Annotated in this window: 92 protein-coding genes, 1 tRNA gene, 2 pseudogenes and 2 riboswitches (2 of these 97 cut by a window edge); of the genes and pseudogenes, 41 read left to right on the plus strand and 54 right to left on the minus strand. The window is 66.2% G+C overall.

Annotation, left to right across the window (positions count from 1 at the left end; all coding sequences use genetic code 11):
* The 5 genes and pseudogenes from AM586_RS28030 to smc all read right to left on the minus strand — a co-directional run.
* Window positions 1-1,125, minus strand: partial view of a hypothetical protein gene (locus AM586_RS28030; RefSeq protein ID WP_156895587.1) — the 5' portion only. The gene continues 879 nt to the left of window position 1, outside the view; 1,125 of the gene's 2,004 nt are visible here — the first part of the coding sequence; it begins with the start codon at window positions 1,123-1,125; its stop codon lies beyond the left edge, outside the window.
* Window positions 1,126-1,156: 31 nt separating this feature from the next.
* Window positions 1,157-3,271, minus strand: a complete 2,115-nt coding sequence (locus AM586_RS28035; RefSeq protein ID WP_156895588.1) for a hypothetical protein — start codon at window positions 3,269-3,271, stop codon at window positions 1,157-1,159.
* Between the two features lie 83 nt (window positions 3,272-3,354).
* Window positions 3,355-4,227: pseudogene (locus tag AM586_RS04955) on the minus strand (NAD-dependent DNA ligase LigA); the annotation flags it as partial.
* A 10-nt stretch (window positions 4,228-4,237) separates the two neighbouring features.
* Entirely contained in the window at window positions 4,238-5,470 is a 1,233-nt protein-coding gene (locus AM586_RS04960) for a cell division protein ZipA C-terminal FtsZ-binding domain-containing protein (RefSeq protein ID WP_060566940.1), read from the minus strand.
* A complete protein-coding gene (gene smc / locus AM586_RS04965; protein WP_082439657.1) occupies window positions 5,467-8,988 on the minus strand; it encodes a chromosome segregation protein SMC in 3,522 nt (1,173 codons plus the stop codon). Before smc ends, AM586_RS04960 begins: the two co-directional genes overlap by 4 nt.
* Before the next feature lie 301 nt (window positions 8,989-9,289).
* On the opposite strand from smc, the gene AM586_RS04970 reads away from it, so the two are divergent.
* Window positions 9,290-10,384, plus strand: coding sequence for a S41 family peptidase (locus tag AM586_RS04970; protein ID WP_082439658.1), 1,095 nt, complete (start codon window positions 9,290-9,292; stop codon window positions 10,382-10,384).
* Here AM586_RS04970 and AM586_RS04975 read toward each other — a convergent pair whose 3' ends face one another.
* Both AM586_RS04975 and AM586_RS04980 read right to left on the minus strand, forming a co-directional pair.
* Complete coding sequence (locus AM586_RS04975; RefSeq protein ID WP_060566943.1) at window positions 10,385-11,113, minus strand: phosphatase PAP2 family protein; 729 nt, start codon at window positions 11,111-11,113, stop codon at window positions 10,385-10,387.
* Between the two features lie 45 nt (window positions 11,114-11,158).
* Entirely contained in the window at window positions 11,159-13,663 is a 2,505-nt protein-coding gene (locus AM586_RS04980) for a DUF1631 family protein (RefSeq protein WP_060566945.1), read from the minus strand.
* A 416-nt stretch (window positions 13,664-14,079) separates the two neighbouring features.
* Here AM586_RS04980 and AM586_RS04985 point away from each other — a divergent pair, with 416 nt between their 5' ends.
* Window positions 14,080-14,394, plus strand: coding sequence for a hypothetical protein (locus AM586_RS04985; RefSeq protein ID WP_060567171.1), 315 nt, complete (start codon window positions 14,080-14,082; stop codon window positions 14,392-14,394).
* Between the two features lie 159 nt (window positions 14,395-14,553).
* Here the strand turns inward: AM586_RS04985 and AM586_RS04990 are convergent, their stop codons facing one another.
* Entirely contained in the window at window positions 14,554-15,114 is a 561-nt protein-coding gene (locus tag AM586_RS04990) for an ATP-dependent Clp protease proteolytic subunit (protein WP_047826408.1), read from the minus strand.
* 152 nt (window positions 15,115-15,266) lie between these two features.
* Window positions 15,267-15,353, plus strand: a riboswitch (glycine riboswitch).
* A gap of 30 nt (window positions 15,354-15,383) precedes the next feature.
* A riboswitch (glycine riboswitch) is annotated at window positions 15,384-15,479 on the plus strand.
* 59 nt (window positions 15,480-15,538) lie between these two features.
* Between AM586_RS04990 and gcvT the strand changes: the two genes are divergently transcribed.
* The 3 genes from gcvT to gcvP all read left to right on the plus strand — a co-directional run bounded on the left by gcvT (window position 15,539) and on the right by gcvP (window position 20,158).
* Window positions 15,539-16,663, plus strand: coding sequence for a glycine cleavage system aminomethyltransferase GcvT (gene gcvT, locus AM586_RS04995; protein ID WP_047826407.1), 1,125 nt, complete (start codon window positions 15,539-15,541; stop codon window positions 16,661-16,663).
* A 66-nt stretch (window positions 16,664-16,729) separates the two neighbouring features.
* Window positions 16,730-17,110, plus strand: coding sequence for a glycine cleavage system protein GcvH (gcvH, locus tag AM586_RS05000; protein ID WP_047826406.1), 381 nt, complete (start codon window positions 16,730-16,732; stop codon window positions 17,108-17,110).
* Window positions 17,111-17,251: 141 nt separating this feature from the next.
* On the plus strand, window positions 17,252-20,158 hold the full coding sequence (gcvP, locus tag AM586_RS05005; protein ID WP_047826405.1) for an aminomethyl-transferring glycine dehydrogenase: 2,907 nt from the start codon (window positions 17,252-17,254) through the stop codon (window positions 20,156-20,158).
* Window positions 20,159-20,277: 119 nt separating this feature from the next.
* Here gcvP and AM586_RS05010 read toward each other — a convergent pair whose 3' ends face one another.
* Entirely contained in the window at window positions 20,278-21,966 is a 1,689-nt protein-coding gene (locus tag AM586_RS05010; protein WP_047826404.1) for a methyl-accepting chemotaxis protein, read from the minus strand.
* Window positions 21,967-22,141: 175 nt separating this feature from the next.
* Here AM586_RS05010 and AM586_RS05015 point away from each other — a divergent pair, with 175 nt between their 5' ends.
* Window positions 22,142-22,471, plus strand: coding sequence for a hypothetical protein (locus AM586_RS05015; protein ID WP_047826403.1), 330 nt, complete (start codon window positions 22,142-22,144; stop codon window positions 22,469-22,471).
* An 83-nt stretch (window positions 22,472-22,554) separates the two neighbouring features.
* On the opposite strand, the gene AM586_RS05020 is transcribed toward AM586_RS05015, so the two are convergent.
* Entirely contained in the window at window positions 22,555-24,222 is a 1,668-nt protein-coding gene (locus AM586_RS05020; protein ID WP_060566947.1) for a peptide chain release factor 3, read from the minus strand.
* Between the two features lie 477 nt (window positions 24,223-24,699).
* Here AM586_RS05020 and AM586_RS05025 point away from each other — a divergent pair, with 477 nt between their 5' ends.
* Entirely contained in the window at window positions 24,700-25,512 is an 813-nt protein-coding gene (locus AM586_RS05025; RefSeq protein WP_047826402.1) for a Crp/Fnr family transcriptional regulator, read from the plus strand.
* Here the strand turns inward: AM586_RS05025 and AM586_RS05030 are convergent.
* The 11 genes from AM586_RS05030 to AM586_RS05080 all read right to left on the minus strand — a co-directional run bounded on the left by AM586_RS05030 (window position 25,466) and on the right by AM586_RS05080 (window position 36,317).
* Entirely contained in the window at window positions 25,466-26,992 is a 1,527-nt protein-coding gene (locus tag AM586_RS05030; RefSeq protein WP_082439659.1) for a CHASE3 domain-containing protein, read from the minus strand. The two genes, AM586_RS05025 and AM586_RS05030, sit on opposite strands and share 47 nt — an antisense overlap.
* A gap of 146 nt (window positions 26,993-27,138) precedes the next feature.
* Window positions 27,139-27,771, minus strand: coding sequence for a response regulator transcription factor (locus AM586_RS05035; protein ID WP_047826401.1), 633 nt, complete (start codon window positions 27,769-27,771; stop codon window positions 27,139-27,141).
* Window positions 27,772-27,942: 171 nt separating this feature from the next.
* Window positions 27,943-28,356 carry a MerR family transcriptional regulator gene (locus tag AM586_RS05040; RefSeq protein ID WP_047826400.1) on the minus strand — a complete coding sequence of 138 codons (414 nt, stop codon included), beginning with the start codon at window positions 28,354-28,356 and terminating at the stop codon, window positions 27,943-27,945.
* A 19-nt stretch (window positions 28,357-28,375) separates the two neighbouring features.
* Window positions 28,376-28,744: an integration host factor subunit alpha gene (locus AM586_RS05045; protein ID WP_082439660.1), complete on the minus strand. Its 369-nt coding sequence runs from the start codon at window positions 28,742-28,744 to the stop codon at window positions 28,376-28,378.
* A gap of 108 nt (window positions 28,745-28,852) precedes the next feature.
* Window positions 28,853-31,279: a phenylalanine--tRNA ligase subunit beta gene (pheT, locus tag AM586_RS05050; RefSeq protein ID WP_047826398.1), complete on the minus strand. Its 2,427-nt coding sequence runs from the start codon at window positions 31,277-31,279 to the stop codon at window positions 28,853-28,855.
* A gap of 160 nt (window positions 31,280-31,439) precedes the next feature.
* On the minus strand, window positions 31,440-32,468 hold the full coding sequence (gene pheS, locus AM586_RS05055; protein ID WP_047826397.1) for a phenylalanine--tRNA ligase subunit alpha: 1,029 nt from the start codon (window positions 32,466-32,468) through the stop codon (window positions 31,440-31,442).
* A 140-nt stretch (window positions 32,469-32,608) separates the two neighbouring features.
* Window positions 32,609-32,968 (minus strand): 50S ribosomal protein L20, encoded by a 360-nt coding sequence (gene rplT, locus AM586_RS05060; RefSeq protein ID WP_047826396.1) that lies wholly within the window; start codon window positions 32,966-32,968, stop codon window positions 32,609-32,611.
* 20 nt (window positions 32,969-32,988) lie between these two features.
* Window positions 32,989-33,189, minus strand: coding sequence for a 50S ribosomal protein L35 (rpmI, locus tag AM586_RS05065; protein WP_036228503.1), 201 nt, complete (start codon window positions 33,187-33,189; stop codon window positions 32,989-32,991).
* Between the two features lie 343 nt (window positions 33,190-33,532).
* Entirely contained in the window at window positions 33,533-34,057 is a 525-nt protein-coding gene (infC, locus tag AM586_RS05070) for a translation initiation factor IF-3 (RefSeq protein ID WP_082439661.1), read from the minus strand.
* Window positions 34,058-34,102: 45 nt separating this feature from the next.
* Window positions 34,103-36,013, minus strand: coding sequence for a threonine--tRNA ligase (gene thrS / locus AM586_RS05075; protein WP_047826394.1), 1,911 nt, complete (start codon window positions 36,011-36,013; stop codon window positions 34,103-34,105).
* 227 nt (window positions 36,014-36,240) lie between these two features.
* Window positions 36,241-36,317 (minus strand) — tRNA-Val (locus tag AM586_RS05080).
* A gap of 125 nt (window positions 36,318-36,442) precedes the next feature.
* Here AM586_RS05080 and AM586_RS05085 point away from each other — a divergent pair.
* Window positions 36,443-37,357, plus strand: coding sequence for a cation diffusion facilitator family transporter (locus AM586_RS05085; protein ID WP_047826393.1), 915 nt, complete (start codon window positions 36,443-36,445; stop codon window positions 37,355-37,357).
* 90 nt (window positions 37,358-37,447) lie between these two features.
* On the plus strand, window positions 37,448-38,428 hold the full coding sequence (locus AM586_RS05090) for an NAD(P)/FAD-dependent oxidoreductase (RefSeq protein ID WP_047826392.1): 981 nt from the start codon (window positions 37,448-37,450) through the stop codon (window positions 38,426-38,428).
* Window positions 38,429-38,435: 7 nt separating this feature from the next.
* On the opposite strand, the gene AM586_RS05095 is transcribed toward AM586_RS05090, so the two are convergent.
* The 6 genes from AM586_RS05095 to AM586_RS05120 are packed head-to-tail and all read right to left on the minus strand — an operon-like array spanning window position 38,436 to window position 44,390.
* Window positions 38,436-39,059, minus strand: coding sequence for a hypothetical protein (locus AM586_RS05095; RefSeq protein ID WP_047826391.1), 624 nt, complete (start codon window positions 39,057-39,059; stop codon window positions 38,436-38,438).
* Window positions 39,056-39,997 carry an MlaD family protein gene (locus tag AM586_RS05100; protein WP_047826390.1) on the minus strand — a complete coding sequence of 314 codons (942 nt, stop codon included), beginning with the start codon at window positions 39,995-39,997 and terminating at the stop codon, window positions 39,056-39,058. The genes AM586_RS05095 and AM586_RS05100 overlap by 4 nt, the downstream gene beginning before the upstream one ends.
* Before the next feature lie 22 nt (window positions 39,998-40,019).
* Complete coding sequence (locus tag AM586_RS05105; RefSeq protein ID WP_047826389.1) at window positions 40,020-40,826, minus strand: ABC transporter permease; 807 nt, start codon at window positions 40,824-40,826, stop codon at window positions 40,020-40,022.
* Between the two features lie 36 nt (window positions 40,827-40,862).
* Window positions 40,863-43,121 carry a bifunctional (p)ppGpp synthetase/guanosine-3',5'-bis(diphosphate) 3'-pyrophosphohydrolase gene (locus AM586_RS05110; protein ID WP_047826388.1) on the minus strand — a complete coding sequence of 753 codons (2,259 nt, stop codon included), beginning with the start codon at window positions 43,119-43,121 and terminating at the stop codon, window positions 40,863-40,865.
* Between the two features lie 20 nt (window positions 43,122-43,141).
* A complete protein-coding gene (locus AM586_RS05115) occupies window positions 43,142-43,492 on the minus strand; it encodes a RidA family protein (RefSeq protein WP_047826387.1) in 351 nt (116 codons plus the stop codon).
* Window positions 43,493-43,505: 13 nt separating this feature from the next.
* A complete protein-coding gene (locus tag AM586_RS05120; protein ID WP_047826386.1) occupies window positions 43,506-44,390 on the minus strand; it encodes an alpha/beta fold hydrolase in 885 nt (294 codons plus the stop codon).
* A 150-nt stretch (window positions 44,391-44,540) separates the two neighbouring features.
* Here AM586_RS05120 and AM586_RS05125 point away from each other — a divergent pair, with 150 nt between their 5' ends.
* The 5 genes from AM586_RS05125 (at window position 44,541) to AM586_RS05145 (ending at window position 49,664) form a co-directional block, all read left to right on the plus strand.
* A complete protein-coding gene (locus tag AM586_RS05125) occupies window positions 44,541-45,335 on the plus strand; it encodes a 3-hydroxybutyrate dehydrogenase (RefSeq protein WP_047826385.1) in 795 nt (264 codons plus the stop codon).
* A 77-nt stretch (window positions 45,336-45,412) separates the two neighbouring features.
* A complete protein-coding gene (locus AM586_RS05130; protein ID WP_156328265.1) occupies window positions 45,413-45,793 on the plus strand; it encodes a hypothetical protein in 381 nt (126 codons plus the stop codon).
* A gap of 57 nt (window positions 45,794-45,850) precedes the next feature.
* Entirely contained in the window at window positions 45,851-47,158 is a 1,308-nt protein-coding gene (locus AM586_RS05135) for an amidohydrolase family protein (protein WP_047826383.1), read from the plus strand.
* Between the two features lie 138 nt (window positions 47,159-47,296).
* Window positions 47,297-48,601: a dicarboxylate/amino acid:cation symporter gene (locus AM586_RS05140; protein WP_269467317.1), complete on the plus strand. Its 1,305-nt coding sequence runs from the start codon at window positions 47,297-47,299 to the stop codon at window positions 48,599-48,601.
* Between the two features lie 94 nt (window positions 48,602-48,695).
* Window positions 48,696-49,664: an HDOD domain-containing protein gene (locus tag AM586_RS05145; RefSeq protein ID WP_047826381.1), complete on the plus strand. Its 969-nt coding sequence runs from the start codon at window positions 48,696-48,698 to the stop codon at window positions 49,662-49,664.
* 45 nt (window positions 49,665-49,709) lie between these two features.
* Here AM586_RS05145 and AM586_RS28760 read toward each other — a convergent pair.
* Window positions 49,710-50,107, minus strand: a pseudogene (locus AM586_RS28760) (ATP-binding cassette domain-containing protein); the annotation flags it as partial.
* A gap of 298 nt (window positions 50,108-50,405) precedes the next feature.
* On the opposite strand from AM586_RS28760, the gene AM586_RS05155 reads away from it, so the two are divergent.
* A complete protein-coding gene (locus AM586_RS05155; RefSeq protein WP_047826379.1) occupies window positions 50,406-50,807 on the plus strand; it encodes a BlaI/MecI/CopY family transcriptional regulator in 402 nt (133 codons plus the stop codon).
* Window positions 50,804-52,075, plus strand: a complete 1,272-nt coding sequence (locus tag AM586_RS05160; RefSeq protein WP_047826378.1) for a M56 family metallopeptidase — start codon at window positions 50,804-50,806, stop codon at window positions 52,073-52,075. Before AM586_RS05155 ends, AM586_RS05160 begins: the two co-directional genes overlap by 4 nt.
* Before the next feature lie 64 nt (window positions 52,076-52,139).
* Here AM586_RS05160 and AM586_RS05165 read toward each other — a convergent pair whose 3' ends face one another.
* Entirely contained in the window at window positions 52,140-52,790 is a 651-nt protein-coding gene (locus AM586_RS05165) for a CoA transferase subunit B (RefSeq protein WP_047826377.1), read from the minus strand.
* 18 nt (window positions 52,791-52,808) lie between these two features.
* Window positions 52,809-53,507 carry a CoA transferase subunit A gene (locus AM586_RS05170; protein WP_047826376.1) on the minus strand — a complete coding sequence of 233 codons (699 nt, stop codon included), beginning with the start codon at window positions 53,505-53,507 and terminating at the stop codon, window positions 52,809-52,811.
* Window positions 53,508-53,675: 168 nt separating this feature from the next.
* On the opposite strand from AM586_RS05170, the gene AM586_RS05175 reads away from it, so the two are divergent.
* Window positions 53,676-54,206 carry a LuxR C-terminal-related transcriptional regulator gene (locus AM586_RS05175; RefSeq protein WP_047826375.1) on the plus strand — a complete coding sequence of 177 codons (531 nt, stop codon included), beginning with the start codon at window positions 53,676-53,678 and terminating at the stop codon, window positions 54,204-54,206.
* Here AM586_RS05175 and AM586_RS05180 read toward each other — a convergent pair.
* From AM586_RS05180 to AM586_RS05195, 4 genes are all read right to left on the minus strand, one after another.
* Complete coding sequence (locus tag AM586_RS05180) at window positions 54,203-55,018, minus strand: lecithin retinol acyltransferase family protein (RefSeq protein WP_052234437.1); 816 nt, start codon at window positions 55,016-55,018, stop codon at window positions 54,203-54,205. The two genes, AM586_RS05175 and AM586_RS05180, sit on opposite strands and share 4 nt — an antisense overlap.
* A gap of 101 nt (window positions 55,019-55,119) precedes the next feature.
* Window positions 55,120-55,551: a thioesterase family protein gene (locus AM586_RS05185; RefSeq protein WP_047826374.1), complete on the minus strand. Its 432-nt coding sequence runs from the start codon at window positions 55,549-55,551 to the stop codon at window positions 55,120-55,122.
* Between the two features lie 39 nt (window positions 55,552-55,590).
* Window positions 55,591-56,337 (minus strand): alpha/beta fold hydrolase, encoded by a 747-nt coding sequence (locus tag AM586_RS05190; RefSeq protein ID WP_047826373.1) that lies wholly within the window; start codon window positions 56,335-56,337, stop codon window positions 55,591-55,593.
* Between the two features lie 8 nt (window positions 56,338-56,345).
* Window positions 56,346-57,122 carry an SDR family oxidoreductase gene (locus tag AM586_RS05195; protein ID WP_047826372.1) on the minus strand — a complete coding sequence of 259 codons (777 nt, stop codon included), beginning with the start codon at window positions 57,120-57,122 and terminating at the stop codon, window positions 56,346-56,348.
* Window positions 57,123-57,310: 188 nt separating this feature from the next.
* On the opposite strand from AM586_RS05195, the gene AM586_RS05200 reads away from it, so the two are divergent.
* On the plus strand, window positions 57,311-58,987 hold the full coding sequence (locus AM586_RS05200) for an electron transfer flavoprotein-ubiquinone oxidoreductase (protein WP_197416507.1): 1,677 nt from the start codon (window positions 57,311-57,313) through the stop codon (window positions 58,985-58,987).
* Here the strand turns inward: AM586_RS05200 and AM586_RS05205 are convergent, their stop codons facing one another.
* The 8 genes from AM586_RS05205 to AM586_RS05240 form a co-directional block, all read right to left on the minus strand.
* Window positions 58,988-61,117: a bifunctional diguanylate cyclase/phosphodiesterase gene (locus AM586_RS05205; protein ID WP_197416506.1), complete on the minus strand. Its 2,130-nt coding sequence runs from the start codon at window positions 61,115-61,117 to the stop codon at window positions 58,988-58,990.
* A 30-nt stretch (window positions 61,118-61,147) separates the two neighbouring features.
* Window positions 61,148-61,813: an amino acid ABC transporter permease gene (locus AM586_RS05210; protein ID WP_047826371.1), complete on the minus strand. Its 666-nt coding sequence runs from the start codon at window positions 61,811-61,813 to the stop codon at window positions 61,148-61,150.
* A gap of 16 nt (window positions 61,814-61,829) precedes the next feature.
* Entirely contained in the window at window positions 61,830-62,648 is an 819-nt protein-coding gene (locus tag AM586_RS05215; protein WP_047826370.1) for a transporter substrate-binding domain-containing protein, read from the minus strand.
* An 84-nt stretch (window positions 62,649-62,732) separates the two neighbouring features.
* Window positions 62,733-63,146 carry a hypothetical protein gene (locus AM586_RS05220; protein WP_047826369.1) on the minus strand — a complete coding sequence of 138 codons (414 nt, stop codon included), beginning with the start codon at window positions 63,144-63,146 and terminating at the stop codon, window positions 62,733-62,735.
* 86 nt (window positions 63,147-63,232) lie between these two features.
* Window positions 63,233-63,691, minus strand: coding sequence for a metallophosphoesterase family protein (locus AM586_RS05225; RefSeq protein WP_047826368.1), 459 nt, complete (start codon window positions 63,689-63,691; stop codon window positions 63,233-63,235).
* Between the two features lie 29 nt (window positions 63,692-63,720).
* Window positions 63,721-64,011 carry a DUF378 domain-containing protein gene (locus AM586_RS05230; protein ID WP_082439663.1) on the minus strand — a complete coding sequence of 97 codons (291 nt, stop codon included), beginning with the start codon at window positions 64,009-64,011 and terminating at the stop codon, window positions 63,721-63,723.
* Between the two features lie 83 nt (window positions 64,012-64,094).
* Window positions 64,095-64,766, minus strand: a complete 672-nt coding sequence (locus AM586_RS05235) for a DUF882 domain-containing protein (protein ID WP_047826367.1) — start codon at window positions 64,764-64,766, stop codon at window positions 64,095-64,097.
* A 216-nt stretch (window positions 64,767-64,982) separates the two neighbouring features.
* Window positions 64,983-65,501 carry a GNAT family N-acetyltransferase gene (locus AM586_RS05240; RefSeq protein ID WP_047826366.1) on the minus strand — a complete coding sequence of 173 codons (519 nt, stop codon included), beginning with the start codon at window positions 65,499-65,501 and terminating at the stop codon, window positions 64,983-64,985.
* A 201-nt stretch (window positions 65,502-65,702) separates the two neighbouring features.
* Here AM586_RS05240 and AM586_RS05245 point away from each other — a divergent pair, with 201 nt between their 5' ends.
* Window positions 65,703-66,722, plus strand: coding sequence for a sulfate ABC transporter substrate-binding protein (locus AM586_RS05245; protein ID WP_060566949.1), 1,020 nt, complete (start codon window positions 65,703-65,705; stop codon window positions 66,720-66,722).
* 327 nt (window positions 66,723-67,049) lie between these two features.
* Complete coding sequence (locus AM586_RS05250) at window positions 67,050-67,994, plus strand: serine hydrolase (RefSeq protein ID WP_047826052.1); 945 nt, start codon at window positions 67,050-67,052, stop codon at window positions 67,992-67,994.
* 73 nt (window positions 67,995-68,067) lie between these two features.
* Here AM586_RS05250 and AM586_RS05255 read toward each other — a convergent pair whose 3' ends face one another.
* A complete protein-coding gene (locus AM586_RS05255) occupies window positions 68,068-69,144 on the minus strand; it encodes a tartrate dehydrogenase (RefSeq protein ID WP_047826051.1) in 1,077 nt (358 codons plus the stop codon).
* A 103-nt stretch (window positions 69,145-69,247) separates the two neighbouring features.
* Between AM586_RS05255 and AM586_RS05260 the strand changes: the two genes are divergently transcribed.
* Window positions 69,248-70,156, plus strand: a complete 909-nt coding sequence (locus AM586_RS05260) for a LysR family transcriptional regulator (RefSeq protein ID WP_047826050.1) — start codon at window positions 69,248-69,250, stop codon at window positions 70,154-70,156.
* 9 nt (window positions 70,157-70,165) lie between these two features.
* Here the strand turns inward: AM586_RS05260 and motA are convergent, their stop codons facing one another.
* The 5 genes from motA to AM586_RS05285 form a co-directional block, all read right to left on the minus strand.
* Window positions 70,166-71,026, minus strand: coding sequence for a flagellar motor stator protein MotA (gene motA / locus AM586_RS05265; RefSeq protein ID WP_047826049.1), 861 nt, complete (start codon window positions 71,024-71,026; stop codon window positions 70,166-70,168).
* A gap of 90 nt (window positions 71,027-71,116) precedes the next feature.
* Window positions 71,117-73,072 (minus strand): exodeoxyribonuclease V subunit alpha, encoded by a 1,956-nt coding sequence (gene recD / locus AM586_RS05270; protein ID WP_047826048.1) that lies wholly within the window; start codon window positions 73,070-73,072, stop codon window positions 71,117-71,119.
* A complete protein-coding gene (gene recB / locus AM586_RS05275; RefSeq protein ID WP_047826047.1) occupies window positions 73,065-76,751 on the minus strand; it encodes an exodeoxyribonuclease V subunit beta in 3,687 nt (1,228 codons plus the stop codon). The genes recD and recB overlap by 8 nt, the downstream gene beginning before the upstream one ends.
* A complete protein-coding gene (gene recC / locus AM586_RS05280) occupies window positions 76,748-80,149 on the minus strand; it encodes an exodeoxyribonuclease V subunit gamma (protein WP_047826046.1) in 3,402 nt (1,133 codons plus the stop codon). Before recC ends, recB begins: the two co-directional genes overlap by 4 nt.
* Before the next feature lie 71 nt (window positions 80,150-80,220).
* A complete protein-coding gene (locus AM586_RS05285) occupies window positions 80,221-83,274 on the minus strand; it encodes a CHASE domain-containing protein (RefSeq protein ID WP_229411234.1) in 3,054 nt (1,017 codons plus the stop codon).
* A 108-nt stretch (window positions 83,275-83,382) separates the two neighbouring features.
* Here AM586_RS05285 and AM586_RS05290 point away from each other — a divergent pair, with 108 nt between their 5' ends.
* Both AM586_RS05290 and AM586_RS05295 read left to right on the plus strand, forming a co-directional pair.
* Entirely contained in the window at window positions 83,383-85,446 is a 2,064-nt protein-coding gene (locus AM586_RS05290; RefSeq protein ID WP_047826044.1) for a prolyl oligopeptidase family protein, read from the plus strand.
* 146 nt (window positions 85,447-85,592) lie between these two features.
* Window positions 85,593-85,862 carry a helix-turn-helix transcriptional regulator gene (locus AM586_RS05295; RefSeq protein WP_047826043.1) on the plus strand — a complete coding sequence of 90 codons (270 nt, stop codon included), beginning with the start codon at window positions 85,593-85,595 and terminating at the stop codon, window positions 85,860-85,862.
* Here the strand turns inward: AM586_RS05295 and AM586_RS05300 are convergent.
* Window positions 85,837-86,568, minus strand: a complete 732-nt coding sequence (locus AM586_RS05300) for a LuxR family transcriptional regulator (RefSeq protein WP_229411233.1) — start codon at window positions 86,566-86,568, stop codon at window positions 85,837-85,839. The two genes, AM586_RS05295 and AM586_RS05300, sit on opposite strands and share 26 nt — an antisense overlap.
* Before the next feature lie 383 nt (window positions 86,569-86,951).
* On the opposite strand from AM586_RS05300, the gene AM586_RS05305 reads away from it, so the two are divergent.
* From AM586_RS05305 to AM586_RS05320, 4 genes are all read left to right on the plus strand, one after another.
* Entirely contained in the window at window positions 86,952-91,886 is a 4,935-nt protein-coding gene (locus AM586_RS05305; protein ID WP_060566951.1) for a response regulator, read from the plus strand.
* A gap of 22 nt (window positions 91,887-91,908) precedes the next feature.
* Window positions 91,909-92,763 (plus strand): CheR family methyltransferase, encoded by an 855-nt coding sequence (locus AM586_RS05310; protein WP_047826040.1) that lies wholly within the window; start codon window positions 91,909-91,911, stop codon window positions 92,761-92,763.
* Window positions 92,764-92,794: 31 nt separating this feature from the next.
* The gene (locus AM586_RS05315; RefSeq protein ID WP_047826039.1) at window positions 92,795-93,901 is read left to right on the plus strand and encodes a hypothetical protein; all 1,107 of its coding nucleotides are present in this window, start codon (window positions 92,795-92,797) and stop codon (window positions 93,899-93,901) included.
* Between the two features lie 96 nt (window positions 93,902-93,997).
* On the plus strand, window positions 93,998-94,450 hold the full coding sequence (locus AM586_RS05320; protein WP_109370428.1) for a RidA family protein: 453 nt from the start codon (window positions 93,998-94,000) through the stop codon (window positions 94,448-94,450).
* 7 nt (window positions 94,451-94,457) lie between these two features.
* Here the strand turns inward: AM586_RS05320 and AM586_RS05325 are convergent, their stop codons facing one another.
* Complete coding sequence (locus AM586_RS05325) at window positions 94,458-95,081, minus strand: glutathione S-transferase family protein (RefSeq protein ID WP_047826038.1); 624 nt, start codon at window positions 95,079-95,081, stop codon at window positions 94,458-94,460.
* Window positions 95,082-95,216: 135 nt separating this feature from the next.
* On the opposite strand from AM586_RS05325, the gene AM586_RS05330 reads away from it, so the two are divergent.
* The gene (locus AM586_RS05330; protein WP_047826037.1) at window positions 95,217-97,892 is read left to right on the plus strand and encodes a M1 family metallopeptidase; all 2,676 of its coding nucleotides are present in this window, start codon (window positions 95,217-95,219) and stop codon (window positions 97,890-97,892) included.
* A 129-nt stretch (window positions 97,893-98,021) separates the two neighbouring features.
* Here AM586_RS05330 and glpD read toward each other — a convergent pair whose 3' ends face one another.
* On the minus strand, window positions 98,022-99,605 hold the full coding sequence (gene glpD, locus AM586_RS05335) for a glycerol-3-phosphate dehydrogenase (RefSeq protein ID WP_047826036.1): 1,584 nt from the start codon (window positions 99,603-99,605) through the stop codon (window positions 98,022-98,024).
* 106 nt (window positions 99,606-99,711) lie between these two features.
* On the opposite strand from glpD, the gene AM586_RS05340 reads away from it, so the two are divergent.
* Entirely contained in the window at window positions 99,712-100,347 is a 636-nt protein-coding gene (locus AM586_RS05340; protein ID WP_197416487.1) for a phosphohydrolase, read from the plus strand.
* Window positions 100,340-101,164 (plus strand): Sir2 family NAD-dependent protein deacetylase, encoded by an 825-nt coding sequence (locus tag AM586_RS05345; RefSeq protein WP_047826034.1) that lies wholly within the window; start codon window positions 100,340-100,342, stop codon window positions 101,162-101,164. The genes AM586_RS05340 and AM586_RS05345 overlap by 8 nt, the downstream gene beginning before the upstream one ends.
* 386 nt (window positions 101,165-101,550) lie before the next feature.
* Here AM586_RS05345 and AM586_RS05350 read toward each other — a convergent pair whose 3' ends face one another.
* Together AM586_RS05350 and AM586_RS05355 are read right to left on the minus strand one after the other, a co-directional pair.
* Window positions 101,551-103,656, minus strand: coding sequence for an ATP-dependent helicase (locus AM586_RS05350; RefSeq protein ID WP_047826066.1), 2,106 nt, complete (start codon window positions 103,654-103,656; stop codon window positions 101,551-101,553).
* A 303-nt stretch (window positions 103,657-103,959) separates the two neighbouring features.
* Window positions 103,960-104,178 carry a hypothetical protein gene (locus AM586_RS05355; protein WP_047826033.1) on the minus strand — a complete coding sequence of 73 codons (219 nt, stop codon included), beginning with the start codon at window positions 104,176-104,178 and terminating at the stop codon, window positions 103,960-103,962.
* A 200-nt stretch (window positions 104,179-104,378) separates the two neighbouring features.
* Between AM586_RS05355 and AM586_RS28555 the strand changes: the two genes are divergently transcribed.
* From AM586_RS28555 to AM586_RS05405, 11 genes are all read left to right on the plus strand, one after another.
* Window positions 104,379-104,552, plus strand: a complete 174-nt coding sequence (locus AM586_RS28555) for a hypothetical protein (RefSeq protein WP_197416486.1) — start codon at window positions 104,379-104,381, stop codon at window positions 104,550-104,552.
* A gap of 49 nt (window positions 104,553-104,601) precedes the next feature.
* Window positions 104,602-105,195 (plus strand): chromate transporter, encoded by a 594-nt coding sequence (locus AM586_RS05360; protein ID WP_047826032.1) that lies wholly within the window; start codon window positions 104,602-104,604, stop codon window positions 105,193-105,195.
* Window positions 105,192-105,779, plus strand: coding sequence for a chromate transporter (locus AM586_RS05365; RefSeq protein ID WP_047826031.1), 588 nt, complete (start codon window positions 105,192-105,194; stop codon window positions 105,777-105,779). Before AM586_RS05360 ends, AM586_RS05365 begins: the two co-directional genes overlap by 4 nt.
* A gap of 78 nt (window positions 105,780-105,857) precedes the next feature.
* Complete coding sequence (fghA, locus tag AM586_RS05370; protein ID WP_047826030.1) at window positions 105,858-106,715, plus strand: S-formylglutathione hydrolase; 858 nt, start codon at window positions 105,858-105,860, stop codon at window positions 106,713-106,715.
* Window positions 106,716-106,837: 122 nt separating this feature from the next.
* Complete coding sequence (locus tag AM586_RS05375) at window positions 106,838-107,308, plus strand: Hsp20/alpha crystallin family protein (protein ID WP_052234106.1); 471 nt, start codon at window positions 106,838-106,840, stop codon at window positions 107,306-107,308.
* Window positions 107,309-107,349: 41 nt separating this feature from the next.
* On the plus strand, window positions 107,350-108,090 hold the full coding sequence (locus tag AM586_RS05380) for a phosphoribosyltransferase (protein ID WP_047826029.1): 741 nt from the start codon (window positions 107,350-107,352) through the stop codon (window positions 108,088-108,090).
* A complete protein-coding gene (locus AM586_RS05385) occupies window positions 108,041-109,333 on the plus strand; it encodes an SRPBCC family protein (protein WP_052234105.1) in 1,293 nt (430 codons plus the stop codon). Before AM586_RS05380 ends, AM586_RS05385 begins: the two co-directional genes overlap by 50 nt.
* A 7-nt stretch (window positions 109,334-109,340) precedes the next feature.
* The gene (locus AM586_RS05390) at window positions 109,341-110,681 is read left to right on the plus strand and encodes an erythromycin esterase family protein (protein ID WP_047826028.1); all 1,341 of its coding nucleotides are present in this window, start codon (window positions 109,341-109,343) and stop codon (window positions 110,679-110,681) included.
* A gap of 106 nt (window positions 110,682-110,787) precedes the next feature.
* The gene (locus tag AM586_RS05395; RefSeq protein ID WP_047826027.1) at window positions 110,788-111,276 is read left to right on the plus strand and encodes a (2Fe-2S)-binding protein; all 489 of its coding nucleotides are present in this window, start codon (window positions 110,788-110,790) and stop codon (window positions 111,274-111,276) included.
* Complete coding sequence (locus AM586_RS05400; protein ID WP_047826026.1) at window positions 111,273-113,573, plus strand: molybdopterin cofactor-binding domain-containing protein; 2,301 nt, start codon at window positions 111,273-111,275, stop codon at window positions 113,571-113,573. The genes AM586_RS05395 and AM586_RS05400 overlap by 4 nt, the downstream gene beginning before the upstream one ends.
* Window positions 113,574-113,578: 5 nt before the next feature.
* A complete protein-coding gene (locus AM586_RS05405; protein WP_229411229.1) occupies window positions 113,579-115,090 on the plus strand; it encodes a tetratricopeptide repeat protein in 1,512 nt (503 codons plus the stop codon).
* A 29-nt stretch (window positions 115,091-115,119) separates the two neighbouring features.
* Here the strand turns inward: AM586_RS05405 and AM586_RS05410 are convergent, their stop codons facing one another.
* Window positions 115,120-115,343, minus strand: partial view of an isochorismatase family protein gene (locus AM586_RS05410; RefSeq protein ID WP_047826024.1) — the 3' end only. 382 nt of this gene lie beyond the right edge of the window; only the last 224 of its 606 coding nucleotides appear in the window; its start codon lies off the right edge, out of view; it ends in the stop codon at window positions 115,120-115,122.

Raw genomic sequence — 115,343 nt, forward strand, 5'->3', positions numbered from 1 at the left:
AACGTAAGGACTATCGTCATTCCATCGCAATTTTTCTAGAATCGAAATAGCATGGTTAGTTTGCTCTGGAACTGGCAGACGGAGGTGTATCGCGGTTTTATTCACATAGGCGTCGACATAGTAGAGCATGTCGGCTCTACCAGAAGGCCTACAACAGCCTGTTCGGACGAAGGTGAGATCAAGGTTTCTTAGTCCAGTAGTTAAGAAAATAATATTAACGCACGCAGCCCTCAACAAATTGACCATCGAGAGAAAGATCTTGAACGGCAGCGGCCCTTCTTTGGAGAAACCCGCGTGATTGCGCGGCGATGAGCACGCAAGTTTTTTTATCGATGTGGCAAACTTGATTCCAGCTTCAGATCGAAGATATGGAGTATAGCTTTCCGAACTCATGGTCACCGCTTCCCGATGAGCCGCTAATATCAACTCGGAATATTCCTCGATTATCCACATTGACCGTTCAATGACGGGCTGGGTGGTTTGTGGAGGCATAGCCAAATATGGCCTCACTTCAAAAGCTGGCTCTTTTAAATTTGCATAACGCTTGTTAATCCATTTCTCAAATGAAGTATCTTTCCATGGATATTCAAATGTAGGCAGAAGAAAATATAAACCGTCCACCGCATGCCGGGGCAAGTCCTTCAGAAGATTCAGGCATGTCGGCAACCTTCTGACTTCTGCACGTAAAACGATCTTCTGATCGATTAAGGGAACAAGCTCATCGGTTCCGATTTCATTGAGTCCAATTAAATATTCTCCGGCACATCCTTGAAGGATGGATTTTTCCTCTAAAGTCTGCTTTAAAAAGCCTAACAACATATTGAGATAACCCGCTACCGTAGATAGGCTAACCCGTTTCAACTCAATATAATTGAGTATAGCAATTTTTAAAAGTAGAACAAACGCAGGACGTTTGTTGGCTGGATCAACCGACATCCAGCGGATACCGGATTGAGGTATTGTCTCATCTCGCCACTCTAGATCCTTAAAAATGTTCGTCGAGCCTGGAATTTTTTTTTCCGAGTACCTATCGGCTAACTGTCGGATACAAATCCACTGTGCGTTTGCCAGATCCGCTAGCTCTTCAAAATTTTTAGACCGCGCTTCAAAAACGATATTTTCCATAGCATCAATGGTGATCCGAACTAAACGTTTATTAAACTTTAGTTTGTATGATTGGAGGCAAGGACACCGCTCCCGATCTCGCGTCCTCCCACGCACGCTGAACTAAAGCCTCACCGTCCCTTGAATTTTTCTTTTTGTACTTATTTAATGCATCGTTAGCAATCAACCAACGATCTTCATATACGGCGTTCCAAGTAACACCCATTATCAGTCGTTGCTCTTCATATTGAAGAATTCTCAAGCAGATGTATGGCAGGTGTTTTTGACAAATGATACTACGCCTACAACCGAGACATAGGTCGTAATAGGTGCATTCTTTTGCGATCGCCATGCCATGGGTAGGGTTAGCTGGATCTTTGCACTCGCACAAGTATAGGGATTTTCGCGCTTCAGGTTTATCCTCCAAAGATACTTCGCCAGCGAATTCCAACGCTTGATTAATATTTTTGGAAGTGATTGTAGCTATAGCAATATCGAGAACCGCTGTGGCGTTTTGCGAACGCATTATATAATTAGATAGAGTAACGTCTAGCGTATTGTGGTCTAGGTCTGATTGAAGCCGGTCCGCAAGCTCCTGAGAATTCACGACACCAGATAGGTGCTCCAACATTTTTGTTGTCGCAAATACCTTTCTGAATCTTTTTGTTTCCAAGCTCTGTAAGAGCTCCCCGTTTTCTAGAGTTACGGGATAACGTTGATTCAAATCCCGACCCCATTGACTTACGACAGTTTCTGCCATTTCAAAGAACGGGCCGTCAAAATTTGTTTTCGCATGCCTTTCATACTCCTCCAACATCTGATATAAAGGACTATCGATCACTATAGCAACGGCAATTGGCTTGTCTTTTGTGAGCGAACCGGTTTTTCTTTTCCATCCGATAATCTCGACTTCTTTAGGCGCACCCTCTTTTCTAACGAACAAGGTGTCGCCTTGGGACAATATGCTTTTCCCATCAATACGCGACGACCAACTTAGCACAACCTCTTTATTGAGCCCAGTATAAATCATTACTATATTAACCAGGCAGAATGCAAGTTGCGATAGAGCCCCCGTTTTATCGTCTTTCACTGAACGTTTAGCATAAAGTCCGAAAACATTATGTCTTGGCGCAGTAGAGTGTAGAAGATGGGTCTTCCTTTCCCAGACTACATATGCCTCATATTTTTTTGCCAAATCAGGACAGTACTTCGCATAACCAAGAATCAGTTTAGTAAATTGCTTCTTTGAATGAAAATTAAGCTTAAACCATAGAAGTTTATGATTTAATATTTTTCCGTAGCCAATCTCGGTCGATAGCCAAAGATGCAAGAAATTATAAATATCGGCCCTTCCGTTACTTGCTCGCCTGGGTTTACGTCCATGGAATATCCAATCTTCGCCAAGAGACTCCAATGTCAACTCTTCATAATGCTTCAAGTAAGCTATCTGGCGCTTGAACCGATAGAGAAATTGCGCTAGCAATTGATACATAATTGCATCGGAATATGCCCCGTCTATATCATCACCGGAATGATTATGCGGCTCAGGAGCATTATTCCGACGTGGATTTGGCCAAGCTATCTTTTGCAAGTTTCCGTCAAAACTCGTCGCATGATATGATGAAAATATAGATCTGGGATCACCGAATGCTCTCTTATAACCTTTGACGTTTCCCGTCTCAAGGAAGCTTCTGTAATCCAGCCAGTCCTGATATTCGATACTGTAAATGTTGAAACCATCTAATTTTTCTAAACGAGAGGTGGAGATGAACTCGATCCAAATCTTCACGCTGGTAACGATATTCGTCAGCGTGCTATATGATTTGTATTTTCCCGTTAGGAAATGAATCATTAGCCGTGCTAATTGGTGGCCGAATCCGGGCGTGATCTTTTGAGAAGCGAAATCGGGGAGTGCAAGTGACGATAAGCCGCGATTACCGCTGTTCCCGCCGATGACATATTTGATGCCATTTGCTTTGGCCGCTATGACCTCTGCAGATGAAGGCGTTTGAAGGTAGAACCGGGTAAGTTTTTGTTCAGAACGACTGCCGCCGTCTGATATATCGATAAACCGCTTGAGCGGCGGTAAACCGTCATCTTGCAACTGGGCGCGATTGGCGTCAGGCAATAACTGAATGTGTACGGGAGGTTTCGACCGACGGCCCATGGTTGTCTTAACACAAAGTTATGTGTCTTGACACTCTACGCCGGAATGCGTGCGTTGTAAACCGATTCTCAGAAGTTAGTAAATTCGATCTCGTAGGGCAGCGTCTTGCGCTTTTCGCCGATCGAACGGAAGTAGGCGAGGATGCCTTCGCAACCGGTGACCACGGCGCGTTCCTTCGACACCGGCAGGCCGAGGCGCTCGAACCAGTCCAGCACCGCGGAGTGCGATCCGGGCATGTCGGCCCCTTCGAGCACGCCGATGCCGTAGGCGAAGAAGCGCAGCTTGCGCTGGGCGGTGATGCGGGCGTCGAGCTGGCGCAGGCTGCCGGCGGCGGCGTTGCGCGGATTCGCGAATTCCTTCTGGCCGGCGTCGCGCTGGCGCTGGTTCAGGCGTTCGAAGTCCTGCTTGAACATCAGGACTTCGCCGCGCACTTCCAGCACTTCGGGCGCCTTTTCTCCATTGGCACTGCCCTGCAGGCGCAGCGGTATCACCTTGATCGTGCGGATGTTGGCGCTGACGTCCTCGCCGGTATAGCCGTCGCCGCGGGTCGCGGCCTGCACGAACACGCCGTTCTCGTAGCGCAGGCTGATCGCCAGGCCGTCGAACTTCAGCTCGGCGGCGTAGTCCACTTGGGTTCGGCCGAGAGCTTCGCGCACACGGCGGTCGAAGTTGTCGATGTCCTCGTCCGAGAAGCCGTTGTTCAGCGAAAGCATCGGCATTGCATGCGTCACCTGGCTGAATTCCGGGATCGGTGCGCCGCCCACGCGCGAGGTCGGGGTATCGTTCGATACCGCTTCCGGATGCGCCGCTTCGAGTTCCTGCAGTTCGCGGAACAGCCTGTCGTACTCGGCGTCCGGAATGGTCGGGGCGTCGAGCACGTGGTAGTTGTAGATGTGGTGGTTCAGCTCCCTGACCAGCCACGCCATGCGCTCGAGGTAATCCTGCTGTTCAGCCATGGACGCTCCTTCAGCTGAACAGGCGCAGCGCGCGGGTCGAGCCGGCCGGGATGTCGGCCGCTTCCATCTCCTGGTAGAACTCGCCGACCTGGCCGGCGATCTCGCCCAGGGCTTCGTCCGACAGCGGCTGGTCGAAATCGTCGACGATGGCGGCGTCCAGGCGCAGCTCCAGCGACTTGGCGCAGGCGACCATCTTGCCGAAGCCGTCCTTGGCCGGCGCCACGCAGGGCACGTCGAGCAGCAGGGTCAGGCGCGAAGTGGTGTCGGCGCCCAGGTTGACGTTGGTCGACAGGGTGAACAGCACGCCGCCCGCGGGTCCGTCTTCCTTGTCGAGCATGGCGAAGCGACCGTCCGGGCGCACGTCGAAGCCCTGGTTCTCGAGCGCGCCGATCAGGGTCGACATCGCCCACGGCGCGCCTTTCGAGGCCAGGTTCACGCCCAGTTGCGCGTCATGCCCGGCGACGAAGCGGTGCAGGTTCTTCGCCTCGCTCATCACCTCGATCATGTCCGGCACTTCCGGCTCGGCGGCGATTTCGTCGGCCACCGCGCGCAAGCGCGTGACCATCTCCGAGTATTCGAGTTCGTTCAGGGCCGTGCTGCGGGTGGCCAGCTGCACGCCGGCCTGCAGCCTGGTGTAGACGCCGCCATGCACGATCGGCTCCCAGTCGCCGTTGACGGCCAGGCCGACGAAGTGCACCGGCTTGTTGCCGACGCGGCGCAGCTTCAGCAGCGCGGGCAGGATCTTGTCGCCGCGCAGGGCGCCTTCGATGTTCAGCGGGATCAGGCAATCGATCAGCGGGTCGACCAGGTTTTCGGCCAGCTCGGCGGGCGGCGTGTCCGGCTTGGCGCCCGGCAGGCCGGCCAGCGGATCGAGGGCAGCGGCGGCGCTGCCTGCGGCCGGCGCGGCGGCGTGGACGGCGGGCGGCGCCGAAGGATGCGCGGGAGCGGGCTCACGGACGACCGGCTCGGCCAGGGCGTCGGCGCCGGCCAGTTCCGCAAACGGCGCGTCGACATTCGCGTCCAGCACCGGTTCCTGGCGCGGGGCCGGCGCGGGTTCGTCGAAGCTGGGCTCCACCGGTGCGGCCGGCGCGGCGCCGCTCTTCATCAGCACGTCGTCATGGTCGGTGGAGAAGGCGCGTTCGACGCTCTTCCTGGCCTTGTACTCCTGCCACTTGTTGTAACTAATGACGCCGACGACGAAGATGCCGCCTGCGGCGATCAGGCTCATTTGGAAATCTGTCATGCTGCTTGTGCCTCAGTAGCGAAATTCGCGGCGGACTCCATGTCCACCGCCACGATGCGCGATACGCCCTGCTCCTGCATCGTCACACCGATCAGTTGGTTGGCCATCTCCATCGCGATCTTGTTGTGCGAGATGAAGAGGAATTGGGTATGGTCCGACATGCGCTTGACCATGCGGCAGAAGCGCTCGGTATTCGCGTCGTCCAGGGGCGCGTCCACCTCGTCGAGGAGGCAGAACGGCGCGGGATTCAGGCGGAACATCGAGAATACCAGCGCGGTCGCGGTCAGCGCCTTTTCGCCGCCGGACAGCAGGTGGATCGTGGCGTTCTTCTTGCCCGGCGGCTGGGCCATGACCTGCACGCCGGCGTCCAGGATTTCTTCGCCCGTCATCACCAGCCTGGCGGTGCCGCCGCCGAACAGGATCGGGAACAGTTCCGAGAAGTTGGCGTTGACGCGGTCGAAGGTGTCCTGCAGCAGGTCGCGCGATTCGCGGTCGATGCGCGCGATCGCGCCCTCCAGCGTGGCGATCGCTTCCTGCAGGTCGGCGTTCTGGGAATCGAGGAAGCGCTTCCTTTCGGTGGCCTGGGCCAGCTCCTCGACCGCCGCCAGGTTCACCGCGCCGAGCGCCGTGATCGCGTTGGTCAGGCGCGTCACCTCGCCCTGCAGGTATTGCGGCTTCATTTCCGGATTCAGCTTGCTGGTCAGCTCGGCCTCGTCGGCGCCGGTGGCGCTCAGGGCTTCGGCAAACTGTTCCTGGTTCAGGCGCGCGGCCTGCTCCTTCAGCTGCATCTCGGTGATGCGCTCGCGCTGCGGCTGCAGGCTGCGTTCGGCGCCCATGCGCGCTTCTTCGGCGCTGCGCAGCTGCTGCGTCAGCTGGTCGAGTTCGTGACGCGCGTCGGCCAGCGCCTGCTCCTGCGCGGTGCGGCGCGCCAGCAGTTCCTGCAGGCCTTCGGCGGCGGTGCCGGATTCCAGCGCTTCCAGCTCCATCTTGCCGGCGCCGATGCTCTCCAGGACCTGGGCCGCCTGCTGGTTGGCGGTGGCGATGGTGCGGCGCAGCTCTTCGATGCGGGTGCGCTGGGTCTTCTCGGCGAATACCGCTTCCTGGGCCGCCCGTTCCAGCTCGCGCAGCCTGTCGCGCGCCTCGCTCAAGGCGCGTTCCTTGTCCTGGAATGCGAGCTGGCCGTCCTCGTGCGAACCCTGCAGCTCGGCCAGCTCCATGTCGAGCTCCTCGAACCGGGCCTCGGCCTCCGCCTTGACCTGGCGCTGCTCGGACTCCTGGGCCGCGATCTCGTCGAGGTCGGCGGAAATCTGGCCGCTCCTCTGGTTGAAGCGGGCCTCGACCTCGGCCTGCCTGACCACCTCGATCTGCAGGGCGTGGGTTTCGCGCTGCAGGGTGGCGACCTTCTGGCGGCCGTCCTGCAGGCGGCGCTGCAGCTCCGTGACGGCGGCGTCGGCGCGGGTGGCGCGGCTGCGCGCCTCGTCCAGCAGCAGGGCCTGGGCGCGCAGCTGTTTGCCGATGTTGTCGATCTCGTGCTGGCGCGCCAGCACGCCGTCCTGCTCGGCGTCGGCGGCGTAGAAGCGTACGCTGGAGCGGCTGACGATGTGACCGTGCGGCGTGACGAAACAGCCTCCTGGCGGCAGGCGATCGCGCTGGGCCAGGGCCGTGCCCGGATCGTCGGCCACATACACCTCGTGCAGCCAGTCGTCCAGCAGGCCGCGCAGGCCGGGGTCGTTCAGTTTCAGCAGGCTGGCGAAGGATTTCAGACCGTGCGCCGCCGGCGCGGGGGCGGCGGTCGAGGGCGTGTAGACGGCCATGCGCGCCGGCGGCGCATCGCCGAAGAAGCCGCGCGCCCAGTCCAGGTTCGAGATCTCGAGCGCGCCCGTGCGTTCGCGCAGCACCGACTCCAGCGCGGTCTCCCAGCCGGCCTCGATATCGAGCTTCTGCCACAGGCGCGGCAGCTTGTCGAGTTCGTGCTTCTGCAGCCAGGGCTGGACCTTGCCCTGGGTCTGGACCCGGTCCTGCAGCTGGCGCAGGGCCGACAGGCGCGCTTCCAGCCTGGCGTTCGCCGCGCTCTCCTGCTGGACCTGGGCGTGGGCTTCGCGCCGCTCCTGCTCGCTGGATTCCTGGCGGCTGGCGGCTTCCTCCAGCAACAGGTTCTGTTCTTCCAGTTGCAGTTGCTTCTCTTCCTGCTGCATCCGCAGCTTGTCGAGGTGGCCGGCGTCCGGCAGGTTCAGGTTGCCGCGTTCCTGCTGCAGGCGCTCGCGGCGCGTCGCCAGGGTCGCGAGGATGTTGGAGGCATTGCGCTGGTGCGCCGACGAGAGTTCGATGCGCTGCTGGACCTGCATGATGCGGGCGCGCGATTCGGTCGATTTTTCCTGGGCCGCGCGCCAGGCGGCGTCCAGTTCCGGCAGGCGCTCGTTCTGCGCCTCGACCGCGATCTGCGCGCCTTCGACGCGGGCCGCCAGTTCCTCCAGCCGGTATTCCGCTTCCTCGATCTGCTCCTGGGTCTCGTTCGCCTGGTTCAGCCACTGCTCGCGCTGGGCGGTGAGCGTACCGATCTGGTTCTGCAGCCGGGTGCGCGACTCGACCACGAACTTGATCTGCGCTTCCAGGCTGCCGATCTCGGAGTTGGTCTGGTACAGCGCGCCTTGCGCCGCATGCAGGCGGTCGCCGGTTTCATAATGCGCCTGGCGCATGCGCTCCAGTTCCAGCTCCAGGTGGCGCATCTTCGCGTTCTGTTCTTCGAGGCCGGTCTGGGCCTGTTCCATCTCGAGGAACCAGCGCGCCTGCTCGGCCTTGGCTTCGTTCTTGCGCAGCAGCCAGAGCAGCTTCTGCTTTTCTTCCTGGTCGGCCTGCAACTGGTGGAAGCGGTTCGCGACCGCGGCCTGGGCCTCGAGTTTCTCGAGGTTGGCGTTCAGCTCGCGCAGGATGTCCTCGACGCGGACCAGGTTCTCGCGCGTGTCGGACAGGCGGTTCTCGGTCTCGCGGCGCCGCTCCTTGTATTTGGAAACGCCGGCCGCCTCTTCCAGGAATACGCGCAGCTCCTCGGGCCGCGACTCGATGATCCGCGAGATCATGCCCTGGCCGATGATGGCATAGGCGCGCGGGCCGAGGCCGGTGCCGAGGAAGATGTCCTGGATGTCGCGCCGGCGCACCGGCTGGCCGTTGATGTAGTAGGTCGAGGTCCCGTCGCGCGTGAGCGTGCGCTTGACGGCGATCTCGGCGTACTGGCCCCACTGCCCGGCCGCCTTGCCCGCGCTGTTGTCGAACACCAGTTCGACCGAGGCGCGCCCGGCCGGCTTGCGGTAGGTGGAGCCGTTGAAGATCACATCCTGCATCGACTCGCCGCGCAGCTCGGAGGCTTTCGATTCGCCCAGCACCCAGCGTACGGCATCGATGATGTTCGACTTGCCGCATCCGTTCGGGCCGACCACGCCGACCAGTTGCCCCGGCACCTGGAAATTGGTGGGATCGACGAAAGACTTAAATCCCGACAATTTGATGGAGGATAGACGCACGTTTGCTCAGGGTGGAGGGGTATCTGTCAAAAGCTGAATCATACCACCTGTTCCTTGCTTTACGGCCAAGATTTGGCGTCGCTTCCCACTCTGGGCGCCCGCGCTGTCCCGATCAATTTCACTCCCTGTAGCGTCATCGATCCTCCCTTGGGCGCATGCGAAACGCATGCTCACCAAAATAGCAATTGGAATTGCTATTCAATGGCATTTTTAGTGCTATGCTCAGGTCGTAATATTGCCGGACAGCCGAAGGCAATGCTGCTGACGAGACCATTGCCAGCCATTTACGAGAGGACACAATATGAAAAAGAAATGGATTGCCATACCTTCTTTATTATTGCTGGCAGGTATCGGCGTGTTTGCCGCCATGCCGGTATGGCGCCCGGCATGGGAAGCGTACCGCCCCCGCCCCAAGGTCGTGGTCGACGGGGCCATGCGCGCAGAAGCGATCGATAACCTGGTAGCTGGCCTGAACCGGTACTACGTTTTTCCCGACAAGGCAAAACAGATCGAGACCCTGCTGCGGCAGCGGCGGCAAGACGGCGCTTACGATGGCGCCCGCAGCGGCGTGAAACTGGCCGCGCTGCTTGAAGCGGACCTGGCGTTCGTTGCCCATGACCTGCATATGCGAGTCAGGTTCAGCCCCGAACGCTTGCCGCCCCAGCCGCCCCCGCCTTCCATGAAACGGCTGGCATCGCTGCAGGCGCCACCCGAGGACAGCAATGTCGCCATGCGCTGGATCAACCGGATCGGGCGCAGCATGGCGACATTCGGCGTCGAGAAGGTCTCACATCTGACGCCGAACATCGGCTATCTGAAAGTGTCGGGATTTCCGCCACCCTATCTCACGGCCGAAAAATATGCTGCTGCGATGGACGAGCTCGCCGATACCGATGCCCTTGTCATCGACGTGCGCGACAACCGCGGCGGCACGCCCCTATCGGTGGCCCTGCTGGTCAGCTATTTCGTCGACCAGCGCACCCGCCTGAACGACATCTGGGACCGCGCATCCGGGGAAACGGCGCAGTTCTGGACAGAAGACAAACTCGACGGCAAACGCTATGGCGGCAAGAAGCCGGTCGTGATCCTGGCCGGCCCCGGCACAGCGTCCGCCGGCGAAGATTTCACCTACACCATGCAGGCCCTGAAACGCGCCACCGTGATCGGCGCACGGACTTGGGGAGGCGCGCATCCGACCATGCCCTGGCGGCTTGGCGATCACCTGTATGCCATGATACCGAGCGCGCGCAGCATCAGCCCGATCACCCACGGCAACTGGGAAGGCACGGGTGTGATTCCGGATGTCGCGGCGCCGCCGGCCGAGGCGCTCGCGGTGGCGAAGGCGCTGCTGCAAGGTCGACCCGGCGGCGCCATAGCCGTCGACAGCAGGAAGTGATCAGGTGCAGAGGAGGTCGAAACGGCGCCTGTACGGCGCGCACGGCGGTACGTAGGCGTTCCTCGCCGGCTGCCAATCGTCGCGCAGCCAGACGCGGTCGCTGCCGGACAGCTTGAGCGCCGCCGCCGTCAGCCACTGGTGGGAATTCATGGGGTCGGCGCGCGGCAGCAGCACGGTTGCCGCCAGCAGGCCGAGCAACAGTGGCTGGGGCGTCCAGTCGCGCGCGGCGCGGCAGCGCACGATGAACAGGCCGGCCGCGCCCAGGCCCAGCAGGCAGCCTGCAATGGCTTCGCTGGGCGTGTGGGCGTGAACCTTGACGCGGGCCACCGCCACCGCCGCCGCCAGGATCGCGCCCGCCAGCACGGCGGCGCGCTGCCAGCCTTCCTTGCGGCGCTCGGGCTGCCCGTCCGCCCGTCCTTCCTTGCGCCGTTCGACGCGCCGCCTGCCCTGGCGATCCAGCAGCAGGAACAGCGCGACCGGGAACACGGCCGCGGCGCGGGTGGCGTGGCCTGAGAAGCCCGTAAAGCCCAGCGAGCGCACGCCGATGCCCCAGCCGAGGAAGGCCACCTGGCTGGCCGCCGCAATGAGGATCGCCGCGCCGAACAGCAGGCACCAGGCCAGCGCCAGCCGCCAGCAGCGCGCGCCGACCAGCCAGGCGGCGATGGCGAGGGCGAGCAATGCGGTGACGTTCAGGCCGCCCAGGGCGGAGAGATGGGACCACCAGATCATGATTGGAAATCGTCGAGAATGCGTGCGGCTCGACTATAGCGCACTTCAGGCGGCCGCCTGCATTGCCTCCGACAGCACCTGCCCCACCACGCCATCGATGGCCAGCACGCGTGCGGCGCCGGCGTGCAGCAGCCCGGCGAATTTTTCGGCGGACAGCGAGAAGGCTTCGCGCCGTCCCGCCCCCGAGAAGATGAACAGGGTGCGCAGCGGGCTCACCCAGGCCAGCTTGACCTTGCGCGCCCCCTCGGCGCCGCGGAACTCGAACCACATGCCGCGCTCCAGGCCGTCCACCGGCGAAATCATCTGCTGGCGCGCCGCTTCCTGCTCGGCCGCAGCCTGTTCCAGTTCGACCCGGCGCAGCGCATCCTGCTGGGCCGCCTCGACCGCCAGTTCCAGCTGGCGCTCCGGCGACAGTTCGATCGGCGCCCGCACGATCGAGGCGTGGCACTCGGCCAGGCGGGCGAAGAATTGCAGGCGCTCGGCGTCCTGCCACTTGATCGCATCGAGCCATTTGTTCAGCGTGGTCAGCAGCTTCGGCAGCTTGGCGATCAGGGACTTGCGCTGTTCCTGGGTCGGCTTCGGCTTGACACTCCAGATCAGCTCATCCATCGCGCGGGTGGCATTGCCGACCGCGCCCGGCTTGTCCGCTTCGATGCTGTAGGCGAAGGTCATCACCGTGGTCCAGCGCTGCTCGAGGAAACCGCTGACCACCTGCTCGACCTCGCCGGCCTCGACCCGCAGGGCGACCGCGTCGCGCGCGGCGCGGGTCGCGACCTGCAGCTTTTCCTGTCTCAGGGCGATGGCGACCGGGCCCGCCATCGCCTGTTCCTGGGCGCTTTCCTCGGCGGCGATGCCGGCCTCGAGCTCGGCCACCGCTTCGGCGAAGGCTTCGGGATGCGCTTCGCCGCCCGCGCCGACCCGTTCGACGCTGCGCTGCATCACCTGGAACAGCGGATCGTCCCGGTCCTTGCGCTGCTCCCAGCCCATGCGCGACAGCAGGTCGACAAGGCGCCGCGCCGGGTGCGCTTCCTCGTAGAAGAAACTCTTGTCGAGCAGCGCCGCCTTCAGCACCGGCACCTGCAGCACATGCAGCAGTTCGCGCGTCTGCGGCGGGATGCTGTCGTCCAGCAGGACCGTCTCGAACACGCGCGACAACAGGCCCAGCGTGCTTTCATCGCCGCGCGACAGGCTGCCCTTCGGCAGACTCTGGGCGAAGCGCGGCAAATAGAAGACGTTATGCGGCAGCGCGCCGCCTGCCGCGGGGAAGGCGCCGACCGGCTGGGCCTGGCCCTCCCCTTGCCCCCGGGCCTGAGCCTGGGCTTGGGCCTGCAGCGCCGGCTCGATGCGCGCCAGGAAGTCGAGCAGCGGCGCGGCCTGGCCCGGGCTCAGCAGCGCGGCATCGTGCGGCAGGCCGGGGATGGGAGGCAGGCCGGCGGCGGCCAGGCTGCCGGACGGAGCGGCGCCGGCGACGCTGCCGGCCGGCGCCACGCCGGATGCGGCCGCAGCGAAGAAGCCCGCGGCGCCGGCGCCCGGATAGTGGAAGCCGGGCGCCGCAACGCCGCTTGCCGGCGCGCCCGGCACCGGCACAGACACGCCGGCGCCGGCCGCTGCAAGGAATCCGCCCGCCGGCCGGGCCGTGCCCGGCGGCGCATCCAACGCGCCGGCGGCCTCCTGCGGCTCGCCCTGCTCCGCCGCCGCCGAGGCAAACCCGGCCGCGGCGCTGGGCCGCCAGCCGCCGGTTCCCGCGGGCATCTCGGGAAGCTCGGGAATCAGGGGCGCGTCATCGCCGAACAGCTTGCGCAACTGCTCGGCCAGCGCGGCCTTGCCGCTGGCGCGCGCGGCGCGGGCCGCGGCGGCATCGTCGGTCTTCTGGATGCGACAAGCCTCGACCGCGCCCGCCTGGCCATCCTTGCGCACCAGCGCCTCGACCAGGGCCTCGTACAAGGGCGCGAAGTCGAATACCAGTGCGGGCCGCAGCAGTTCGAGGATCAGGTCGTGCGATTCTTCTTCCGGCTCGAATTCGCGCCAGGCTTCTTCCAGGGCTTTCAGGAAGACTTCGGGCCGGAAGGGATTGGCATCGGCGCGCAGCACGCCCTTGCCCAGGAAGAGGCCGAGGCGGACCGACAGCGCCGCCAGCTGCTCCGAATGCTGGATGTCGAAGGGCCGGGTGATGGCGCCGAAGGCGACCTTGCTGTCCATGACCTCGAGCGGGACCAGGCTGAGGGTGGCCGGTACGTCCCTGGCGGCATCGCCGGGCAGCAGGCGCTCGAGTTCCTGGCGCAGGGCGCGTTCGAGGCCGGTAGCGGCCAGGTGGAAGTAGGCGTAGCCGTTGTCCTTCAGGAGTTTGCCGGAGCGGACGCGCCGGTACACCTCGCGGGTATCCATGCCCGGCTGGCCGACGTCCGCCAGTGCGGCGCCAAACCGGCCCGCCATGGACGTGAGTTGCTCCTTGAAGCGCGCCGCTGCGATACCGACGAGCGCATCCAGCGTCGCCTGCTGCTGCAAGGCGGCCTGGCGCGCTGCCGGACGCTGGATTCGGCTCGATGACATTGGTGGACGGCGGTATATTTGGCTTGCTTGCTGCTATTGTGGCACATAATTTCCATATGGCAATCACATTCTGCGGATCGCCATGCCGCTGGGGCCGCCGGGTGTCCTCCGACAGGCACCGGCTAGTCATTGCAGAAAAGAATGTTTATGCTATTGATGAGCTAACATGATCCGCATATCAAAGACTTCACAAAATCTTCACGCATCGAGATAGAATGACTTTCTCAGCGCAGCAAATTTTATAGAGAGATTGTTTTCTATAGCTAGGCCATCTCCTACAAGACCGCACGCTGTGTTCCGATACCACATCAACTGCCGGGCTCGCATTATTGACCTACCGGAAACGCTACTGATTTCCAATGTTTCAGGACGCTACGGTAAAGCAGAACATTTCCAATATTTTGAAAGGAATGATCATGGCGAACAACAGCAAATCGGGCAACCAGGGCGGCTCCCACGAGCAGCACGTGAAGGCCGGCCAGCAGAGCCACAAGAACGACGGCAACAAGCAGTCGGGTTCGGGTTCGGGCTCGCGTTCGGGCGGCTCGGGCGGCACCCGCGGCGGCACGCCGGAGCAGCATGCGGAAGCAGGCCGTCAGAGCCACAAGAACGACGGCAACAAGCAGTCGGGTTCGGGCTCGGGCTCGCGTTCGGGCAGCACCCGTGGCGGCACGCCGGAGCAGCATGCCGCTGCCGGCCGTCAAAGCCACAAGAACGACGGCAACCGCTAAATCCGCCTGAGGTCGAAGGCGACGCCGCAGCATCCGCCGCAGCGCCCCCTTCGGCCTTCAAGGACGGCAACAGGGCCCGGGACGGGAAACCGTTCCGGGCCCTGTTTTATCGGTGCGCCGGGAAAGCGCAGGTGCGCGGCCGGCGCCGCGCAGGCTGGATCAGATGTTCTGCAGGCGGGCGCCCTTGGGCGGCGCGAAGTCGATGACGTCGTTGACCAGGCCGGCAGTCCTGGCGTCGCGCGCGTTGAGGTGCAGGTCGCCATATTGGTGGATGCCCCATTGCTCCGGCGAGAGTTCGATATGCTTGCGCAGGATCGACTCGGTGCGGGCATCGTCGGCACGCAGGCCTTCGACGATGATGTTGAGGGCGTCCGGACGCGAGCCGGGCGAGGCCGTCGCATGCGATTTGTGGATCATGAAGCGGGCCGTCTCGCTGGCGTAGCGCCGGGTCCCGGACAGGAACAGGATCACGGCGATCGAAGCCACCGCGCCGCCGTTGTACATCACGAACTCGACCGGGGAGTTGGCCAGGAAGTTGTACAGGCACAGGCCGTCGCTGACGTAGCCGCCGTTCGACTGCAGCAGCACGTGGGCGGTCTCGATGCCGTCCTCGGCCATCTCGGAGACGGCTTCGAAAACGCGATGCACCATGTCGCTGTTGACGTCACCGGACAGGGTGAACCAGGCCTCCTTTTGCTGTTTTGCTTGATCTTCGCTCATAGTCGCTCTCTTCTTTCGGAAGGGTCATAGGGCGAGTGTAACAAAACACGGCTTTTCCCCCTTGTAGACGCACTGCAATAGTGCGCGCCTACCGGGCTGGCCCGAACAGGGCTTCCTCGATTGACTTCCCGTCACGGCTCGCATATCCTTCGCAGTCTTGACCGGGAGAGCGCAGAAACCAGCTGCCGCCGAAGGGGCATCACCCGAAAACTCTCAGGCAACCGGACCGGTCGGGGGACGCACGCTTCTGCTTGTATAGGCAGGCGCGGCGGACCAACTCTGGAGAGCGGCCCCAGGCGGGCCCACCGAAGGGGCAGGCGGATTCAAGCCGCTATCTCTCAGGTATCGAGGACAGAGGGGTGCAGGAAGCACGCGGACATACCGCGTGCTCGACCCCTATTTCACTGCCCGAGGACCTCACGCCATGACGCTCAAAGCGACCCCGCTCAATTCCGCACACCGCTCCCTCGGAGCCAAGATGGTCGACTTTGGCGGCTGGGACATGCCCGTCAACTACGGTTCCCAGATCGAGGAACACCACGCAGTCCGTACCGACGCCGGCATGTTCGACGTCTCCCACATGTGCGTGGTCGACCTGCAGGGCGCGAACGTGCGCCCTTTCCTGCGCGGCCTGCTGGCGAATAACGTCGACAAGCTGCAGACCGCGGGCAAGGCCCTGTACTCCTGCATGCTGAATCCGGAAGGCGGCGTGATCGACGACCTGATCGTCTACTTCTTCCGCGAAGACTGGTTCCGCCTGGTCGTCAACGCCGGCACCGCCGAGAAGGACATCGCCTGGATCCGCCAGCAGAACGATGCCACCGGAAGCGGCCTGACCATCACGCCCCGCCGCGCGGACCTGAGCGACGACGGCATCGCCCTGATCGCCGTGCAGGGCCCGAACGCCCGCGCCAGGGTCTGGCAGGTGCTGCCGGCCACGCAGGCCGCTTCGGAAGCCATGAAGCCCTTCAACGTCGTCATCGTGAACGACACCCCGTTCGGCGAAGTGATGGTGGCGCGCACCGGCTACACCGGCGAGGATGGCTTCGAGATCGGCGTCCCGGCCACGCAGGCCGAAGCACTGTGGAATGCCCTGATCGGCGCCGGCGTGAAGCCGGCCGGCCTGGGCGCGCGCGACACCCTGCGCCTGGAAGCCGGCATGAACCTGTACGGCCAGGACATGGACGACAGCGTCTCGCCGCTCGACGCCGGCCTGGCCTGGACCGTCGACCTGGTAGCCGAGCGCGATTTCATCGGCAAGGCCGCCCTGCAGCAGAAGGGCCAGCAGCAGAACTTCGTCGGCCTGATCCTGCGCGAAAAAGGCGGCATCCTGCGCGCCCACCAGAAAGTCGTGGCCGCCAGCGGCAATGCCGGCGAGATCACCAGCGGCACCTTCAGCCCGAGCATGCAGCAGGCGATCGCGCTGGCGCGCGTCCCGGCCGAGGTGCAGGTCGGCGACACCGTGCACGTCGAAATCCGCGACAAGAAACTGGCCGCTTCCGTCGTCAAGCTGCCGTTCGTGCGCAACGGCAAGGTGCTGGCCGCCTGAAGCGCGTCCGCAGACAAGAACAACCTATACTTAACGCCCTCTCTCTCTATCCATTAGGAGCCATGCATGAACATCCCAGCCGACCTGAAATACACCGAATCCCACGAGTGGGTCCGTCAAGAAGCTGACGGCACCGTCACCGTCGGCATCACCGAATACGCACAGGACGCGCTGGGCGACATCGTGTTCGTCGAACTGCCGCAGGTCGGCAAGACCTTCGCCGCCGGCGACGACGCCGCCGTGGTCGAGTCGGTCAAGGCCGCCAGCGACATCTACGCCCCGGTCTCGGGCACCGTCACCGCCGTCAACCAGGCCACCGCCGACGCCCCGGACTCGATCAACGCCGACGCCTACGGCGCCTGGCTGTTCAAGCTGCAGCCGAGCGACCCGGCCGCGATCAACGGCCTGCTGGATGCAGCGGCTTACGGCAAGACCACCGAAGCTTAACCAGCACCACCCCGAAAGCAGCACGTCGCCCCCGCGCAGGCGGGGGTCCAAGTTTCCCGATCTGCCCGCAACCTGGATTCCCGCCTCCGCGGGGACGACGTTGATCCTTCCCGCCTCGATTCCTCTTTTTCGACTTCCGCCATGACCCGCACCAGCCTGACCCAACTCGAAGCACGCGATGGTTTCATCCCGCGCCACATCGGCCCGTCCGACGCCGAACAGGCAGCCATGCTGTCCGTCCTCGGCTACCAGAGCCGCGCCGCCCTGATCGATGCCGTCGTTCCCGCCAACATCCGCCGCAAGGACAAGCTGGACCTGGTCCAGTTCTTCGATCCGCTGCCCGAGCAGGCCGCGCTGGCCAAGCTGAAGGGCATCGCCTCGCAGAACAAGGTCATGAAGTCGATGATCGGCCAGGGCTACTACGGCACCTTCACCCCGCCTGTCATCCTGCGCAACATCTTCGAAAACCCGGCCTGGTACACCGCCTACACCCCGTACCAGCCCGAGATCTCGCAGGGCCGCCTGGAAGCGATCCTGAACTTCCAGCAGGTGATCACCGACCTGACCGGCATGGGCATCGCGAACGCCTCGATGCTGGACGAAGGCACCGCCGCCGCCGAAGCCATGACGCTGATCCAGCGCGTCGGCAAGTCGGCCTCGAAAGTCTTCTACGTCGCCGACGACGTGCTGCCGCAGACCCGTGAAGTGATCGAGACCCGCGCCAAGCCGATCGGCGTCGAGGTGCGCAGCATCGCAGCAAGCGACATCGAAAACCTCACGGAAAGCTGCTTCGGCGTCCTGCTGCAGTACCCGGGCGTGAACGGCGACGTGCGCGACTACCGCGCCGCCTGCGAGAAGCTGCACGCGACCGGCGCGATGGTCGTGGTCGCGGCCGACCTGCTGGCCCTGACCGTGCTGACCCCGCCGGGCGAATGGGGCGCCGACGTCGTGGTCGGCAACAGCCAGCGCTTCGGTGTGCCGCTCGGTTTCGGCGGCCCGCACGCCGGCTACCTGGCCACCCGCGACGACTACAAGCGCAGCATGGCGGGCCGCCTGGCCGGCGTCACCGTCGACGCCCAGGGCAACAAGGCGTTCCGCCTGGCGCTGCAGACCCGCGAACAGCACATCCGCCGCGAAAAAGCGACCTCGAACATCTGCACCGCGCAGGTGCTGCTGGCCGTGATGGCCTCGATGTACGCGATCTACCACGGCCCGAAAGGCCTCGAGCAGATCGCCCGCCGCGTGCACCGCTACACCGGCATCCTGGCCGCCTCGCTGCAGCAGCTCGGCTTCCAGCTGGCCAACGAGACCTATTTCGACACCCTGACCGTCATCGCCGACAACGCCGATGAGGTGCACCGCATCGCGGTCGAGAACGGCGTCAACCTGCGCCGCGTCGATGCGCGCCACGTCGGCCTGTCGCTGGACGAGACCACCGGCCGCGACGAGATCGCCCTGCTGGCGAAGATCTTCGCCGAAGCCGCCGGCAAGGGTCTGGAAAACTGCGCCAGCGTCGACTTCGACAGCCTGGACAGCGATGCCCAGGACGCCTTCCCGGCCGCCCTGTCGCGCACCAGCGCCTACCTGACGCACCCGACCTTCCACCGCTACCACGCCGAGCACGAGATGCTGCGCTACCTGCGCACCCTGGCCGACAAGGACCTGGCGCTGGACCGCACCATGATCCCGCTGGGTTCGTGCACGATGAAGCTGAACTCGACCTCGGAAATGATCCCGGTCACCTGGCCCGAGTTCTCGAACATCCACCCGTTCGCACCGGACGACCAGACCGTCGGCTACCGCGAAATGATCGGCCAGCTGGAAGCCATGCTGTGCGCCGTGACCGGCTACGCGGGTGTGTCGCTGCAGCCGAACGCCGGCTCGCAGGGCGAGTACGCCGGTCTGCTGATCATCAAGAAGTACCACGAGTCGCGCGGCGAAGGCCACCGCAACATCTGCCTGATCCCGTCGTCGGCGCACGGCACCAACCCGGCATCGGCGAGCATGGTCGGCATGCAGGTCGTCGTCACCGCCTGCGACGAGAACGGCAACGTCGACCTGGAGGACCTGAAGAAGAAGGCCGAGCAGCACAGCGCCAACCTGGCCTGCGTGATGGTCACCTACCCGTCGACCCACGGCGTGTTCGAGGAAGGCATCAAGGAACTGTGCGAGATCGTGCACGCGCATGGCGGCCAGGTCTACGTGGACGGCGCCAACATGAACGCGCTGGTCGGCGTGGCCGGCCCGGGCCTGTTCGGCGGCGACGTCAGCCACCTGAACCTGCACAAGACCTTCTGCATCCCGCACGGCGGCGGCGGTCCGGGCGTCGGTCCGGTGGCGGTGGGCGCACACCTGGTGCCCTTCCTGCCGAACCAGGCCTCGACCGGCTACCAGCGGAACGAAGCCGGCATCGGCGCGGTGAGCGCGGCGCCGTACGGCTCGGCCTCGATCCTGCCGATCTCGTGGATGTACATCGCGATGATGGGCGCGGAAGGCCTGACCGCCGCCACCGAGACGGCGATCCTCAACGCGAACTACATCGCGCGCCGCCTGGCGCCGCACTATCCGGTGCTGTACACCGGCCACGACGGCCTGGTCGCGCACGAGTGCATCATCGACCTGCGCCCGCTGCAGGACAAGACCGGCATCAGCAACGAAGACGTGGCCAAGCGCCTGATGGACTTCGGCTTCCACGCCCCGACCATGAGCTTCCCGGTGCCGGGCACGCTCATGATCGAGCCGACCGAGTCCGAGTCGAAGGCCGAACTGGACCGCTTCATCGAGGCGATGATCACCATTCACGCCGAGATCGTGAAGGTCGAGCGCGGCGAGTACGACCGCATGGACAACCCGCTGAAGGGCGCGCCGCACACCGCCGAAGTGGTCACCGCCGACGACTGGCAGCACAGCTACACCCGTGAAGTCGCCGCCTTCCCGGTACCGTCGCTGCGCCGCAAGAAGTACTGGCCGCCGGTCGGCCGCGCCGACAACGTCTACGGCGACCGTAATCTCTTCTGCGGTTGCGCCCCCATCGAAGATTACGAATAATCGCTAACTTCAAGGGGCCTCGAGAAACCGTAGCGAGCGGCCGCAGTTGGCGTCGAGAAGCGCAGCTGTACGAGTAGTACAGCGAGCATCGCAGACGCCAACTGCAACGCGCAGTAGGTTTATCGGGGCCCCGGCCTGCGGCTGCTTGCCAGCCGGAGATAGGGATGCCCGGGGCTGCCGGGGCGCTTGTCAGGCGCTCCGGCAGCCCCGTTTTCATTCCCGGCGTCCGAAGGGGCCTGCGCCGCCTCGTCGAGCCGGAACGCCGCCACCGCCTGCGACAGGCTGAGCGCCTGCTGCTGCAGGGTGCGCGCGGCCATCGCGGCTTCCTCCACCATGCGGGTGCCCTGCTGGTTCAGCTCGTCCATGCGCACGATGGCCTGGTTCACGCCCGCCAGGTTCTCGGCGCGCGCCGCGCTGGCGCATTCGATGCGGTTGACGATATTCCCCACTTCCTGCACCGAGCTGGTAAGAATGGCCATGCTGGAACCGGCGTCCAGCGCGATGCCGGTGCCGCCTTCGATCGCATCCATCGCCTCGCGCGCCAACTCGCGCGCCTCGCGCGCGTCGGCCGCCGCGCGGCCGGCCAGGGCCCGCACCTCGCAGGCGACCTGGGCGAAGTTCAGGGCCTGCGGGCCGCTGCGGGCCGCCTCGACCGCCGCGCTCAGGGCCAGGCTGCCGGCGCGGCCGCAGGCGGTCTCGATCGCTTCCCCGACCTCGTCCAGGCGCGCCGCCGAGCGCCGCACCCGCTCCAGGGTCGCCACCAGCCGGTGCACCACGCTGCCGCCCTGCTGGGCCGCGACGGTGGCCGATTCGGCCAGCCGGTTGGCCTGGCGCGCCGAGTCGGCGGTCTCCATCATCGCCGCCGCCAGGTCCTGCATCGAGGTCGCGGTCTGCTCCAGCGAAGCGCGCACGCCGGCGCGCGCGGGCAGGCCGGCGCGTCCGAGGGCGATCTCGCGCGAAGCCGTACCGATCGAACGCGCCGAGTCGAGGATCGTGCGCAGCGACAGGTTCAGGTTGCGGATGCTGTCGTCCAGCGCGCGCGAGGTGGCGGCGATCTCGTCGTCGCCGTCGACCCGGGCGCGCACCGTGAGGTCGCCGCTGGCCAGGCTGCTGGCGGCCGCCCCGATGGCGCCGATCTCGCCCAGCAGCGAGCGCCGCACCGCCATCGAGATCATCAGCGAGGCCGCGATCGACAGGATGATCACGATCGGCATCAGGGTCGCGACCGACTTGAAGTCGTCCGCGGCCTGCTCGGAGGCTTCTTCCGACATCTCCTGCTCGCGGCGCGCCAGTTCGTTCAGGCGCTCGGCGACCACGCCGAAGGCGCGCTCCGCCTTGGCCATCGCGGTGGCGCTGACCGACTGGTCTTCGCGCGCCAGCTCGATCACGTCGCGCACCGCGGCCACGTACAGGCGCCAGGCGGAGGCGGCCTGCTCGACGTAGCGCAGCTCGGCCTCGCGGTGCCTGGCCGGGGTTTCCCGGCCCAGCCGGCTCAGGCTGGCGAAGCCGCCCTCGACCTTCGTCTGCTGCTGCTGGACGTCGCGCACCAGCGGATCGATGCGCGAACGGGGGAAGCTGCCGCTGATCCAGGCGAGGATCTGGTAGGCTTGGGCATTCGCACGCTGCGCGGACGCCACCAGCTCGGACGCGGTGCGCATATGGGTGGCGCGCTGCTGGACGATGGCGTCGAGCGAAGCATTCTGGCGCACCATCGCGACGTAGGCACCGCAGGACAGGAGCACCAGCAGCATCAGCACCACGCCTGGCGCCAGCAGCAGTTTCGGGCCGATCCGGAGCCGCGCCAGCATCTCAGCGGCTCCGTGGATAATGGATTACAAACGGGATTGCAAGCGTCATGGTCTTCTCCCTGTCAACGATGTCGCTCAGCTATTTCTGACAAGCACGAAATAGACGTGCATTGAGGCAATCTACGCTGTCCGGCACAATGGCTTTTGTGCCCGATCAAAAACGGAAAGGAAGTACATGAAGCGTTCGAATGGAGCCGCGGCCCTGCTGTCGGCCCTGGTGTTCCCCGGCGTCGGCCAGTGGTATCAGCGGCGCCGCCGCCTGGCCCTGCTGTTCGCGCTGCCGGCCCTGGTGGCGGGCTTCGTCTACCTGAACTTCGCGCTGGACGAGGCGAGCGCCGTCGCCGACCAGGTGCTGTCCGGCGCGGTGGCGCTCGATCCCGCGGCGATCGCCGCGAAGGTGGAGGCGCAGCCGAGCTCGTGGATCGTCACGCTGAGCGGCTGGGTGTTCGTGGTTTGCTGGGTGGGCAGCGTGGTGGAGACGCTGGTGGGGAAAAAGCAGTTGTGACGGATGTGCATGGTGGGCGCAGGCCGCCCACCCTACGGTGACGGCAGGGTGGGCATCACATGCCCACCACCGCGCGCCAGCGTTCAGTCCAACTTTGCCGCGTGTTCGCGGGTCGCGTGGAACTGCAGCTTGGGCCAGCGTTCCTGCGTCAGGCGCAGATTGACGCCGGAGGTGGCGAGGAAGGCCAGGTTGCCGGCCGCATCGTAGGCCACCTGGGGCGCCAGCGCCGTTTCGAAGTCGGCCAGCGCCTTCTTGTCGTCGCTGGAGACCCAGCGCGCGCTGCTGATGCTGGAGCCTTCGAAGACGGCGTCGACGCCGTACTCGTTCAGCAGGCGGCTGGCGACCACCTCGAACTGCAGCACGCCGACCGCGCCCAGGATCAGTTCGCTGCCCATGACCGGCTTGAACACTTGCACGGCACCCTCTTCGCCGAGCTGCTGCAGGCCCTTGTGCAGCTGCTTCATCTTCAGCGGATTACGGATCCGCACGGTGCGGAACAGGTCCGGCGCGAAGTACGGGATGCCGGTGAAGGTCAGCAGCTCCCCTTCCGAGAAGCTGTCGCCGATCTGCATGTTGCCATGATTCGGCAGGCCGATGATGTCGCCGGCGTACGCTTCCTCGACCTGTTCGCGGCTCGAGGCCATGAAGGTCACCACCGAGGACAGCTTGACGTCGCGGCCCAGGCGCAGGTGCTTCACCTTCATGCCTTTGTCAAAGCGTCCCGAGCACACGCGCAGGAAGGCGATACGGTCGCGGTGGGCCGGGTCCATGTTGGCCTGGATCTTGAAGACGAAGCCGGAGAACGGCAGCTCTTCGGGCTTCACGGCGCGCACGGTGGCGTCGCGCTCGCGCGGGGCCGGGGCCCAGTCGATCAGGGCCGACAGGATCTCGCGCACGCCGAAGTTGTTGATCGCGGAACCGAAGAACACCGGGGTCTGCACGCCGGCCAGGAAGCGCTCGAGGTCGAACACGTGCGAAGCGCCGTGGACCAGCTCGACTTCCATCTTCAGCTGCTCGATCTCCATCGGGAACATCTCGGCCAGGCGCGGATTGTCGATGCCCTTGATGATCTCGTAGTCGCCGTCGGCCTTTTCCTCGCCGGCCTTGAACAGCATGATCTCATCCTTGATCAGGTGATACACGCCGCGGAAGTTCTTGCCCATGCCGATCGGCCAGGTCACCGGCGCGCACTCGATCTTCAGCACCGACTCGACCTCGTCGAGCAGCTCGAGGGGATCGCGGGTTTCGCGGTCCATCTTGTTCATGAAGGTGACGATCGGGGTCGCGCGCATGCGGCAGACGTCGAGCAGCTTGATGGTCTGCTCTTCCACGCCCTTGGCGGCGTCGATCACCATCAGGGCCGAGTCGACCGCGGTCAGCACGCGGTAGGTGTCTTCCGAGAAGTCCTGGTGGCCCGGGGTGTCCAGCAGGTTGATCACGTGGTCGCGGAACTCGAACTGCATCACCGAGGACGCGACCGAGATGCCGCGCTGCTTTTCGATGTCCATCCAGTCGGAGGTCGCGTGGCGCCCGCTCTTGCGGCCCTTGACGGTGCCGGCCATCTGGATCGCGCCCGAGAACAGCAGCAGCTTTTCGGTGAGCGTGGTCTTGCCGGCGTCGGGGTGGGAAATGATGCCGAAGGTACGGCGGCGCTGGACCTCGCGCGCGATCTGCGCGGCGGTCTTGGCCGAGGGAGCGGCGCCGACTTCGTCGACGCTATCTGGAGTGCTTGCTGCGGTTTCGTTGGACATGATCTCGCCTTCTCGGCGCTTTGCATAAACGCTCGATTTTACCGAGTCTTGCCCGCTTTGTGTGAATTGCTTCGGGCCGCGCACCTTTGCCGGCACTGTAGGACAAGTCGGGCTTGCACTGCAGCGGGGACACGGGAAGAGGCTTACGGATGGCAAGACTATGAGTCCGCGCTATGTTCCCCATGAACGTAATGTAGAGAACATTGTGGCGAAAACTGCCTGTATGGCTGAGCGCGAAATCGTTTTAATGCCCCTTCACCATTTCTGAGCAGCTAACAATTCCCTTTTTTGAATGTTTCTCCCTAGTAGGACTGGACTGACAAAACATCATGCATAGAGCCTACATAGGGGCGTCGACTAGTCTTATGTTCGCCAAGTGACTATGGCAATAAAGTACACACATCGCGATGAGGAAACCCATCCAAGCATTCGCCCCCCACGAAGTACGTGATGTAAGTCAGAGATAACGAGGACAATATGAATAACGCTCAACTTGGTGTTGCCGCTCAGAAAGCCCAGTCGGTCAGCCAGATTCCCGCTATGGCCGAGGAATTCAAAGTGGCGTCCCGTCCGGTCGTCAGCTACAGCGGCACCCAACAAAATGAGTTACTTGCGGCCCTGCCGCGCCAAGACCTGGAAACCCTGTTTGAGCATCTGGAACTGGTTCCCCTGCCCTTCGGCAAGGAACTGTTCGAATTCGGCAGCAAACTCGAATACGTCTACTTCCCCACCACCGCCATCGTCTCCCTGCTGTACGTGATGGAAGACGGCGCCACCACCGAAATCGCCGTGGTCGGCCATGAAGGCGCGGTCGGCGTGTCGCTGTTCATGGGCGAGCGCGCCACCTGCAGCGCCGTGGTCCAGAGCGCCGGCTACGGCTACCGCCTGAAGACGCAGTACCTGCGCGACGCCTTCAACAAGGGCGGCGCCCTGCCCCAGCTCCTGATGCGCTACACCAACGCGCTGTTCGCCCAGATGGCCCAGAACGCCGTCGGCGGCCGCCACAGCTCGATCGAACAGAAACTGTGCCGCTGGCTGCTGGACCGCCTGGACCGCTCGGCCAGCAACGAGCTGAAAGTGACCCAGGAACTGATCTCGATCATGCTGGGCGTGCGCCGCGAAAGCATCACCGCCGCTGCCGGCAAGCTGCAGGACGAAGGCCTGATCCAGTACCGCCGCGGCAACATCACCGTGCTGAACCGCCAGGGCCTGGAAGACTACGCCGGCGAATGCTACAAGGTCGCTAAAAGCGAGTATGACCGTCTGCTGATGGACGTTGCACGCGCATAAGGTCGCCACCGAGTTCCACACGGCGTGACGTACCGCCGCCGAGCGCCACCGGCGTCTCGGCGGAAGATTGATCCGATTTTACCTCCATTTCCAGCGCCGGCGAGGCCAGCGGCACCCAGGCTTGTACGCAAGTTCCCACCCCGTTCACCCCACGTTCCACCTTCAGCGTCCCGCCCAGCAGCAGCGCACGTTCGCGCATGCCCAGCAGGCCGTGCGATTTCGGCCGCCGCATCGCATCGGGCGGAATGCCGACGCCGTCGTCGCTGACTTCGAGCGCCACCGCATCGCCCTCGCGCGCCAGGTGCAGCACCACATGGCGGGCCTGCGCATACTTGGCGACATTGTTCAGCGCTTCCTGCGCGATGCGGAACAGGGCAATTGCCTGCATCGGGCCGGCGCCGTCGACATCGCCCTCGACCAGCGCTTCGCAGTCCAGGCGGGTGGCGCGCGCGAAATCCTCGCAATAACTCTGCAGCGCGGCCGCGAGGCCCATATTGTCCAGCAGGCTGGGCCGCAGGTCTTCGACGATGCGGCGCTTCAGCTGCACCGTCTCGACCAGGGTCGCGCGCGCACAGCCGAGCGCTGCCGCCTGTTCCGGATGCGAGGCCCTGATCTGCTCGCCGACGGTCGCCAGATACATGCCGATCGCCGTCAGGTTGGCGCCCATCTCGTCGTGCAACTCGCGCGCGAGACGCGCCTTTTCTTCTTCCGACACGCTGATCAGGTGACGCGACAGCACCGACAGCTGCTCGGTACGGTCCGCCACCAGGGTTTCGAGATGGTCATTGCTGTCCTGCAGGGCGCGCTCGGCGGCCAGGCGCAGGCGGAAACCGCGCCGGATCAGGTTATAGAACAGCACCAGCACCGCGATGGCGGCCATGTTGATGCCGACGCCCAGCAGCGCCGTGTGGCGGTACTGGTCATAGAAGGCGGCGCCGCCGGCGGCCAGCGTGTCGTTCTGCTCGCCCATCATCACCACGACCTGCAGGCGGATCTCGTCCATGCGGACCTGGTCTTCCTGGGTGCGCGAAATCGCCACGATATCGTCCAGGCCGCCACGGCGGTAGACTTCCAGCGCCTCGTGCATCAAGCCCATGCGGCGCCGCGCCAGGGTCTGCAGCTGGCTCAGGTTCTTCAGTTGGGAGGGATTGTCGGCCAGCAGGGTCTGCAGCGCGCCGAACTGGCCGTCCAGCTCGCGCTCGGCAGTGCGCAAGGGGCCGAGATAGGTGTCCGAACCGGACAGGAAATAGCTGCGCAGGCCGCTGTCGGCATCGGTCACGAGCAGGTTCACGTACTGCAGCCTGGCGGACACGCGGTCGGCCTGGGCCTGCCTTGCGTTGGTGGCCTTCAGGCTGTCGAGGTTGCGCACCAGGCTGACACCGTTGAGCACCAGGATGAAGATGCATATTGCGCACAGCAAGGTCTGGTACACGGGAAGGCTACGGCCCGGCCTGGGCGCGGCGTCGGTGCTGAAATACATCCTGGAACCTTCCTCTCACGCGGCGGACGATGTGCGCGATTATAGACTGAGAGAAATTGCTGTGCAGAGGAGCGCGGCTGGCGTGCGAGGGGGCGGGGAGCGAAAGGACGACGCGGCGGGCGCGTCGTCCGGAAGGACTTGATCGCTCAGTCGAGCAGATTGTTCTTCATGGCGTAGTAGGTCAGGTCGCTGTTCGACTGCAGACCCATCTTTTCCATGATGCGGGTGCGATAGGTCGACACGGTCTTGATCGACAGCGACAGGGCGTTGCCGATGTCCGACACGGTCGCGCCCTTGGCCAGGCGCAGGAAGACCTGGAACTCGCGGTCCGACAGCTCCGTGTGCAGGGCCGTGTTGGGGTCGCGGTCGAAGCTCTGGGCCAGCAGTTCGCCGACCTGGGAGCTGACGTAGCGGCGGCCCTGGAACACGGTACGCACGGCGGTCTTGAGCTCGTCGGCGTCGCATTCCTTGTTCAGGTAGCCGTTCGCGCCCATCTTGAACAGGTTGAGCGCATACTGTTGGGCCGGATAACCCGACAGGATCAGCACCGGCAGGTTGGGCTGGCCCTGGCGGATGGTGCGCAGGATATCGATGCCGCTCTGGTCGGGCATTGCGATATCCAATAGCAGCACGTCGCAGATCTCGCGACGTGCGATGTCGAGGGCTTCGCGCCCGGTCGCGCCTTCGGCAACGACTTCGAATTCGCCGGATGACGAAAAAATCTGCTTGAAACCTGCTCGAACTATCTGGTGATCGTCACAAATGGCAACGCGTATCATTGTCTTCCCTTAGATTTTTCCTGAGGCAGGAAAGAGCCGAGGCTGACACCTCACGCCCTGAACCGGCATGCGTTTGAGTCAGCAAAATAAGCAAGTGACATTCTAGCACCTCCTAGGTGCAGAACAACAGGAGCACGAATGCTTGAGCCCGTCTCTCGAACCCTGGCCGGATCAGGCTGTCGGCGATCCGTGTTTCAGGATGGCGAGAATGGCATGCAATTCCTCGCGCAGCAGCTCCGGCGCGATGGTCGGCTGCTGCGGCGCGGGTGGCGCCACTGGCGCTGCTTCGACCTGCTCGACCTGCCCGCCGCGGCCATCGAGGCGGTTGCGGGCGCCGCTGATCGTGAAGCCCTGCTCATACAACAGCTCGCGAATCCGCCGGATCAACAACACTTCGTGGTGCTGGTAATAACGGCGATTTCCACGTCGTTTGACCGGCTTTAGCTGGGTAAATTCCTGCTCCCAGTAACGCAGCACATGCGGCTTGACCCCGCACAATTCGCTGACTTCCCCGATCGTGAAATAGCGCTTGGCCGGAATCGGCGGCAATATAGTCAGTTCCGTCTTGTTGGGTCGGTCGTTCATTGGCTTATTGGTTTGCTACTCAGGCTGCCTGCGCCAGCGAAGCCTCGTCGGAGCTGACCGGATTGGCCTCCTCGACCATGCTCTTGAGCTTCTGGCTTGCGTGAAAGGTCACGACGCGGCGCGCAGTGATGGGGATCTCTTCCCCGGTTTTCGGGTTGCGGCCAGGACGCTGCGGCTTGTCGCGCAACTGGAAGTTGCCGAAGCCGGACAGCTTCACCGCCTCGCCGCGCTCGAGCGCATTGCGGATCTCGTCGAAGAAAGTCTCGACCATATCCTTGGCTTCGCGCTTGTTCAGGCCGACCTGCTCGAACAGCAGCTCGGCCAGCTCCGCCTTGGTCAGGGTCGGCAACTCCTTTTCGGCTGCCTGCCGTACCCGGTGGGCGGCCAGCGCTTCCTCGAGTACGACGGAGTCTAAGTCGTTGTTGTTAATTTTGAAGCCCTCAAGTTCTGGATGGGAACCCGGCCCCGGGTTCCCGTTAGGCGTGTCGCCCTTTTATCAGGCGCGCAGTCTGGCGCCGTGTTGTTGTGCCGCTGCCGTTGCCAAGGCAGCCATGATGGCCTCGACGGCATCGTCCTGCAGCGTCGATTGAGTATCTTGCAAGCTAAAGCGGAAAGCAAGACTTTTTTCATCCTGCTCCAAACCTTTGCCGCGATATTCATCAAATAAAACAACGGCTTGCACGAGTTTACCATGCGCGTTCGACGCCAGCTCGGCCTTGAATGCATCGAGCAGCGCCTGGGCCGGAACGTCCTGCTTGACGACCAGCGCGAGGTCGCGGGTGGCGCCCGGGAACTTCGAGATCTCGACATAGCTCGGCACGATGCGCTCGCGCAGGGCCTCGGCATCCACCTCGAACAGCACCGGCGCCTGCGGCAGGTCGTACTTCTGCAGCCAGCGCGGATGCAGCTCGCCGACGAAGCCGATCACGCGGCCGTCCAGCTCGACCTGGGCCGAGCGGCCCGGGTGCAGGGCCGGATGCTCGAGTTTGCTGAAGCGCAGGCTGCGCGGCGCGAACAGCGCTTCCAGGTCGCCCTTGACGTCGAAGTAGTCGACCGCGCGGGTCGGCATGTCCCACTGCTCGTCGAAAGCCGGGCCGTAGGCCATGGCGGCGACGCGCTTGGGCTGGTCGAAACCGGCGATCGCCAGCGGGCCGTCCTTGGCTTCCGGATTGCGGTGGAACACGGCGCCCACTTCGAACACGCGCACGCGGCCGGCCTTGCGGTTGAGGTTGTAGCGCACATTGGCGATCAGGCTGCCGATCAGGTTCGAGCGCATCACGCTCATCTGGCTGGCGATCGGGTTCTGCAGGCGGATCGGATCCCGGTTGCCGGCAAAGTCGGCTTCCCACTGGCTTTCCACGAAGCTCATGTTGACGACTTCCTGGTAGCCGAGGTCGGCCAGCTGGTGGCGGATCGCAAACAGCGAACGGGTGTTTTCCGGCTCGATCAGCATGGCGGACGGCGCGCTAGGGGGCAGCGCCGGGATGTTCTCGAAGCCGTACACGCGCGCGATTTCCTCGATCAGGTCTTCCTCGATCTCGATGTCGAAACGGTAGGACGGCGCGGTGACGGTGAAGCGGCCCGGCTCGCGCTCGAACGGCAGGCCCAGGCGGGTGAAGATGTCGGCGACGGTGTCGTCGTCGATCGCCACGCCGATCACTTTCTGGGCGCGCGCGGTGCGCAGCATGACCGGCTGGCGCTGCGGCAGGTTGACGATCTGGTCGTCGACCGGACCGACCCTGGTCTCGGGCGTGCCGCAGATCTCGTTGATCAGCGAAGTGATGCGCTCGATGCGCTCGACGGTGGCGGCGTAGTCGACGCCGCGCTCGAAGCGGTGCGCCGCATCGGTCGAGAAGTTGAAGCGGCGCGCGCGGCCCTGGATGGCGCCCGGCCACCAGAAGGCGGCTTCCAGGTAGATATCGGTCGTGTCGAGCGTCACGGCGGTCGAGTCGCCGCCCATGATGCCGGCCAGCGATTCGATTTCCTTGTCGTCGGCGATCACGCCGACCCATTCGTCGACCTCGACGGTATTGCCGTTCAGGAGCTTGAGCGATTCGCCCTTCTTGCCCCAGCGTACGTCGATGCTGCCGTGGATCCTGGCCAGGTCGAACACGTGCGAAGGCTGGCCGGTTTCCAGCATCACGTAGTTGGAGATGTCGACCAGGGCCGACACCGAGCGCTGGCCGCTGCGTTCCAGGCGGCGCTTCATCCACTCGGGGGTGGCGGCGCGCGCGTTCAGGCCACGGATCACGCGGCCGGTAAAGCGGCCGCACAGGTCCGGCGCCGAGACTTTCACCGGCAGGATCTCGTCGCTGCTCACCGGCACGATGCGTGCGGCCGGGAAGCTCAGCGGCGAGCCGGTCAGGGCCGACACTTCGCGCGCCACGCCCAGCACCGACAGGCAGTCCGCCTTGTTCGGGGTCAGCTTGATGGTGAACTTCTGGTCATTCAGGCCCAGGTAGTCGCGGATGTTCTGGCCGACCGGCGCATCGGCCGGCAGTTCCATCAGGCCGCTGCTCTCTTCCGAGATCTTCAGTTCCTTGGCCGAGCACATCATGCCCTGCGACTCGACCCCGCGCAGCTTGCCGACCTTGATTTCGAAGGGCTTGCCGTCGGCGCCCGGCGGCAGCACGGCGCCGGCCTTGGCGCAGATCGCCTTCATGCCCGCGCGCACGTTGGGCGCGCCGCAGACGATGTTCAGCAGCGTACCGCTACCCACGTCGACCTGGCAGACGTTCAGGCGGTCGGCGTTCGGGTGCTTGGCCACTTCCTTGACTTCGGCCACCACCACGTTCGAGAACGGCGGCGCGACCGCCTCGACCTCTTCGACCTCGAGGCCGGACATCGTGAGCAGGTGGGAGAGTTCGTCCGAAGTCATCTTCGGATCGACCATGGAACGGAGCCAGCTTTCAGAGAATTGCATATCAGTTTGCCTTTTGGCTGATCTTTAGTTTTCGCGTCAAATGGTCTCAGAAACCGTAGCGAGCGCGCTCAGTTCCGTGGGAGAAGCGCAGCCGTACTCAAGTACGGCGAGCATCGCAGCACGGAAATGTGCCCGCGCAGTAGGTTTATGAGCCCATTTTTTAGTTGAACTGTTTCAGGAAGCGGAGATCGCCTTCGTAGAAGAGACGCAGGTCGTTGATCCCATAGCGCAGCATCGTCAGGCGCTCGAGGCCGGAGCCGAACGCGAAGCCGACGTACTTTTCCGGATCCAGGCCGAAATTGCGCACGACGATAGGGTGGACCTGGCCGGCGCCCGAGACTTCCAGCCAGCGGCCCTTCAGCGGACCGGAGCCGAAGGCGATGTCGATCTCGGCCGAAGGTTCGGTGAAGGGGAAGTAGGACGGACGGAAGCGCACCTGCAGGTCGTCGGTCTCGAAGAAGGCCTTCACGAAGTTCAGGTACACGCCCTTGAGGTCCGCAAAGCTGATGTTTTCGCCGATCCACAAGCCTTCGACCTGGTGGAACATCGGCGAGTGGGTGGCGTCGCTGTCGACGCGGTAGGTGCGGCCCGGCGCGATCACCTTGATCGGCGGCGTGTGGGTGCGGGCATAACGCACCTGCATCGGGCTGGTGTGGGTGCGCAGCAGCAGCGGCTTGCCGGTGCTGTCCTGGCCTTCAATATAGAAGGTGTCCTGCATCGAACGCGCCGGGTGGTTTTCCGGGCTGTTCAGCGCCGTGAAGTTGGTCCAGTCGGTCTCGATTTCCGGGCCGTCGGCGACGTCGAAACCGATCGAGCGGAAGATCTGTTCGACCCGTTCCCAGGTCCGCATGACCGGGTGGATGCCGCCCGGCGAGCGGCCGCGGCCCGGCAGGGTGACGTCGATGCTCTCGGCGTTCAGGCGCGCCATCAGCTGGGCATTCGCCAGGTCCTCGCGGCGGGCCGTCAACGCCTGTTCGATTTTTTCTTTGGCGGCGTTGATCAGGGCGCCCTGGGCCTTGCGCTGTTCCGGGTCGAGCTTGCCGAGGCCCTTCATCAGTTCGGTCACCTGGCCGGTCTTGCCCAGGTATTTCGCTTTTGCGTTTTCCAGCGCGGCAGCGTCTTGTGCGGCACCAAAGTCACTTTGAGCCGAGACGACGAGTTCTTCCAGCGCGACGTTTGCGAGATCCATGCGTATTCTTTTCCTGTTTTTGGATGGCGGGGAACGCCAGAATCAAAAACGGGGCATCGGTCCTTCAACCTTTGCCCCGTCCTTTATGCGCTCTTCGGCTATTCACCGTCGAGCGCGTACTTCTGTTTGCTGTGCCGAGATCAGGCAGCCAGCTTGGTCTTGACGGTGTTCACGATAGCGGCAAATGCCGGCTTGTCGTTCACAGCCATGTCGGCCAGGACTTTACGGTCCAGTTCAATCGCGGCTTTCTTCAGGCCGTTCATGAATGCGCTGTAGGTCATGCCGTGCGAACGCGAAGCCGCGTTGATACGGGTGATCCACAGTGCGCGGAAGACGCGCTTCTTGTTGCGGCGGTCGCGGTATGCGTACTGGCCAGCGCGCATGACTGCTTGCTTGGCAATACGGAATACTTTGCTGCGGCGGCCACGATAGCCTTTGGCAAGCTCAAGAACCTTCTTATGACGGGCACGTGCAGTAACCCCACGTTTTACTCGAGGCATATTAGCTCCTTAGTGTGAGATTAAACAGCAGACGGCATCATGCGGTAGACGCTCTGGACGTCCGACGCATTGATGTTGCGGGTGCCACGCAGTTGGCGCTTGTTCTTGGTGGTCTTCTTGGTCAGGATGTGACGCTTGAACGCCATACCCGATTTAACGGTACCACCCGGGCGCACGCGAAAACGCTTTTTCGCGGAGCTTTTGGTTTTCATTTTCGGCATAGTCTTCTGCCCTCTTAGAGGCAGCCTCATATGTAACAGGATTGCAGGTGGCAGCAACGCTGCTCTTGGATGCCTGCTTTCACTTGTTTCTGCAGCAGAAGCGAGTCCACTACAGTATTGCATTCCCGCATCTAGCAATACGGGAACCGCAGATTCTAGCACAGGATCAGGCCTTGGTGGGCATGCGATCGCCACCCACCGACAATTCGTAGGGCGGGCGCCACGCGCCGCGCGCGGATGGCCAAACAGAATGGGCCACGCCCGGACCGCAGGCGCACCTGGGTCCGGGCATGGCCCGGCTTGACTGCCACAGCGAGAAAAAGCCCGTGAAGCTGGAGAAGAATTACTTCTTCTTCTTCGGCGCCACGACCATGATCATCTGGCGGCCTTCCATCTTCGGGAACTGCTCGACCTGGCCATAGGGCTCGAGGTCGCCGCGCAGGCGTTCCAGCATGCGCGCACCGATATCCTGGTGGGCCATCTCACGGCCGCGGAAGCGCAGCGTGATCTTGGTCTTGTCGCCCTCTTCCAGGAATTTGACCAGGTTACGCAGCTTGATGGTGTAGTCACCCTCGTCCGTACCCGGGCGGAATTTGACTTCCTTGACCTGGATGATCTTCTGCTTCAGCTTCGCTTCGTGCGCTTTCTTCTGCTCCGAGTACTTGAACTTGCCGTAGTCCATCAGGCGGCAGACGGGCGGAACCGCGTTTGGCGCGATCTCCACCAGGTCCACGTTCGCTTCCTCGGCCATACGGAATGCGTCAGCCAGGCTTACGATGCCCAGCGGCTCATTTTCTACGCCATTCAGACGCATTTCCGGATAGGTGATTTCGCCATTGATGCGATGCGACGACTTGTCAGTAGCTATGGTGTTTCCTTTTAAAGTTAAATAGTTTGGACCGTCTCAAGGCGTTTATTTCGCCTTGGTTGCCACCTCGCCAAGGAGGCGTTCCAGCAGCGCATCGACGGACATGACGCCCAGGTCGACATTGCCGCGCGCGCGAACGGCCACAGTGTTGGCATCCCGCTCTTTATCGCCGACAACTAAGATGTACGGCAGTTTTTGGACGGAATGCTCCCGGATTTTATAGGTAATCTTCTCGTTCCGCAAATCAGCGTGAACGCGCAGGCCGGCAGCCTTCAGGCGGGCCTCCACTTCTTTCACATAGGAAGCTTGCGCATCAGAAATGTTCAGAATCGCAACCTGGACCGGCGCCAGCCACAGCGGCAGGGCGCCGGCATAGTTCTCGATCAGGATGCCGATGAAGCGCTCCATCGAGCCCACGATGGCGCGGTGCAGCATCACCGGGACCTTGCGGGTATTGTCTTCTGCGACATATTCCGCGCCAAGGCGGCCCGGCATCGAGAAGTCGACCTGCATGGTGCCGACCTGCCACGGGCGTCCGAGGCTGTCCTTCAGGTGGTACTCGATCTTCGGGCCGTAGAAGGCGCCCTCGCCCGGCAGCTCGGTCCACTCCACGCCGCAGCCGCGCAGGGCCGAGCGCAGTGCCTCCTCGGCCTGGTCCCAGACTTCGTCGGAGCCGATGCGGTTTTCCGGGCGCAGGGCGATCTTGACGTCGATGTTCGCGAAGCCGAAGTCCTCGTACACCTTCATCGCCTGGGCGTGGAAGGCCACCACTTCCGGCGCGATCTGCTCTTCGGTGCAGAACACGTGGCCGTCGTCCTGGGTGAAGCCGCGCACGCGCATCAGGCCATGCAGCGCGCCCGAGGACTCGTTGCGGTGGCACTGGCCGAATTCGCCGTAGCGCAGCGGCAGGTCGCGGTAGGAGCGCAGGCCGGCGTTGTAGATCTGCACGTGGCCCGGGCAGTTCATCGGCTTCAGCGCATAGGTGCGGTTTTCCGACTCGGTCGTGAACATGTTTTCACGATAATTGTCCCAGTGGCCGGTCTTCTGCCACAGGGTTACGTCGATGATCTGCGGCGCCTTGACTTCGTTGTAGCCGGTGGCCTGGTAGGTCTTGCGCATGTACTGCTCGACCTGCTGCCAGATGGTCCAGCCCTTCGGGTGCCAGAAGATCAGGCCCGGGGCCTCGTCCTGGAAGTGGAACAGGTCCAGTTGCTTGCCCAGTTTCCTGTGGTCGCGCTTCTCGGCCTCTTCCAGCATGTGCAGGTACTGCTCCTGCTCTTCCTTCTTGGCCCAGGCGGTGCCGTAGACGCGCTGCAGCATCTCGTTCTTGGAGTCGCCGCGCCAGTAGGCGCCTGCCAGCTTCATCAGCTTGAACACTTTCAGCTTGCCGGTCGACGGCACGTGCGGGCCACGGCACAGGTCGGTGAAGCCGCCTTCCGAATACAGCGACACGTCTTCGTTCGCCGGGATCGACGCGATGATCTCGGCCTTGTAGTTCTCGCCGATCGATTTGAAGTAGGCGACCGCCTCGTCGCGCGGCAGGACCTTGCGGGTCACCGGCTCATCCTTCTTGGCCAGCTCGGCCATTTTCTTTTCGATCGCGGCCAGGTCGTCCGGGGTGAACGGGCGCTTGTAGGAGAAGTCGTAGTAGAAACCGTTGTCGATCACCGGGCCGATGGTGACCTGGGCTTCCGGAAACAGTTCCTTGACCGCGTACGCCAGCAGGTGGGCGGTCGAGTGACGGATCACGTCCAGGCCTTCGGGATCCTTGTCGGTGACGATCGCCAGGTCGGCGTCGGATTCGATCAGGAAGGAGGTATCGACCACCTTGCCGTTGACCTTGCCGGCCAGGGCAGCCTTGGCCAGGCTGGGAGCGATATTCTGCGCCACCTGGGCCACGGTCACGGGGCCTTCGAATTGACGGTTGGAGCCGTCCGGAAGTCGCACATTCAGCATCTTGATCTCCTGTTCGGCGCCGGTCGCGCCCGCAAAGATTGGTAAATTTGAAATTGAAAAATTTTGGACGAAAAAAAACGCGCACCAGGCGCGTTTCTTTTAGTGTCGTAGAGCTTTTAAAAAGGCAAAAGCACACCAAACCGCGTCTAGCGATTCCCCCACAACCAGGTTGTAGTTCGCGGTGTCATAACCGTTGCTGCCTTTCTCGCTCTTACTGAAGAGTATTCTGGTGGGCGGTGCAGAATTCGAATCTGCGACCCCTTGGATGTCGACCAAGTATTCTAACCAGCTGAACTAACCGCCCGTGTCCGACCATTATAGGGCCTCGGCCGCAGTTGTGCAAGGCAGCACGGAATTCGCACGCAAATGGTGGGCATGGCGTGCACGCCCTACTATACTCCCGGCTGTTCCCATCGATGCGTCTTTACCATGTCCGACCACTCCATCTCGTCCGCCCACCTGCACGCCCACCTCGACGGCGACGCCCGCCACGCCCACGTCATCGAAGGCCGCAGCCAGGCTGCGATGGGGCTGGCGCTGGGCCTGACCCTGCTGTTCGCCGTGATCGAAGCCGTCACCGGCTGGTTCTCGAACTCGCTGGCCCTGATCTCGGACGCCGGCCACATGGTCACCGACGCCGCCGCCCTCGGCCTGGCGCTGATGGCCCAGCTGATCGCGCGGCGCCCGCCGTCGGCGCGCCACTCCTTCGGCTTCGTGCGCGCGGAGGCGCTGGCGGCCTTCGTGAACAGCCTGGCGATGCTGCTGCTGGTGGCCTGGATCGTCTACGAGGCCTCGCAGCGCCTGGTCAAGCCCGAGGCCGTGCAGGGCGGCACCGTCTTCGTGGTCGCCGCGATCGGCGCCTGCATCAACATCCTGGTGGCCTGGGTGCTGTCGCGCGGCGAGCAGAGCATCAACACCCGCGCCGCCCTGGTGAATGTGCTGGGCGACCTGCTCGGCTCGGTGGCCGCGATCGCCGCCGGCGCCATCATCCATTTCACGGGCTGGGTGCGGATCGACCCGATCCTGTCGATCTTCGTGTCGCTGCTGATCCTGAAGTCCACCGTCGACGTGCTGCGCGAGTCCTACCATTTCCTGATGGAGGGCGTGCCGCAGCAGATCGACTACCTGGGCGTCGGCGCCGACCTGGCCGCCGTGCCGGGCGTACTGTCGGTGCACGACCTGCACGTGTGGGACATGTCGCCGGGCGAGCCGGCCCTGATCGGCCACCTCGAGATCGCCGACCTGAACGCCTGGCCGGAAGTGATGCGCGCCGTGAAGGAAATGCTGCTCGACAAGCACGGCATCGATCACATCACGCTGCAGCCGGAAGTCCACGAGAACTAAGGTCTTCCGAGTGCTTGTCAGCGGCCTCCGACCCCGCTCCGGCGCGCGCGCCGATAGGCCGCCCGTGCCGGGCATGTCGATAATCGGGACATGCCTACCCAAGATCAAGTCTACGACACCCTCATCGTCGGCGGCGGCCCCGCCGGCCTGACTGCCGCCATCTACCTGCGCCGCTTCACCCGCTCGGTCGCCCTGGTCGACAAGGGCAACAGCCGGCTGCGCCTGATTCCCGTTTCGCACAACTACCCGGGTTTTCCGGAAGGCGTGCCGGGCCACGTCCTGCTCGGCAACCTGACGGTGCAGCTGGAACGCTACGGCGGTACGGTGATGCCCGGCGAAATCGTCGACTTGCGCATCGAGGACGGCCTGTTCGTCGCCGATTACGCGGCCGCGGACGCGCCGGAAGGAGAGTGCACGCAGTTGCGCGCCCACACCGTGCTGCTGGCCACCGGCGTGGCCGATGCCGGCCTGCCGATCGAGAACTGGCGCGAGGCGATCGCCTTCGGCTCGGTGCGCCTGTGCCCCGTGTGCGACGGCTTCGACGTGATGGACAAGCGCATCGCCGTCGCCACCGCCGACACCAACCCGGTCGGCCACGCGCTGTTCATGCGCACCTTCAGCAGCGACGTCACGCTGTTCGAGCGCGGCTCGCCCACGATGCTGGACGACGCGGACCGGCGCCGCCTGGAGGCCGCCGGCGTGCGCCTGGTGGAGTCGCCGCTGTGCTCCGTGACCATGGACGCGGCGATGAAGCCGGTGATGCACACCGAGGATGGCGAGAACTATTCGGCCGACGTGTTCTACCCGATGCTGGGCGAGCAGGCGCGCTCCGGCCTGGCCACGAAGCTGGGCGCCCGTACCGCCCAGTGCGACGAGCTGGTGGTGGACGAGCACTACGCCACCTCGGTGCCCGGGCTGTACGCGATCGGCGACGTGGTCGTCGGCCTGAACCAGATCGCGGTGGCGACCGGCGGCGCCGCGCGGGCGGCGGTGCACATCCACAACCGGCTGCCGCCGGCATTGCGGCAGGCGCCGGCGCGGCCTGCGCAGGCGGGGTGGTCGGCGACCTGAACCCGCCCTACTCCGACGCCAGCGCGATCCGTCGACGGATCTGCTGCACGGCCGCGCTGTCGCCGGCTGCCTGCGCGCGCTGTTCCTGCACGCCCAGCCAGGCCAGCAGCGGCCGCCGCCAGCCCTGGCTGGAGGCCGTGTCGACGGCGTTACCGATATCGGGCGGCGTGATCCGGCCCGCCTTCATCAGGGCGCCGGCCGCCACCAGGCGCGCCAGCGGATCCTGGACCCCGGCCAGGGTGCCGCCGCCGACCACGCCGCGGTGCTGCTCGGGCAGCAGGCTGGCGTCCAGGCCCTGCCACTGGCCGGACAGGTAAGCCGCGTAGACCTGCTGGGCCGGCGTGGCGTCGCCGGCCAGCGCGGCATAGCCGGGGCAATCGTAGACGAGGGACGCGACGCGCGCGGCGCAGCGCGCCAGCTCGGCCTGGGCCACGCGGTCGAAACGGCCGGTGCTGGCGGTCTCGCGGCGCGCGCGCGCGAACTCGGCGTCGGCGGCCAGGGTGTCGCCGTCCAGCCAGGCGCTCGTGAAGCCGTCCAGGGCGCTCTTCGCATTCGGCTGCCAGGCGGGCGGCTGGGGTTTGCTGGCGCAGCCGGCCAGGATCATCGCAAACAGCAAGACGCTCTTTTTCATGGCAGCTTGATCTCCTCGTCGCGCTTGAACGGCCACTTGCGGTTGATCTCGTCGACCAGGCGGTTCACCTTGCGCAGGCTGGCGTCGACCTCGCCGCGCAGGCGTCCCAGGTCCTGGGTCGCGACCTTGGCGTTGGCGCCGACGGCCTGGGCTTCGACCAGCACCGCATCGACCTTCTGCAGCGTCGCGCGGGCGTCGCCCAGCACGCCGTTCAGTTGCCGGACCGCGGCCTGGGTGTCGTCCATCACGCCGTTCTTGCCGAACACGCGCTGGTCGGTCTTGGCCAGCAGGCCGTCCACGCGCTGCAGGGTCTGCAGCAGCTTGCGCGCTTCTTCGTCGCCGCCCAGGGCAGTGCCCAGCACGCCGTATTTGCCGGTCAGGCGGCCGCTGAGGGTCTCGACGTTGGTGAGCGTGTTGCCGATCGCGGAATCGGGACGCGTCATGTTCTCGAGGTTTTCGAGCAGGGTGCGCGCGGTCGACAGCAGGCGCGGGATCTCGGCGGCGGCATCGCCGCGCAGCACCGGGCGCTGCGCATTGTCCGGCAGCGGCGGATCGGTGAGGATGCCGCTGTAGGCGCGCAGCCGGGTCTGTCCCACCACGCTGCTCTCGAGCGTGAAGACGCTGGTGGTGCGCAGCCATTTGGCGTCGTGCTTCGGGATGTCGACCACGATATTGACCTTGCCGTCCTGGCCGAGATCGACCTGCCGCACGCGCCCGATCGGAAAGCCGGCGAAGCTCATGTCCATGCCGGGGATGACGCCTTCGGAGTTGTCGGTCACCAGCACCAGGCGCTGGGTCTTCTCGAACACGCCGCGCGCATACATCACGTAGAGGAAGAAGGCGACGATCAGGGCGCCGATCACGACCAGCAGGATCAGCGCCTTCGCTTCGACGTGTTTCGGCTCATCGGGTAAGTTAGCAGGAAAGGTGTCCGCCATGCGCAGTCCTCAATCAGGTGGTTCAGATGTATTTGACAGCCAGCGAACTGGCCTCGATCATCAGCAGCACGAACAGCAGGCGCAGCGCGCCCGGCTGCACGTTCGAGCGGTGCCGGCGGCGGTGGCGCAGCATGTCCAAGATCGCGGCGCTCGGGATCACCGCGACGGCCAGTCCGAACAGCACGGTCTTGAAGACGAAGCCCAGGGTCACGGTCGGATCGAACACGCGTCCCACCGTGCGGGTGTAGTCGCCCAGGCCCCAGGGCGAGATCCCGTACACGTTCAGGTAGGCCAGCACCAGCACGATCACGCTGCTGACCATGGCCAGGCTCAGCACCGAAAAGGCATTCGCGATCACCTGCGGCACCAGGTCGCGGCGCACGCGGCGCAGGGTGGCCTCGGCGGCGTCGCCGGGCGCCACGCCGCGCGCCGCCAGGCCCATGGCGCCGGCGTCGAAGGCCATGCCGGCGCGCAGCGCCGCGAACATCGCCGCCGACAAGGGAATCAGCTCCAGCACCAGCACCCGCACCATCATCTCCAGCGCGAAGCCCGACAGGCCGTAGCTCTGCGCCGTCACCAGCACGATGCGGATGATGACCAGGCTGACCAGGGCCGTCAGCAGCGTGAACCAGGGCAGCACCGCCCAGGTGCTGGCGTAGATATAGGCCGAGGTGGTCAGCCGGTTGGCGCGGTGCCAGGTCGAGGGCGACATCGCCATCACCAGCGCCACGGCGCCGAGATGCAGCATGGCCCACCAGCTTCCCAGGTAGCGCCCGATGCGGGCGCCCCAGTCGCGCGGCTTGATATAGATGAGCGAAGAGATCGGCATATTTACATATTGTAGGGTGGGCACGTGGCGCCCACCTTACGTCCGCCGCGCCTGCTGCACGCCCGACACCTCGCCGATCGCCGCCAGCGCCTTCTGCAACTGCCCGGTCGCCCCGATCTCGGCGGTGAAGACCATGCGCGCGAAGCCCTTGGCGCTTTGCGTGTTCACGCCGATCACGTTGATCTTCTCGCGCGCCAGCACCTCGGAGATGTCGCGCAGCAGGCCCTGGCGGTCGGAGGCCAGGATGAAGATGTCGATCGGGTAGACCGTGTCCCTGTCGGCGCGGCCCCATTCGGTCTCGATCACGCGTTCCGGCGCCTTGGCCGCCATCTCGCCGAAGTTCTTGCAACTGGCGCGGTGGATCGACACGCCCTTGCCGCGCGTGACGAAGCCGACGATCGGGTCCGGCGGCGCCGGCTTGCAGCACTTGGCCAGCATGGTCAGCATGCCTTCGGTGCCGACCACCAGCACGCCGGACTTGGCGCCCTGCTCCACGCTGGAGGCGCGGCTCTTGTTGACGACGGCCGTGTCTTCCTGCGGCGGCGGGGTATCGCCCGGATCGTGCAGGGCCGCCTCGACGTGGCGCAGGCTGAACTTCTCCTTGCCCACCGCGATGAACAGGTCGTCCACTTTCGCGAAGCCGAGTTTATGGGCCAGCAGCTCCAGGTTGACCGCGGTCTTGCCCTCGCGCTGCAGCGACTTCTCGACCAGCGCGCGCCCGTGCGCCAGGGTCTCGGCCAGTTCCTGGGCGTGGAACCAGGCGCGGATCTTGGCGCGGGTCCGGCTCGACACCGTGTAGCCGGGGCTGAGCCAGTCGCGCGAGGGACCGGCGCTGCCGGCCGGCCCTTTCGCCGTGATGATCTCGCAGGTCTGGCCGTTCTTCAGCGGGGTATTCAGCGGCACCATCACGCCGTCGATCTTGGCGCCGCGGCAGCGCTGGCCAACCTCGCTGTGCAGGTGGTAGGCGAAGTCGATCGGGGTCGCGCCCTGCGGCAGCTCGAGCACGCGCGCCTGCGGCGTCAGCACGAAGATGCGGTCGTCGAGGGTGGTCGATTTCAGCTTTTCGACCCACTCGCGCTGCAGCTCCTCCTGGCCGGCGACGGATTCGGCGACGACGTCGCTCTTCCAGGCCAGCAGCTGGCGCAGCCAGGCGATCTTCTCGTCGTACTGCTGGCTCTTGAAGTTGGAGCCGCCCTCCTCCTTGTAGCGCCAGTGCGCGGCCACGCCGTATTCGGCGAAGTTGTGCATTTCCTGGGTGCGGATCTGCACCTCGAGCGGACGCCCGTCCTCGGCGGTGACGACCGTGTGCAGCGACTGGTAGCCGTTCGGCTTCGGGCGCGAGATATAGTCGTCGAATTCCTTCGGGATCGGGGTCCAGATGTTATGGACCAGGCCCAGCACCGTGTAGCAGGTCTTGGCGTCCGCCACGATGACGCGGAAGGCGCGCACGTCGTACAGTTCGGTGAAATCGAGCTGCTTGCCGCGCATCTTCTTCCAGATGCTGTAGATATGCTTCGGCCGGCCGCTGACCTCGGCCTTGATGCCGGCATTCGCCAGCTCCGCCTGCAAGCGTTCGATCGAGGACTGCACGAAGCTCTCGCGCAGCATGCGCTTCTCTTCGAGCATCTTGGCGATGCGCTTGTAGGTTTCCGGCTCCATCATCCGGAACGACAGGTCTTCCAGCTCCCATTTCAGCTGGAAGATGCCGAGCCGGTTCGCCAGCGGCGCGTACAGGTCCAGCACTTCGCTGCCGTAGTTGCGGGTCAGGTCGTCGAAACGCTTCTGCTCCGCGAAATAGCGCAGCGTCGTGACGCAGGAGGCAAGACGCACCAGCACCACGCGCATGTCGCTGGCCATCGCCAGCAGCATCTTGCGCAGGGTTTCGACCTGGGCCAGCGCCTGCTGGGCCGCGTTCTTGCCGCGCCCGACCGTCAGGTTGGCAGCCGAGTGGCTCGCGGTCAGGTCGCGCAGCCGGATCAGCTGGTGCACGCCGTGCACCATGTCGGCCACCTCCTTGCCGAAGCGCTCTTCCAGCGATTCGGCAATCAGCGGCTCGACCAGGCACAGCTCGAACAGCAGGCCGGCGATACGGGTCTCGGCATCGCTGCGCAGCACGGCGAGCGTGCCCGCCACCCCGAGCGAGAACTCGAAGGCGCTCTGGCCGCTCGATGCGTGACGGTCGCCATAGGCCTCAAGGGCGAAGTCCAGCGCCGCCTGCACCCGCGCGTGGTCTTCCGGCCCGAGGCCGTGGACGAGCTGGGTGGTGGCGTCGCCAAGCGCTGCAATCGATACCATGCGGTGCGTCTTCCTGCGTATTACGCCAGTGCGGCGACGACCACGACCTCGACCAGGCAGGCCGGGTTCGCCAGCTTCGCTTCGACGGTGGCGCGCGGCGGGGTGTGGCCCGGCACGACCCAGGCGTCCCAGACTTCATTCATGCCGGGGAAGTTCGCCATGTCGGAGATGAAGATCTGGCAGCTCAGGATGTTGGCCTTGCTGCTGCCGGCCTCGACCAGCAGGCGGTCGACGTGGCCCAGCACTTCGCGGGTCTGGCCGACGATGTCCTGGGTGGTGTCGTTGGCGATCTGGCCGGCCAGGTAGACGGTGCCGCCATGGACCGCGATTTCGGACAGGCGCTTGCCGACGTGCAGACGTTTGATTTCCATATTGTTTCTATCCCTAGGGTTGGTTGATTAAAAAATCGCGCACGATCGCAATCTGCGATGCGTGCATCAGGGTCGGCGCATGGCCGACCCCGGGTATTTCCGCCAGTTGCGGCTTCGGCCCGCGGCGCGTCATTTCTTCCGCCGTCGCGCGCGACAGCAGGTCGGACTGTTCGCCGCGGATCAGCAGCGTCGGACAGCGGATCGCATCGAAGGCGGCCCACAGCGCGGCCTGGTCCTGTTCGGCGCGCTGGGGCGTGATCGCGGCGAAGGGCTTGGCCAGGCCAAGGTCGTAGTGGCGCACCCAGTCGCCGCCGTCTTCCTGGACCAGCACGTCGCTGGCCAGCTTGCGCCATTCCTCGTCGCTGTGCGGACCGAAGGAGCCCGATACATCCTTCACGAAGCGCGCGCCGGCCTCGAAGTCCGGAAAGCGCACGTCCTGGCCGATGTACTCGCCGATGCGCGCCATCGCGGCCGGGTCCAGCACCGGGCCGATATCGTTCAGCACCAGGCGGCGGATCGGGCTGTCCTCGAAGGACGCCAGGATCATGCCGATCAGGCCGCCCATCGAGGTGCCGACCCAGTGGACGGCCTCGTCTTCGTTATTCGCCGTGACGCGAGCGATCAGGGTCACCATGTCGGCCACGTACTGCGGCACGACGTAATGCGCGGGGTCGCGCAGGCGCCCGGAACGGCCGCGGCCCACCACGTCCGGGCAGACCACGCGGTAATGCCCGCTCAGGTCGCTGGCCAGCGCATCGAAGTCGCCGCCCACGCGGGTCACGCCGTGTACGCACACCAGCACGCGCGGATTGGCGGGGTCGCCCCATTCCTTGTAGGCCATGCGGTGCAGGCCGGCCGGCGAACTGCACTGCACGCTCTTCAGCCTCGCTTCGCCCATGCCTTATCCCCTTCTCACAATCCATGTCTTGAACGCCAGCCAACATTTTAACCGGCGGAGCGATTAGAATTCTACCAAGTCCGGCGGAGTTAGACCGACACAGCTCTCGTGAACGACTCTACGAACACTTTTTCCTGACAAGAGGACCCAATGAAATCCACTATGCTAAGCGGCAAGACCGCACTCGTGACCGGCTCGACTTCGGGCATCGGCCTCGGCATCGCCCGCGCGCTGGCCGAACAGGGTGCGAATATCGTGTTCAACGGCTTCGGCGACGCCCAGCAGATCGAAAAGCTGCACACCGACATCGGCCAGGAATTCGGCGTGCGCACCGCCTACCACAACGCCGACATGTCCAAGCCGGACCAGATCGAAGCCATGATGGCCTTCGCCACCGAAAAATTCGGCGGGGTCGACATCCTCGTCAACAATGCCGGCATCCAGCACGTCGCCAACGTCGACGAATTCCCGACCGAGAAGTGGGACGCCATCATCGCTATCAACCTGACCTCGGCCTTCCACACCTCGCGCCTGGCCCTGCCCGGCATGAAGCAGAAGAACTGGGGCCGCATCATCAACCTGGCCTCGGTACACGGCCTGGTCGGCTCGGCCGGCAAGTCGGCCTATGTGGCCGCCAAGCACGGACTGGTCGGCTTCACCAAGGTCACCGCGCTGGAAAACGCCCATACCGGCGTCACCTGCAATGCGATCTGCCCGGGCTGGGTGCTGACCCCGCTGGTGCAGAAGCAGGTCGACGACCGCGCCGCGCGCGAAAACATTCCCGTCGAGCAGGCCAAGAAAGCCCTGCTGAGCGAGAAGCAGCCGTCCGGCGAGTTCGTCACCCCCGAAGAACTGGGCGCGCTGGCGGTCTTCTTCTGCTCGCCCGCGGGCGACCAGGTGCGCGGCGTGGCCTGGAACATGGACGGCGGCTGGGCCGCGCAATAATCCCCTCCGCCTGCCGGCGGGGAATCGCGATTCATGGCATGCTGGCGATCTTCGCAACACAAGAAAGCAGCAAGACCATGACGCAGCGCCTCGACGAACAGGAATTGCAGGACGCCTGCCTGGACCTGGCCCGGGTCGTGCTGGCCGCCGGCCAGCCCCAGGTATCGAACGACATCCTGGAGACCCTGGCCGACCGCTTCCACCGCGAGGTGGTCGACTTCGCGCCCGGCATCGCGCGCGCGGGCCGCGACCCGAACCTGCTCACGCGCGCCGTCTACTACCTGATCGACGCCCACGCCCTGCCCCTGATGGGCACCGACACGGAATGGTTCCGCCAGGCCCTGGTGTGCCTGGTCGAGCTGGCGGCGCCGGGGATCGCGCTGTCCGACAAGGGCGGCGCCTTCTTGCGCGACGTGCAGCTCGGGATCGAGCAGTCGCTGGGGGATCTGGAGCGTTGACGAGCGCTCCGCTATGATGCTGTCTTTCCATCCCATAAAGACAACAGGAAGACACCCATGCGGATCCGCGCCAAGCAGCTCGCCCTTTCCATCGTCACGGTCCTGGCGTCCTCCATCGGAGCGCTGGGCCAGGCCGCGCCCCAGCTCCCGCCCGCCGGCCCGGTACTGATCACGGCCGACCAGGTCTGGACCGGCGACGGCGCGCCGCATGCCGGCTGGAGCGTGCTGGTGGCCCAGGGCCGCATCCAGGCAGTCGGCCCGGCGGAGAAGATGACGCTGCCGGCCGACGTCGAACGCGTCGCCCTGCCCGGCAAGACCCTGATCCCCGGCCTGATCGACCTGCATTCGCACGTGCTGCTGCACCCGTATAACGAGACCACCTGGGACGACCAGGTGCTCAAGGAGGCGCCGGCCTACCGCATCGCGCTGGCCGTGCGCCACGCGCTTGACACCCTGCAGGCCGGCTTCACCACCCTGCGCGACCTCGGCACCGAAGGCGCCGGCTACGCCGACGTCGGCATCAAGCGCGCCATCGAGGAAGGCCAGGTGCCGGGCCCGCGCCTGCTGGTGGCGACCCGCGCCATCGTCGCCACCGCCAGCTACGGTCCGGCCGAGCGCAGCTACCGTCCGGACATGGACCTCCCCTACGGCGCGCAGCAGGCCACCGGCGTCGTTGAAGCGACCAAAGCCGTGCGCGAGCAGTCCTCGCACGGCGCCGACTGGATCAAGTTCTACGCCGACTACCGCACCGGCATCGACGGCAGCACCCGCCCCACCTTCACGCTGGAGGAAATGAAGGCGATCGTGGCGGCGGCCCACGTCACGGGACGCAAGGTGGCGGCGCACGCCAGCAGCGACGATGCGATCCGCCTGGCCGTGCTGGCCGGCGTCGACACGATCGAGCACGGCTACGGCGCCAGCGAAGCCACCTTCAAACTGATGCTGGAACGCCATACCGCCTATGTGCCGACGCTCACCGCGCCGGAAGCGATCGGCGAATATTTCCAGAAGTACGTGCGCGGCGGCACGCCCACGGCCGGCATGCAGGAAGCGGCGCGCGCCTTCCGGCTGGCGCACAGGCTGGGCGTCACGATCGGCAACGGCAGCGATGTCGGCGTGTTCGCCCATGGCACCAACGAGCGCGAGCTGGAGTGGATGGTGCGCCTGGGCATGAGCCCGACGGAAGCGCTGCGCGCCGCCACCGTGGTCGCCGCGCATATCCTCGGCAAGAACGACCTGGGCGCGCTCCAGACCGGCAACCTGGCCGACGTGATCGCGGTCGAGGGCGACCCGACCGCCGACATCGCGGCGCTGCGCAAGGTCGGCTTCGTGATGAAGGGCGGCACCATCTATCGGCGTAACTGAACACCGCCCTTGAGTGCGCCCCCTGACATTCAGGAAGCGTAGGATCGGTTATAGGCGCCGGTGTTGCGGTTTTCCACAATAGCTGGCGCAGATATTTTCAGTAATGATGACGGCACTATCATTAGCGCATGAAGCCTGATCATGAAAAAACCATTCTATAAAGTGCTGTACATCCAGGTGCTGTTCGCGATTATCGTGGGCGTCCTGCTTGGCATCTACGATCCCGGCCTGGCCACCGCGATGAAGCCGCTGGGAGACGGCTTCGTCAAGCTGATCAAGATGATCATCGCACCGGTGATCTTCTGTACCGTCGTCGCCGGTATCGCCGGCATGCAGGACATGAAGAAGGTCGGCCGCGTCGGCGGCAAGGCCCTGCTCTACTTCGAGGTCGTGTCGACCTTCGCGCTGGCGATCGGCCTGATCGTCGCCAATGTCATCAAGCCGGGCGCCGGCTTCAACGTCAACCCGGCCACCATCGACACCCACTCGATCGCCCAGTACACCGACAAGACCAAGGCGCTGACGACCACCGACTTCCTGATGAACATCATCCCGAACACCTTCGTGGATGCGTTCGCCAAGGGCGAGATCCTGCAGGTCCTGCTGATCGCGATCCTGTGCGGCATCGCGCTGTCGATGATGGGCGAGCGCGGCCGTCCCATCACCCGCGGCATCGAAACCCTGTCGCACATGATCTTCGGCGTGGTGAACATCATCATGAAGGCCGCCCCGATCGGCGCCTTCGGTGCGATGGCCTTCACCATCGGCAAATACGGCGTCAAGTCGCTGATCCCGCTGGCTTCGCTGGTCGGTTCCTTCTACCTGACCTGCGCCCTGTTCGTGTTCCTCGTGCTCGGCTTCATCGCCCGCATGACCGGCTTCTCGATCCTGCGCTACCTCGCCTACATCAAGGAAGAGCTGCTGGTCGTGCTGGGCACCAGCTCGTCGGAAAGCGCGCTGCCGGCCATCATGCGCAAGCTGGAAAAGCTGGGTTGCCCGAAATCGGTGGTGGGCCTGGTGGTCCCGACCGGCTACTCCTTCAACCTGGACGGCACCAACATCTACATGACGATGGCCGCCCTGTTCGTGGCCCAGGCCACCAACACCGAGCTGACCCTGACCCAGGAACTGACCATCCTGTTCGTGGCCATGCTGACCTCGAAGGGCGCGTCCGGCATCACCGGCGCCGGCTTCATCACCCTGGCGGCGACGCTGGCCGTGGTGCCGACCATCCCGGTGGCGGGCATGACCCTGATCCTGGGCATCGACAAGTTCATGAGCGAATGCCGCGCCCTGACCAACATCATCGGGAACGGCGTCGCGACCATCGTCGTGTCGAAGTGGGAAGGCGAGCTCGACAAGGAGCGCCTGGCCGCCGAGCTGAAGCATCCAAGCGTCGATGACGGTACGCTGCGCGAGCAGGCAGCACACGAGACCGCCTGATCGACAGGTCTGCGCCATCCTCGTTCCGACGCCGGGTTCGCCCGGCGTTTTTTTTTGCTGTTCGACCCTGGGCGATGCATATAGAATCCTTCCTATGAAGAACTGGATTAATCGCCTGCGTGGCGCTTCGGACACCGCGCCCGCCGCGCCCGCCGCTCCGGCGGAAGCAGCCGACGAGCAGGCCGCCGACCTGGCGGCCGAGATCGAAGCGACCTATTACCGCTGGCTGACGGCCGCGCATGGCTATGCGGCCCCGCCCGAAGTCGAAACCCGCATCCTCGACGAGGTCCGGATCCTGGGCCTGCAGCCCTTTGATGCCGCCGGCCTGGTGCCGCGCGTGCCGGAAGCGATTCCGAAACTGCTGGCCAGCCTGAACGACGAGGACGCGTCGGTGGCGGAACTGGCGCGCCAGGTGGCGCAGGACGTGGTGCTGACCGCGGAAGTGATCCGCGAAGCGAACAGCGCCTATTACCGCCCGATCGCCCCCGTCAAGAACCTCGAAGCCGCCATCATGATGCTGGGCCAGAACGGCTTGCGCATGCTGCTGGCGCGCGTCGCCTTCCGCCCCCTCGTCAACATGCAGGCCGACGGCTTTGCGCGCGTTGCCGCGCCCCGGGTCTGGAACCAGTCGATCAGCTGCGCGCTGGCCGCCAGCCTGATGGCGCCGGGCCTGAGCACCAGCGTGTTCGAAGCCTACCTGGCCGGCCTGATGCAGAACGTGGGCCTGGTGGTGGCCTTCCGCCTCGCCGACCGCGTCTGCACCGGCGGCAGGGTGCCCGGCGCCGGCAGCTTCGGCGCCCGCCTGCTGGCCGGCAGCCGCCAGCTGTCCGCCGCCATCGCCGCGCACTGGAACTTCCCCGAACAGGTCATCGCCGCCATCGCCCATGCCGGCGCCCCGGGCAGCGACCACCTGGCCGAAGCCCTGGCCCTCGGCGACCGCATCGCCAAGCTGCGCCTGCTGATCGACGACGAGGTGCTGGGCGAGGACGATGCGCTGGTGACGGACGGGCTGGACAATTTCCAGCGGCGTTGCCTGGGCAAGCTGGCCAAGCTGGAAGGCTGATCGCAGCGATACGTCGTTCCCGCGCAGGTGGGGACGACGTGACATTTATTCTGGCCTCTGCTGCTGCAGCCACAGCTGCGCATACGCCCTTCGCTGCGCAGCAGTTCCGCATGCGTGCCCTGCTCGACGATGCGTCCATGTTCCATGACGATGATGGCGTCGGCGTTCACGATGGTCGACAGCCGGTGCGCGATGATCAGGATGCTGCGCTTGCGCGCCAGCCTTTCCAGTTCGCGCGCGATCGCGCGTTCCGATACCGAATCCAGGGCCGAGGTCGCCTCGTCGAAGACCAGGATCGGCGGGTTCTTCAGGATCGCGCGGGCGACGCCGATGCGCTGCCTTTCGCCGCCCGAGAACATCACGCCGCGCTCGCCGACCGGGCTGCGGTGGTCGAGGCGAAACGCAGCAGCGCCGAGGCGGCGATGCGCCCGCGGTAGTGCCGCGTCACACCCCACAGCTCGGCCGAAAAGGGGCGGCGCGGGGTGGATGCGTCGGTATCGCCTGCGCTGTCCGTGGAATCCACCATGCGCGCAACGGACTCGGTTCGGGATGCCAAGCATTGGACCGGACAAGGCCAATTTGGATCGGCTCGACCCCGCCAAAGACAAGCTTGTCTATGACGCTTCCCTCATGACAACCGGGCTATGACTCGGCCATTCCCACGCAATCGAATTTTTGTAGACAAGTCAATCTAGACAAGCTAGTCTAGGCTTACCTACCGATTGCATTCAAGGATGAACGATGGCCAAGCCCCCTGCCCCTTTCAAGCCGACCCCGGCCGAACTCGACCTGCTGCAGGTCCTGTGGCCCATGGGCTCCGGCACCGCCCGCCAGGTGCACGACGAGATCATGAAGACCCGGCCGGAGGTGACTTATGCAACCGTGCTGCGCCTGATGCAGATCATGCACGCGAAGGGCCTCCTGATCCGCGACGAGCGCGAGCGCTCGCATGTGTATGCGCCCGCCCACGCGCAGGAATCGCTGCAGACCAACCTGCTGAAGGACTTGATGCAGCGCGCCTTCTCGGGCTCGGCCAAGGCGCTGGTGCTGGCCGCCCTCAAGACCGGCATCTCGAAGAAGGAGCGCGAGGAGATCGAGCAGCTGCTGAAGGACGAAGCGCACGGCAGCGAGGACAAGGAATGAGCGCCGCCGCCCTGGTCGCCGCGCTCGGCTGGACCCTGGTCCATTTCGTCTGGCAGGGCGCCCTGCTCGGCTGCGCCGTCGCGGTACTGCTCACCTTCCTGCGCAATGCTCGGCCGGAAACCCGCTATGCGGTCGCCTGCCTCGGCCTGTTGCTGTGCATGGCATGGCCGATGGCCGACCTGGCGCTGCTGCTCAGCGCCGGCGACGCCGAGCCCGCCGCCCGCCTGCTGCCGGCCTCGGGCGCAGCCCGCAGCCGCGCCATGGACCCAATCGGCCTCCTGCCGTGGATCCAGTCCAGGCTGGACTGGATCGTCGTCCTGTGGGCCGCCTGTGCCGGCGCGCTCGGCCTGCGCATGGTGGCCGGGCTGCTGTGGATCGGGCGCGCCGTGCGCCTGGAGGCTTGCGACCCGGCCTGGCAGGCGCGCCTCACCCGGATGGCGCGGGACTTCGGCCTGGACCGCGAGGTGCGGCTGCGCGTCATCGACGGCCTGGCCAGTCCGATCACGGCCGGCTGGTGGCGCCCGGTGGTGCTGGTGCCGGCCAGCCTGGTAACAGGCATGCCGCCGCAGCTGCTGGAAGCCCTGCTGGCGCACGAACTCGGCCATGTGCGCCGCCACGACTACCTGGTCAACCTGGGCCAGAACGTCATCGAAACCCTCTTCTTCTACCACCCGGCGGTCTGGTGGATATCGCACCGGATCCGCATCGAGCGCGAACAGATCGCAGACGATTACGCAGCAAGGAAACTCGGCGAACCGCGGCGCCTGGCCCTTGCACTATCCGAACTGGAGCGCCTCCAGTTCTCAACCCACCACCTGGCCCAGGCGGCCAACGGAGGAGATCTCATGTCACGCATCAAACGATTGCTTCGCCCCGACACACAATCGCTGAATTGGAAAGCAGCCATCCCGGTACTCGGCCTTGCGGCCATGAGCATGGCCCTGTTTGCCCAGGCGGCAGCGGATCCGGGGCCGGTCACGGGCGCAGCCGGGACCCAGACCCCAGTTCTCGATTTCAGGAGCTGCGCCAAGCCGCATTACCCCAAGGATGAGTTGCAGCGGAACCATGAGGGGACCGTCATCATGCGCTTCCGAGTGGCGCCGGACGGCAAGGTGAAAGAGGCACTGGTCAGCGGTTCGAGCGGTTTCCCGGCGCTGGACGAAGCCGCCCGCAGCGCCCTGGAAAAATGCAGCTTCATGGCGGGCACCTCGGCTGGCAAGCCGGTCGAGTCGTGGGCGACCGTCCAGTACGTCTGGACCACGAAATAAAGGGCGACAACGACAAAGCCCGGCGAGGACGCTCGCCGGGCTTTTGCTTGCCGCCCGTACGGAATTACAGGCCCGACACGTCCAGCTCGGCGCTGGTCGCGGCCAGCACCTGTTCCCTGGTCACGCCCGGCGCCAGTTCCACCAGCTTCAGGCCGGTATCGGTGACGTCGATCACGCCGAGGTCGGTGATGATGCGGTCGACCACGCCCACGCCGGTCAGCGGCAGGTCGCACTTCTTGAGGATCTTGTGGCTGACCGAGCCGTCCTTGGCGGTGGCGACGTGCTCCATCAGCACCACCACGCGCTTGACGCCGGCCACCAGGTCCATCGCACCGCCCATGCCCTTCACCATCTTGCCCGGGATCATCCAGTTGGCCAGGTCGCCCTTTTCCGAGACCTGCATCGCGCCCAGGATCGCCAGGTTGATCTTGCCGCCGCGGATCATGCCGAAGGAATCGGCCGAGCTGAAGTAGGCCGAGCCCGGCAGCGCGGTCACGGTCTGCTTGCCGGCGTTGATCAGGTCGGCGTCGACTTCGGCGTCGGTAGGGAACGGGCCGATGCCCAGCAGGCCGTTTTCGGACTGCAGGAACACTTCGACATCCTGCGGGACGTAGTTCGCCACCAGGGTCGGCAAGCCGATGCCCAGGTTCACGTAGAAGCCGTCCTGCAGTTCCTTTGCCGCGCGCGCGGCCATTTCATCACGAGTCCATGCCATGTTATCTGTCTCCTGGTCTTAGGCTTGGCGCACGGTGCGCTGTTCGATGCGCTTTTCCGGCGTCGGGTTATGCACGATGCGGTGCACGAAGATGCTCGGCAGGTGCACCTGGTCCGGATCGATCTCGCCGGTCTCGACCAGTTGTTCGACTTCCACGATGCAGATCTTGCCCGAGGAGGCGACGTTCGGGTTGAAGTTGCGCGCGGTCTTGCGGAACACCAGGTTGCCCGCGCGGTCGGCCTTCCAGGCCTTGACCAGCGCGACGTCCGGATTCAGCGAGCGTTCCATCACGTACATCTCGCCGTCGAACTCGCGGGTTTCCTTGCCCTCGGCGACGATGGTGCCGTAGCCGGTCTTGGTGAAGAAGGCCGGGATGCCGGCGCCGCCGGCGCGCAGCTTCTCGGCCAGCGTGCCCTGCGGCGTGAATTCGAGCTCGAGCTCGCCGGCCAGGTACTGGCGCGCGAACTCCTTGTTTTCGCCGACGTAGGACGCGATCATCTTCTTGATCTGGCGCGTGGCCAGCAGCTGGCCGAGACCGAAGTCGTCGACGCCGGCATTATTCGAGATGGCCGTCAGGTTGGTGACGCCGGAATCGCGCAGCGCGGCGATCAGCGCCTCCGGGATCCCGCACAGGCCGAAGCCGCCCACGGCGATGGTCTGGCCATCCTTGACGACACCCTCGAGCGCGGACCGCGCATCTGGATAAACTTTATTCATACCCGTCCCTTTAGTAAGTGATCTGTACAGCAGAGTAGAATTCGAGAATAAAATAGCCCCCCGCAAAGCACAATACCGTAGAAATACCGGCAAGCCCGGACCGGGAGACAAAGAAGTGGAGAACTAAGCTTGCATCAAACGACAGCATCATACGCCATCGATTACGAGATGATTTTCCAGCATGCCCCGGTCGGCATGTGCATCTCGGTCAACCGCATCATCCAGGCCTGCAACGAGGCGCTGGCGGCGATGTTCGGCTACGACTGCGCCCAGCTGAACGGCAAGTCCTTCGAGGTCCTGTATCCGACCCATGACGAGTTCCTGCGCACCGGCGACCGCATCGTCCCCATCATGAACGCCCGCGGCCGCTACTCGGACGAGCGCATCATGCGCCGCGCGGACGGCGAGCTGTTCTGGTGCCACGTGACCGGCCGCGCGCTGGACCCGCAACAGCCGCTGGGCGCCGGGGTCTGGACCTTCGAGGACGTGAGCGAAAAGCGCCCGGTGACGGCCGCCCTCACCCCGCGCGAACGCGAGATCGCGGCCCTGCTGGTGGAAGGCAAGACCAGCAAGGTGATCGCGCGCGAGACCGACCTGTCGCCGCGTACGGTGGAGATGCACCGGGCCAAGCTGATGAAGAAGTTTTCGGCGTCCACATCGTCGGAACTGGTGCACAAGCTGGTGGGGGTGGCGCGCTAGTCCCACCAGTCCCACAGTTTGCTGACAGCGTAGACGGCCGCCACGCCGGCAAGCAAAGGTGCACCGACTGTCGCCAGCGCGCCCGCACCGGCCGCGCCCACGAGCGTGGCCGCCGATGCGCCGCCGTAGGTGGCTGCCACGCTTGCCGCAGCTCCACCGCCCAGCGAACTCACCACGCCGCGCGCAACACTCGAGCTTGCGGCGGCGCCGACACTGTGCGCCAGCCCTGCCCCGAGGGCCGGCGCGACCGGTGCGAGCACAGCCGAACCGCCTTGGCCCAGCAAGATGGACGACAGGGCATCTACCGCGCGCCCGAGGGTCGCCGACGAGGTCGACGAACCCAGGCGGCGCAAGGCGTCCGCCAGGTAGCGCGAAGCCTGCGGATTGCCCCTCAGGTAGGCCATGGCGCCGGCACTGAACAGCGGTGTCGTTACTTTCCTGACCTGCGGACTCGTGTGCGCTCCCTCGATACACCAGTTCACAAAATGCTCGCAATTGTTCAGCAGCAGGCTGTACCAGTCTTCCCCCAGCCGCTGGCAGGCACGGTCGACACTGGCCTCCCTGCCATATTTACGGTCGGGATGGCGCACGAGCTTGATCTCGTTACCGCAGGCGAATTCGTCGAGCGTAGCGAACTCGACCGCTCCCGACTGCATGCTCCGGGCGAAGCCGGAATAATGGATGACCAGCCCATTGCCGACATACAGTCCGTGATGGGAATAACCCAGGCGCGGCGACGACAGATGGTCGCCGCTCGCGAAATCGCGGGAAGAAGAAGTGGGCGTTTCGTCGAAGGATAAAGATAGCCACATGCTGGATGTCTCCGTTGAACTTCAGGCAAAACATCAGCTTAGCGAAATCATTTCCTCATGGCAACTAAATGTTCAACATCCCTTCATCCCGGTCAAGCTGCTCATGCCGCCGGCAGCGCGCTCCTGAGATGCGCCGGCAGCGGCACCGACTTCTCGGCCTTGAAATCGATCCACACCACCTTGCCGCCGCCTTCCGCGTAGACGACGTCGGCCTTGCCGTCGGCGTCCACCAGGCTGATCTCGTGCGTGACCTCGAAGCTGGAGCGGCCCGGCGCGCCGGCATAGGTGCGCACTTCGATCTCTCCCGGGTACTTCAGCTGCTTGAGGAAGGTGCAGTAGGCGGTGACGATCACCGGTCCCTCGCCCTGCATGCTGAACTCGCCCGCCACCTCTTCCAGGAAGCAGATGCGGCCGCTTTCCATGTAGCGGAAATAGACGGTGTTGTTGACGTGACCCAGCACGTCCATGTCGCCCCAGCGGATCGCCTGGCGCATGGTGTGCATTAATTTGCGGGTGGACTTCTCGTTGCTCATTCTTGCCTGACGTTTTGGAAAAGCAGGCATTGTAGTGCCTCAGCAGGGAGCCTGTCCCCGCACGATTCGGCCGACGATGCCGCAAAAGGCCGCCGGATCCTCCAGCATCATCATGTGTCCGGCGCCCGGCTGCACCAGGCTTCCCTGGGCCAGCGCCAGCACCCATTCGGGGATGTCCCAGCCGGCGGCCGAGAGTTCGCCGCCCAGCAGCCACAGCGGCACGCCGCTGCCGAGCACGTGTCGCACGCCATCCAGGTAGGCCGGCTGTCCGGTCACCTCCACCACCGAACGCGCCATCGCCTGGATGGTTTCGAAAGGCTGGTTGGACAGGATCGCGCGTGCCCAGGCGATGCGCTGGTCGCTGGCTTCGATGCCGGTCCGCTCCAGCCAGGCGGCCGGATCGTCTTCCATGGCGCCGTATTCGGCCGCCCAGTCGGCGTCAAGCATGGCGGCGATGCGCGAACACCAGTATGCATCCTTCAGCGTGAAATTGCCTTCCACGCTGATCAGGCCCGCTACCCGCTCCGGCGCCTGGCGGGCAGCCAGCATCATCACGGCGCCGCCGACGCTGTGGCCGAGCAGCCAGGCCGGCCGCTCCACTTCCTCGCGCAGGATGCGCACCAGCTCGCAGGCCTGGGCCTGCAGATCGATGCCGCGGTCGATACTGCGATTGCCGCCGTAGCCGAGCAGGTCGGGCGTGCGCACGTCGAGATCCGGCAGCAGGGCCTGCGGGTCGTAGTAAGCGCTGGAACCCAGCAGGCCATGGACCATGACCAGTGTGCGCATTGCGCCCTTCACTGCGCCGTCATGCCGTCGTCAGCCGTGATGATGGCGCCGTTGATGAAGTGGGCTTCCTCGGCGGCCAGCAGCAGCAGCAGGCCATCGAGATCTTCCGGCCGGCCGGTGCGGCGGCGCGGCAGCATCTCGATCAGCTTTTTTCCCTGCTCGGTGTCGAAGTAATCCTCGTTCATCTCGGTGGCGATGTAGCCGGGGCAGATCGCGTTGACGTTGATGCCGTAGCGGCCCCATTCGACCGCCATCGCCTTGGTCATCTGCACCACGCCGGCCTTGCTCATGCAGTAGACGCCGATCTGCGGCAGCACGCGCAAGCCCGCCACCGAGGCGATGTTGACGATCCTGTGCTGCTTCTTGGGGTCGCCCTTGGCGCGCTGGATCATGCGCTTGGCGGTCTGCTGGGCCATGAAGAAGGCGCCGCGCAGGTTGGTGTCCATGATGTAGCCGTAGTCGTCCTCGGTCACGTCCAGCAGGCGCTGGGTGGTCGACACGCCGGAATTGTTCACCAGGATGTCGATCGGGCCCGCCTCGGTCTCGGCGTGGGCGATCGCCGACTTGATGCTGGCGAGGTCGGTGACGTCCAGCGCCACCACGTGGGCGGCGCCGCCGTCCGCCTCGATCTCGGCGCGCAGCTCCTTCAGGCGCTCGATGCGGCGCGAAGCCAGCACCACCTGCGCCCCGGCCCCGGCCAGGGCCTTCGCGAAGCGCGCCCCCAGCCCGCTGGAAGCGCCCGTCACCATTGCGATCTTTCCTTCGAAATTGACTTCAATGCCCACTTTCCGCTCCTGTTCCCAAGCACCACCGAACTATATTCTGTTGCGACGACATAATCATTACATACTTCACCTAATTCGCCGCGTTTAGATTGCTGCATCTAATATCTGCCCTACAATACCCCCCTGCGTTGCAATCATGAGCAAAAAAGTGCACACTCGTGCTTAAATTTTTCATACACCTATAAGACATGACTCAGCCCAACAACCTCATCGAACAATACGGTCCGCGCGAAGCGATGGAATACGACGTCGTCATCGTCGGCGGCGGCCCTGCCGGTCTCTCGGCGGCAATCCGCCTGAAGCAGCTGGCATCGGAACAGGGCCGCGAGGTGTCCGTCTGCGTGCTCGAAAAAGGCGGCGAGGTGGGTGCGCACATCCTGTCGGGCGCGGTCATGGACCCGCGTGCGCTGAACGAACTCTTCCCGAACTGGAAGGAACTCGGCGCCCCGCTGAACACCGCCGTCACCGAAGACCGCGTGCTGTTCCTGACCGAGACCAAATCCTACGCCACCCCGTCCTTCATGGTGCCGAAGGCCCTGACCAACCACGGCAACTACGTGATTTCGCTGGGTAATGTGACGCGCTGGCTGGGCCAGCAGGCGGAAAGCCTGGGCGTCGAGATCTTCCCGGGCTTCCCGGCCGCCGAGGTGCTGTACAACGAGGACGGCTCGGTCAAGGGCGTCGCCACCGGCAACATGGGCGTCAAGCGCGATGGCGAACCCGGCCCGGATTTCCAGCTCGGGATGGAACTGCACGCGAAGTACACGCTGTTCGCGGAAGGCTCGCGCGGCCACCTGGGCCGGCAGCTGATCGCGAAATACGACCTGAACAAGGGCAAGGATCCGCAGACCTACGGCATCGGCATCAAGGAACTGTGGGAAATCGACCCGGCCAAGCACCAGCCGGGCCTGGTGATCCACAGCGCCGGCTGGCCGCTGCCCTCCGATACCTATGGCGGCTCCTTCCTGTACCACCTGGAGAACAACCAGGTCGCGGTCGGCTTCGTGGTCGGCCTGGCCTACCAGAACCCGTATCTGTCGCCGTACGAGGAATTCCAGCGTTATAAAACCCACCCGGCGATCCGCCACTTCTTCGAAGGCGGCAAGCGCATCTCCTACGGCGCGCGCGCGATCACGGCCGGTGGCCTGCAATCGCTGCCGAAGACCGTGTTCCCGGGCGGCGCCCTGATCGGCTGCGACGCCGGCTTCCTGAACGTGTCCCGCATCAAGGGCAGCCACGCCGCGATCAAGACCGGCATGCTGGCCGCCGACGCCGCCTTTGCCGCACTGGGCGAGGGCCGCCAGCACGACGAGCTGGCGAGCTACCCGGCCGCCTTCGAGCAGTCCTGGCTGCACGAGGAACTGCACGTGGCGCGCAACTTCAAGCCGTGGATGAGCAAGGGCCTGTATCTGGGCACCATCATGACCGGCATCGACCAGATCCTGTTCAAGGGCAAGGCGCCGTGGACCCTGCACCACCAGCACGCCGACCACGAATGCCTGCGTCCCGCCTCGGACTTCAAGCCCATCGTGTACCCGAAGCCGGACGGCAAGCTGACTTTTGACCGCCTGTCCTCGGTGTTCATCTCGAACACCAACCACGCCGAAGACCAGCCGGTGCACCTGACCCTGAAGAACCCGAACGTGCCGGTCGAGATCAACCTGGCCAAGTACGCCGGTCCGGAACAGCGCTACTGCCCGGCCGGCGTGTACGAGTTCGTGAAGACCGACGAAGGCAAGGACCGCCTGCAGATCAACGCGCAGAACTGCGTGCACTGCAAGACCTGCGACATCAAGGATCCGACCCAGAACATCGTCTGGGTCACGCCGGAAGGCGGCGGCGGGCCGAATTACCCGAACATGTAATCAGGCGATGGAGCGCAGGGCCAGCCGTTCCAGGTCCTGCGCGCTCATCGGATGCCCGAACATGTACCCCTGCGCATAATCGCAGCCGGCGTCGAGCAGCAGCCTGCGCTGCGCCGGCGCCTCCACCCCTTCCGCCACCACCTTCAGCCCCAGCTTGTGCGCCATGGCGACGATCGCCTCGTACAGCGCCAGCTCGCCGCCCTCCCCCTCCAGCGTCTGCGCCAGCGAGGGATCGATCTTCACGAAGTCGATGTCGTAGCGCTTCAGGTAAGCCAGCGAGGCATGACCGGTGCCGAAATGGTCGAGCGCCACCTGCAGCCCGAGCATGCGGTACTGGGCCAGGCGGCCCAGCAGCGCGTCGGCGCCGCCGGCAAGCGCGCCCTCGCTGATCTCGACCACGATGCTCTGCGGCGGCAGCTTCAGTTCGCGCAGGTAGTCGAGCCATCCCTGATACTGGCCACCGTCGCGGCGGAACTGCACCGGTGACTTGTTCACGCTGACCTGGAAGTCCGGGGCGATGCTGCGCTGCCAGCGCTGGACCTGGCGCGCCGCCTCGCGGAACACCCAGTCGCCGATCTCGACGATCAGGCCATTGCTCTCGGCGAAAGGAATGAACTGGGCCGGGGCCAGCAGGCCGCGGGTCGGATGGCGCCAACGCAGCAGGGCCTCGGCCTTGTGCACGGCGCCGGTCCGCAGCGAGACGATGGGCTGGTAGAGAATTTCGAACTGGCGCCCCTCGATCGCCGCGCGCAGGTCGGACGTGATGAGCTGGCGCGCCAGCGCCGCTTCCTGGAGGTCCCGGGTGAAGTAGCTGTAGCGGTTGCGGCCGGCGTTCTTGGAGGCGTACATGGCCTGGTCGGCATGCGACAGCAGTTCCGGCAGCTCGCGCGCGTCGGCCGGATACAGGGCGATGCCGATCGAGGCCGAGACCTCGGCGCGCTCCTGGCCGATGGCCCCGGCCAGCTCGAAGGGCAGCGCCAGCGCGTCGACGATGGACTGGGCGATGCGGTCGACGCTGCCGACCCGCTCCATGCCGGCCAGGATCACCGTGAACTCGTCGCCGCCCAGGCGCGCCAGGGTATCGGTGACGCGCACGCAGGCCTTGACCCGGCGCGCGGCCTCGGCCAGCAGCGCGTCGCCGACCGCATGGCCGAGGTGGTCGTTGACTTGCTTGAAGTGGTCGAGGTCGATGTACAGCAGGGCCACGAAGTTGGCGCTGCGGTCGGCCTTGCGCATTTCCTGGGCCAGGCGGTCGCGGAACATGTGGCGGTTCGGCAGGCCGGTCAGCTCGTCGAAGTTGGCCTGGTGCCAGATCCGCTCGGCCGAGGCGCGGCTGCGCGTGATGTCGGTGACCAGGGCCAGGGTGCCGAGATAGTTGCCGGCGACGTCGAAGATCGGCGTGGTGGCGGCGCTGGTCCACAGCTCGGCGCCATCGGTGCGGATGAACTTCAGTTCGGCGCGTTCGCCGCGCGCATGCTGGCGGCGCACGTCATGGGTCTCGAAACGGGCCTTGCCCTCCTCGTCCATGAAGCGCACCAGCGGCTGCTCCAGCAGGTCCTCGATCTCGCAGCCCAGCAGCGCCGCCATTTTCGGGTTCACGAAGGTAATGAAGCCGAGCGCGTCGATCTCCCAGATGCCCTCGTCGGCGCAGTGGACGATGCGGCGGAAGCGCTCTTCGCTGCGCTCCAGCGCGGCCAGCTTGCCGTCGACCGGCTCGACCACGATGCGGCAGGCCTGGCCGCTGCCGTCGGCGCTGGCCAGCAGCACCACCGGTCCGGGCGCACCCTGGTCGGCGCAGGTCATCTCGATGCGCTGGCGGCGCGGCGCGCGGCTGTTGATGGCGGCCTCGAAGAAGGCGTCGAATTCCTCGCGCCAGGCGCGCCGCACGAAGTCGCGGAAGCGGTGCGCGCCGAGCGCGCCGCGCGCAACGCCGATCAGCTGCGCGCCGGCGACATTGGCCTGCAGGATGCGGCCGTCGAAGGCCACCACGAAGTAGCCGCTGGGGGCCAGCAGGTACAGTTCGTTGAAGTGCGCCTGTTCCTGCTCGTGGCGCAGCCGCTCCGGCTTGAGCCCGCTGTCGAGCTGTTGCCTGGCCAGCAGCGCCGCCGGCACGTGCACGTCCTTGTCCATCGCACCCCGCATTGTGGTTGATGACGCGTGTTACTGATGAGCCCGGTTCAGGCGCCGCTCGGCACGGCGCTGCAGCCCTTCGAAGAACAGGCTCAAGACCCAGTAGATGATGGCTGCTGCAACATAAAGCGGCAATGGACGGAACGTGACGGAGATCAACTCTTTGGTCACCAGCATCAATTCGGTCATGGTGATCACCGAGACCAGCGAGGTGTCCTTGATCAGGCTGATCAGGGTGTTGCTCATGGAGGGCACCGCCACCCGCAGCGCCTGCGGCAGCACCACGTAGCGCAGGGTCTGGCCCCAGCCGAGGCCGAGGCTGAAGGCGGCGCGCCACTGGCCCTGGGCGACCGCGTTGACCGCGCCGCGCAGGCTCTCGGACAGGTAGGCGCCCGCATTCAGCGACAGGGTCAGCACCGCGGCCGCGAGCGGCGTGAATTCGATGCCGATGCCTGGCAGGCCATAGTAGACCACGAACAGCTGCACCAGCAGCGGGGTGCCGCGGAACAGGCTGACGTAGAGCGCGGCCGGCCAGCGCAGCGGCGCCCAGGGCGCGATCCGCATCAGGGCGGTCGGCAGGCCCAGCACCAGGCCGCCGAGCATGGCGGCCAGCGCCAGCAGCAGGGTGATGCCGGCGCCGCGCAGCATCAGCGGCGCCGACTCCCGCAGCAGCGCCAGCAGGGCCTGGAAGTCCATCGAAATCAGGCTTGCTTCATTGCGGCGGGCGGGTGGCGTCGATGCCGAACCATTTCATCGACGCCGCCTTCAGGCTGCCATCGGCGCGCAGCGCCTCGAGCGCCTTGTCGACCGCGGCGCGGAATCGGGGATTGCCCTTCCGCAGGGCGATGCCGGTGCGCTCGACCGCGCCCACGCGTGCCCCGGCGCGGATCGGCAGCTGCGAGGATTTCAGCAGCCAGGCCACCATCAGGCTGTCGTTCAGGGCCGCGTCGACGCGCCCGAAGGCCAGATCCTGCAGGTTTTCCGGCGCCGCCGGATAGCTCTTCACGTCGATGCCGGGCATGGACCTGGCCTGCTGCTCGAACACGCTGCCCTGCCCGACCCCGAGCTTCCTGCCCTTCAGGTCTTCCAGCTTGTTGTACTCGATGCGCTCGTTGCGGCGCACGATCAGCTGCGGGGTCGAATAGGTGTACGCCTGCGAGAAATCGAAGGCCTGCTCGCGCTTCGGGGTGATGTTCACCTGGCTGATGATCACGTCGTACTTGCCGGCGCCCAGGCCAGCCAGGATGGAGGGCCATTCGGTGGTCACGAATTCCGGCTTCAGGCCGAGCCTGGCGGCCACCAGGCGGGCGACGTCCACGTCGTAGCCGGTCAGCTGGCCGGTCTTCGCATCCTTGAAATTGAATGGCGGATAAGTCCCCTCGAGGGCAATGCGCAGCGTGCCGCGCGCCTTGACGGTGTCGAGCAGATCGGCGGCGTGGACAGGCAGCGCGAGCGCGGCCACGGCCAGCGCCAGGCCGCTCGCGATGGCCTTCGCCATCGCCTTCCTGCGGAATTTGATCGGGGAACCCATTGGCATCGCATCGCACTCCCATCAAGCAGTAGAGCCTGATTTATAACCGAAAACGCAATGATGCGAAAAGGAATTATCCGTCAGTCAGTATAGCCTGCGGCTATGCTTGAAATTGTGGCCGGTGACGATCAGGGTGCTCTCGACCAGGGTGGACAGGCCCAGCAGCAGCTGGACCAGCCGGTCCTCCGGCAGTATCCAGACCTGCCCGGCCGGCTGCTCGGCCCCGGTGGCGGCCATGATCAGGGGCGCGATCCAGCCCGCGTCCGGCTCGACGTCCAGCAGGATGGCGTCGCCGGTGGTCTGCAGGTAGATATCGCCGCCTGGCGCCAGGGTGAAGCGCACCCCGACCCCGGTCTCCTGCGGCCGGATCATCTCCTGCATGGTGCGGTTGTGCTCATCGATCCAGAGCTCGACGTCCTGCGGGGTTTCCAGCGGGGTCCAGGGCACCGGACGGAAACGGGGGCGCTCGGCGCTGTCCTTGGTCGAATCTTGGCTCATGAGGGGCTCGGTAGGTGTGGGCTTGGTTATGGGGTCGAACGGCGCGTATGCTAAGGCATGGATGACCGGGCGCGCAAGCCGGGCCTCTAAACGTCCAGGGTGACCAGCCGCGCGCGCACCTGCCCGTCCTCGACCAGCAGCTCGCCGGCCGCGATCGGCAGGCTGAAGCGGCGCCGGCCGGCGCTGCCCGGGTTCACGTACAGCACCCCGCCGCGCTCGGCACAGGAGGGTTTGTGGGAGTGGCCGGACACCACCACGCGCACACCGGCCGCGCCCGGCTCCAGCTTCAACTCCTTGAGGTCGTGGATGACGTAGATGGACACGCCGCCCGCGTCCAGGCGCGCGGTCTCGGGAATCGAGGCCGTCCAGGGCGCGGTATCGTTATTCCCGCGCACCACCGTCAGCGGCGCGATCGCGGCCAGGCGCTCGAGGATGTCCGGATTGCCGATGTCGCCGCCATGCACGATATGGTCGCTGCCGGCCAGGAAGGCCAGCGCTTCCGGACGCAGCAGGCCATGGGTATCCGAGATCAGCCCGATCCGCATGGCCCGCCGCGCCGACCCGGCGACCCGGCTCAAGCGGCGTGCCCGTGGCGGCCCATCCTCGTCGCCATCCAGATCGAATACAGGGCGGCGATGCCGACCACGACATAGACCAGGCGGGTGGCCGGGCTGCCGGCCCCGAACAGGCTGGCGACGACGTCGACGTCGAGCAGGCCGACCATGGCCCAGTTCAGGCCGCCGATGATCAGCAGCGCCATCGCGATGTAATCGATCGCCGACATGGCCGAATGCCCTTCGCGCGCGGCAGCCCGCCGTTCGGGCAGGTGCCGCCGCTCCATGGTGGGTGCGTTGATGCTAGCCATCTTGTCCTCCTTCGGAAAGCGTGATCCGAACATCCAAGATAGCAAAAATGCGGCGCGGCGTGCGCCGCCTATCCGGCCAGGAACTAGCCCTTCCAGGTACGGTTCAAGCCGGTGTCCGCATGGATCCAGCCGCCCTTCGGACCGGAACGGTAATAGAAACCGACCCCGCCCTGGCGGAAGCTGCGCACCAGGCCGCCCAGCACCTCTTCGGTCAGGCCGGCGATGCGGATGTCGGCCGCCTTGCCGGACATGTGCAGGGACTGGCGCGCGGCCGGCACGCCCTGCTCGATCAGGTGCCTGTTGGAGGCCGGGGTCCGGTAGCCGGACAGGATTTCCAGCGGCTTGTCGAGGCCATAGCGGGCGACGAAGGCCTGCGACGCCCACAGGGTCTCGAGCAGCTTGGGGTCGATCGCCATGCTGGCCTTGCCGTTCACGTCGCGCAGCATGTGGCACAGTTCCTGGTAGGCCGAATCGATCATCTCGCCGTCCTTCCAGTACAGGACCCTGGTGCGTTCGCCGCTGGCGGGACGGATCACGGACAGGGTGCGCGGCTTGACCCAGAAGTCGAGGTCGACCACCTGGGCGTCGAACAGGTCGGGCGGCGGGGCGATGTCGATGCCGGGAGCGTCCGGCGCGGCGGCCGGGCTGGTGCGGGCGTTGCGCTCGGCTGCCTCGGCGCCGATCAGCGGGGTCGCGACCAGGCCGAGTGCGGTGAGGCGCAACCCGTGGTGAAGGAAATCTCTGCGGGAAGCCATAACAAACTCATCATTGGAACTTCCGAACTATATCTCAATAGACAAGCGGAAAGAAGATGAGCGCGTGTTACAGCATGTTTCACGCAACACTCTATAAACATGAGCGCCTGAGAAAGCCCGCAGGGCAAGGGATGCGGCCGACCGACGCATCGGCGAAGACAGTACGATGAGTACGGCGAGACGATGCAAGGCCGCCATGCGGGCTTTCTCAGGTGCTCATTTTCCGGTGCAGTTGCAGAAGCGCTTGCCGGCCGGCGGCACGACAGCATTCAGCTGCTTCCAGAGGAAATCGCATTCCAGGCCAAAACAGGCCTTGTCCTTGCCCGCATTCACATAACCGAGCCGCTCGAAGAAAGGGCTGGCGGACGCCGGGCTGTGCATGTGCAGCTTGGCGATGTCCCAGGTCCGGGCCTGGGCTTCGACGGCGCGCATCATGGCGCTGCCAATGCCGTGGCGCCATTGGCCTGGCATCACATAGCACAGCGCCAGCTTGCCGGCCTGGGTCAGCAGGGCCAGCCCGGCCAGCTCGTGGCCCTGCAGCGCGACCACGGCGTAGTTGCTGGGGGAGGAAAACCAGGCGCCGACGGTCTGCGGCGTCTTGTTGCTCAGCCAGGGTTCAAGGATCTCGACGCGCCGGCCGTGATCGGCCGAGCACCCCTCTTCGATCGAGCGGCGCAGCAGTGCGCACGCCGCTGGCGCGTCACCCGGTGTTGCCTGGCGAATGTCAATACCCATGGTCTTCCGACATGAAAAACGATCTGCAAAAAAGCTGTGGTTCAGCAGGCCGGACTATAACCCAAAGTCTCCGATCCTGCTGCCGGGGCCATGCGCCGCCATCGAACTTCTAAGCATATGATGAAAATGTACTTTTGTTCCCGTATGTCTTCATGGATGATGCACCTGGTTTCCACAGGTCTTAAGAAGGAAGAACAAAACATGGTCCAAACACTCTCCCCGCTGCGCCGCCGTCTGCTGGCGCTGACCCTGGCGCTTGGCAGCGCCGCTTTCCCGCTGGCGTCCCAGGCCGCCCCCGTCGAGCTGCTGAACGTCTCGTATGACGTCGCGCGCGAACTGTACAAGGACGTGAACCCGGCCTTCACCGCCGAATGGAAGAAGAGCACCGGCGAAGACATCACGATCAAGCAGTCGCACGGCGGCTCCAGCAAGCAGGCGCGCGCCGTCGCCGACGGCCTCGAAGCCTCGGTGGTGACCCTGAACCAGGCCAACGACATCGACATGCTGGCCGACCGCGGCCTGGTCGCCAAGGACTGGACCAAGAAGTTCCCGAACAATGCCTCGCCGTATTACTCGACCATGGTGTTCCTGGTCCGCAAGGGCAATCCGAAGGGCATCCACGACTGGGCCGACCTGGCCAAGCCGGGCGTCAAGGTCGTGATCCCGAACCCGAAGACCGCCGGCAACGGCCGCTACACCTACCTGGCGGCCTGGGGCTCGGTCATCAAGAAAGGCGGCAACGAAGCCCAGGCGCGTGAACTGGTCGGCAAGATCTTCAAGAACGTGCCCGTGCTCGACGCCGGCGGCCGCGCGGCCACCACCACCTTCACCCAGCGCCAGATCGGCGATGCCTTGGTGACGTTCGAGAACGAGGTGAGCCTGGTGCGCGCCGAGTTCGGCGACAACTTCGAGGTGGTCTACCCGTCGATCTCCGTGCTGGCCGAGACGCCGGTCGCGATCGTCGACAAGGTGGTGGACCGCAAGGGCGTGCGCAAGCAGGCCACCGCCTACCTGAACTTCCTGTACTCGGAAGCCGGCCAGACGATCGGCGCCAAGCATTACCTGCGCGTGCGCAACGAAAAAGTCATGAAACAGTTCTCCGCGAATTACAAGCCGATCCAGCTGTTCACGGTCGACGATGTGTTCGGTGGCTGGCGCACTGCCCAGAAACGCCATTTCGACGATGGCGGCGAATTCGACAAGATCTATCAGTCGAAATAATAATATTAATTAATGCTGTATAGGCATACAGCATTAACAAGCGGAAATTAAAGCTGAGTCGTTTTTTAGAGATTTCTTTTAACAAAAATCGAATTTTCCGTTCACAAAGAAGGCCTTGCGACAACGCGAGGCCTTTTTTTCTTGTAGAATCTTTCCGTTGGTTTCGATTTTCCATCGATGACATTGATTCCGATCAGTTTATCGATAATCTGCCAATAAAAAGTTCCCATGTAGCTCGACGCTACTGGTCTAAAGAACGCTCCACCTGACGTTTTGATGCTCCGCCGCCGTCCGGCGCCCGACCATTAACCGTACATACACACACAAATGATCAAAAAATTTATCGCTGCCGTGCTGATGACGATTTCCAGCGCGGCCGCCCTCGCTGTGCCTTTTGGATCGCAATCGGTGCTGGTGGTCGAAGACGACACCGGCAAGGTCCTGTTCGAGAAGAACGCCTCGACCGTGGCGCCGATCGCCTCGCTGACCAAGCTGATGACCGCCATGGTCGTGCTCGATGCCCACCAGGACATGAACGAGCCGATCGAGATCGAAAAGCAGGACGTCGACATGCTCAAGCACAGCGCCTCGCGGGTGCCCGTGGGCGCGACCATTCCGCGCCGCGACGTGCTGCAACTGGCCCTGATGTCCTCGGACAACCGCGCCGCCGCCGCCCTCGGCCGTACCTATCCGGGCGGCATGGACGCCTTCCGCGCCGCCGTCAAGCGCAAGATCGCCGCGCTGGGCATGACCCAGACCGTGATCGAAGAGCCGACCGGCCTGAGCCCGCATAACCAGTCGTCCGCGACCGACCTGGTCAAGATGGCGACCGCCGCCGCGAACTACCCGGAGATCACCCGCATCACCACCTCGTCCAAGGACCTGATCAACATCAAGGGCCGCGACGTCGAGTACCACAACACCAACCGCCTGGTCGGCGCCAAGGGCTGGGACATCGGCCTGTCGAAGACCGGCTATACCCAGGAAGCGGGCCGCTGCCTGATCATGCGCATCAAGGCCGCCGGCAAGAACGCGACCCTGGTGCTGCTGAATGCCGGCGCCAATTCGGTGCGCGTGCTGGACGCCCTGAACATCCGCCGCCACGTGCTGGGCGACGAAGCCCCGGTGGCGACCTCCCGCGCGCCGCGCATGCGCGCCGCGGTCGGTGGCCCGCGCATCAAAGCGTCGGTCGGCGGCGTCCGCGTGAAAGCTTCTGCCGGCCACAGCCGCTACAAGCACGCGCCGGTGTCGCGCCATCGCCGTCACCACTGATCGGCTGCACAGCTTCAAATAAGAAGGCCGCAGCGGGCATACCGCTGCGGCCTTTCTCATTGCTGCGCCGGGATCAGATCGCCGCCGCGATCGCCTTGCCGCATTCGGTGGTGTTCGCGCTGCCGCCCAGGTCCGGGGTCTTCGGCCCGTCCGCCAGCACCTTCTCGATCGCCTTCATGATGGCGTCGCTGGCCGCCTGGTAGCTGGCGTCGCCGTTGCCGAGGAATTCCAGCATCATCGCGCCGGACCAGATCATGCCGATCGGGTTGGCGATGTTCTTGCCGTAGATGTCGGGCGCCGAACCGTGCACCGGCTCGAACAGCGAGGGGAAGTTGCGCTCCGGGTTCAGGTTGGCCGACGGCGCGATGCCGATCGTGCCGGTACAGGCCGGGCCGAGGTCGGACAGGATGTCGCCGAACAGGTTGGAGGCGACCACCACGTCGAAGCGTTCCGGCGACAGCACGAAGCGCGCGCACAGGATGTCGATGTGGTACTTGTCCCATTTGACGTCGGCGTAGGAGCCGGCCATCGCTTCGACGCGCTGGTCCCAGTACGGCATGCTGATCGAGATGCCGTTCGACTTGGTGGCCGAGGTCAGGTGCTTCTTCGGACGGCTCCGGGCCAGGTCGAAGGCGTACTTCAGGATGCGGTCGGTGCCCTTGCGGGTGAAAACCGACTCCTGCAGCACGAATTCGCGGTCGGTGCCTTCGAACATCTTGCCGCCCACCGAGGAGTACTCGCCTTCGGTGTTCTCACGGACGACGTAGAAATCGATGTCGCCGGGCTTGCGGTTGGCCAGCGGGCTGGGCACGCCGGGCATCAGGCGCACCGGGCGCAGGTTCACGTACTGGTCGAAGTCGCGGCGGAACTTCAGCAGCGAGCCCCACAGCGAGATATGGTCTGGCACCTGGTGCGGCATGCCGACCGCGCCGAAGTAAATGGCGTCGAAACCTTCGAGCTGCTGGCGCCAGTCGTCCGGCATCATCTGGCCATGCTTCAGGTAATAGTCGCAGTTGGCCCATTCGAAGGTGGTGAATTCGATGTCGAGGCCGAAGCGCTTGACGACGGTCTCCAGCGAGCGCATGCCTTCCGGCATCACCTCATTGCCGATGCCGTCGCCGGCGATGACTGCGATTCTTTGTTTTTTCATGGCGGTATACCTTCTGTGAAGAAATGTTGACGTGACAGGCATATCTTACCGAATACGCAGTGACATATAATTATCGGATTCGTGAATCGAAAGAACACAAATCGTGAATAATAAAACGCCTCTGCTGGAAGACCTGAAACTCTTCTGCGTGGTCGCACGCAAGCAGAGCTTCGCCGCGACGGCGCTGGAGCTCGGGGTGTCGAATGCCTTCGTCAGCAAGCGCATCGCGGTGCTGGAACAGACGCTCGGGGTGCGGCTGCTGCACCGGACCACGCGCAAGGTCGCCCTCACGGATCATGGCACGGTCGTCCACCAGTGGGCGCAGCGTATCCGTGAAGACGTGGACCAGCTCGGGGAAGCGATTTCGCAGAAAGGCGCGGCGCCGCACGGCCTGCTGCGCCTGTGCACCAGTTCGGGCTTCGGCCGCAACCGGATCGCGCCGGCGATCTCGAAGCTGGCGCTCGACTATCCGGAACTGGAGGTGCAGCTCGAGCTGCTCGACCGCCCGGTCGACCTGATCGCCGAAGGCTTCCAGCTCGACATCCGCGTCGGCCAGGTCCAGGAGCCGCACCTGATCGCGCGGCGCATCGCCGGCAACCAGCGCGTGCTGTGCGCGGCGCCGGCCTACCTGGCACGGCACGGCACGCCGCGCCGGCTGGGCGAGCTGGCGCAGCACCGCTGCATCGCGATCCGCGAGCGCGACCAGGATGTCGGACGCTGGAAGCTGAGCGGTCCCGAGGGCGAGGAGACGGTGCGGGTGAAGGGGCCGCTGTCGACCAACAACGGCGAACTGGTGCACCAGTGGGCCATCGACGGCCACGGCATCATCCTGCGTTCGATCTGGGATGTGGGTCGCAGCCTGGCCGACGGCAGCCTGGTGAGGGTGCTGCCGGCCTACCACCAGCAGGCCGATGTCTGGGCGATCTATCCGGACCGGCTGGCGACCTCCGCGAACGTGCGCGTGTGCGTGCAGTTTCTGGAAGCCTGGCTGATCGAGCACGCCAGCCCCTGAGGGACAGGCTCAGCGCGACTTCAGCTGCCGCACATGGCCTTCCAGCTCGGCGAAGGTCGGGCGCTCGGTGGCGGAGATGACCTTGCGGCCGAACTCCACCGCGATGGTCGGCGCATAGCCGTTCATGCTGGCCAACAGGGTCACCTTCACGCACTGCAGCGCCTTGACCACTTCCTGGTGGCGACGGTGCAGCAGGCTGGCGAGCGGCGCCACCAGGCCATAGGACAGCAGGATGCCGAGGAAGGTGCCGACCAGGGCGGCCGCGATCAGGCTGCCCAGTTCCGCCGGCGGGCGCCCGATCGCGCCCATCGTGTGCACCACGCCCATCACCGCGGCGACGATGCCGAAGGCCGGCATGCCGTCGGCCAGCTTGTTGATCGCCTGCACCGGGATATCCGAGTCTTCCTGGTAGGTCTCGATCTCGTTGTCCATCAGGTTCTCGAGCTGGTAGGCATTGATGGTGCCGGACACCAGCAGGCGCAGGTAGTCGGTGATGAAGTCGAGCAGGTGCTCGTCCGCCGCGACCAGGCGGTATCTGGTGAAGATCGGGCTCTCCCAGGGCGCGTCGATGTCGTCCTCGAGCGACATCAGGCCTTCGCGGCGCACCTTGGTCAGCACGTCGAACATCAGCGCCATCAGCTGCATGTACAGCGCCCGCGTGTAGCGCGAGCCGTGGAACAGGGTCGGGATGCTGTGCCAGGTGAGGGAGATCGCCTTGCGGTCGTTACCGATCACGAAGGCGCCGAGGGCGCCGCCGAAGATCATCAGCAGCTCGTAGGGCTGGAACAGCGCGGCCAGGTGGCCGTCCTGCAGCACGAAGCCGCCGAACACGGCCATGAGCACGACGACGAAACCGACAACGATCAACATGGCGCAATCTCCATAGTTCCCAAGCGGCAACTTTAACATTGTTGCCGTATGGAAAGCAAAGATTGGTGCAAAGAATCCTTACATCGCCGGCTATTTTTCGATCATCCCCCGCAAGCCGCTGGCCCGATGCGTCCGCCGCGCAATCGCCTCGCCCAGCACCCCGGGCGCCGGCGTCAGCAATGTGAACTCCCGGCTGGCGCGGGTGATGCCGGTGTAGACCAGTTCGCGCGCCAGCACCGCGCCGCCCTCCTTCGGCAGCGCCAGCACCGTGTGCGCGAATTCGGAGCCCTGCGATTTGTGGACCGTCATCGCATACGCCGTCTCCACATGGCGCAGCCGGGTGGCCAGTACGCTGCGCACCTTGTCGCCTTCCAGGAACCAGACCCGCAGCGAGCCGGGGCGCGCCGGATCAGGCAGGGTCAGGCCGATGTCGCCGTTGAACACATTGGTGGCGTAATCGTTGCGGGTCACCATCACCGGCCGGCCGACATACCAGTCGCCGCTGCGGCGGATCAGGCCGACCTGGTCGAGGCGCTGCTCGATCGCCGTGTTCAGGCCTTCGACGCCCCACTCGCCTTCGCGGACCGCGCACAGGATGCGGAAGGCCTCGAAGCGCTGCAGCACGGCGCGCACCCATTCTTCATGCGCTTCCCGGGGTCCCTCGCCCAGCAGGCGCAGATAGGGCCGGTAGCCTTCCAGCGCCAGCCCGATCGCATGCGGCTGCTGGGCGTGCTCGATCCAGCGCAGGGCGTGGGCCGCCTCGACCTCCTGGGCGCCGCGCGCGCGCAGCACCGCCGCCGCGCCTTCGACATCGCCGGCGTTCACGGCCAGCGCCAGCTGCCCGATCGGGCCGCCGAAGCGGCGGCTGTGGCGCAGCATCACGGTCTGCTGGGCCAGTGCGCCGCCGGCATGCACGTATTCCGGCGGGATTTCCTCGCCGCTGGCCTCGCGCACGAAGGTGACGGTGGCCTCGTCGTAGTTGCCGGACTGGGCGTCGTGGCACAGGTCGCCCAGCACCGCGCCGGCCTCCACCGAGGCCAGCTGGTCCTTGTCGCCCAGCAGGATCAGGGTCGCCGAGGGCGGCAGCGCGTCCAGCAGCGAGGCCATCATCTCCAGGTGCACCATCGAGGCTTCGTCGACGATCAGCACGTCGACGTCGAGCGGATTGCCGCGGTGGTGGGCAAACGCGCGGCTGTCCGGACGCGCGCCCAGCAGGCTGTGCAGGGTACGCGCGGCGCCCATGCGCGCGGTCAGCTCGCGCAGCGGCAGCTTGCCGTCGACCTTGTCGGCCAGCTCGCCCAGCGCCTTGTCGATCGACTGTTTCAGGCGCGCGGCCGCCTTGCCGGTCGGTGCGGCCAGGGCAATGCGCTGGCGGGCGGCGTCCGGCGCGGTGGCGAACAGCAGCGCCAGCAGGCGCGCCACGGTATAGGTCTTGCCGGTGCCGGGGCCGCCGGTGATGATCGCCATCCTGCCGCGCAGGGCGATCGCGCAGGCCAGCTTCTGCCAGTCCGGCTTCTCGGCGGCGCGCTGGGACGCGAACAGCAGGTCCAGCCAGGTGCGCACGGCGGGCGCGTCGACAGCCTGGCGCTCCCTGGCGCGCGCGCTCACGGACTTCGCGACCAGGGTCTCGTCGCGCCAGTAGCGGCGCAGATAAAACCGGTCGCCATCGAGCACCAGCGGCTGCCCGTAATCGAACTCGCCGGCCTGCCACACCTGCTCGCAGCCGGCCAGCTGGGTGATCCAGCCCCTGGTGTTCTTCGGCAGCGGCTTGATGGCGGCGGCCAGTTCGGTCCACTCCTCGGCGGGCAGGCCGAGCAGCGCGGCCGCGTCCTCGGCCAGGTCGGACAGCAGCAGGCAGCTGTGGCCGCGCCCTTCCAGCTCGGACAGCACCAGCGATGCCAGCAGCAGCGGCCCCGGCGCCAGGCCGAGCGAGGCGATGAAGCGGGCAAAGGCGCCGGACAGGCGGCGCAGCTCGCCGGCCTCGGTCAGGCGCTCCACCTCGAACCAGAAGATATCGATCTTGTCGGCGTCGATGGAATCAGTCATTTGCAAGCAGCCTATCGAGTCCATCGAGCAGGACCATGTCCGGCTCGATCAGGTAGCAGCCGCGGGTGGCCTCGTTGCCGATCCCGCGCAGGAACAGGAACACCGCGCCGCCCAGCTGTTCGCGCGGGTCGTAGGCTTCGCCCAGGCGCGCGCGCAGCAGCCGGTGCAGGGCGAGCAGGTAGATCGCGCCCTGGATGTCGTAGCGGTGCCCGGCCATCGCCGCCGCCATCGCCCGCTCGGTGTACGCGGCGTCGTTCGGGCCCAGGGCGTTCGATTTGTAGTCCAGCACCCAGTAGCGGCCATGGCACTCGAACACCAGGTCCGTGAAACCCTTCAGCATGCCGTGCAGCTGGCGCTCCGGCACGGTCGGGCGCTCCACGTCGCCCAGCAGGCGCTGGCGGCACAGGCGGTCCAGCGCGCCCACGTCCAGGGCGCGGCTGGGGAACCAGAATTCCATCTCCGGCACCACTTCCTCGAGCTCGGCCAGCGCGCAGCCGACCGGCGGCAGCGGCAGGCTCACCAGCGCATCGAGCCATTCCATTGCGTCGTCCACCCGGTTGCCCCAGCCGGCGCGCTGGATGCGCTGGACCCGGCGCGCATACAGCTCGTCCTCGTCCATGCGGCCGAAGCCTTCCTGCGCCATCCACTCCAGTTGCTCGTGCAGGAAGTTGCCGGGCGTGGCGCCGCGCGGAAAGCGGTGCCACGGCGCGTCGTCCGCGCGCTGCACTTCGACCGTGCCCGGTTCGTCCTCTTCCATCAGGTTTTCTTCCTGCGGCCGGGTCGGCGGCGCGACGGTGTTCCGGGTCAGCGAGGTGAAGGAGCCGACCGCCCAGTTGCGTTCGAACTGGCCGGTGAAGGCCGGGGCCTCGAGCAGTTCGGGACGCACGTCGGCGCGCACCAGCTGCGTGCAGCCTTCGGGCGCCTCGAGCGTGTGCAGCTCGATCGCATTGAGGCCGCCGCGCAGGCCTTCCCAGCGCTCGCGCATGGCCGCGGCCTGGACCGGTTCGCCGCCGGTCAGCAGGTAGCCGAGCGCCGATTCGTGCAGCCGGTTCTCGCCCTTGCGGCCGGCCGCCACGGCCGCCACGCCCAGCCACAGGAAGTGGCGCGCGCGGGTCAGGGCCACGTACAGCAGGCGCAGGTCTTCTTCGAGGCGCGCACGGTCGACGGCTTTCAGCGCGTCCTCGCTCAGGGCCAGGTCGATGCGGCGCCCGCCGTCCTCATGCACGTATTCGAAGAAGGCGCGGTTGCGGCGGTCGGTCTTGCGCGCGGTGACGGCGAAGGGCAGGTAGACCAGCGGGTATTCCAGGCCCTTCGACTTGTGGACCGTGACCACCTTGACCAGCTCGGCGTCGCTTTCCAGGCGCAGCACCCGTTCATCGCCGCCCTCGCCCAGTCCCTCGATCTGTTCGGCGAACCAGCGGATCAGGGCCTGTTCGCCATCCAGCTCGCGGCTGGCTTCCTGCAGCAGTTCGGCCAGGTGCAGCAGGTTCGTCAGGCGCCGCTCGCCGCCGGAGACAGCCAGCAGCTTGGCCGGCAGCCCGAGTTCGTGGATGAAGCGGCGCAGCATCGCCAGCACGCCCTGGCGCTGCCAGGTCTGGTGCAGGCCTTTCAGCTGCTCGACCCGCTCTTCCCAGGCCAGTTCGTCGCTCGACAGGCGGGCCAGCTCGGGAAGCGGCAGCGCGCAGGTGGCGGTGGCGAAGGCGGTGCGCGCCAGCATGCCGTCGAGCGGGCTGGCCACCGCCTGCAGCCAGCGCAGCACGTCCACCGCTTCCTGGCTTTCGACCACCGAATCCTGGTCGGACAGGTAGACGCTGGCCACCTTCCTCTGCGCCAGCGCGCGCCGGATCGCCGCGGCTTCGCGGCGGTCGCGCACCAGCACCGCAATATCGGCCGGCATCAGGCGCTTGAAGCCGCCGTCGCGGTCCGCGAAGCCCACCTTCGGATCATTCAGCAGTGTGACGATGTGCTCGGCGCAGTGGTGGGCGAAGAAGTCGCGGTAGTCGTCGGCGCGCAGGTCTTCGCGATCGGTCGTGGCCACCGCCAGCGCCTGGAAGGGCCCGTCCACGCCGACCAGCTCCTGGGCGCGTCCCGCCGCCCCGACCGGCTCGAAGGGCAGCGGATTCTCGCCCTCCTTGCGGAAGCGGAAGGCGCCGGCCGCATAGCCGGGATGCGCCTTGCCGCCTTCGGCATATTCGAACAGCCGGTTGACGGCCGCCACCAGCTGCTTGGTCGAGCGGTAGTTGGTGCCGAGCTGGTAGTGGCGCCCGGCGGTGGCGCGGCGCGCGGACAGGTAGCTGTGGATATCGGCGCCGCGGAAGCCGTAGATCGACTGCTTCGGGTCGCCGATCAGGAACAGGCCGTGCGTCGGATCGTTATCGGCCACGCGGTACAGCAGGTCGAAGATGCGGTACTGGTCCGGCGAGGTGTCCTGGAATTCGTCGACCATCGCCACCGGGAACTGGTCGAGGATACGCTTGCGCAGCGCTTCGCCGTTCGCGCCTTCCAGCGCGGCCTTCAGGCGCGCCAGCATGTCGGCGAAGCCGAACTGGCGGTTGCGGCGCTTCAGGTCGATCATGCGGCGCGCGATATTGCAGGCGGCATGGCGCAGCAGCGCATGCGCCATCGGCTCGATCTCGTCCAACGCTTCCTTCAGCGCTTCGGTATGCTCGAAGCATTCCGGCAGCGCCGTGCTGAAGCCCTTGGCGAAGGCATCGATGATGCCGTCCGGCGTCAGGCGGCGCCAGGCGGTATCGCCGAGGTCCGGCTGCACGAGCGCCGGATCCAGGGCCCAGGCGCGCAGGGCCTCGAACCACTTCGCCAGCGAGTCCGGCTTCATCTTGGTGCCGTTGAAGCACTTCGGATTCGCTGCGCGGTGTCCGCCGATCCAGGCTTCCATCGCATCGGCGCGCGCCCGCCAGCCTTCCTTCAGGTGCGCCAGCCTGGCCTGCTGGGCGCGCTCGACGCCGGCGATGACGGCGCCGAGGGGCGCCATGTCGTTCGGATTGCCGTTCTCGTCGACGCAGTCCGGACCCAGCAGCTCGGCGCGCCTGACCAGTTCGCGCGCGGCGCCCTTCAGGGCCTCGACGTCGGGCCAGACGGCCAGCAGGGATGTCAAGGCGTGTCCGTTCAGCGGATACACGTGCTGGCGCCAGTAGTCGTTGGCGGCGTCCTCGAACAGGGCGCGCTCGTCGCTGACCAGCTCTTCGTCGAACAGGCTGCCGCTGTCGAAGGCGTGCTCGCGCAGCATGCGCTGGCACCAGGCGTCGATGGTGAAGATCGCCGCCTCGTCCATGGTCTCGGCGGCCAGCACCAGGCGGTGCGCGGCGACCAGGCGCGCGGCCTCGTCCTCGTAGCTTTCGGCCAGCGCTTCGAGGTAGGGATCGTCGACAAAGTCGTCGCCACCGAGTTCGCCGCGGAAGTAGCCGGCCGCCTGCACCAGGCGCTCGCGCACGCGGTTCGACAGCTCGCGGGTGGCGGCGCGGGTGAAGGTCATCACCAGGATCTCGGGCGGCATCAGCGGGCGCGGGAAACCGGCTTCCTGCCCTTGCGCATTGCCGTGCCCGAGCACCAGGCGCAGGTACAGCGCGGCGATGGTCCAGGTCTTGCCGGTACCGGCGCTGGCCTCGATCAGGCGCGAGCCGTGCAGCGGGAAGCCCAGGGGTTCGAGCAACTGGCTCATGCGCCCTCCCCTTCCTTGTCGCCGAACCTGGTGACGTTCACGCTGTCGCGCAGCCAGGCCGCCAGCGGGCCGTACAGCGCTTCGGCCGTGCGCGGCCAGTCGCCCGACGCGCGCAGCAGCGCGAATTCCGGCCACAGGCGCGCGAGCACGGGGTCGTCGACCTCGCCCTTGAGCTCGAAGCCGCCGTCGTAGACCTCGCGCGGGTCCTCGCCGGCGATCTGCGCCAGCGCGGTCTTGCAGGCCACGGCCAGCGGACGGTCCAGGTTGGCGCGCCACAGCGCCGCCAGGTTTTCCAGCACGGCGTACGCGGCGCCGCCATCCAGCGGCGGCATCCGCAGGGTGGCGTCGCGCGCCACCAGGTAGCCGGTGATGCTGGCGCCGCTGGCAGCGGCGGCCAGCTGGCGCAGCCAGGGGCCGATCAGCTTGTCGCCGCGCGGCGCGCCCTTGCGGTCCAGGACCTTGGACGAGATCTGCAGCAGCCAGACGGTTTCGCCGTCGTTGCTGCGCAGCTTGTCGATCCAGTCATCGAGCAAAAGACCTTTCAGTTCCAGGCTGACCACCAGCTTCGGCGCCGCCGTCGGATAGCGCGCGCCCAGCGCCAGCCAGGAACGCCGCACCGGCACCAGGTCCTCGACCAGCTGCTGCTGCCACTGCTTGCCGAGCAGCCCGATCGGCAGCCTGCCTTCGCGCACCAGGCGTCCCGCGCGCGCGTCGAGCACCTGGCGCACCTCGTCCTGGGCTTCCGGCGAACTGCTGTCGTCGAGCAGGGCGTCTTCCAGGAAGTAGCGTTCGAGGGCATCCAGCGAGAACGGTTCCTCGTCCTCGCCGACCACCTCGTTGCTGCCGAAGTTGACGCCCAGGCGGCGCCGGAAGAAGTAGCGCGCCGGCTGGCGCAGGAAAGACACCAGCTCGCCCAGCTTGAGGCGGTAATCCGCTTCCAGCTCGTAGGGCGGGAGCGCCTCGTCGCTGTCCGCCGCCTGCGCGTCGTCGCGATAGGCCGAGCGCCACTCGCCGGCATAGGTGAGCAGGCCGCCGCGCTCGAAGTAGCGGCGCGAGAAGGGCTGCAGCGCGTGCACGGTGGTCCGGTCGGGCAGGCCCTCCTCCATGTCCCAGCCGGCCTTCAGGTAGTCGCGCAGCTGCGAGACCAGCACCGAGGACGGCTGCTCGGTGTTGTCGCGCACGTTGCGCCCGACCCAGCTCACGTACAGCTTGTCGCGCGCGGCCAGCAGCGCTTCCAGCATCAGGTAGCGGTCGTCGTCGCGGCGCGAACGGTCGCCCGGGCGCTGCAGGCCCGGCAGCGCCAGCAGGTCGAAATCCGACTGGTGGCCGCGGCGCGGGAAGTCGCCGTCGTTCATGCCCAGCAGGCAAACGACCTTGAAGGGCACCGCGCGCATCGGCATCAGGGTGCAGAAGGTCACGCCGCCGGACACGAACTGGTGGCTCAGGGCCGGCTGGTCGAGTTCCGACAGCCAGGCTTCGCGCATCACGCCGAGCGGCACCGGCTCGTCGAACAGCGCGTTCTCGCAGATCTCGAGCCAGCACTGCAGCGCTTCCTCGAGCTGGTTCAGCATCATGCGGTCCTGGTCGTCGCGGGCGCGGAAGAAGCGCGCCATCAGGGCGCGCGCGCGCTGGCCCCACTCGGCGGGCGTAAGCACGGCGTCGAGCTGCTCGCGCCAGGCCAGCAGGCTTTCCACCAGCTCGGCCAGGGCGCCGGCCAGGGCGGCGTCGAGGCCGCCGACTTCCGCATACGGTTCGATATCGCCAAAGCTGGGGCCGGCGCCGGTGGCGTAGCCCAATAACATGCGCCGGATCCCGAACAGCCAGGAATTCTGCTCGCCGGCCGAGCCCAGGCCCAGGCCGGCGCGATGGCGCTGGTCCAGGCCCCAGCGCACGCTGGCGCCTTCGATCCAGCGGCCCAGGGTCGGCAGGTCGTCCTCCTCCACGCCGAAGCGCGCCGCCAGCGCCGGCACGTCCAGCAGGTCGCGCACCTCGCTCTGGCGGCAGCGCTGCTGCGGCAGGCGCAATAGCCACTCCATCGCCACCAGCAGCGGATTCACGCTGCGGTCCTTGACGTCGCCGATCTCGAAGGGGATGTAGCGCGGGTCGCTGCGCTTGTGCTGGTCGAACACCGCATGCACGGCGGCCGAGAAGGTGTCGATGTCCGGCACCATCACGACGATCTCGCGCGGGCGCAAGCCGCTGTCCTGCGCGAACCAGGACAGCAGCTGGTCGTGCAGCACCTCGACCTCGCGCTGGGGGCTGTGGGCGATGTGGAATTCGATCGAGCGGTCGGCCGGATCGGGCGGTACATGTGGATGCTCGGACAGCGGCAGCAGGTCGCGCACCGCCGCCTGCACCTGCGACAGCAGCGTGCCGTCGTCGCCCTCGTTGAACAGGTCGACCCGCAGGTTGCCGAACTTCGCGCCCTGGCCGCCGTCGAACTCGTCCAGCATGCGCACGAAGTCGCGGCCCTGGCGCCCCCAGCTGGCCAGCAGCGGATGGCTGTGGGCGTGCAGTTCCTCGACCGGCACCTCGGCCAGGTTGCTGCCGTTGCGGGCCTGCTGGCGGCGGTAGGCGGCGGTCAGCAGTTCGCGGCCCTCGATGATGTCGCCCCAGTAGAACTGGCAGGGATTTGGCACCGCCAGCAGCACCTGGGCGTGGCGCGACAGGCCGGCCATCGCCTCGATGGTCTGGTAAGGCAGGGTCGACATCCCGAACAGCACCACGCGGCGCGGCAGCCGCTGGGCCGGCTGGCGGTCTTCCTCGACCGCGGCCATGAACTGCTGGTGGATGGTGGCGCGGCCCGACCAGCGCCGCTCGGGCGGCAGGCTTTCGTGGACTTCGCGCCAGAGCTGGGCCTGCCAGCACTGGTCGGGCGCCAGCGGCACCGGCTCGCCGCCCGGCCGGCGCAGCTGGTCGATGCCCTGGGCCCAGTCGGTCAGCCAGTCGGCGCGGTAGACCTGGTACTGGTCGTAGAGGTCGGCCAGGCGCTCGGCCAGCTGCAGGCGGCGCTCGGGGTCGCCGTCCAGCAGGAAGTGGCGCAGCGGCGCGAATTTCTCCTTGGGCAGGACCTCGGGCAGCAGGCGCATCAGGCGCCAGGTCAGCGCGTCCTTGTCGAAGGGCGAGCGGCGCGGCACACGCTCCGGGCCCAGCATGCCGCGGTAGGCCTCCCACTGGAAGCGCGCCGGCAGCGCCACCCGGGTCGCCGCGCACACGCCCAGCTCCTCCGCCAGCGAGATTTTCAGCCATTCGGCCACGCCGTTCGACTGCACGAGGATGATTTCCTCCTCGAGCGGGCCGAGCGGGTTGGCGCGCAGCCAGTCGAAGACGGCGGCGCGCAGCAATTCCATCTGGTTGCCGTGCAGGATGAGGAGGCCGGGGGAGATCGGGGAGCGCATGGTGGACTGCTTCTGTTGGACCCCCGCAGCATACTACCAAGGAGCCGCCCGAAACAAGTTAATGGAAGAGCTCAGGCCTTCTGATCCTGCTGGCGCGCCCCGAGTTCGGCGGCAATGTGGCGTTCCAGCCGCGCCAGCAGCGCGCGCAGGCGCGCCGCCAGCGAACGCGCCTGCGCGATCGAGCCACGCTCGCGCTGGGCTTCGAGGTCGGCGCAGACGTCGCCAAAGCCCATCGCCCCCACCGTGCGCGCCGAGGACTTGATCCGGTGCGCGACATTCGCGGCGCGCCCGATTTCGCCGGAAACCAGTGCGCGGTCGATCTCCAGCAGCCCCTCGCGCGCCGTTTCCAGGAACATGAAGGCATATTTACGCATCTTTTCCGGATTGCCGCCGAAGGTATCGGCCAGCACCGCGAGGTCCAGCAGCGCCGGCCCCTGCGCGGCCGCCGGCGCCGGTGCCGGGACCACCGGGCGCTGCACGCTGCGGCCCAGGGCGCGGGCGACGGTGGCGATCAGGTTCTCGGGCGCCACCGGCTTGGTCACGAATTCGTCCATCCCGGCCGCCAGGCAGCGCGCCTGGTCCTCGAGGCCGGCGTTGGCCGTCATCGCGATCACGCGCGTGTCCTTCAGCCGGACGTCGGCGCGGATGCGGCGGGTCGCTTCGAAACCGTCCATCACCGGCATCTGGACGTCCATCAGGACGCAGCCGAAGGGTTCGTCCGGTCCGCGCGCATGCATCAGCGCCAGGGCTTCGGCGCCGTTGCCGGCCACGACCACGCTGGCGCCGGCGTCTTCCAGCAGTTCGCGCGCGACCTGCTGGTTGAAGGCATTGTCCTCGACCAGCAGGATGGCGCTGCCCGCCAGCGCGCCCGGCGCGCCCGGTGCGAGGACGGGAGCGGCCGCCGGGGACAGCGCGCGCCGCGCCGGCTCGGCCGGCGTGGCCAGGCGGGCCGTGAACCAGAAGGTGCTGCCCTCGCCCGGCGCGCTGTCGACGCCGACCTCGCCGCCCATCAGTTCGGCGAGCTGCTTGCTGATCACCAGTCCCAGGCCGGTGCCGCCATAGCGGCGCGTGGTCGATGGGTCGGCCTGGTGGAAAGGCGCGAACAGGCGCGGCAATTCCTCGGCGGCGATGCCGATGCCGCGGTCGATCACCTCGAAGCGCACCAGGGTGTCGGTGCCGAGGGTGCGCTCGGCGCGCGCCCGCACCACGATCGGCCCCCGGTCCGAGAACTTGATCGCGTTCGAGGTGAAGTTCAGCAGCACCTGCTCGAGCCGCAGCGGATCGCCGCGCAGCGGACGCTGCAGCTCCGGCGCGATGTCGAAGTCCAGTACCAGGCCCTTCGCGCCGGCTTCCTCGCCGAGCTGGCTGGCGAGGTTGCGCATCAGTGCGTCCAGGGTGAAGTCGAGCAGGTCCAGTTCGATGCGCCCGGCCTCGATCTTGGAAAAGTCGAGGATGTGGTTGATGATGCCCAGCAGGTGCTGGGCCGAGTGGTGGATCTTCTGCAGGTAGTCGCGCTGGCGCGGGTCGGCCGCCTGCTTCAGCGCCAGGTAGGACATCCCGATGATGCTGTTCATCGGCGTGCGGATCTCGTGGCTCATGTTCGACAGGAAGTCGCTCTTGGCCTGGCTGGCGGCGTCGGCGCGGGCCTTCAGCTGGTACAGGTCGGTGACGTCGGTCGACACGCACAGCACCGCCACCACCTCGCCTTCGGCGCGCACCGGCACCTTCACGCTCCACAGCTGGCGCACGCTGCCGTCGGCCAGCGTGATCTCGGTCTGCACGGAGCGGCCCTGCCCGGTCTCCAGCACCGGACGGTCCAGCTCCCACGCGGCCTCGGCGCGATCGGGCGGCATGAGCTCGCGGTCGCGCCGGCCGATCATCTCCTCGGCGCGCAGGCCGGCGGCGGCGGCCGTCTTCGCGTTCACGTAGCGGAAGCGCCCCTCGTGGTCCTTCATGTCGACGTAGGCGTCGACGTTGTCCAGCACCAGGTCGAGCAGCACGCGCTGCTCGACCGCCGCGCGGCGCGACCAGTACAGCTTCAGGAACAGCGCGTAGATGATGAGGGTCGCGCCAAAACCGGACGCAAAGGCCATGCGCGGAAACCAGGTGCCGAAGCCGTCGACCAGGTCGGCCCGGCTGGCGACGAAGCGCGCCTTCCACAGGTAGCCCTGGAAGCGCACCGGCAGCACCGTTTCATACAGGGCGCGGGCGCCGCGCTGCGCCCGCGGCTCGCGCGCCTCCCCGCCGGCGCTGTCGTAGAGCAGGGTGTCGGCCTGCGTCACCGCAAGGACCCGCCTGCCGGCGGACTGCTCGGCGTTCGCCAGATACAGTTGCAGCGCCACCGGATGCTGCCCCACGCCCTCCAGCGCGCGCTGCACCAGGGTCGGTATCGAGAAGCCCATCCCGACCGAGCCGAGGTAGGCGGCACGGCGCCCTTCCACGCTGTCCGGCACGGCGCCGCCCCGGTAGACCGGCAAGCGCAGGGTCAGGGCGAGGATGGGGCGCGGGGCCGCGATCTTCAACGGCAGGGCGGAAGCGATCGGCTCCGCGCGGTCGCGCGCCTGGTCCAGCGCGCGCGCCACCGACGGCCCGTTGGCCAGCATGTCGACTCCGAGCCGGGGCCGCATCATCGGCTCCAGGTAGGTCAGCACCAGGTAGGCCGGACGGTGTCCGGGCGGCCGGATGTCGAAATCCGGATAGCCGCGCGGATCGAGGCTGCGGTCGGCCCGCACCGCGGCCACGAAGGCATCGCGCTGCGCATCGGGCACGTGGGCGCCGTAGTTGACGGATTCGATCGCCGGGTAGTTCTCGCGCACATCCAGCGATTCGACGTAGCGGTGGAACTGCAGGCGCGAGACCTCGCCGCCGTTCGCGTTGAACAGGCCGGACAGGTTGCGCACCACCTGGGCATAGGACTGCACTGCGCTGTCCAGGCGCTGGCGGGCGCCCTGGGCGATGCTGTCGAAACGGCGCTGGGCGGCATCGTCGACGGTGCGCAGCGCGCCCAGGTACAAGCCGGCGCCCACCAGCAGCGCGAGCCACAAGCCGCCGGCCCACAGGGCGATGCGCACCGGGCCGCGGGCGCCGACGGTCTTGCCCATGTTGCGCGTACTCGCTTCAGCCATGTCAGTGTTGGGTGTGCGGCGGGAATTCGGATAGTTGCTAGTATTACGCAATCGGCCTCAAATGGCGAGAGCCCAACAGTCAAACAGCGGCGCTTAAGGAACAGGCATATGCAATCGATGGAACAGGATCCCTACCTCTGGCTGGAAGAGGTCGACTCCGAGCGCGCGCTCGGCTGGGTCGCCGGCCACAATGCCGGCGCCGAGGCCGAGCTGACCGCGGCGCCCGGCTACGCGCCGCTGCGCACGCGCCTGAAGGACATCCTCGATTCGAAGGACCGGATCCCCTACGTGGGCCGGCATGGCGGCTGGTTCTACAATTTCTGGCGCGACGCCGACCACCCGCGCGGCCTCTGGCGCCGCACCACCCTCGATGAATACCGCAAGCCGGCCCCGCAATGGCAGACCGTGCTGGATCTCGACCGGCTGGCGCGCGACGAGGACGAGAACTGGGTCTGGGCCGGGGCGTCGCACCTGAAACCGCAGGGCGGACGCGCGCTCGTCTCGCTGTCGCGCGGCGGCGGCGATGCCCACGTGGTGCGCGAATTCGACCTCGACAGCCTGGCCTTTGTCGAGGATGGCTTCAGGCTTCCCGAAGCCAAGGCCAGCACCGGCTGGATCGACCGCGACACCATCTTCGTGGCCACCGATTTCGGCCCCGGCTCGATGACCAGCTCCGGCTATCCGCGCGTGGTCAGGGAATGGAAGCGCGGCGACCCGCTCGAAGCCGCGCGGCCGGTCTACGAAGCGCAGCCGGACGACCTCTCGGCCTCGGCCTGGTACGACTACACACCCGGGTACGAGCGCCAGTTCGTGCAGCGCCAGATCGGCTTCTACAGCAGCGAACTGTTCGTGCGCGACCCGGCCGGCGGCGCGCTGACCCGCGTCGACAAGCCCGAGGACGCCGACGCCTTCACGGTGCGCGACCAGCTGCTGGTCCAGCTGCGCTCCGACTGGCAGGCCGGCGGCGCGTCGTTCCCGCAGGGCGCGCTGCTGGCGATCGACTTCGCGCGCTTCCTCGACGGCGAGCGCGATTTCAGCACCCTGTTCACGCCCACCGAGACGACCTCGCTGGACGGCATCGCCGTGACCCGCGACGCGATCCTGCTGACGGTGCTGGACAAGGTCAAGAACCGGATCGTCGAACTGCGCCACGAGGACGGCGGCTGGCAGCGGCGCGAAGTCCTGGCGCCCGGCATGGGCGCGCTGGGCGTGTCCGGCGTCGACGAGATCGAATCGGACGACTACTTCCTGACCGTGACCGACTTCCTGACCCCGAGCACGCTCTACCTGGGCCACGCCGGCAGCGACGAGCGCGAACTGCTGAAGGCGATGCCGGCCTTCTTCGACGCCAGCCCCTACACGGTGAGCCAGTTCGATGTGGTGTCGCGCGACGGCGCGCGCATCCCCTACTTTGTCGTGATGCGCAGGGACACGCCGATGGACGGCGCCAATCCGACCCTGCTCTACGGGTACGGCGGCTTCGAAGTGTCGCTCACGCCCTTCTACAGCGGCATCACCGGCGAGGCCTGGCTGGCGCGCGGCGGCGTCTACGTGCTCGCGAACATTCGCGGCGGCGGCGAGTTCGGCCCGCGCTGGCACCAGGCTGCGCTCAAGCACCAGCGCCAGAAGGCCTTCGACGATTTCCTGGCGGTGGCCGAAGACTTGGTCGCGCGCCGTCTCACCAGCCCGCCCCACCTGGGCATCATGGGCGGCAGCAACGGCGGCCTGCTGGTAGGGGCCGCGCTGACCCAGCGTCCGGAGCTGTTCGGCGCCGTGGTCTGCCAGGTGCCGCTGCTGGACATGCGCCGCTACCACCAGTTGCTGGCCGGCGCATCCTGGATGGGCGAGTACGGCGATCCGGACGACCCCGAGGAATGGGCCTACATCGGCAAATACTCCCCCTATCACCAGGTATCGCGGGAGCGCCGCTATCCGCGCGTGCTGTTCACCACCTCCACCCGCGACGACCGTGTCCATCCGGGCCATGCACGCAAGATGGCGGCCCTGATGCGGGAACAGGGTCACGAGGTGCTGTACTGGGAAAACACGGAGGGCGGCCACGCCGGCGCAGCGAACAACGAGCAGACGGCGACGATGTGGGCCTTGACCTATACCTTCCTCTGGCAAGAACTGGCCCGGAAATCAAGCCCGGAAACACCAAGCTTGCGGTAGCTCAACTAGCGCAACAACAGTTTCCTGTGTTTACGAGGGATTCCTGTCGGAACTATCAATATTGCTAGGTCGCCGGATGAATGATGCATGGAATACTTGTCTTGTCTTCCATACATCTTTACAACCCTTTCCAGAGAGGAGCGGCGATGGCTAATGATTTCGTTACCGAAGCAAGCCTGCGGGAGCCCGAGGCGGTCAATGCAAAATTCCAGGCAGCGCTGGCTCCGACCGTCAGCGAGCTGAAGAAATACCGCATCAGCAAGCGGGAAAGCCAGGAAAAATTCTGGGGACGCTTCGGCGTGACGCAGTCGAGCGGCAGCCGCTTCGAAACGGGCCTGGCCATTCCTGCGCCGGTGGCCCTGCTGTTGAAGCTCTATGTAAATGGCAAGCTCAACGATGGTGATCTTCTGGGCTGATCAGCCCCAGCGAGATCGCCCTCACCACCGCCTGCTGCCGGGTGTTGACGTTGAATTTCTGGCGAATGTTGCCCATATGGAAATTCACCGTCGCCTCGGAGCAGCCGGTGATCTTTGAAATCTCCCACGACGATTTCCCCGCCATCACCCAGTTCAAGACTTCGAGTTCGCGCGGCGTGAGCCGTGGCGCAGCTTCCTGCGTGGGCGGCGGGCAGAAGCGGACGCCGGAAGCGAAGGCATGGTCGCGCACCAGGGCCAGTTCCGGCAGCAGCGGCTGCGCCTCGGTGGCAAAGCTCCGCTCCGGACCGGGATCGCAGGCAAAGGTCAGCATGCCGAACTCGCCGTTCGGGCCGTGGATCGGAAAGGTGACGCCGGCGCGGATGCCCTGCTTGCAACCGTCTTCATACATGGCGCGCTGGGCCGGGCTGCGAAAGGTGTCGGCCTGCCACACCAGCGGTAAAGTGCTCGACAGGCAATGGCTGACCGTCGGGTCGACATAGGCGAGGCGCTCGGCCTCGTAACGTTCCCGCCACTTGCGCGGGTAATTGGTCTGGAAAAATGCATGCTCCAGGCGGGCATGGCGCGAGCCCGACATCGCAAACAAGACTTTCTCGAAACCATAGTGCCGGCCCAGGGAAAACAGCGCTTCTCCCCAGCTCGACGCCGTGTCGCTATGCATCAGCTCGTCAAGATCGACGGTCATCATGGTTCACTCCGCGCGCTGTTGATGTAACACCCGTATGCTAGTTGAGTTGTAACCAAAAAGCACGAAAAATTATTCTTTTAATCACTTTCACTACGACAATTATTTAAAATTAGTTGTCGCCTTACTACAACTACTCCCCAAGCGGGCTGTCAATCGTGCGCCGCCTCCCGCCAGAGTCCGTTAAGCTCGCGCGAATCGTCTCTTCAAAATTGCTTGTTCGCAAGTTTATAACACGATTCACAGTGTTGTTATTTTTGCTTGCCGTAGACTTGACTTGATAAGACACAAGAGTATCTTTACGTCTTTCCAAACATTTAACAAAACTGCCCTGGCGATGCTCCCCGCGCGCGCTCTACCTTCTCTACCTCGAGGAACCCTGGTCAATGAATAACATGACTGACATGGCTGAACAGCTGGATGTCAAGCTGCTGCTTTCGACGCTGATGGCGCTGAAAAAAGGCGACTTCTCCGTGCGCATGCCCTCCGACTGGACCGGCGTGTCCGGCAAGATCGCCGACACCCTGAACGACATCATCGAGACCAAGCAGAAAATGGTCGAGACGGTGACCGAGGTATCGCGCGTGGTCGGCCGCGAAGGCCACCTGACCCAGCGCGCCGACGTGCCGGGCGTGGTCGGCGGCTGGTCGACCATCATCAGCTCCGTGAACACCCTGATCGACGACCTGGTGCGTCCGACCACCGAGATGGCGCGCGTCATCGGCGCGGTGGCGAAGGGCGACCTGTCGCAGACGATGGCGCTGGAGGTCGACGGGCACCCGCTGAAGGGCCAGTACCTGCGCGCGGCGACCACCGCGAACACCATGGTGGAACAGCTCTCCTCCTTCTCCTCCGAAGTGACGCGCGTGGCGCGCGAGGTCGGTACCGAGGGCAAGCTGGGCGGCCAGGCCTACGTGCCGGGCGTCGCGGGTACCTGGAAGGACTTGACCGACTCGGTGAACTCGATGGCGGGTAACCTGACCTCGCAGGTGCGTAACATCGCCGAGGTGACCACCGCGGTGGCGAACGGCGACCTGTCGAAGAAGATCACGGTGGACGTGCGCGGCGAGATCCTGCAGCTGAAGGACACCATCAACGTGATGGTGGACCAGCTGCGTTCCTTCGCTTCCGAGGTGACCCGGGTGGCGCGCGAGGTGGGTACCGAGGGCAAGCTGGGCGGCCAGGCCTATGTGCCGGGCGTCGGCGGCACCTGGAAGGACTTGACCGACAACGTGAACTTCATGGCGTCCAACCTGACGGGCCAGGTGCGTAACATCGCGGCGGTGACGACCGCGGTGGCGAACGGCGACCTGTCCAAGAAGATTACCGTCGACGTGAAGGGCGAGATCCTGGAACTGAAGAACACCATCAACGTGATGGTGGACCAGCTGTCCTCGTTCGCATCCGAGGTGACCCGGGTGGCGCGCGAGGTGGGTACCGAGGGCAAGCTGGGCGGCCAGGCGCAGGTGAAGGGCGTGGCCGGCACCTGGAAGGACTTGACCGACTCGGTGAACTCGATGGCGGGTAACCTGACCGGCCAGGTGCGTAACATCGCGGACGTGACGACCGCGGTGGCGAACGGCGACCTGTCGAAGAAGATTACCGTGGACGTGAAGGGCGAGATTCTCGAACTGAAGAACACCATCAACGTCATGGTGGACCAGCTGAACTCCTTCGCTTCCGAGGTGACGCGCGTGGCGCGCGAGGTGGGTACCGAAGGCCGTCTGGGCGGCCAGGCGAACGTGCCGGGCGTGGCCGGCACCTGGAAGGACCTGACCGACGGCGTGAACTCGATGGCGGGTAACCTCACGGGTCAGGTGCGTAACATCGCGGACGTGACGACCGCGGTGGCGAACGGTGACCTGTCCAAGAAGATCACCGTGGACGTGAAGGGCGAGATTCTCGAACTGAAGAACACCATCAACGTGATGGTGGACCAGCTGTCCTCGTTCGCTTCCGAAGTGACCCGGGTGGCGCGCGAGGTCGGTACCGAGGGCAAGCTGGGCGGCCAGGCCTATGTGCCGGGCGTCGGCGGCACCTGGAAGGACTTGACCGACAACGTGAACTTCATGGCGTCCAACCTGACGGGCCAGGTGCGTAACATCGCGGCGGTGACCACCGCGGTGGCGCGCGGCGACCTGTCCAAGAAGATTACCTTGGACGTGAAGGGCGAGATTCTCGAACTGAAGGACACCATCAACGTGATGGTGGACCAGCTGTCCTCGTTCGCTTCCGAGGTGACCCGCGTGGCGCGTGAGGTGGGTACCGAGGGCAAGCTGGGCGGCCAGGCGAACGTGTCCGGCGTGGCGGGCACCTGGAAGGACTTGACCGAGAACGTGAACCAGCTGGCGGCAAACCTGACCAACCAGATGCGTGCGATCGGTGAAGTCGCGACGGCGGTGACCCGCGGCGACCTTTCGCGTTCGATTCAGGTGGAAGCCCGTGGCGAGATGTCCTACCTGAAGGACAACATCAACGAGATGATCCGTAACCTGAAGGAGACCACGCAGAAGAACGCGCAGCAGGACTGGCTGAAGACCAACCTGGCGCGCTTCACCCGCCTGCTGCAGGGCCAGCGCGACCTGGGCGCGGTGACCAAGCTGATCCTGTCGGAACTGGCGCCCCTGATCACTGCCCACCACGGCGTGTTCTACATGATGGACTCCGAGGGGGTCGACGCGCGCCTGCGCCTGATCGCCTCCTACGGCTACCGTTCGAGCCGCAAGCTGCCGACCTCCTTCCTGCCCGGCGAAGGCCTGGTGGGCCAGTGCGCGCTGGAGAAGACCCGCATCTGGCTGACCGACGTCCCGCGCGACTACATCCAGGTCTCGTCCGGCCTGGGCGCGGCGCCGCCGACCAACATCGTGGTGCTGCCGATCCTGTTCGAACAGCAGGTCAAGGCCGTCATCGAGATCGCCTCGCTGGACCGCTTCACCGAGACCCACCTGTCCTTCCTCGACCAGCTGATGGAATCGATCGGCGTGGTGCTGAACACCATCGAGGCGAACAGCCGTACCGAATCGCTGCTGACCCAGTCGCAGTCGCTGGCGCAGGAACTCCAGCAGACCAACCAGGAACTGGCGGAAAAGGCGCGCCTGCTGTCCGAGCAGAACATCGAGGTGGAACGCAAGAACCGCGAGGTGGAACAGGCCAAGCTGGCGCTGGAAGAAAAGGCGACCCAGCTGGCGCTGTCCTCGAAGTACAAGTCCGAGTTCCTGGCGAATATGTCGCACGAACTGCGTACGCCATTGAACTCGCTGCTGATCCTGGCGCAGCAGCTCTCGGACAACCCGGAAGGCAACCTGTCGATGAAGCAGGTGGAATTCGCGAAGACCATCCACGGCTCCGGTTCCGACCTGCTGACCCTGATTAACGACATTCTCGACCTGTCGAAGATCGAGTCCGGCACCGTCACGCTGGACGTGTCCGAGTACCGCTTCTCGGCCCTGCGCAACTACGTGGACCGCACCTTCCGCCACATGGCCGAAGCCAAGCACCTCGGCTTCCAGGTCGACCTGGCCGACAACCTGCCGACCGCGCTGATGACCGACACCACGCGCCTGCAGCAGGTCCTGAAGAACCTGCTGTCGAACGCGTTCAAGTTCACCAGCCACGGCAAGGTCGACCTGACCATCAGCCTGGTGACCAGCGGCTGGACCTCCGACCACCCGCACCTGCTGCATGCGGACGCCGTGCTGGCCTTCTCGGTGCGCGACACCGGCGTCGGCATCCCGTCCGACAAGCTGCAGCTGATCTTCGAAGCCTTCCAGCAGGCCGACGGCTCGACCGCGCGTAAATACGGCGGCACCGGCCTGGGCCTGTCGATCTCGCGCGAACTGGCGCGCCTGCTGGGCGGCGAGATCCGCGTCGAGTCGACGGTGAACCTCGGTTCCACGTTCACCCTGTACCTGCCCTACAACCGCGCGGGCTTCATCAACTACGAGCAGACCCGCCAGCCGCAACCGCCGCGCTTCGCGGCGCCGCTGGCCCTGCCTTCCGTGACCGCGCTGCCCAAGGCCCAGCTCGAAGCGGAAGCCGAGGCCGAGACCGAAACCGTGGTCACCACCACCTCGGTCGCGGTGCCCGATCCCTCGGGCGGCCTGGTCGAGTACGCAAGCATGCTGGACGACCGCGGCCTGATCGTCCCGGGCGACCCGTCGGTGCTGATCGTCGAGGATGACGAGCGCTTCGCCAAGACCCTGCTCGACTTCGCCCGCGAGAAGAACTTCAAGGGCATCGTCACCCACCGCGGCGATTCGGCGCTGTCGCTGGCGCGCGACTTCCAGCCGGCCGCGATCCTGCTCGACATCGACCTGCCCGACATCGACGGCCTGACCGTGCTGGAACGCCTGAAGCGCGACCCGGGCACCCGCCATATCCCGGTGCACGTGCTGTCGGCGATGCGCGAGCGCGAGCGCGCGCTGCGCTCGGGCGCGATCTCCTACATCAACAAGCCGGTCAGCCGCGAGATGCTGCAGGAAGAATTCACGCGCATCCAGAAGTTCCTGATGGGCGGCAAGCGCTCGCTGCTGGTGGTCGAGGACGACATGGCCCAGCGCGAATCGATCATTTCGCTGATCGGCGATTCCGACGTGCGCATCGTGACCGCCGAGACCGGGGCCGCGGCGCTCGAGGCCCTGGGCAGCCAGCACTTCGACTGCATGGTGCTGGACCTGACCCTGCCCGACGTCTCCGGTTTCGACCTGCTCGACCAGATCGGCAAGCTGCCGGCCCTGCGCGACCTGCCGATCGTGATCTACACGGCCCAGGAACTGAACCGCAAGGAAGTCACGAAGCTGAAGCGCTACGCCAAGACCATCGTGGTCAAGGATGCCCGCTCGCCGGAGCGCCTGCTGGACGAGACCGCGCTGTTCCTGCACCGCTCGCACGCCAGCCTGCCGGATGCGCAGCGCCGGATCCTGGAAGAGATTCATGCGGCCGACGGCGGCCTGGCCGGACGCAAGGTGCTGATCGTCGACGACGATCTGCGCAACATCTTCGCGCTGTCCTCGCTGCTCGAGCGCCAACAGATGCAGGTCCTGTTTGCCGAGAACGGCCGCGACGGCATCGAGGTGCTCGAGAAGGACCCGAGCATCGAGATCGTCCTGATGGACATCATGATGCCGGAGATGGACGGCTACGACACGATGCGGGCGATCCGCCGCATCCCGAAGTTCAAGTCGCTGCCCATCATCACCCTGACCGCGAAAGCGATGAAGGGCGACCGCGACAAGTGCATCGCCGCCGGCGCCTCGGACTACATCACCAAGCCGGTCGATGTGGCCCAGCTGCTGTCGATGATGCGCGTTTGGCTCCATTAATGGCTGCATTGAGGAGCGAAGCATGAATGCGTGGACCGGCCTGGCCGCCGGGCTCGCGGTCGAGGAACTGGAGACGGAGCTGCTGCTGGAAGCGATCTTCCAGCGCTTCGGCTACGACTTCCGCGCCTATGACCGCGCGGCCCTGCGCGCCAAACTGAACCAGGCGACGCGCGAGCTTGGCGCCGCCACCCTGTCCGGCCTGCAGGAGCGCGCGCTGCACGGCGCCGATGCCGCATCGAGCCTGCTGCGTGCGCTGTCGCCGGCCCCGGCGCCCCTGTTCGACTGCGTCGGCCATGCGGCGCGGCTGCGCAGCGTGCTGGCGCCCTCGCTGCGCGGCTGGCCGGTGCCGCGGGTCTGGCTGGCCGAATGCACCGGCGTGGGCGAAGCCTGGACCCTGGCGATCGTGCTGGCCGAGGAAGGCGTGCTGGGCAAGCTCGACATCCACGCCACCCTCGCCAACGAAGAGCTGGCGGGCGGCATGCAGGATGCCTGCCTGCCGCTGGCCGAGCTGGAAGCGGCGCGCCAGCGCCATCTGGACAGCGGCGGGCGCGGCGACCTGGGAGCCTTCTTCGAGATCGAGGAAGGGCCAGAGGGCCAATGCGCACGCCTGCGCGCCGACCTGCGGCGGCGCATCACCTGGTCGCAGTACAGCCTGGTGACGGACGCCTCCTTCAACGAGTTCCAGGCGATCCTGTGCTGCCACGCGCTGGGCGATTTCGGCCCGGTGCTGCGCCAGCGCGTGCTGCGCCTGTTCCACGACAGCCTGGCGCGCTTCGGCGTGCTGTGCCTGGACAGCCAGCTGTCGGTGGCGGATGCGCATGCAGGAACCTACCAGGCGATCGAGGGGGATCGGCCATGGTACAAACGGGTGGGTTGACGCAAGAACAGCATGTCATTCGAGAGGCCGTATGGATGCGCAGCGCTTCGACAGTCTGGTCCGTTCCATCTACGAAGGGGTGCTCGCGCCGTCCGGCTGGCATCCCGTCCTCGCCGAGCTGCGGCGCGAACTCGGCGCCGAACAATCGGCCTACCTGGTCCATGACCGCAACACCCGGCGCACCCTGATCGCCGAAGTCGCCCAGCTCGACCTCGATTTCGTGCGCCAGTACGAAACCCGCTACGTGGACCTCGACCCGGTCCGTCCCGTCGTCGACGCCATGCCGGAGGGCGGCTGGTTCATCGACGAGCGCGAGCTGGGCGCCAGCACCAGGCGCACCAGCGAGTTCTACCAGGATTTCCTGCGCCCTTACGGCCTCGGCGCCATTATCTGCACCCCCCTCATCAACGAAGGCCCGACCCTGGCCGGCCTCTCTTTCCAGTCGCACCTGCGCGACCGCGAGCCCGGCGACGCCAAGTTGCGCCGCCTCCGGCCCCTGGTTCCGCACCTGCGCTGCGCTGCCCGGCTGCGCGCCCGCTTCGGCGAACTGGCGCGCCATGCGGACCTCGGCAGGCGCATGCTGGACCGCTTCAGCATGCCGCTGATGGTCATCGACGCCCACGCGCGGGTGCTGATCGCGAATGCCGCCGCCGAGCAGTGGTTGAGTGAAGAAGGCCATTTGTTCAGCCGCGTCTGCGCGGCCGGCTGCGGCGTCAGGCGGCTCCAGCTCGAACGCCTGGCCAGGACCGTATGCGCCGGCAGCGGCCCGGCAATGCCCGCCGCGCTGCAACTGACGGAAGCCGGCGCCGCCGCGATCCTGGTCGGCCTGCCGCTGGCGCCCGCGCATGCGCTGTCCGGCGTGTTCCACGAGCCGGTCGGCATGCTGGCCGTCCTGCGGCCGCATAAGCCCCAGCAGGCCAGCCTCGGCCTGCTGCGCGAACTCTACGGCCTGAGCAAGGCGGAAGTGCGGCTGGTGCTGGCCTGGTCCAGCGCCGGCAGCCTGGCCGACGCCGCCGCCGCGCTGAACCTCGGCCTCGAAACCGCGCGCACCCAGATCAAGTCGGTGTTCCGCAAGACCGGCTGCGCCAGCCAGACCGCGCTGACGCGGCTGGTGGCCAGCCTTGGCGCGCTGCACTGATTGCAGGCGCTTTTCACCCATGCGGGTGATTCAAGCGAGCGCGACTGTATTTACAATGGGTCGATGCCAGTCTTTTTCCACCAGGAGGGACCCATCATGAAGACCATGCCGGCCGTTTTGATTCCGCTACTGGCCGCCGGTGCGCTCGGCGCCGCGGGCGCCGCGCCGCCCGCGAAGGACATCGTTGCCACCAAGGAAGCGCCGGCCGCGGTCGGCCCGTATTCGCAGGCCGTACGGTCCGGCAACCTGGTGTTCCTGGCGGGCCAGCTGCCGATCGACCCGAAGACCAACCAGGCGCGCACCGGGCCGATCGAGGAACAGGCCGCCCAGGTGCTGGACAACCTGAAGGCGGTGCTGGCGGCGGACGGCATGTCGATGGATAACGTGGTGTCGACCACGGTGTACGTGAAGAACCTGGACGATTTTCCGAAACTGAACGCGGTCTACGGCAAGTATTTCACCGACAAGCCGCCTGCCCGCGCGACGGTGCAGGTCGACCGCCTGCCGAAGGATGTGGCGGTCGAGATCTCGGCGATCGCGGTGCGCTGATCGTCGCTCAGAAGGCCTGCGCGCTCGGCCGCTCCGCCACCCGGTCGCGCCAGGCCTGCAGGTGCCCAAAGCCCTCCTCGCCCGGCCGGAACTTCATCAGCCCGCGCGCGAACTCCAGCGCGCAGAAGGCCGTGATGTCGGCGATCGTGAAGCGGTCGCCGGCCACGAAGGCCTGCTGCGCCAATACGCCGTCCAGCCAGCGCGCCGTATCGCGCATCTTCTGGCCTTGCGTGGCGCCGAACTCGGCGAACTGCGGCTGCTCCAGCGGCGCCAGGCCCGGGTGGGTGTGGCGGATGCAGTTGGCGATCCTCAGGAACAGCTGCAGCTCGCAGCGCCGGTCGGCCATCTCGATGAAGGCGCGCTCCTCGAAGCCTTCGCCCATCAGGTTGGGTTGCGGGTACAGCCCTTCCAGGTAGGTGCAGATGGCGCGGGTCTCGGCCAGCTGCCGGCCGTCGTCCAGTTCCAGCACCGGGATCTGGGCCATCGGGTTCATGCCGGTGAAGGACTCGCTCCTGTGCTCGCCCTTGAACAGGTCGACCGGAACCAGCTCGATGCCGGTGATGCCCTTTTCGGCGATGAACATCAGCACGCGGCGCGGGTTCGGGGTGCGGTGGCTGGTGAACAGCTTCATGGTTCTCCTCCAGGTTGTGATTGTGTCCACGATGATAGCGCATCGCTTCATATACTTTTCCATACAATTGACCGTTTGACAGCGCTGTCCGGTAATCGTAGATTCGTGGACTAATTCAAACCAAATAGGTACACCATGCACCGCAGCCTGATCTCCGCCGCAGTAGCCCTTGCCTTCGCCGCCCTGCCCGTCCACCACGCCGCCGCCGCGCCCAGGTCCATCGCCGCGCCGGCCAAGGAAGCGACCACCCAGCTGCCGCGCGGCGTGATCCCGAGCCACTACGAGATCTCGCTGACGCCGGACGCCGCCGCCGGCCGTTTCGCCGCCCAGGCCACCATTACCGTCAACGTCACCAGGGCCACCGACCGCATCACCCTGAACGCGGCCGACCTCAGCTTCCACAGTGCGAGCCTGGCCCCGGCCGCCGGCGGCGCTTCGCAAACCGCCAGGGTGAGCGTCGATGCCGCGGCCCAGACCGCGAGCTTCGCCTTCGAACGCCCGCTCGCGCCCGGCCTCTACAAGCTGGCCCTCGACTACAGCGGCGTGATCGGCACCCAGGCGGTCGGCCTGTTTTCGCTCGACTACCCCGGCGCGGACGGCAAGCAGCAGCGCGCCCTCTACACCCAGTTCGAGAACTCGGACGCGCGCCGCATGATCCCTTCCTGGGACGAGCCGGCCTACAAGGCGAGCTTCTCGCTGCAAGTCACCATCCCGGCCGGCCAGATGGCGGTCAGTAACATGCCGGCGGCGAGCACCAGCACCCTGCCGGACGGCCGCCGGAAGGTCGTCTTCGCCGAGACGCCGAAGATGTCGACCTACCTGCTGTTCTTCGCGCTGGGCGACTTCGAGCGCGCCACCACGAAGGTCGAGGGCACCGAACTGGGCGTGGTGACGCGCCGCGGCGCGATCGACCAGGCCAGCTTCGCGCTCGACTCCTCGAAGGAGATCCTGCGCGAGTACAACGACTACTTCGGCGTGCGCTACCCGCTGCCGAAGCTCGACAACATCGCCGGCGCCGGCCGCAGCCAGTTCTTCGGCGCGATGGAGAACTGGGGCGCGATCTTCACCTTCGAGTACGCGCTGCTGTTCGATCCGGCCAACTCGACCCAGCACGACCGCCAGGAAATCTTCGCCACCGCGGCCCACGAGATGGCGCACCAGTGGTTCGGCGACCTGGTCACGATGCGCTGGTGGGACGACCTCTGGCTCAACGAAGGCTTCGCCTCCTGGATGGAGAGCCGGATGACGGCGCGCCTGCACCCGGAGTGGAATACGCGCCTGGGCGCGGTCAACAGCCGCGACGGCGCGATGTTCCGCGACTCGGTCGCCGCCACCCACCCTGTGGTCCAGCACATCGAGACCGTCGAACAGGCCAACCAGGCCTTCGACGAGATCACCTACCAGAAGGGCGAAGCGGTGATCCGCATGCTGGAAGCCTATGTGGGCGAGAACGCCTGGCGCAGCGGCGTGCGCAGCTACATGAAGGCCCACGCCTACGGCAACACCGTCTCCGACGACCTGTGGAAGCAGATCGAAAAGGCGGCCGGCAAGCCGGTCACGGCGATCGCCCACGACTTCACGCTGCAGCCCGGCGTGCCGCTGATCCGTGTCGGCGCACCGGTGTGCAGGAACGGCATGAGCAGCGTCCCGCTGACCCAGGAAGAATTCTCGCGCGACCAGCCGAACCGGAAACCGCTGGCCTGGCGCGTGCCGGTGATCGCGCAGGTCGCGGGCAATGCGAAGCAGGCGACCACGCTGGTCTCCGGCGGCAAGGGCGTCATCGCCGTCCCGGGCTGCGGCGCGGTGATCGTCAACGCCGGCCAGAGCGGCTACTACCGCACCCTGTACGCGCCCAAGGAATTCGCGCAGCTGGCGCAATCCTTCGCCACGCTGGCGCCGATCGACCAGCTCGGCCTGCTGTCGGACAGCACCGCGCTGGGCCTGGCCGGGCTGCAGCCGGCGACCAGCGCGCTGGAGCTCATCAAGGCCACCCCGGTCAGCGCCGATCCGCAGGTCTGGAGCCGCATCGCCGGCGTGTTCGAGGGCCTGCACTGGCGTCTTGAGAGTGAAATGCGAGGCGACGCCGCGCGCCGGCACCGCCTGGACGCCTTCGCGATCGCACGCCTGGCGCCGGTGATGGCGCAGACCGGCTGGGAAGCGCATGGCGGCGAGCTGTCCGCCGTCGCCAACCTGCGCGAGCAGCTGATCGAGACCCTGAGCGAACTTGGCGACACCACCGTGGTCGCCGAGGCGCGCCGCCGCTATGCCGCGATGGACAAGGATCCGTCCAGCGTGCCGGGGCCGCTGCGCAAGACCGTGCTGTCGGTGGTCGCCCAGCATGCCGACGCCGCCACCTGGGATGCGCTGCGCAGCCGCGCCCGCGCCGAAACCAACCCGCTGCTGCGCGACCGCCTGTACACGCTGCTCGCCAGCAGCCGCGACCGCGCCCTCGCCGAGCGCGCCCTGCAGCTGGCGCTGACGGACGAGCCGGGCGTGACCAACAGCGCGGCGATGATCTCGATGGTGGCCCAGCGCTATCCGGACATGGCGGTCGACTTCGCGCTGGCCCACGTCGACAAGATCAACGAGCGGGTCGACGCCAGCTCGCGCAGCCGCTATTTCGCGCGGCTCGGCCACACGTCCGCGAATCCGGCCATGATCGACAAGCTGAAGAACTACGCCCAGGCCAACCTGGCGCCGAGCTCGCGCGGCGACGTCGATGCCGCCATCGCGGCAATCCAGGACCGCATCAAGACGAATGCCGCACGGCTGCCGGAGATCGATGCCTGGCTGCAACAGCAAGGCAGCTAAACAAAAGCGCCTGCAACGCAGCCATGAGGGCGTTGCCCCAGGGCAAGGCGCGTGGGCGAAGACAGTACGCCAGTACGGCAAGGCCATGCAACGCAGCCATGAGGGCGTTGCAGGTGCTTTACGGCTGACTCAGGCGGCGGGGACGGACACGCCCCGCCGCGCCGCCAGCCATCCCTCCAGCCGGCGCGCGCCGCCCGGCGGCACATGCAGTCCCAGCTTGGTGCGGCGCCACAGGATGTCCTCGGCGGCCTGCGCCCATTCCTGCCGCACCAGGAAATCCGCTTCCACCTCGAACAGCCCGGGCACGATCTCCTCGCCGAGATCGGCGCGGCTGCGGCAAGGTCCCAGCATGGCGCCGAGCCGGGTGCCGTAGGCGCGCACATAGCGGGCCACCAGTTCGGGCGGCAGCCAGGCATACTGCTGCTGGCGGGTGCGGGTCCAGGCCTCGAATTCGAGCACCGCGCGCGCCAGCGGCTGGCGGCCGAACAGGTCGCCGCCCGGCAGGCAGGCGCGGTCGGTCCAGCCGGGCACGCGCCGGCCCAGCGCAGGTGCGATCCAGTCCACCGCCTGCTCGGCCAGCTTGCGGAAGGTCGTGACCTTGCCGCCGAAGACCGAGAGCAGCGGCGCACCGTCCAGGCCGGTCTCCAGCCGGTAGTCGCGGCTGGCGCTGGCGGCGCTCATTGCATCCTGACTGCCTTGCTCGCCGATCAGGGGCCGCACCCCGGCATAGCTCCACACCACGTCGTCCGGGCCGATCGGCCGGGCAAACACCCGGTTCACCGCCGCGCACAGGTACGCCGTCTCGTCCGCGCCGATGGCGACGCGGTCGAGGTCGCCCTGGTAATCGACGTCGGTGGTGCCGACCAGGGTGAACACGCCCTCGTAGGGAATCGCGAACACCACCCGGCCATCCGGCTGCTGCAGCAGATAGGCGCTATCGTGCCCGAACAGGCGCGGCACCACGATGTGGCTGCCCTTCACCAGGCGCAGCGGACGCGCGCCGGCGCCGGGCGCGGCCATGCCGAGGAAGCCGGCGGCCCACGGTCCGGCGGCATTCACGAGGCAGCGCGCATGCACCCTGAGCTCGCCGTCCGGGCCCTGCAGGGTCGCGACCCAGCGCTGCGCCTCGCGCGCCAGGCCGGTGCAGCGGGTGCGGGTCAGCACGGCCGCCCCGCGTTCGCGGGCGTCGATGGCGGCCAGCACCACCAGGCGGGCATCGTCGACCCAGGCGTCGGAATAGGCGAACGCGCGGGTAAATTCCGGCCGCAGCGGCGCGCCGTAGGGGTGGCCGGCCAGCGACAGGCTCTCGGAGCCCGGCAGGAAATCGCGCCGCGCCAGGTGATCGTATAGGAACAGGCCGGCGCGCACCAGCCAGCCCGGGCGCTGGCCGGCGCCGCCGTCGGTCGCCTGCGGCATCACGAAGCGCAGCGGACGCATGATGTGCGGGCCGCTCTTCAGGAGCAGCTCGCGCTCGGCCAGGGCCTTGCGTACCAGACCGAAATGGTATTGCTCGAGATAGCGCAGCCCGCCGTGGATCAGCTTGCTCGAAGCCGAGGAGGTGTGCTGGGCCAGGTCGTCCTTTTCGCACAGGACCACACGCAGCCCGCGCCCGCTGGCGTCGCGCGCGATGCCGGCGCCGTTGATGCCGCCGCCGACCACCAGTACGTCGCAATCGATCCGTCGGCCAGCCGCAGCTCGTGAATGTTCGCTCATCGCTTCTCCGTCGCCTCCGAATTTGTCCTGCGCAGCGATCCAGTGTAGGGGGCTGCCCCGCAGCCGGTGTTCAGCCATATCAAGATGGACAATGTAGAATTTGCCCATGACTAATCGCGCATGGGTTCGCATGCCGTCCGGCAAGCGGCTCGACCTTCTCAATCCTACCCCTTTCGACTGGGACGATGCCGACCTGGCCCTCGGCCTGGCCCGCACCTACCGCTGGGGCGGCCATTCGGCCTGGCCGCTGCCCCTGTCGGTGGCCCAGCACTCGATCAGCGTGATGCTGCTGCGCCGCGCCGCTTCCCCGGTGCCGCTCGCCCCCGTCGTCGAATTGCGCGAACTGCTGCACGACGCCGAGGAAGGCCTGCTCGGTTTCGACGCCGTCTCGCCCTTGAAACCCTTCCTCGGCGAGGGCTTCATGGCCCTGACCAGGCGCCTCGAACAGATGGTGTTCCTGCGCTACGGCCTGCCGGCCTGGACGCCCACCGAGCACGCGCGGCACAAGCAGGCCGACCGCCTGGCCGCCGCCAGCGAAGCCGTTCACGTGGTCGGCTGGAAGGAAGAGGAAGTGCGCAACACCCTGCGGATCCGTGCGGCGGTGCTGGACGAAGACCCGCTGGCGGCGCGCTACCCCTGCCGGCCCTGGGAGCCGTGGGCGCCGACCATCGCGGCGGAGCGCTTCCTGATCGAACTCGATCACCTGAAACGCCGCATCGACGCCGGACAGTCCCATGACTGAGCCCCTGGACGCCGCCATCGCCCGCGCCGCCGCCCTGCTGCGCGAGGCCGATGCCCTCCTCATTGGCGCCGGCGCCGGCATCGGCGTCGATTCCGGCCTGCCCGACTTCCGCGGCGACCATGGCTTCTGGCGCGCCTACCCGCCGCTGGCCAGACTCGGCATCCGCTTCGTCGAGATCGCCAATCCGCGCAGCTTCGCCCGCCACCCGGAACTGGCATGGGGCTTTTACGGACACCGGCTCGCGCTGTACCGCGCCACCATCCCGCACGAGGGTTTCACGATCCTGCGCGAACTGGGCGCGCGGCTGGCGCATGGCGCCTTCGTCTTCACCAGCAATGTCGACGGCCAGTTCCAGCGCGCCGGCTTCGACGACGGACAGGTGGTCGAATGCCACGGCTCGATCCATCACCTGCAATGCAGCCGGCCTTGCAGCGGCGACATCTGGCCGGCCGATGCGGTGCAGCCCGATATCGACCCGGGCGACTGCCTGATGCGCCCGCCCCTGCCGGCCTGCCCGCACTGCGGCGCGCTGGCGCGGCCAAACGTCCTGATGTTCAACGACGGACGCTGGCTGGATGCGCGCACCGAAGCCCGGTACCAGGGCTTCGAAGCCTGGCGCGCGCGCGTGCGGCGCCCGGTCGTGATTGAACTCGGGGCCGGCACCGACGTGCCCTCGGTGCGGCGCACGTGCGAAGCACAGGGCGCGCCGCTCATCCGCATCAATCCGCGCGCGCCGCAGGTGCCGTCGGCGGACGATGTCGGAATCGCCATGGGCGCGCTGGAGACGCTGCGACGCCTGCGCGAAGCCTTGCCTTAATGAAATATCCTTTCACCCTGCAGCGCGTGGTGAAATTTTCTGTCGGCAATTAGTTGTTGTCGATTACTAGCTTGGCCTCAGAATTGGCCTTACGAAAATGCTAAGACATTTCTCAACATCATGTGCTAAATCCTTGATTCGTCAGCCTTTATTTTCATATCCACAGGAAATGTGGATAACTGTGTGGACAAGCGCCTCTTGACAAGCCGGGAGCTCAGTATCGATGCGGGTTTCAACAAATTGCCCGTTCAAGAGGCAAAATTTAATTCCTTAAGAATCAAGGACTTGCCTACGCACTCGTTTTGTGCGAAACATGGATATGCGGCAAATTCCTACAAGGGTAGGACACGGGGGATAACTCGCCTGAATTACCCCTTGTTCATGTTCTATTTCCACGCATTTCGCGCCCTTTCCCGCACCAGCATGCGCACCGCATCCGGCATCGGCTTGCGGCTGTGCGGCGTGTCCGCATTCACCCAGACGCACTCCTCGTAGTGCTTCAGCATGGCGGGCGTGATGAAGCGGCTGCGCTGGGCATACACATGGCGGTCGCCCATCTGGGCCTGCTGCTTGATGAAGAAGCGGTTCGGCACGACCAGGTGCAGCTGCTCCCTGGCGCGCGTCATGGCCACGTACAGCAGGCGGCGCTCTTCCTCGATGTCGTCCGCGCTGCCGGTCGCCATGTCGGACGGGATGCAGCCGTCCACCACGTTCAGCACATGCACCGACTTCCACTCCTGGCCCTTGGCCGAGTGGATGGTCGACAGGATCAGGTAGTCTTCATCGAGCAGCGGCGGCCCGGCGCGGTCGCTGGTTGCGTCCGGCGGGTCCAGGGTCAGCTCGGTCAGGAAGCTTTCGCGCGACCCGTAGCCGCCGGCCAGCTGCACCAGCTGGTCGAGGTCGGCCGCGCGCACCGGGGCGTCGTCGTACAGGCGCTCCAGGTGCGGCAAGTACCAGTTGCGCACCAGCTCGACGTCCATCGGCCAGCGCAGCCCCGGCGTGCGCAATTGGCGGAACAGCTCGACGAAGGGCGCCCAGTCGCCCTGGGCGCGCGCCGGCGCCTCGAAGGCTTCGACCGCGGCCAGCGGCTCGGCGGCCTCGCCGACCGCATCCAGCAGGCGCGCCGCGGTGGCCGGGCCGATTCCGGGAACCAGCTGGGCGACGCGAAAGCCCGCCAGGCGCCCGCTCGGGTTCTGGGCGAAGCGCAGCACCGCCAGCAGGTCCTTGATGTGGGCCGCCTCCAGGAACTTCAGGCCGCCGAACTTCACGAAGGGGATGTTCCGCCGCACCAGCTCGAGCTCCAGCGCGGCGCTGTGGCTGGCGGCGCGGAACAGCACCGCCTGCTGGGTCAGCCGGGTACCGCTTTCCCGCTGCTCCAGCACCCGGTTGCAGACCCAGCGCGCCTGCTCGGCCTCGTCCGGGATCAGCACCAGCTGCGGCTTCGCGGTCGAGACCTTGTCCGTCCACAGCGTCTTCGCATGGCGTTCCAGCGCCGCCGCGATCACGGCGTTCGAGGCGTCCAGGATCGGCTGGGTCGAGCGGTAGTTGCGGTCGAGCGTGATGACCTGCGCCGGCTGCGAGAAGGCCTGCGGGAAGTCGAGGATGTTGCGCACCGTCGCGCCGCGGAAGGAATAGATGCTCTGGGCGTCGTCGCCGACCACCATCACGCCCCGCCCGTCCGGCTTCATGCCCTGGATGATGGCGGCCTGCAGGCGGTTCGTGTCCTGGTACTCGTCGACCAGCACGTGGTCGAACAGGGCGCCCAGTTCCGGCCCGAGTTCCGGGTCGGCGGCCATCTCGGCCCAGAACAGCAGCAGGTCGTCGTAATCGAGCACGTTCTGCTCCTGCTTGGCGTCGACGTAGGCGCCGAACAGGCGCTTCAGTTCCTCTTCCCACTCGCTGCACCAGGGGAAGGTCGACTGCAGCACCTCGCCAAGGGCGTCGCGGCTGTTCACCACCCGCGAATAGATCGCCAGGCAGGTGCCCTTCAAGGGGAAGCGCTTCTGCCCGCCCGTGAGCCCGATTTCCTGGCGCACCATGCCCATCAGGTCTTCGGAATCGCCGCGGTCGTGGATGGTGAACGAGGACTCGAGGCCGATCCGTCCCGCGTACTCGCGCAGAAGGCGCGCGCCGATGCTGTGGAAGGTGCCGGCCCAGGGCAGCGCGGCGACGGCCTGGCTCGAGGTCTTGAGGATGCGCTGCAGGACGCCGCCGGCGCGCTGCACCATCTCGTTGGCGGCGCGCCGCGAAAAGGTCAGCAGCAGGATCCGCTGCGGATCGGCGCCGGACTGGATCAGCCGCGCGACCCGGTGCGCCAGCGTATTCGTCTTGCCCGAACCGGCGCCGGCCACGACCAGCAGCGGCCGGGAGACCGCGGCGCCGACATCGTGTTCGACGGCCGCGCGCTGTTCGGGATTCAGGGACGCATAAGGATCCTGCAGCGGCTCATGCAGCGCGGGTCTGGAAACGCTGGGGTCGACGGTATCGGGCATAATGCGGTGGAGCGGGAAGATGACGGAACTGTACATTTATCCAGTAGAGTTCCGCAAGTACCGTTTGCATTCGCCCTTGTACAGATATCCACAAAAACTGTGAATAACCATGTGGAAAAGCACCCCCTTGACATGCGGGAAGCAAGAAAGAATGCGGCTTTCAACAACTTGCCCATTGCACAGGCAGCGTCTGAACTACGCAAAATCAAGGGCTTACGAAGTCAAGTGGCGCACGATTCGAATATTTTTGCAAGATGCCTTGCGGAAAAATTTGTGCATAAGAATGGCGCCGGAAATAGCCGGTCACGCCATGGGCATGCGCCGGCGGTCCGGCTCGCCCAGCACCCGCTGGATCACGGCGGCGGCGATATCCTGAGAGCGCAGGAACTCGACCGCCGACACGGTGCCGGCATCGCGCTGCATGGCGATACCGGTATCGACGATGACGCGGCGGCGCTGGTCCTGGCGCTGGGTCGGGACGGCGAGCGCGTCGCCCGCGCGGCCGGGGGAAAGTCGGTCCATTGCTGCTCCTGTGTGATCGAACGCGGCCGGTTGCCGCAGATGCAGTATCGGCGAGCACCGGCCCAAGTCAAGAATTAATTTCGCATCCGCACATGACACGGCGATGACACGGCCGCCGTTTCCCGCGGCGCGTGCGCGTGCGCCATGCCCGCGCGCCCAAGCCTAGAATGGTCCCGTCAACCACCATCAGCGAGGACCCCATGACCATGACTCCCGATCCCGACCTGGAGCCGGGCGACGAAGCAAAACCGGGCACCCCGGGCACCGGCGAGGACCTGTGCGAAATGTGCGGCGGCAGCGGCAAGCTGGACGGCAAGACCTGTCCGGAATGCGAGGGTACCGGCCGGGTCGTGCGCGGCATCGGCGGCGGCTGAGCGCCACCCGCATGGACAGGACCGGGGCGGCGGCGCGATAATCGCGTGCATGACCTCTTCGCCCCAAGCGCTTCCGGGAGAGCCCGCCTCCCCTGCCCGTCCGCAGTCCCTGTCCGATCTGTTCGTCTCCTTCACGCTGCTGGCCCTGCAGGGCTTCGGCGGCGTGCTCGCCGTCGTCCAGCGCGAACTCGTCGACCGCAAGCGCTGGCTGACCCAGGAGGAATTCATCGAAGACTGGGCCGTGGCCCAGATCATGCCCGGGCCGAACGTGGTCAACCTGTCGATGATGATCGGCGACCGCTATTTCGGCCTGCGCGGGGCCCTGACGGCGCTCGCCGGCCTGCTGGCCGTGCCGCTGCTGCTGGTGCTCGGCCTGGCCGTGCTGCATGACCGCTTCGCCGCCGACCCGCACGTGGCCGGCGCGCTGCGCGGCATGGCCGCCGTCTCGGCCGGCCTCATCGGCGCCGCCGGCCTCAAGCTGGCGGTGGCCCTGAAGCGCAGCCCGCTGCCGCTGTCCTGGTGCATCGGCATCGCCGCGCTCGGCTTCGTACTGGTGGCGCTGCTGCAGTGCCCGCTGCTCTACGTGCTGGCCGGGCTGGGCGGACTGGGCTGCATCCTCACCTGGCGCAGGCTGAAGCCATGAGCGCGGCGCCCGAGACCCTGCACCTGGTCCTGGCCGCGTCGGACTGGCTGAACCTGTTCGCCCACTTCCTGCTGCTGTCGATGATGTCGATCGGCGGCGCGATCTCGACCTCGTCCGAGATGCACCGCTTCCTGGTCGAACAGCACCACTGGCTGACCCAGGAGCAGTTCAACGCCGCGATCGCCCTGGCCCAGGCCGCGCCCGGCCCGAACGTGCTGTTCGTGGCCCTGATGGGCTGGCACGTCGGCATGAACGCCGGCAGCCTCGGCGCGGCGATGTTCGGGGTGCTGGTCACCATGGTCGGCATCATGACGCCCTCGACCATCATCACCTACACCGCGGCGCGCTGGGGCCACCGCAACCGCGAGCTGCGCGCCGTGCGCGCCTTCAAGCAGGGCATGGCGCCGGTGGTGATCGCCCTGCTGCTGTCGACCGCCTGGATCCTCGGCAGCTCGGTCGGCGAGGCCGGCTGGCGCCTGCCCCTGCTGGCGGTGGCCGCCGGCCTGGTGATCTGGCGCACCCGCCTGCACCTGCTGTGGGTCCTGGCGGCCGGCGCCCTGCTCGGCGCGCTCGGCGTGGTCTGAGCCTCCCGACCATCGGCATGCAAGAGTGTGGCGCAGCAGGCATACTTGCCGTATTGCTCACCTGATTTTGGAACGACGATGACCGATCTTGCCCAACCTAATGTACTCAGTGAACACGCCTGCTTCGGCGGCGTCCAGCGTTTCTACCAGCATGATGCCAAGGCCATCGGCCTGCCGATGCGCTTTTCGGTTTACCTGCCGCCCGGGGCCGAAGGCGGGAAGCTGCCGGTGCTGTTCTACCTGGCCGGCCTGACCTGCACCGAAGAGACCTTCATGGTCAAGGCCGGCGCCCAGCGCGTGGCCGCCGAGCTTGGCCTGATCCTGGTGACGCCCGACACCAGCCCGCGCGGCGCGAACGTCCCCGGAGAACTCGATGCCTGGGACTTCGGCGCGGGCGCCGGCTTCTACCTCGACGCCACCCAGGAACCGTGGTCGCACCACTACCGCATGGAAAGCTACATCCTGGAGCTGCGCGAACTCGTATCGGGCCTGCTGCCGGCCGATCGGGAGCGGGTCGGCATCTTCGGCCACTCGATGGGCGGCCACGGCGCGCTGACGCTGGCGCTGCGCCATCCGGACCTGTTCCGCTCGGTGTCCGCCTTCGCGCCGATCGCCGCGCCGAGCCGATGCCCCTGGGGCAGGAAGGCCTTCGGCGGCTACCTCGGCCCGGATGAAGCGGCCTGGCGCGGCCACGACGCGACCGAGCTGATGAAGGACGCCGGCCGCACGGTCTTCCCCCAGGGGATCCTGATCGACCAGGGCCTGGCCGACAAGTTCCTGGCCGAGCAGCTGTATCCGGAAGCCTTCGAGGAAGCCTGCCGCGCCGCCGGCCAGCCGCTCGAACTGCGCCGCCACGCCGGCTACGACCACGGCTACTACTTCATCTCGACTTTCGTGGAAGACCATCTGCGCTTCCACCGTCAGACCCTCGCCTGACACCGCAAATTCCCGCCGCGGGCCCGCCGACTGGCGGGTGTCAAACTTGCTTGCGCCTCCCTTGAAATCGATTTTCGACAGCCCTATAAATGGTAATACATCCATCACAAAGGGAGGTCATCATGAACCTGATCAGAAGAGGCAACAGCCCGCTGTCCACTCTGCGCGGCGGCCCGATGGACGACCAGTTCGGCCGCCTGGTCGAGAGCATGTTCCAGGATTTCTTCGCACCCATGGCCCAGGCCGGACGCTGGGCCGACGAGGGGCTGGCGATGCCGCGCCTGGATGTCAGCGAGAACGACAAGGCCTTTGAAGTGAAGGCTGAACTTCCGGGCGTCAAGAAGGACGACGTCAAGGTCTCGATCGACGGCCAGCGGGTCACGATCGAGGGTGAATGCCAGGAGGCAAACGAACAGCGTGAGGGCGAACAGGTGGTGTATTCTGAACGCTCGACACGCCGGTACCAGCGCAGCTTCACGCTGCCCGCCGAGGTCGATGACGCCGGCGCCCAGGCCAGGCTCGAAGATGGCATCCTCATGCTCACGCTGCCGAAACGACAGGGCGGCGCGGCCAAGCGGCTGACCATCCAGTAGCCAGGGCAAGCGCCGGGAAAACCGCGGGAGAGCAGCGCAGCATGGCCGAGTTCCGACGTTTCAAGGACCGCGAGCAGGCCGGCAAGATGCTGGCGCGCGAGTTGCGGGCCTATGCTGGCCGCGCGGATGCGGTCGTGCTGGCGCTGCCGCGCGGCGGTGTGCCGGTTGGGTTCGCTATCGCACAGCGGCTCGGTATCGCGCTCGATATTCTTATCGTGCGCAAGCTGGGCATGCCGCACCATGAAGAATATGCGATGGGTGCGGTCGGCAGCGGCGGCGTGCGCGTGCTGCAGCCGGGCGTACCGGGCCTGATGGGCGTAAGCGCCGCGCAGGTCGAGGCCGTGACGCAGCGCGAACTGGCCGAACTGGAGCGGCGCGAGCGCGCTTACCGCGGTGCGCGCGGGCCGCTGACGCTGGCCGGACGCACCGCGATCCTGGTCGACGACGGCATCGCCACCGGCTCGACGATGCTGGCGGCGATCCGGGTGGCGCGCGGCCTGGGCGCGGCCAGGCTGGTGCTGGCGGTGCCGGTGGCGCCGCCGCAAACCCTGGCGGCGCTGGAAAACGATGTCGACGAGCTGGTCTGCCTGTCGGCGCCGCCGCTGTTCCGCTCCGTCGGCCAGTGGTACGACGCCTTCGACCAGACCAGCGATGAGGAAGTACAGGATCTGCTGGCCGCCGCCTGGCATGCGCGGACGGCCGACCAACAACAACCAGAGGAGGACCCACATCATGCAACGACTGCCGACGCAAAGCACGACGACGACGGACACCGGGCTTGAACTTGCCAAATGGCTGGGCGGCGCCGCCGCCGGCGCCCTGTTGATGTACATGCTCGACCCCGACCGCGGCGGCGCCCGCCGCGCCCAGTCGGCCGCCGCCGTGCGCTACGCCGGCACACGCACCTCCAGCGCCATCGGCAATGTCTGGCGCGGCGCCGGCGAACGCCTGGGCGCCGCCGCCGACGACGCCATCGACGCTTCCCGGCCGGACGGCAGCATCGGCTCGGCGATCTCGCGCATGGGCCGCGCCGCCGGCGAGATGCTCGACGACACCGTCTCGAAGGCGAAGGACGTCATGGGCCGCGCCTCCAGCAACGCCGGCGACCTGGCCGACGATGCGATCTCGAAGGCGAAGAGCGGCGCCAGGCAGGCCCAGAACAGCGATACCTATTCGAGCGCACTCGGCGCAGTCGGCAACACCGTCAGCCGCGCCGCCGACAGCGTTTCCGAGTTCTACGACGACACCCGCAAGAGCGCCGGCCGCCTCGGCCAGCGCGTGGCGCAGGAGGTGCGGGGCGACAGCGAAGGCGCCTGGAACCCGGGCATGCGCAACACCGCCCTGGTCGGCGGCGGCCTGCTGGTCCTGATGGGCCTGGTGCGCCGCTCGCCGATCGCCGCGGTGCTGGGCCTGGCCGGCGGCGCCCTGCTGGCGCGCGGCGCCGCCAACCAGCCGCTGCGCAGCCTGGTGAACCGCGGCGCAGCCGGCCTCGGCATGGCCAAGGGACTGGGCATGGCCAAGGGCCTTGGCACGGCCATGGACCAGACCATCGACTTCGAGAAGACGATCCATATCGACGCCTCGCCGGACGAAGTCTACGAGCAGTTCGCGAATTACGAGAACTTCCCGCACTTCATGTCGCACGTGGCCGAGGTCCGCGACCTGGGCCGCCGCCGCTCGCACTGGATCGTGAAGGGTCCGGGCGGTTCCCGCTTCGAATGGAACTCGGTGCTGACCGAGCAAAGCCGGCCGAACCGCCTGGCATGGCGCAGCGAACCGGGCGCCGAGATCCCGAACAGCGGCTCGATCCAGTTCGAACGCCACCGCGGCGGCACCCTGGTCACGGTGCGCATGGCCTACACGCCGCCGGCCGGCGCCCTCGGCCACGCCTTCGCACTGCTGCTCGGCTCGGATCCGAAGTCGAAGATGGAAGAGGACCTGGGCCGCATGCGGGCCCTCATCGAGCGCGGATCGATGCCGCGCGAAGCTGCCCAGTCCAGCTGGGTCAGCCGCCTGCTGCACTGAGTCGATCATGGCGAGCTCCGATCCGGTTGCCGCCATCCGCGCCGCCGCCATCCCCCTGGGGGGCGGCCCGCGCGACTACGACGAGCTGCTCGACCTGGTCGGCGACGCCCGCTTCGTCCTGCTGGGCGAAGCGACCCATGGCACCCACGAGTTCTACGAGGAGCGCGCGCGCATCACCCGCCGCCTGATCGAGGAAAAAGGCTTCCATGCCGTGGCCGTCGAGGCCGACTGGCCGGATGCCTACCGGGTCAACCGCTATGTGCGCGGCCAGGGCGACGACGGCGACGCCAACGCGGCGCTGTCCGGCTTCCAGCGTTTCCCGAACTGGATGTGGCGGAACACCGATGTCGAAGGATTCGTCGAGTGGCTGCGCGCGCACAACCGGCAGCAGGCCGGCGGCAGGCAGGTCGGCTTCTACGGTCTCGACCTGTACAGCCTGTTTACCTCGCTGCGTGAAGTGCTGGCCTACCTCGACAAGGTCGATCCGCAGGCGGCCAGGGTGGCCCGCGAACGCTACGCCTGCTTCGACCACTATTATGAAGACAGCCAGCACTACGGCTATTCGGCCAGCCTCGACATGTCCGCTTCCTGCGAAGAGGGCGTGATCGAGCAGCTGAACCAGATGCAGCAGCGCGCCTACGAATATTCGCAGAAGGACGGCAGCGCCGACGCCTTCTTTCATGCCCAGCAGAATGCGCGCCTCGTCAAGAATGCCGAGGAATACTACCGCACCATGTTCCGCGGCCGCATCTCGTCCTGGAACCTGCGCGACAGCCATATGGCCGAGACCCTGGAAGCCCTGGCGCAGCACCTGTCGAAAGATGGCGAGCCGGCCAGGATCGTGGTCTGGGAGCACAATTCCCATATCGGCGATGCACGCGCCACCGAGGTCGGCCAGCTCGGCGAGTGGAATGTGGGCGAACTGGCGCGCAAGGCCTACGACGGCCAGACCCGTTTGATCGGCTTCTCGACCTACGAAGGTTTCGTGACCGCCGCCTCCGAGTGGGATGGCCCGGCCGAGCACAAGCGGGTACGTCCCGGCATGCCCGGCAGCTACGAGGAATTGCTGCACCAAACGGGCGTCGAACGTTTCCTGCTGCCCCTCAGCGGGAAAGATGCGGGCGACAGCCCTGCCCGCGAAGCCTTGATGCAGCGCCGCCTGGAACGGGCGATCGGCGTCATCTACCTGCCGCGCACGGAACGCCAGAGCCATTATTTCCAGGCCCAGATGGCGGTCCAGTTCGATGCCGTCATCCACATCGACCGCACCACGGCCGTCACGCCGCTCGATCCGGGCGGCGGCTGGCATTCCGAGGAGCCCCCGGAAACCTATCCGGAAGGATTCTGAACGCGGGCGCCCCGCCCGCCTACATTTTTCCAAAAGTCCTTGGTCCGGATGGCCCGCTTTGGTTTACGATTGCGTTGTTCTGTTCTGGCAACAACACAAACAACACATGAGTAAATACACTCTGAGCGTCAACGGCAAGGCGCAGCCCGTCGACGTCGAAGCCGACACGCCCCTGCTGTGGGCCCTGCGCGACACCCTCGGCCTGGTCGGCACCAAGTACGGCTGCGGCGTCGGCGCCTGCGGTGCCTGCACCGTGCACGTGGACGGCCAGCCGGCGCGCGCCTGCCAGTTGCCGGTGTCGTCGATCGGCAAGCGCAAGATCACGACCATCGAGGGTCTCGACGCCAACGCCGCGCATCCGCTGCAGCAGGCCTGGCAGGAACTCGACGTGCCGCAGTGCGGTTATTGCCAGTCAGGACAGATCATGAGCGCCTGCGCCCTGCTCAAGCAGCATCCGCGCCCGACCGCCGCCCAGATCGACGAGGCCATGGCCGGCAACCTGTGCCGCTGCGCCACCTACGTCCGTATCCGCGCCGGCATCCAGCGCGCGGCCGATATTGCATCGGGCGCCCCGAGCGGAAAGGGCAAGAAATGAGCACCCGCCCCGCTAGCGTGCCATCCGCGCCGGCTTCGGCTTCGCGCCGCAGCTTCCTGCGCCAGTCCGCCGCCGGCGGCTCCCTGCTGGCCCTCGGCCTGTACGGCGGCGGCGCGATTGCCGCCGTGGCCCAGGCCCAGGCAGGCAGCGCCAATGCCGCCGCGGCCGCGGCCGGCGAATTCTCGCCCAACGTCTTCATCCGCATCGCCCAGGACGGCGTCGTCACCCTGGTGTCCAAGCAGCCGGAGATCGGCCAGGGCATCAAGACCTCGCTGCCGATGGTGATCGCGGAAGAGCTGGAAGTCGACTGGAAGGATGTGCGCGTGGTCCAGGGCGACCTGAACCCGGCCTACGGCCCGCAGGGCGCCGGCGGCTCGACCTCGACCCCCACCAATTACGAGAACTTCCACCGCCTGGGCGCGACTGCGCGCACGATGCTGGTCCAGGCCGCAAGCCAGGCCTGGGGCGTGCCGGCGCGCGAATGCCGCGCCGAACGCGGCGCCGTGCTGCACGACGCCTCGAAGCGCCGCCTCGGCTACGGCGAACTGGTCAAGGCCGCGTCCGCGCTGCCGGTGCCGGACCCGAAGAGCGTGCGGCTCAAGGACCCGTCCACCTACCGCCTGCTCGGCACCCGCGTGGGTGGGGTCGACAACGACAAGGTCGTGGCCGGCAAGCCGCTGTTCGGCATCGACGTCCAGCTGCCCGGCATGCTGTACGCGGTCTACGTCAAGTGCCCGGTGCCGGGCGGCCGCCCGGTGTCGGCCAACCTGGCCGCCATCAAGGCGATGCCGGGCGTGAAGGACGCCTTCATCGTCGAGGGCACCGAGAACCTGAACGGCCTGCGTCCGGGCGTGGCGATCGTCGCCAACTCGACCTGGAATGCGATCCGCGCGCGCAGGAAGCTGGTGGTCCAGTGGGACGAAGGCGAAGGCGCGCGCCATAGCTGGGCGGGCTTCCTGGCCCAGGCCCAGGCCGCCGTCAGGCAGCCGGGCGTGGCCACCATGCGCCGCGACGGCGACGTCGAGACCGCGCTGGCCGGCGCCGCCCGCACCGTCGAAGCCGCCTATACCTACCCCTTCATCTCGCACGCGAGCATGGAGCCGCAGAACTGCACCGCCTCGTTCGATCCGAAGGACGGCAGCATCGAGCTGTGGGCGCCGACCCAGAATCCGGGCGCCGGCCAGGCCCTGGTGGCCAGCACCTTCAATATCCCGAAAGAGAAGATCACGCTGCACATCACGCGCAGCGGCGGCGGCTTCGGGCGCCGCCTGTCGTCCGACTTCATCGTCGACGCGGTGGCGATCGCGCAGAAGCTCAAGGCGCCGGTCAAGCTGACCTGGATGCGCGAAGACGACCTGCAGCACGACCACTTCCGCGCCGGCGGCTTCCACTTCCTGCGCGGCGGCGTCGACGAGCAGGGCAAGCTGGTGGCCTGGCACAACCATTTCGTGACCTTCGCCAACCGCGTCGAGCAGAAGGAAGGCGACGGCAGCAGCAATAGCGTGCTGCGGCCGGGCAGCGGCGGCAGCCTGTCGGGCGACGAATTCCCCGGCCGCTGGGTTCCCAACTGCCTGCTCGAACAGACCCCGCTGGAGTGCCGCATCCCGATGGGACCATGGCGCGCGCCCGGCTCGAACGTGTTTGCCTGGGTCTTCCACAGCTTCATCGACGAGCTGGCGCATGCCGCCCGGCGCGATCCGATCGCGTTCCGCCTCGACGTCCTGGGCGACCGCGACATGGTGGCCGGCACCGGCGAGCGCGGCGTGCCCTACAACGTGGCGCGCATGCGCAATGTCTTGCTGGCGGTGGCGGAGAAGTCCGGCTGGGGCAAGCGCAAGTTCGCGCGCGGGCAAGGCGCCGGCGTGGCCTTCCACTTCAGCCACCGCGGCTATGTGGCGGAGGTGGCCGAGGTCACGGTCTCGAAGGAAGGCCAGCTGCGGGTCGACCGCGTGGTGGTGGTGACCGATATCGGTGCCCAGGTCGTCAACCTGTCCGGTGCCGAGAACCAGGTGCAGGGTTCGGTGATCGACGGTCTCTCGACGCTGATGTACCCGTCGCTGAACATCGAGAACGGCCGCATCGTGCAGAGTAATTTCCACGACTATCCGCTGCTGCGCATGCCGGACACGCCCACCAGGATCGAGGCCCATTTCCTGAAGACCGACTACCCGGTCACGGGCCTGGGCGAACCGGTGTTCCCGCCGCTGGCGCCGGCCGTCTGCAACGCGATCTTCGCCGCCACCGGCAAGCGCGTGCGCGAGCTCCCGCTCAGCAAGACGGACCTCAGCTGGACTTGATGCCGGTGCCGGACCCTGCCGCCCTGCTCCAGCAAGCCGTCGCCCTGCACCAGCAGGGACGGCTGGAGCAGGCGCAGGCGCTGTACAGCCAGGTGCTCGCGGTGCAGCCGCGCCAGTTCGACGCCCTGCACCTGAGCGGCGTGATTGCGCGCCAGCGCGGCGATGCGGCGCGCGCCGCCGCGCTGATCTGCGAGGCGCTGCAGGTCGACGCCAGCCAGGCGCGCGCCCACTGCAACCTCGGCGCCGCCCTGCAGGACCTGGGCCAGGCCGAGGCGGCGCTCCAGAGTTACGAGACCGCGCTGCGCCTCGACCCGCGCTATGCGCTGGCCTGGAACAACCGCGGCAACACCCTGCGCCGCATCAAGCGCCTGCCCGAGGCGCTGGACAGCTATGAACGCGCGCTGGCGCAGCAGGCGAATTACCCGGAAGCCTGGTGCCACCGCGCCATCGTCCTGAACGACCTGGGGCGCCATGCCGACGCCGCCGCCAGCGCCGAGCAGGCTTTGCATGGCCGCCCCGGCTACGCGGACGCCCTGCAGGCGCTCGGCAACGCCTTCCAGGCGCTGGAACGGTTTGGCGACGCCGTGCAGGCCTACGACCGCGCGCTGGCGGGCGCGACGCCCGAGCGGCAGGCCGAGATCTGGTGCGCGCGCGGCGCCGCGCTCAAGAAATCCGGCGAACTGTCCGCGGCGCTGGACAGCTACGACCGCGCGCTGCGCATCCGCCCGGACTATGGGATGGCCGAACACTACCGCGCCAACGTGCTGCGCGCGCTGGGACGGCGCGAGGACGCGATCGCGGCCTATCATCGTGCGCGCGCGCTGGGCGCGGACCCGGCCGGCATCGGCTTTGCGCTGGCCGCGCTGGGCGAAGGCGCGCCGCCGACGGCCGCCCCGGCCGATTACGTGAAAGGCCTGTTCGACCAGTACGCCGGCCACTTCGACCGTCACCTGGTCGGCGTGCTGGGCTACCGCACCCCGGAGCTGCTGGTGTCCCTGCTGCGGGCCGGGCTGGATACGCAGGTGGCATCGGCCCTCGACCTGGGCTGCGGCACCGGCCTGTGCGCGCCCCTCCTGCGTCCGCTGGCGCGGCGCCTGGCCGGGGTCGACCTGTCGGAAAAGATGCTGGACAAGGCCCGCGAGACCGGCCTCTACGACGAACTGGCCTGCGCCGACATCCTCGCCTGGCTGGAAGGCCGGCACGGGGAATGGGAGCTGGTGCTGGCGGCCGACGTGCTGGTGTACTTCGGCGAACTGGCGCCGCTGTTCGGACGCGTGGCCCGCGCCTTGCGGCCGGGCGGCCGCTTCGCGTTCTCGGTGGAGGCGCTGGCGCCGGCGCGGGAGAATGCGGCCGGCTATGCGATCACGGCCTCGAACCGCTTCGCCCACGCCCCCGCGTATGTGGGGGCCTGCGCGGCGCAGGCCGGCTTCACGGTCATGGCGCAGCTCGACGCGGCGCTGCGCAAGGAGCACGGCGCGGATGTCGCCGGCATGCTCTTCCTGCTGCGCCTGGCGTAGGGCGGGCACTCCCGTGCCCACCCTACCTGTCAGGCGACCGACAAGGCGGTCATTCCCAGTTCACCCAGGCGCACCGGCACCGCACCGCGCGCCACCATGCGGTCGAGCGCGCGCGTGCCGTCGCCCGGCTTGACGTCCACCGCGCGCATCGCTTCCGGCACCAGGATGGCGTCGAAGCCCTCCTCCAGCGCATCGGTCACGGTATTCAGCACGCAGTAATCGGTGGCCAGCCCGCAGACGGTGACCCGCTCCA

Origin of the sequence: Massilia sp. WG5, assembly GCF_001412595.2 — a bacterium.
Taxonomy (GTDB): Bacteria; Pseudomonadota; Gammaproteobacteria; order Burkholderiales; family Burkholderiaceae_D; genus Telluria.

What these genes read in the sequence shown, in the direction of transcription:
- AM586_RS28035 (WP_156895588.1), bottom strand. Translation starts at nt 3,271, where the DNA reads ATGGGCCGTCGGTCGAAACCTCCCGTACACATTCAGTTATTGCCTGAC.
- AM586_RS04960 (WP_060566940.1), bottom strand. Translation starts at nt 5,470, where the DNA reads ATGACAGATTTCCAAATGAGCCTGATCGCCGCAGGCGGCATCTTCGTC.
- AM586_RS04970 (WP_082439658.1), top strand. Translation starts at nt 9,290, where the DNA reads ATGAAAAAGAAATGGATTGCCATACCTTCTTTATTATTGCTGGCAGGT.
- AM586_RS04975 (WP_060566943.1), bottom strand. Translation starts at nt 11,113, where the DNA reads ATGATCTGGTGGTCCCATCTCTCCGCCCTGGGCGGCCTGAACGTCACC.
- AM586_RS04980 (WP_060566945.1), bottom strand. Translation starts at nt 13,663, where the DNA reads ATGTCATCGAGCCGAATCCAGCGTCCGGCAGCGCGCCAGGCCGCCTTG.
- AM586_RS04985 (WP_060567171.1), top strand. Translation starts at nt 14,080, where the DNA reads ATGGCGAACAACAGCAAATCGGGCAACCAGGGCGGCTCCCACGAGCAG.
- AM586_RS04990 (WP_047826408.1), bottom strand. Translation starts at nt 15,114, where the DNA reads ATGAGCGAAGATCAAGCAAAACAGCAAAAGGAGGCCTGGTTCACCCTG.
- gcvT (WP_047826407.1), top strand. Translation starts at nt 15,539, where the DNA reads ATGACGCTCAAAGCGACCCCGCTCAATTCCGCACACCGCTCCCTCGGA.
- gcvH (WP_047826406.1), top strand. Translation starts at nt 16,730, where the DNA reads ATGAACATCCCAGCCGACCTGAAATACACCGAATCCCACGAGTGGGTC.
- gcvP (WP_047826405.1), top strand. Translation starts at nt 17,252, where the DNA reads ATGACCCGCACCAGCCTGACCCAACTCGAAGCACGCGATGGTTTCATC.
- AM586_RS05010 (WP_047826404.1), bottom strand. Translation starts at nt 21,966, where the DNA reads ATGCTGGCGCGGCTCCGGATCGGCCCGAAACTGCTGCTGGCGCCAGGC.
- AM586_RS05015 (WP_047826403.1), top strand. Translation starts at nt 22,142, where the DNA reads ATGAAGCGTTCGAATGGAGCCGCGGCCCTGCTGTCGGCCCTGGTGTTC.
- AM586_RS05020 (WP_060566947.1), bottom strand. Translation starts at nt 24,222, where the DNA reads ATGTCCAACGAAACCGCAGCAAGCACTCCAGATAGCGTCGACGAAGTC.
- AM586_RS05025 (WP_047826402.1), top strand. Translation starts at nt 24,700, where the DNA reads ATGAATAACGCTCAACTTGGTGTTGCCGCTCAGAAAGCCCAGTCGGTC.
- AM586_RS05030 (WP_082439659.1), bottom strand. Translation starts at nt 26,992, where the DNA reads ATGTATTTCAGCACCGACGCCGCGCCCAGGCCGGGCCGTAGCCTTCCC.
- AM586_RS05035 (WP_047826401.1), bottom strand. Translation starts at nt 27,771, where the DNA reads ATGATACGCGTTGCCATTTGTGACGATCACCAGATAGTTCGAGCAGGT.
- AM586_RS05040 (WP_047826400.1), bottom strand. Translation starts at nt 28,356, where the DNA reads ATGAACGACCGACCCAACAAGACGGAACTGACTATATTGCCGCCGATT.
- pheT (WP_047826398.1), bottom strand. Translation starts at nt 31,279, where the DNA reads ATGCAATTCTCTGAAAGCTGGCTCCGTTCCATGGTCGATCCGAAGATG.
- pheS (WP_047826397.1), bottom strand. Translation starts at nt 32,468, where the DNA reads ATGGATCTCGCAAACGTCGCGCTGGAAGAACTCGTCGTCTCGGCTCAA.
- rplT (WP_047826396.1), bottom strand. Translation starts at nt 32,968, where the DNA reads ATGCCTCGAGTAAAACGTGGGGTTACTGCACGTGCCCGTCATAAGAAG.
- rpmI (WP_036228503.1), bottom strand. Translation starts at nt 33,189, where the DNA reads ATGCCGAAAATGAAAACCAAAAGCTCCGCGAAAAAGCGTTTTCGCGTG.
- thrS (WP_047826394.1), bottom strand. Translation starts at nt 36,013, where the DNA reads ATGCTGAATGTGCGACTTCCGGACGGCTCCAACCGTCAATTCGAAGGC.
- AM586_RS05085 (WP_047826393.1), top strand. Translation starts at nt 36,443, where the DNA reads ATGTCCGACCACTCCATCTCGTCCGCCCACCTGCACGCCCACCTCGAC.
- AM586_RS05090 (WP_047826392.1), top strand. Translation starts at nt 37,448, where the DNA reads ATGCCTACCCAAGATCAAGTCTACGACACCCTCATCGTCGGCGGCGGC.
- AM586_RS05095 (WP_047826391.1), bottom strand. Translation starts at nt 39,059, where the DNA reads ATGAAAAAGAGCGTCTTGCTGTTTGCGATGATCCTGGCCGGCTGCGCC.
- AM586_RS05100 (WP_047826390.1), bottom strand. Translation starts at nt 39,997, where the DNA reads ATGGCGGACACCTTTCCTGCTAACTTACCCGATGAGCCGAAACACGTC.
- AM586_RS05105 (WP_047826389.1), bottom strand. Translation starts at nt 40,826, where the DNA reads ATGCCGATCTCTTCGCTCATCTATATCAAGCCGCGCGACTGGGGCGCC.
- AM586_RS05110 (WP_047826388.1), bottom strand. Translation starts at nt 43,121, where the DNA reads ATGGTATCGATTGCAGCGCTTGGCGACGCCACCACCCAGCTCGTCCAC.
- AM586_RS05115 (WP_047826387.1), bottom strand. Translation starts at nt 43,492, where the DNA reads ATGGAAATCAAACGTCTGCACGTCGGCAAGCGCCTGTCCGAAATCGCG.
- AM586_RS05120 (WP_047826386.1), bottom strand. Translation starts at nt 44,390, where the DNA reads ATGGGCGAAGCGAGGCTGAAGAGCGTGCAGTGCAGTTCGCCGGCCGGC.
- AM586_RS05125 (WP_047826385.1), top strand. Translation starts at nt 44,541, where the DNA reads ATGAAATCCACTATGCTAAGCGGCAAGACCGCACTCGTGACCGGCTCG.
- AM586_RS05130 (WP_156328265.1), top strand. Translation starts at nt 45,413, where the DNA reads ATGACGCAGCGCCTCGACGAACAGGAATTGCAGGACGCCTGCCTGGAC.
- AM586_RS05135 (WP_047826383.1), top strand. Translation starts at nt 45,851, where the DNA reads ATGCGGATCCGCGCCAAGCAGCTCGCCCTTTCCATCGTCACGGTCCTG.
- AM586_RS05145 (WP_047826381.1), top strand. Translation starts at nt 48,696, where the DNA reads ATGAAGAACTGGATTAATCGCCTGCGTGGCGCTTCGGACACCGCGCCC.
- AM586_RS05155 (WP_047826379.1), top strand. Translation starts at nt 50,406, where the DNA reads ATGGCCAAGCCCCCTGCCCCTTTCAAGCCGACCCCGGCCGAACTCGAC.
- AM586_RS05160 (WP_047826378.1), top strand. Translation starts at nt 50,804, where the DNA reads ATGAGCGCCGCCGCCCTGGTCGCCGCGCTCGGCTGGACCCTGGTCCAT.
- AM586_RS05165 (WP_047826377.1), bottom strand. Translation starts at nt 52,790, where the DNA reads ATGGCATGGACTCGTGATGAAATGGCCGCGCGCGCGGCAAAGGAACTG.
- AM586_RS05170 (WP_047826376.1), bottom strand. Translation starts at nt 53,507, where the DNA reads ATGAATAAAGTTTATCCAGATGCGCGGTCCGCGCTCGAGGGTGTCGTC.
- AM586_RS05175 (WP_047826375.1), top strand. Translation starts at nt 53,676, where the DNA reads ATGATTTTCCAGCATGCCCCGGTCGGCATGTGCATCTCGGTCAACCGC.
- AM586_RS05180 (WP_052234437.1), bottom strand. Translation starts at nt 55,018, where the DNA reads ATGTGGCTATCTTTATCCTTCGACGAAACGCCCACTTCTTCTTCCCGC.
- AM586_RS05185 (WP_047826374.1), bottom strand. Translation starts at nt 55,551, where the DNA reads ATGAGCAACGAGAAGTCCACCCGCAAATTAATGCACACCATGCGCCAG.
- AM586_RS05190 (WP_047826373.1), bottom strand. Translation starts at nt 56,337, where the DNA reads ATGCGCACACTGGTCATGGTCCATGGCCTGCTGGGTTCCAGCGCTTAC.
- AM586_RS05200 (WP_197416507.1), top strand. Translation starts at nt 57,311, where the DNA reads ATGACTCAGCCCAACAACCTCATCGAACAATACGGTCCGCGCGAAGCG.
- AM586_RS05205 (WP_197416506.1), bottom strand. Translation starts at nt 61,117, where the DNA reads ATGGACAAGGACGTGCACGTGCCGGCGGCGCTGCTGGCCAGGCAACAG.
- AM586_RS05210 (WP_047826371.1), bottom strand. Translation starts at nt 61,813, where the DNA reads ATGGACTTCCAGGCCCTGCTGGCGCTGCTGCGGGAGTCGGCGCCGCTG.
- AM586_RS05215 (WP_047826370.1), bottom strand. Translation starts at nt 62,648, where the DNA reads ATGGGTTCCCCGATCAAATTCCGCAGGAAGGCGATGGCGAAGGCCATC.
- AM586_RS05220 (WP_047826369.1), bottom strand. Translation starts at nt 63,146, where the DNA reads ATGAGCCAAGATTCGACCAAGGACAGCGCCGAGCGCCCCCGTTTCCGT.
- AM586_RS05225 (WP_047826368.1), bottom strand. Translation starts at nt 63,691, where the DNA reads ATGCGGATCGGGCTGATCTCGGATACCCATGGCCTGCTGCGTCCGGAA.
- AM586_RS05230 (WP_082439663.1), bottom strand. Translation starts at nt 64,011, where the DNA reads ATGGCTAGCATCAACGCACCCACCATGGAGCGGCGGCACCTGCCCGAA.
- AM586_RS05235 (WP_047826367.1), bottom strand. Translation starts at nt 64,766, where the DNA reads ATGGCTTCCCGCAGAGATTTCCTTCACCACGGGTTGCGCCTCACCGCA.
- AM586_RS05240 (WP_047826366.1), bottom strand. Translation starts at nt 65,501, where the DNA reads ATGGGTATTGACATTCGCCAGGCAACACCGGGTGACGCGCCAGCGGCG.
- AM586_RS05245 (WP_060566949.1), top strand. Translation starts at nt 65,703, where the DNA reads ATGGTCCAAACACTCTCCCCGCTGCGCCGCCGTCTGCTGGCGCTGACC.
- AM586_RS05250 (WP_047826052.1), top strand. Translation starts at nt 67,050, where the DNA reads ATGATCAAAAAATTTATCGCTGCCGTGCTGATGACGATTTCCAGCGCG.
- AM586_RS05255 (WP_047826051.1), bottom strand. Translation starts at nt 69,144, where the DNA reads ATGAAAAAACAAAGAATCGCAGTCATCGCCGGCGACGGCATCGGCAAT.
- motA (WP_047826049.1), bottom strand. Translation starts at nt 71,026, where the DNA reads ATGTTGATCGTTGTCGGTTTCGTCGTCGTGCTCATGGCCGTGTTCGGC.
- recD (WP_047826048.1), bottom strand. Translation starts at nt 73,072, where the DNA reads ATGACTGATTCCATCGACGCCGACAAGATCGATATCTTCTGGTTCGAG.
- recB (WP_047826047.1), bottom strand. Translation starts at nt 76,751, where the DNA reads ATGAGCCAGTTGCTCGAACCCCTGGGCTTCCCGCTGCACGGCTCGCGC.
- recC (WP_047826046.1), bottom strand. Translation starts at nt 80,149, where the DNA reads ATGCGCTCCCCGATCTCCCCCGGCCTCCTCATCCTGCACGGCAACCAG.
- AM586_RS05285 (WP_229411234.1), bottom strand. Translation starts at nt 83,274, where the DNA reads ATGGCTGAAGCGAGTACGCGCAACATGGGCAAGACCGTCGGCGCCCGC.
- AM586_RS05290 (WP_047826044.1), top strand. Translation starts at nt 83,383, where the DNA reads ATGCAATCGATGGAACAGGATCCCTACCTCTGGCTGGAAGAGGTCGAC.
- AM586_RS05295 (WP_047826043.1), top strand. Translation starts at nt 85,593, where the DNA reads ATGGCTAATGATTTCGTTACCGAAGCAAGCCTGCGGGAGCCCGAGGCG.
- AM586_RS05300 (WP_229411233.1), bottom strand. Translation starts at nt 86,568, where the DNA reads ATGATGACCGTCGATCTTGACGAGCTGATGCATAGCGACACGGCGTCG.
- AM586_RS05305 (WP_060566951.1), top strand. Translation starts at nt 86,952, where the DNA reads ATGAATAACATGACTGACATGGCTGAACAGCTGGATGTCAAGCTGCTG.
- AM586_RS05310 (WP_047826040.1), top strand. Translation starts at nt 91,909, where the DNA reads ATGAATGCGTGGACCGGCCTGGCCGCCGGGCTCGCGGTCGAGGAACTG.
- AM586_RS05315 (WP_047826039.1), top strand. Translation starts at nt 92,795, where the DNA reads ATGGATGCGCAGCGCTTCGACAGTCTGGTCCGTTCCATCTACGAAGGG.
- AM586_RS05320 (WP_109370428.1), top strand. Translation starts at nt 93,998, where the DNA reads ATGAAGACCATGCCGGCCGTTTTGATTCCGCTACTGGCCGCCGGTGCG.
- AM586_RS05325 (WP_047826038.1), bottom strand. Translation starts at nt 95,081, where the DNA reads ATGAAGCTGTTCACCAGCCACCGCACCCCGAACCCGCGCCGCGTGCTG.
- AM586_RS05330 (WP_047826037.1), top strand. Translation starts at nt 95,217, where the DNA reads ATGCACCGCAGCCTGATCTCCGCCGCAGTAGCCCTTGCCTTCGCCGCC.
- glpD (WP_047826036.1), bottom strand. Translation starts at nt 99,605, where the DNA reads ATGAGCGAACATTCACGAGCTGCGGCTGGCCGACGGATCGATTGCGAC.
- AM586_RS05340 (WP_197416487.1), top strand. Translation starts at nt 99,712, where the DNA reads ATGACTAATCGCGCATGGGTTCGCATGCCGTCCGGCAAGCGGCTCGAC.
- AM586_RS05345 (WP_047826034.1), top strand. Translation starts at nt 100,340, where the DNA reads ATGACTGAGCCCCTGGACGCCGCCATCGCCCGCGCCGCCGCCCTGCTG.
- AM586_RS05350 (WP_047826066.1), bottom strand. Translation starts at nt 103,656, where the DNA reads ATGCCCGATACCGTCGACCCCAGCGTTTCCAGACCCGCGCTGCATGAG.
- AM586_RS05355 (WP_047826033.1), bottom strand. Translation starts at nt 104,178, where the DNA reads ATGGACCGACTTTCCCCCGGCCGCGCGGGCGACGCGCTCGCCGTCCCG.
- AM586_RS28555 (WP_197416486.1), top strand. Translation starts at nt 104,379, where the DNA reads ATGACCATGACTCCCGATCCCGACCTGGAGCCGGGCGACGAAGCAAAA.
- AM586_RS05360 (WP_047826032.1), top strand. Translation starts at nt 104,602, where the DNA reads ATGACCTCTTCGCCCCAAGCGCTTCCGGGAGAGCCCGCCTCCCCTGCC.
- AM586_RS05365 (WP_047826031.1), top strand. Translation starts at nt 105,192, where the DNA reads ATGAGCGCGGCGCCCGAGACCCTGCACCTGGTCCTGGCCGCGTCGGAC.
- fghA (WP_047826030.1), top strand. Translation starts at nt 105,858, where the DNA reads ATGACCGATCTTGCCCAACCTAATGTACTCAGTGAACACGCCTGCTTC.
- AM586_RS05375 (WP_052234106.1), top strand. Translation starts at nt 106,838, where the DNA reads ATGAACCTGATCAGAAGAGGCAACAGCCCGCTGTCCACTCTGCGCGGC.
- AM586_RS05380 (WP_047826029.1), top strand. Translation starts at nt 107,350, where the DNA reads ATGGCCGAGTTCCGACGTTTCAAGGACCGCGAGCAGGCCGGCAAGATG.
- AM586_RS05385 (WP_052234105.1), top strand. Translation starts at nt 108,041, where the DNA reads ATGCAACGACTGCCGACGCAAAGCACGACGACGACGGACACCGGGCTT.
- AM586_RS05390 (WP_047826028.1), top strand. Translation starts at nt 109,341, where the DNA reads ATGGCGAGCTCCGATCCGGTTGCCGCCATCCGCGCCGCCGCCATCCCC.
- AM586_RS05395 (WP_047826027.1), top strand. Translation starts at nt 110,788, where the DNA reads ATGAGTAAATACACTCTGAGCGTCAACGGCAAGGCGCAGCCCGTCGAC.
- AM586_RS05400 (WP_047826026.1), top strand. Translation starts at nt 111,273, where the DNA reads ATGAGCACCCGCCCCGCTAGCGTGCCATCCGCGCCGGCTTCGGCTTCG.